Here is a 115,343-nt window from a genome sequence, read left to right as displayed (position 1 = left end):
AGTGTCGAGATATGACTTCTCTACAAGGTAATCTATAATCTTAAGCTTTATGCCCTGTTGTTCAGCATAAGTCAAACCGGTCAAATTACGCTCAAAAGGATCCACATTTAAGTCTCCAGTAAACGACTGCATTTCCAAGCGCAGGGGCTTCCGAAGCCGGCCCAGCAGATAATTGTAGCCCAGCAAGCTACCAAGCAGCATAATGAAAAAGATAGTAGCGCCTGAACTCGGCGCATCCGCACTTCCTTTTTCCATCATTCTATTCAAAACGAGGGTGAGCATAAATATTGACGAGACCAGAATGAGGATTACGCTATAATAATATATTCTTCTTTCTAGGCGGGCGCGGTTTGCTCCGTTGTTACTGATAATAAAAACGCCGACAGGATAAAAAAACCAAGAAAGACCCATTAAGCTGTATAATACTAAGTAGTACTCGCTTCGATATTCCATACGAAACGAATAGGATGAGATAAAAACAAAATGCCCGATCAGACCAATCAAAAAGGGTAATCCGTGTAACAAGACCTGTTTTGCCGTAATCGCCTTTTGTTCGATTGCGCGGTATGCAAAATATAAGAAAGGCCCATACATCAATCCAAATGGTGCCGAACGATCTACATAAATAAGCCCGGGAAGAAGATCTCTAAATATAGCCGCATGGCAAATATGTATGAGCAGTGTCAGTAGAAAAAACTGCGCCAGTCTGTCCATCACTGTTTTATGATTGACATAGTAGCTAACCTGCAGTCCCAGCAAACAAGTAATAGACGTTGCACAATATAGAAACGTGAAAATCATATATTCTGCAATATTTTAAGTCTGTATTCGGATGGCGATATGCCATTAAACTGTTTGAAATATCGCGTAAAAGATGTCCTGGAGTTGAACCCGCAAAGGTTAGCCAGGAATTCCAGTTACAAATTATCCGTTCCACTATTTAAAAGCTGAATGGAATATGCGATCCTATATTTCGCTAACCATTCGTAAAAGTTGCTTTCTAAGCTGGTATTGATGATATAAGATATATGATGCTTCGGAATATTAGCATAAACCGATAGCCCCTCCAAACTTAAATTAGCATCGAGAAAAAGCTGCTCACCTTCCATTATGCTATTTAACTTCTCCTTATAGAATTCAATCGTTTCTCTCGCTAAATTGAGATGTACCAACTCATCAACCAGCGGCAGGGCTTCCTTTTTCTTATCCACTCTCGATGTGTAGATATACCATACGATTAGTCCCATGGAAATAATCATTAAGGCGATGACAACAAAAAGCGGGTTTACATCAAAATCAAGATGCATGACCTCGTTAAAGAACAGCAAGCCGAAAAAGAAAGCGGCAGCAACCCCTAACAAAGCCAAGTTTTCGACAAAAAGGATCTTATTGACCTCTGCAGTCTCCGACTTAAGTTTAGAAGATTTGAAAAGTATATAAACAGGATATCCGGTTAGCAAACAAAAGACGGTAAGCATATATGGTACATGAACCTCTGGATACCAGCCAGTCGGATCCAACAGGAATAATATCAAAAACGAAATCAGCGGCGTTAGGTGAAGCAACACCGTGCCCGCATCTACTCGCTCCTGCAAACTCGCCTTAAAAATGAAAAATAGAAGTGGCCCATATACCAAAGGTATAGGCAAAATAATCACATTTAAGATAAGAATGACATGTATACAAAGGATGGAAAAAAACAGACCGATAATGAGCCCAAATAATCCGTAACGTTTGATTGCCCTATTCAACATCGCCGAATCTTTATATTCAAAAAATACAGTTAATAAATCCTGGTTAACATCGTTTTGCACAACGTTTTACAAATATACTTATTTATTTTTTTAATTAAGATTCTTCCCATTATGGAAAATATTATCATAGTATGAGGGAAATCGCAACTTCATTAACCGTAATGGTTAAATATTAACCTTTAAGGCATTTTAAATCTTATTTCCGATATTTTTTAACTCCTATCAATGCGAGTTAATTAGGAAAATAGAAATAAAGCAAACAAAAATCGGCCTAAATTGTTAGTAATGCAGTATGCGAAATCAAACCCCAACAAATTCTGGCAAAACTCTTATTATCTCCAATCGATTGCCAGTCAAAATAGAACGTAAAAAAGGAAAGCTGAAATTTACCGCAAGTGAAGGTGGGCTAGCGACCGGACTAGGCTCATTTTACAAAGATAACGGCTCTTGGTGGATCGGGTGGCCGGGAATTATTCCTAAAACCGAGGAAGAGGAACAGCACATCCGCGAAGAACTATATAAGCTAAATCTTATACCGGTATTTCTAACGCAGACAGAAATAAAAAATTATTACGAAGGCTTCTCCAACGCTGTGCTCTGGCCACTATGTCACTATAGACCTAGCTACGTCGAGCTTCGCGACGACTATTGGGATGCCTACGAACAGGTAAATGAGAAGTTTGCAAAAGCGTCTCTTCCTTATATCGAGGCGGAAACCACCGTATGGGTTCATGACTATCAATTGATGCTATTGCCCAAATATATTAGGGAGCAAAGTCAGCCCAGCAGTATAGGATATTTCCATCATATCCCCTTCCCTCCTCCCGAACTCTTTAGTATGTTGCCCTGGAGAAAGCAGCTATTAGATGGCCTTTCCAGTGCCGATTTAGTGGGATTCCATACCTATGAGAATGCACATAATTTCCTGGAGGCGAATCAGACCTTGCTGAACGCTGAAATCCATCATCACCATATCAAATTAGAAGGTCGAAGTTGCTTCGTTGATGTATTCCCTATGGGTATAGACTATGAAAAATACAAACGCCAAGCAATCGACAAGAAAACGCAGCTTTATGCCGCCGAGCTCAAAAAGCTTTTCGAGGATAAAAAGATTATCCTTTCTGTAGATCGGCTGGACTACAGTAAAGGCATTTTACAACGTCTTGCATCCTACGAAAAGTTATTGTTAAAATATCCAGAACTGCAGGAGAAGGTCGTGCTTTACATGCTCATCGTCCCTTCCAGAGATCAGGTCAATCAATATAAGAAGCTGCGTAACGAAATCGACCGTAAAGTCGGCAATATCAATGCGGTCTTAGGATCACCAGGATGGCAACCCGTCTCTTATTTCTATAAATCGCTACCCTTTGATAAGCTGTCAGCAGTTTATGCTGCCGCCGATGTATGCTTAGTGAGTTCCCTCTACGACGGCATGAACCTGGTTGCGAAGGAGTACATCGCCAGCAAGCAACTCCAGACTGGAGCCTTGGTACTCAGCGAGTTTGCTGGTGCATCCAAAGAGCTTTCCGATGCCTTACTGATCAATCCTTATGCTATTGAAGACTCTAGCGATATCTTATATGAGGCGTTGATGATGTCTGAGAGCGAGAAACAAGAACGCATGCAAGCAAGTCAGCAAGTGGTAGAGAAATTCAATGTATTCCATTGGGTCAATCTCTTTTTCCAACGACTTCGAGAAATAAAGGAACAGCAAAACAAGGCCATCACACGTAAAGTCAAAGATCAGGTCAGAACCTCGATCAAGTCGACTTATAAGCAGGCGACCAACAGGTTGATTCTTTTGGATTATGACGGAACGTTAGTTGGATTCAACAAGGACGCTGCGAAAGCAACCCCTACTGCTGAACTCCATCAATTACTAGAAAACATCGCAAATGATAAACAGAATACGCTTTCTCTGGTAAGCGGTCGTAAATACGACAATATGCAAGACTGGTTTCCCGACAAATCATTCTTTACCATTGCCGAACATGGTATCTGGTCCAACTTTCCAAACCACCAATGGCATATCAAGGAAGGCTTATCGAACGAATGGAAGGTCTTTGTACGTAGTATCCTTCAACGCTTTACCGACCGAACGCCAGGTTCGCTGATTGAAGAGAAAACTTACTCCTTAGCCTGGCATTATCGCAAAGTCGATCATGCCCTAGGAAAAATAAAAGCACAGGAACTATTACAAGAACTACACCCCTTGGCAAATGAAATCGGTTTGCAGATCATCAATGGCGATCGGGTAATCGAGATCAAAAACATGGAGATCAATAAAGGGAAAGCGGTAGTTCAACTCGTTAATGAGATCAACCCGGACTATATCCTTTGTATTGGCGACGACGCTACGGATGAAGATATGTTTAACGAATTACCGGCAAATGCTGTAACGATTAAAGTCGGGAATAAGCAATCTGCAGCCAAATATTTCGTTGAAAATAAAGAAGAGGTTTTACAATTACTGACTGAATTGACGCAGTTATAACACAAAATACGATTGAATGAATAAAAAACACTTATATAACTCTGGCATTATTGGTAATTGCAATTTCATCGCTCATGTACACAAGAGCACAAACATCAACTGGCTCTGCTGGCCAACCTTTCGCGACAGCTTTGTCTTTGGTTGTTTGCTCGATAAAAATAAAGGTGGCGAGTTTAACATACGATTGCAGGGAGATAATGTATATTCCAAACAGTATTACCTAGAGAACACCAATATATTAGTTACTGAAGTCCATAGCGACCAGGGCAGTTTCAAAGTAACCGATTTTGCCCCTCGCTTTGAACAATACGAACGTTTCTATAAGCCACTGATGCTTATTCGAATCGTTGAGCCGCTCGAAGGCAACCCGAAGATAAAAGTTACCTGCAACCCAAAAGCGAATTATGGATTGGCAGATTTCCACCGCTCTAGAGGAAGCAATCATGTGCAATTCAATTACGACAATGAACACATGCGGTTGACCACCAACATCCCTATAAGTCATTTCTTCGACGAGGACAAAAGCAGTATCATCCTTTCCGAAAAGAAATATATGGTATTGAATTATGGCAGCGCATTCGAAGCCGCTTTGGAAAAAACTGTTGAGGATTTCCTGATCAGAACCAAGCAATATTGGCGTAATTGGACGAAGAAAGCTGATGTGCCTAACTTCTATCAAGACCAAATTATCCGCTCCGCATTGGTGCTCAAATTGCACCAATATGAAGATACCGGCGCTATCATAGCGTCGAGCACAACGAGTTTGCCCGAGTCACCAGGTTCTGGAAGAAATTGGGATTACCGCTACTGTTGGGTTCGCGACAGCTATTATGTATTGACCGCGCTAGCCAACATCGGAAAATTCGATGAACTCGAAAAATTTGCCACCTATATTACAGGAATCACACAATCCGACAGTGGAAGATTGCAACCACTCTACGGAATACTTGGTCGACGTACATTGACCGAAGAAACCCTAGACTACCTAGAAGGCTATTTAGGAAACAAGCCGGTACGAATTGGAAATCAAGCTTATGAACATATACAAAACGATGTCTACGGACAAGCGATGATTGCCCTACTTCCTTTATTTACCGATTTCAGATTCCCTGCGGACGAGCGTAAAGATGCAAAAAGCTGGCTAGTCTATATCCTGGATAAGATTGCTACGACCATTGATGAAAAGGATGCCGGTATCTGGGAATTCCGACATATCGCTAACCGACATGCCTATTCCAACCTGTTCCAATGGGCTGGAGCATCCGCTGCCTTGAAGATCGCGAAGCAAAACGGTTATCAAGATATCGAGATCCAAGCCCAAGAACTTAAAGACAAAGCAGCGGCACATATAGAATCATGCTATGACGAGGAGCGAAAAGTATATCGGAATGCATCAGAAGGATCCGATTTGGATGCCAGTACGCTGCAGTTGATTATGATGCACTATTTAGACCCCAATTCTGAACGTGCCAAGCTACATCTGAACGAATTGGAAAAAGTGCTGAAAGGAAAAAACGGCCTATTCTATCGCTATCTGCATCAAGACGATTTTGGAAAGCCGCAATCTACATTTTTAGTCTGTGCATTTTGGTATGTTGAGGCCCTCGCCTGTGTGGGGAGAATCGATGAAGCACAGGAAATATTCCACAATCTAATGGGCTACAGCAATCATTTGGGACTTTTCAGCGAGGATGTGCATGAAGAAGATGGAAGTCAATGGGGCAACTTTCCGCAGGCTTATAGCCATGTCGGCTTGATGAACGCCGCATATCGAATTGCAACAAAATTAGACCGCCCAATCTTTACATAATCTTAACTACCGTTTTACAATTAGATTACAATTGGCACAAGCTTTGCCTATGGATGAATGCAATATTCAGATATTACTATGAAAAATACATTATTCTTTTCACTAGCTCTTGCAACATTAGCTTTTGGAAGCTGTTCTACAGATGACGGTATTCCCACTGGTAAAACTCCGGTAACTATTAAGATGACCGATGCGCCAGCAAATTACGACGCCATTTATTTGAACATCGATGAAATTGAAATCCGTACTGTAAGTGGCGCGGAAGTAATCGACGTAGATGCTGACCCATTTGACATTCTTCAATATCGTTTCGGAAGAGATACGGTAATTGCCGCACATGATGTACCATCAGGAAGAATTCAAGAAATTCGTTTAAAATTAGAGGACGAAGGAAATGAGATCGTTGTCGATGGACAACGTTATCCATTAACAACGCCATCAGGACAATCATCTGGCGTAAAATTGAAAGTACATGATGACTTAATCCCGAATGTAGCTTATACGCTATTGATCGATTTTGATGCTGCGAAATCCGTGCACCAAACTGGAAATGGCAAATGGATGTTGAAACCAGTTCTTCGTGCCATCCCAGTAGCAACATCGGGTGCAATTGAAGGGGTTGTTGCTCCATTCTCCGCATGGCCAAATGTATATGCTATTACAGGAACAGATACAATAGGAACAATCACTAATCCATTAGGTAAATTTTATTTCCCAGGTGTAGATCAAGGTACTTATAAATTAGTAATTGAACCTACAGAACCTGGATACGACACTGTATCACAAGACGTTATTGTAACGCAAGGAAAAGTAACAAATGTAGGTACGATTAACCTAGGAACAGTTTCAGAAAACTAATCCCGATATACTATAAAGTAATAGGCTGTCTATTTTTAGACAGCCTATTTTATTATTACCTGCTTCTATGGAAACATACAAGTTTAATATCATTATAAACTCGCCTCAATAGCATCCCAAAGCGCAATTCTTTTCTGCAACGCCTGCTTAGCGGTCAGTTGCATCTCTTCCCATTTCTTTTCATCCTCCCCTGCCAACTCCATGATCATGCGCATCGCTAATGGACCGTGTTCATCGCCATCTAATTCGATATGGCGTTGGAAATAATAGATCAAACGGTCTAAGTCGGTGTCAGGAAACTGAAGCTTCAAGGAATCCAAAATAGAACTGAACATATCCGGAATTAGATCCTCACGACCAAAAGTAAAAGCCGAAGCAACTTTATGCGGCTCCTGGCTGGCAATACAATCAAAAGTAAAATGTAAAAAGTCTTTGATGCGTGGGTCAAACGACTGTGCATCGATTGCCGCGTGAATGTCCGATATACCGTTCAGACCAGCTACAAAACTTTGAATAGGCTCACAATTTGCTCCTAGCGCCTGCATAGAGTCTAAGTACATTTCGAAATGACTTAATCGGCGCCCATCAAAATACTCATCAGACTCTTCGGCCAGAACTATTTCATTGATCAAATAGCGGGTATCGGGATATTCACTCGCAAACCAAGGCACTTGAGTGCAAGTTAATTGAATCTGCAAAGCCTTCAATAAGGACATAAAATCCCAAACAGCATAAACATGCCCCTCGGTGAATTTCCGAAGATCTTCAACTGTTTTGATTTTCTGATAAAGTGGATGGCTTAAAAGTATAGCGCGTTCTTCGCTAATAAAAGAATGGATAGTGTTAATACGGTTTTGCATCCCCAAAAGTAAACAACACTTATCGATTTAGTGACGTTATGCAGACGAAAATTTTTAAACATATATGTAAGGAAGGTTTGTCTTGAAAAAGATTAGCAGGATGTTTTGTCTTGAACCAGGAAAGGAAGGATAAAAGGATGAGCAGGTTATTTTGTCTGATAAGATGAGCGGGATGTTTTGTCTTTGAACCAGGAAAGGAAGGATGATAGGATTAGCAGGATCCTGACAATCCTATCATCCTTCCTTTCCTGGTTCAGACGACCCATAGGTCTAACTACTAAATACTTACTACTAACTACTAGTCAAAGCCCTTTCAAACCCAATACAAACCCAATGTAAAGCCCAATCATAACCGCTTTGAAAGGGCTTTGATTTGGGTTTAAAAGGAATATGAAAAGCGAAAGACTCATACTTGTTAAGATGTGGTATGTAAGAAAGCAAGATTTTGATATATTCGCTAAAGAAATACATCTTGTATCTATGAAGAAAATCCATATCGTTTTTACCCTCATATTGCTTTTTCAAGGTCTTTTCTTGGGGGCTCAAGAAAACCGTGCAAATAAGATTGAGCTGAGCCAACAGGAAAAAGAGGCGATGTTCTTTCAGAAATTGTGTTTTTCTCAAACGATTTTCCCGATCTATGAGGATATTTTTGGATTGGACGCCGAACCTATTTCATGGATTACAATATACTGGCCGGAAAATAAATTCGGATTTTTGGAAAGCAAGACGATTACCATATCGAACGAACAAGGTGGGGAAATCGTCTTTAGCGACGATCAACAACACTCCGTTAGTATACGCGGTAGTTTGATGGGGAACTCCCAAGTAGTCGATGATAAGGGAAATTGGCTGAATTTCAAGCGTAACTTTGTTGGTAAAATCACGATTGATGGCGAGGACGGCCAAAAAAGTAGCATTAGCAAGAATCTATCGAACAAAACCAAGATTACGACACATTCCGGACAACAAATCACTATAAAAAATACGCGAATCGGCCTAGAAATTTCCGATAATCGAGGCAACAATGCTTTAATCGAGATCGATAGCTGGGGAAATAGAACCCTTTACTATCCTAACGAAGACTATATTGCATTTGAATACATTGATGCAGGTTATCAAATTAGCAGCAATTTTATTAACGATATCTATATTAAAGCAGATTCCGATAGAGGTAATTTGGAAGTTCAAGAAGGATCTACTCCGCCGTACCGTATCATTAACGAATTTCGAAAACCCTTGCCACCAGATGATCCATTTGGTTTTTAGGGATTACCAACATTAATCATGATCGCTATTAAAATTCGATCGCTGTATCCTGACAGCATTCAATATTGCTAACAGCGCAACTCCAACGTCGGCGAACACCGCTTCCCACATGGTCGCCAGTCCGCCTGCCCCTAAGATTAGTACAATTGCTTTTACACCAAATGCAAAACCTATATTCTGCCATACGATGGTCTTGGTCTTCTTTCCAATTTGAATAGCGACAGGGATTTTCATCGGTTTATCATCTTGAATAACGACATCCGCGGTTTCAATCGTCGCATCAGATCCAAGTCCACCCATCGCAATACCAACATCACTTAATGCGACAACAGGTGCATCGTTGACACCATCGCCAACAAAGGCTACAACCTGATCATTGGCTTTAATCGCTTTAAAATGATTTACCTTATCTTCCGGAAGCAGATCACCGAAAGCCTGATCGATTCGTAATTCTTGGCCACATGCTTAACTACCGTTTCCTTATCTCCACTTAGCATCGTTGCTTTAACGCCCAGGTTGTGTAGCTTGTTGATCGTTGCTTTGGCATCCGCTTTAATGGTGTCTGCAATTGTTATATAGCCTTGATATTGTCCGTCATAGGCAATTGCAATCGTCGTATAGGCGATATCGGCAGGATTGATCGGATAAGCGACTTTGTATTTATCCAAAAGTTTGAAGTTACCTACGAGGAATTCTTTCGAATTGATTTCACCTCGGAGTCCATGCCCTGCAATTTCTTCTATATTTTGAAGCGGGAGCTGCTCTTTAATCTCGCCTACATATTCATGTATCGCGGTAGCAACGGGATGGGTGCTCTTGCTTTCAAGTAAGTTGACATAATCCATTAGGTCCGGGAGAGCAACTTGGTCTTTCAAATTGACCTCCTGCACTTTGAACACCCCTTCTGTCATTGTTCCTGTTTTATCCATCACCACATGCTTCAATCCTGCTAAAACATCGAGGAAGTTGCCTCCTTTTACCAATATGCCGTGGCGACTGGCTGCACCTATCCCACCGAAATAACCCAGTGGAATTGATATAACGAGCGCACAAGGGCAAGAAACAACTAAGAAAATGAGAGCCCGATATAACCAATCCTGAAAAACATAGTCTGCAACAAAGAAGTATGGAAAAAAGCAGATGCCGATAGCAAGAAAGACCACGATAGGCGTATAGATGCGTGCGAACTTGGAAATAAACAGTTCTGTAGGCGCTTTCTGCGAGCTGGCATGTTGAACAAGCTCGAGTATTTTGCTCAACTTGCTATCGGCATAGGCTGTATTAACTTCAACCTGCGCAACGGATTGTAGATTGATCATCCCGGCAAGCACGTGCTCGCCTTTGTTCTTCGTATCAGGTTTACTCTCGCCCGTTAGTGCAGCCGTGTTAAACGATGCAGCATCGGATATTAAAATTCCATCCAGCCCTAGCTTTTCTCCAGGTTTTAATTGAACGATATCGCCGATCTGAACATCCGTCGCTTTAATGGTTTGCGTCTTGCTATCGCGGATAATTGTGGCCTCATCAGGTCGCTGATCCAATAGCTTCTTGATATTGGATTTGGCGCGAGATACTGCCAATGTTTGGAAACTCTCGCCGACCGCATAAAATAGCATGACAGCAACTGCTTCCGGATATTCGGCTATACCGAATGCCCCGAGAGTTGCAATTCCCATTAAAAAAAACTCGGAAAAGAAATTGCCCTTTCCGATGCTTTTCACCGCATCTTTCAGAACCGGTAGCCCGACTGGAATATAGGCCGCCAAATACCAAACTAAACGAACGTAGCCCGTAAACCAATCCATCTTCCAGAAATGGTCGAAAAAAAGACCAAGCAATAACCACACTAAACTAATAATCGATGGTAGAAATAGTTTGAATAGACTACCTCCTACTTCATGACTGTGATCATGATCATGCACATCATCATCGGCATGCTCGTGATCATGGTTATGTTCGTTGCTATCTTCATGCGGATGCGCATGAGCATTTTTTGCAGCCTTTTTTGTTAGAAGATCGGCAGCATCGGCTTGCCGATAAACCTTCTCCGTTTGGCTACATATTTCACAAACCCCATTTTCATTGTAGATATGCTGATGTTGTTGTCTCATAAAAACACGTGTTTATTTCTATTATTGGTCTGATCTACCGATCCATTCCATACTATGTTCACAAAAAATGCGCCTTTCCTATCGTTTATAGCTTAGTACAGCACAAACTCTGCCCTTTTATGATCCCATAGATCAGCCCTATACTTCTGTACCATGCGAATTATTTGTGCGATTATTGGTCTTCAAACGAATTTTACTAAATATACCTAAACGATATGGAAACTTTGGTGTTAGATTTGATTGTATAATGTCAAAAACCTTATGAAGAGACTATTAACCTTAATCTCGATACTACTAATTGTTAATGCGGGATTTTCTCAGGTCGCAGTGATCAGCAGTCCGGATGGATCTGCTAACATTCGCGAAAAGCCGGATAGCAAGAGTAAAGTCATCGCGAAGGTTAAAACTAATACGGTAATCCTTGCTTTCAATGATGAAATTGGAGTTTCGGCAAATGATGCAGTATGGTCAGAGGTTGTAGTGATCAAAGAGCCCATGAGCAGGCTGAATACAGCAAACGAGGAGTACACCTATCGATATAGTCATACTTCGCAATATAAGCTATTCGATCAGCTAAAAAATGCTGACCCCAAAGTCTTTAAATTCGAATACAAGCATAAACCCTTTAGCAAATCGGGAAAGAAAATCGGCTATATTGACGGTTCGGAATCCATTGAAACAATTAATGGTGAACACTACTTCGGAGCCGACTGCGGAACACCAAAAACCGAAATAACTAAAGCAACCGCAACAATCGGGAACAAAATAGTCGATATCCCCATGTCATTAATCTGGGGAATCCTGCATGCCGGCAACGAATTCGAAATCAAAACCTATAACAACCACTACTACGTCAGCCAAGGAGTCGGCGACGGCGGCTGCTTCACCCACCTAGTTTGGGTATTCGACAAAAACGGACTGGTGCAGCGGTTTGTTGGTTGGCAATATTAGGTTTAGATATCAGATATAAGACATAAGATATTAGAGTAAACTGGCTAAAAAGAGAACGCAGTATAGTGTATTTACAGCCAACAAACTTTATCGTTATCATATTGCAATAACTCACATCGACGCGCTGGAATATTTCTCGCTGCGCTCTAATATCTCACATCTAATGTCTAAAATCTAATTCACTGCAAAATCATTCAAATAAATCTTCTTTCCTTCGCCAAAAAGCACTTTCGGTTTGCCATTGGTCCAGAGTACGGCAGACGATTTCGCGCCATTTAGGTAATTTCCGAGGATATAAACTTTCCCGCTTACTACACGAATTGCTGTTGCGGTGATGCTTGCTGCTCCGCTAAGTTGGTAAAGTTTCGTTTTATTCTTATAAACTACAGATGTTCCCTTGCCACCGTTATAGAAGTTGGCGACGAAATAATAGTCTGTGCCAACCATAGTTCCAAGGACGTCGGAAGCAAAGTCGCCTAAGGGAAGCTTGAAGACTTCTTTTCGATTTTTCCATACTACTGCAGCGTCGGAACTGCTATTGTAATTTGCATGTCCAAGCACATAGACATCTTTATTGATGGCATTGATATAATCTGCATAGGTATTCGGTCCTGCTATCGCAAGTGCCCATTCGTCGTTGAACATATGCGCATTGCTAGCAAAACGCCCCGATAGATACGGTTCGCCTGCGACCTCAGTAATGGATGTCACTTCTGACTGTGCCAAACAGCATGCCTTTCTCTTCTCGACGCCATTTGTCCAAAGAAATAAACCATATGCTCCATTGTAATCTTAGTCCCTCCTACATAAACTTTACTGCCGATTACATTGATAGCTGTTCCTGTATTATTATTTCCCGCCTGTGTTAAGAATGAAATCTTGCCATTCTTCCAATAGGCAACACGCTGCTGTCCTGACGACGTCTTCTGATAGCCTGTAACATGTGCCTCCTTATTGTTTACTGCTGCAATTGCAAGAGCATCCGAGCGCAATGATGGAGAAAGAAGAACGATCGAGTCATTAATGCTTAAAATTGCATTTCTACCGGCTCCTTTATAATCCGTTTGATACTTATAGCCGGCGTAGAAGAATGTCAAAGGCTTTGGTGTCGGTGGTTTCGGTGTAGGCGTTTCTGGATTCTCAGGATCGGGTTCCACTGGTTCAATCGATTTCTTACTACACGCACTGATAACTGCCAACAAACTGCAGGCGACAATCACACTCTTAAAATTCAGTTTTCTCATAATACTCATCTTTGCTATCACTGACACAAAGTAAGAACCAAAGACCCGAAAAAATAAATCGAACCTTAGCATAATTATATAAATATGGCATAGATCGACCGAATACGCGATTATGGGCTATCTACTTTATATCTACATAGCCTAGAATATTACAATTTGCCGGGCTCCCTCGTTGAATCGTGCGCTTTGCTAATTAATAAACAGCTTTCATCATATTGTTTTTCAAGCGCTTACATTAATCCTCATTTTTAATTCTACTTATTAAATAACCACTAAACTTAAAAGTCATGAATAACGATGTATTTAAGATTATGGAGGATCTAAAATGGAAAGCCGTAGGTGTAGATCCTAGTACTGGACAGACTCCGAATAATCAATTTGTATCCTTCCTCCCTATTGGATTGCCGATTCCGGAAGAAGACTTTAAAAACCCATGGACACCAACGCAATCAAATTTGACCGAGGCAGTGAAGTCTGCCCGCGAAAATAAAGCAAGAACGACGGATGCTACCGATCCGGCGAACACCGATGCGGCTTCGGCATCCTCTGCTTTGGAAGATATCTTGTTGACCTCGGGTTCTATTGGGCAATCGATGAATGCCTATCTTCAGACATTCTCCCTGACAGACACTAAGATTTCTATTGATGACACCTATCGTGCCTGGCCAAACGCTGCGAAGGTTAATGATACATGGTTCGCCATCATCAATGGGGCGAATGGTTTAGAATCTGGATTGGAGGCAAATGATGCTATCAAAGCCGCACTAGAGCGAGCGGAGAAATTGATGGTTGATGAAGAAGGCAATGACACGCCGAAATATGAGAAATACAATCAGTATCGAGATGAATATTACGATGCGGTAAGAGAACGCGATCGCCAGTATGCCAACGCATTAAGCGACCCGCTCAAGTTCAATCTTTGGCCGATGCAGGGTAAGATTTATCAAGATGATGTCGATTACGCATGGGATAAATGGCAATCTAGAGGCGCTAAACAAGAGATAGAGGAAGCGATGGCACTCCTATCGGCGCAAGGTATAGACCCCGCTATTCTGATGATTCGACGCGCAAAGATAAAGTATGAGAATAGCCTGATCAATATGCCAGGCATCGGCAATCTTCCATATACGTTTATTACACCGAGTAAATGGTACTCCAAGAATGGTCCCGGATGGAATACATACAGCCAAACCGACTACCATTCTAAGAAAACATTCGACACCTTATCTACCAAAAAAGACATGTCGGCAAGGATCAGTTCCGGATTTAGACTCTTTGGAAGCCTCGGAGGATCGGTTAACCACTCCTCAGCGCATTCAGAAAAACATATCAGCTCGTCGTTTGAGGGACTTACCATCACTTTCTCCTACTGTCTTGCAAACATTAACCGCCCCTGGATGGACAGTTCACTGATGAATATTGGGAACTGGTTTCTGATGGGTAATTATCCCGAAGGATGTATTTCAACGGCTAAAGTTGATCAGGAATTTAAACCTGACGACCCGAAACAATTCGTCTTGTTGCCCTCTGTTGTCACCAGTATGATCCTCATTAAAGATGTATTGATATCCTGGAGCTCTGCTTCCTTCGACTCAAACGAGATTACAGACACCTTAAAGAATGGTGGATCGGTTAGTTTTGGGAATCTCTTCGTATCCGGCAGCGGATCTGCCAGCTATAGAAAAGATAAATACCATTGGGACCAAACGATTGATCAAAACACGAGGCAATTACGTGTCGACGGTGTCCAACTCATCGGTTTTGTATCCTCTATTATGCCATTCGCGCCTAAACTGAACGGTGCCAACTATACACAGAAGAAAAAAGAAGAACCCAAAAAAGAGGAGCCTGTAAAAGAAGAGGAAAACAATGGATAAGAAATCATGGACTTTCAAGCAAAACTACAAGAGTTCTTTCTTAGCCAGTTTAAGGATGGACTAGAGGAGAGCAAGTTGTTCATTGCTTTTGAACCCATTGGCTGCATGATAGACGAGCTTGACCCTAACGATCCGCAAAGCCAGACGAGGGCCAATGAACAGTTGTCTATTCTTGCTGAGCGACTTCCGGCCATACAGGAGAGCATGACGTTCGGGACATCCAGATTGACGGACTTATTAGAAACTTTGGTATACTCCAGTACTTTCCGAGAGGATCTTTTGATGATGCCGAAAGAGAAGATTACCGAACGATCTTCAGTCGTGCGAAGGCGGAAGCGATGGGGAAACTTGAAAAAGGAAAAAGAGCGTCCGTCGTCACAGCATCAGGTTCCTATTTCCTAGTCACAGGACATCCGGAAGCGTGGTACAATAAAAATGCAGCAATATGGACGAGTAAATCTTTCTCTCAGAAATTTCCAGAGAAAGCGGACGAGCAGGATAAACCCATAAGCTTTAATCTTAAGTGGAATCGAATAGATCAATCCCGGTTGACAACAGCCGTGGAAACTAAATTTGAAGGCATCGTAACTCATAAGGGAATTTTCAATAATATGCTGTTTCATGAACAAAAAGTCAAAAAGCCACTCAATCATAAATTCCTCCGAACAAAACGACTTCAGATGGGTAGTCAAGCGATCAATCTTCAAGCGAAGCCTATGCTAAGCAGTGAAATCAATCCAACTATGGTCAAACCACTGTTGTCAAAAAGGATCGCACTCACCCATCAATTGCATAAAGAAAAGCTAGTGGTACAGGAGCAATCCCAGGCAGATGGCTATGAACTTTCATTTGATTACTGTATGGTGAATCTACAACGTGATTGGTTTGACCGTTCGTTGCTGCACTACGCAAAACTTTGGTATGCTAAAGCGTTGGAGAAGAATTTCTTCTCCAACGGATTGAAAGATAGTAGCAATCAAGGCGAACTGAAATGCATCACAACGGCGATGATATTGGTCAAAAACCTGAGGATTCGCGCTAATTGGTCACAGCAAGACATTGCCAATGCTGGAGACAGTATCAGCTTGGGCTTTTTCAATGTTGCCGACAGCCAAATAAATAGTAAAAACGAATTAATAAATCCCGGGATACAGGCATTGGGTTGGATATGCGAGGTTATGCCGGCACTCCCCTACAGTAGCGATCCTAAACTTTTGAATAATAGATCATGGAAAATTTCAGTACTAAAATCGCAGAACTCGCCCGTCGCGGTTTTGACACGGGCGCCATTCTTAGTGAATCGAATCTGCCTAATGGTCGTGTAGCGATATGCCAGAACTGTGTGTTATATGCTTGTCCGGATGAGCTTATATTTGAAGTTCACGGCAATATCTTGATGAAATATCAGGAAGTTGGTGAAACGAATTCCAGCTTAGGCTATCCACGGTCTGATGAAATGGATGATCCTTGCGTCGCTGGTGGCAAAGTGAGTTATTTTGAATACGGAAAGATCAGTTGGCAATATCCGAATGGTAGCCAGATTGAAATGTATGAATTTGTCGATTTAGATAGCTATGAGCAACAGCGAGCGCCTTTGGTCGCCAAGCTTCAGGAGATTGCAGACTATGCTTTTGAAGCGTTATCTGAGCCGCAAAGCAGCATAGAAAACAGAATCAAAAAAGGCAGCGAAGAATCATGGTGCGGGAAAGCAGTTGCTTATTTTTATGCCCAAGCTGGAGTGCCTAGCAGAACAACCAGTCAATTCATGAACACTAGGAATATCTCGCTATTTGGATCCTATGGTAAGATAGCGTTTGACGGTTCCGGTGTACTACGTAAGGATTATCCAGAGAACACGCAATTGAAAGAACAGCACAGCGCACAGGATGCTGCCAGGAAGATGATCACCTTTGAAGATATCGAAGCCGAATATGAGCTGGATATTCTGCCTGGCGACATTGTCCTCGTAGACAACTCGGATAAAGGAGGTGCCGACCACATTCAGATTGTTTATAAGTATAATCCCGAAACGCGGATGCTGACTGTAGTTGATGGAAATGGCGGCGGGTTCGCACTGGCTTCACTAGGAATTCCAAATAATGATAGCGCCCTAGCTCAAACTGCAGCTGATGGCACCCCAATATCCGCAAAAAAAACAATGGATTGAAGACGACCTGGGAGTTTCGCTGATCTATCAAGGAAACGTCGCAGGCCATGTAGGAATCTCCTGCCATATTCTAATGCCGGAATACCAGGTTCGATACGAGGATAATAAGGTGAAGCATAAACGCGTATGGGCTATTGTCAGGCCTTCTATTTTGGATTTGCAATAGCGATTAGATGTAAGATGTGAGACAGTAGACGTGAGATGTATGCTGTGAGATTAGAGGTTTGTCTGGAAAGGAAGGATACAAGGATAGGCAGGATTGGGTCAATATATTGTCTTATGTCTTTCTTGTCTGAACCAGGAAAGGAAGGATACAAGGATAGGCAGGATCGGGTCAATATATTGTGTTATGTCTTTCTTGTCTGAACCAGGAAAGAAAAGATACAAGGATTAACAGGATCCTGTCAATCTTCACATCCTTGCTTTCCTAACTAAAAGACCACCTCACTTCCATTTTTCAATCCATTGTTGTTCTGATTTATGGAGTTTGCTGATAGCCGGAGAATAACTAGGGTCTGGCATATACCAATAGACCGATTCGTAGTATTTTTTCAACTCGGGGTCGTTGAATACAAACCCACGTCTGGCGAAGGGTAAATTTCTCAATATCTTCTTTTGGAAGCTCAAGAGAGGTTCTTCGAAATTGATGTTATCGGCTTGATAAATTGAAAACGGTAGGTAGAAGTCCTTGTCCGCATTTAGAATTTCATGGATATAGAGGTTATGACTATAAATGGAAAGCTCTCCTTTCGGGCTGAAGTTTTTCTTTTGAAAGACTAACCTTTCCACTTTTTACTGCGAATTCCAAAGCGTTACAATCTAATGGTGAATTTGCTGTTGCATTAATATCTCTTACCTTTCCTACCCCTTCAATCTTCCACTCGTCCTTGCGCTTGAAGAAAGTCTTATCAATATAAAAGTCTTCAAAATCCTCCATCTCTATGTTCAATGTAAAGTCGTCGATTTGCTTATTAGCCCAACGGTTTGCTGCCGTAAGCACATAGTCGAATTGAAAGTTATAGTCGATACCTCCAGAGACATCGAAGGTGTAGGTATGTTTAACAATATTCATCCCCTTCTTAAACTTGGCTTTGAAATGGTAAACGTAGAAAAAGTCAACGTAGTTGCCACTCGTGCTGCCATCGAAATTCGCGAGGTCGATGTTCATGATCTTCCCATTCTGATTGTAAAGCGAATCAGCAACATAGGCAACTTGATATTTCAACGGACTTCCGTTCATATTTACCGTGAAATCGCGCATATAAGGGTGAAGTCCCTTCTTAGGAGCACCTTCGACGTCTCCGCTTGGCGATATGGCTTCAAATCCAACGATCAGTTCTTTTTCTTTTGAGGGATTGAAAAACTCGTAGTAGACCGCGACCTCGATAAATTGATTATTGATTTTTTTGACGGTAAGTATCTCCTTTTGTACAGAAATATCGGTTTCTTGGATTGGGATTAATTGATTTCCAGCCGCAAAGTAAGTACCATCATTGGCAAATGCGCCCATACTGAGGAACAGAAATAATAGAGACAGGAGATGTTTTTGACGCATAGGAATTGCTATTTTTTTTATATTCTTCATAGGGTCAGTCGAATAAGACTGACTTATTGAATTAAATATAAAGAATATAGCAGGAAATTAGGTTGTTGAGGCAATCATGATTGGGTTTTGTCTACAAATTGTAGATAAGCAGCCTCTTTGAAATCGCTGAATTGGAAAACTTCGAAGACAATTTTGGCAAACAGATGATTAAATTGTTTGAGAATCTCTTCCTTATTCCCATTAATTGTCAAAGTCAGTTTAGTTTCATTTAATGTGTATTCAAAGCTTATTTTTCTAAGCTTTTCAAGGTTGTGGTAAGAGATAATTTTTTTGTTCAGAAGTGTCTTTATTCCCGGCATGCTGACTTTTACAGCCTTATTCGCATAGCTAATGCGAATAGTAAAATTTATCCGTCTTATCTAAGAAAAGTTTTAGGTTTTTAACCTTCTTATCAAGTAACTGTTCTAGGACAGCAGCGAATTGACGGCTTTCGTTGTGGCTAGGTTGCCTAACTTCCTGACTTAGTTTTTCCAACTCTTCTCTAGCATTTAGAATACAACTTTCGTAATATTCCAACATATCGCTTGAACCTTCTGATTCTATGTCTTTTTTTAAAAGTTCTATGGTTCTTTTCCAAAATTCCTTTTCACTATATAAAGGATCTTCGATATTTCTTAGCTTATAAAGACTTAGACTGACTTTCTCTAAAGCCACAGCATGATAATGCGCACTTAAATATTCGTGATCAGAGATTGCTTGATCGATAAGGATCTGAAGGCGGTCTCTTTCTTCAGAGAGCAAGGAAATGAGTAAAGAAAGGTTAGTTTCGTCAGTGTACATTGAATGCTACGCTACGTGTTATTGTATTAATCTAATGTACAAAATGTTTCCACAAATCGCTTTAATAGGTTGATATTCTTTGTTGAGGCAGTCGGTTCTATGTTGTAATTGTACTAGGGATTGACTTCTTCTTCAAGTGTCAAAAAGGTTGATTCTTCGGTATCTTTGCAAATGCTAGAAATGAATTAAACGTTTAAATTCTACTTGATCGAGATTTGCAGAAACTAATCGTATTCTGTTAACTTTTTTAGAATTACGGCATTGTTATCATTGATGTTTTTGGAAATAATGATATTCAAAATCTGCTGATATAGTTCCCTTTGTTTCTGACTTGGAACATTCAAAGGATTTAATTGATAACATTTACTATTGGATAGTAATATCGCGATGTTAACCGACATGCCATCAGTCGCTGGTTCTTCAACTTCATCACTAAAATCCGAATCACTAAATGTTTTTACTATATTTTGAATACTGACAATATCATTATCGCTTAAACTTGATTTAAACGGTACTAATCTTGGGCGTTCATCGAGGTAATTCTGGTACTCTTCCCTAACCTCTTCGTCGCTGCTATTGTGCGATAGTATTGATTGCGGTAGATCTACAGAATGCGGAACTGGGCTATAAAAGACAAAATATTTTTCATTCAAATTGAATATTGTTTCGACTGGCAAATGAAAAGATGGAAAAAAACTCACTTTCACTAATATAGCTTTTCCCTCATCAGGAATATTATTTTTAATGACAGACGAGTTTTCCATTTCTGGAAAATGCAGAGCAATACAACTAATGATTGTAAAAATATATTTCATGATTTTATTGGTTAAAGTACTAAATGGCGAGCTTCACATTGACTTCTAATTCGATAGCAAAGTCTCTATTTATTATGACGTCGCACGCCTTTAATGGATATCCACGGCCGATATTGCTCGCTTAACGAACGTTCAAATTGCGTACTAGAGCATATTTAAAAGTTTCTTTTGATAAGCGAAACGAAGGCTACATAAAAACGATGTAACAAATGGGTAAAATGCATAAAGAATTATTGGGAAACTAAATTGTAGGTCGCGAATCAAACAGGTGATCTAGAGGACACTATGGGAATTAGAAACAGTAATAACCTGATTGAAATCCTATAGGGCGCAACGTTTATCAAACCTTGTTTGCTATCATATTCAGTTGAGGAAATTTTGTTATCTTGTTTTAAAGTATGTTTTACAATTAGAAATCAATACAAATTATGATAAGAAAGATCAAACTCCTTAGCAAGTTACCTTCTGAACCATTAAGTTTTGATTATTATCAGATTATAAACGAAAAGACCAAGTTAAAAGGAATTGGGGTTTATTTACATTCCGGATCTGAGCTACTAGCTTGGTCAGAGGTCAATGAAAACTACAGAGAAGTTCGATTCTATATTTGTGACAAGCAAGTATCTGATGAATTAGAACTTGGTCTATTGAGAAACTTAGTAAGAAAATACAAATACGAACATCCAGAATATATAATAATAGATGAATTTAAACCCGTATCGATTTACTAGCTCGATTCCAATAAAGATTCTTTCCCTTTTAAGACTATCTTGGCTTTGCCATCTTTGGTAATGACGCGATCTTTCAATACATTAAACGAAGTCTCGCAATTGAGTATTTCTATTTTCTCGTTGAACTCCGGAATGATAGAGTCCTCTGTCGCCCTCATTGAGTATCGAGTATAAAGAACGGACAGTATAAAGTCTTTTGCAGCTATACACGTTCCTGTCCCGACAGCAAAAGACTTTTGGCTATTACGCCCCCCGATTACTATGATTGTGTCAACTTTGTAAAGTGGGTCGCTTTCGTCTTCTACAGAAAACCACTCAAACAAAGGCTCGTACTTATCACTGATTTTTAGACTCTGCTTCTCCGATACTTCCATTCCCACTATTCCCCTTCGTAAACACTATCGTTGTTGGCTTGGTTGACATTGTCCCATCGCTAGATGTATGGTCAACATCTTGTTTGTCCCTCCACTTTTTAGGTTGCCTATTTTTAAGCCAGAAAACTGCGCTTGTTGGATCGGGCGGATAAACTTTCTTAACCCTCTTTTATATCGGTAATAAAGCCTTGATAAGCTGCTGTTATCACCTCTGTGGTTTCGAATCCTAACGCTCTATGAAATAACTTTTCAGCTACTTTTGCATCTGCTAAGTCCTTGCCCTTTTTGATGGACTCAAAAAATTCAGGATGCGCCTCTTTCCAGTTGTTAATTGTCTGCTCAGTTACATTGAAGAAATCTCCTAATTCGGCATCAGTAGCACCGAGCGACACAACTTATACGCCTGCTCATTATATTCTTCACAATAGTCTGTCGGTCTACCTGCTGCCATTGCTAAAATTTACATTAAATATTTACTAAAATAACTAGTGTCATTTTGGTTTAAAAATATTATAGACTAAACATATTAGCAAAAAAAATATTTTGCTTTACTGAAAATGAGCAATCGTTTAAGGCACCTCGGTTACAAGATCTGTTTGATAGAACTAGCGAGAGATTCATACTCTGTTGGAACGGAAGACAACAAGGTCATCGCGCCAGCTTTAAAAGCCATGTCGGATATCTTCCCGAAGATGAAATGTTTCACTGTATCCTTACCGAACAAAGCAACTTTGTCAACGTCTTGCATCACAAAGTCTCGTAGCTCCTCGTAGTTATTAAAATTAAAGTTGTTCATGTCGTTTTGCTTCGTAATGAAATCATATAGGTTTTCAGCAATATCATCAACCTTAGACTTTAACGCGTCATAATCGTTTTGAGAAAACGTTTCTTCATAAACATTTACACCTGCATCATGCAATTCCAAGACAAGTCCATTCACTACGGTTTGAAATGCTGCGTTAAATACTTTCAATCTGTATTCTGTAAATTGCTCACCATTCAATTTCTGTTCATCTGTAAAATCCAGCTTAATAAATGCATCGTGTAGTTTTCTAAGAGCATACTGTCGGAGCAAAGGATCTTTAAATTGGTTGGTCTGCTTAATGATATGCTTTAGTAGGTGCTTTTCCCCTTCTGCATACGTTCCATTGAGTGATGGAGCGACTGAGCCGGGGAATATTTCATTTGTGATGTATTCATCAATGGGAAGATCGACTATAGAGTATAAATTCATAATGGATTTGGTTAAACACTAATATAACAAAAAACGCCTACACCTGGTAGATGTAAACCTCACCCTACCTCAAAGTACAGGGCGTTCTCAAAGAACTCGTCTTCAGGAGAATAAGAGTATTCTTATATTTTGTGATTCAGGTAGGTGGCTGAAATATATCCTTCTTCCTCAAGTAAAAGTGATTGAAGATTTAGAATCATATCTTCTACGTATTCATCGCTTTTCCAGTTTTTCACGAGTGACTTTCTGATTTTCGACGTAACTATCATAGTTTTGGACATTTATCCAACTTAATAATTATCCTCAACATTCCTAACTCACCCCTCCTCATAAGTAACCACATAATGCAGGTTTTCACCATCGAATCCGAAGTGGACGCCGTCTTCTAAGTCGTGATCAACATAACGCAGCTTTGGATAGCCATACTCTTTCTTTAAAGTTTCAGCGATACGTTCTATCTTTCTATGTATATATAAGAACCCGTCCTCATCATGTGAGTTGTAATTCTTGCATTCATCGTGGTGGTCTTATTTTGCTTTTTCAAATTATCGTTTGAATTGTGCTGTGTCAAGATGTTCAACTGATGGTACGGGTGTTGAATTTTCTTGGTCAACTAGCTGACTGTTTTAGCGAGACCTTTTGTTGTAGATGGGCGAGGTCTCGCTAAAGTCTCGCTGGAAATAACACTTTTGGGAGGTTTTTGGATAATGATAAAAAGAAAAACCCTATTAATTGTGAAATTAATAGGGTTTTGATATTTTGTCCTTGTGAGGATGCGGAGAAGGAGGGATTCGAACCCTCGATACAGTCATCCCGTATACAGACTTTCCAGGTCTGCTCATTCGACCACTCTGACACCTCTCCTGAGAATGTGGGTGCAAATATATAATTTTTCGTAACTTAAGCAGCATTATATTTCAAAATAATTCTTAGCGGGCTGAAACACAATGAAACGTATTTTATCTATTGACGGAGGTGGTATTCGCGGCATTATCCCAGGGATGGTTGTCGTCTCACTGGACGAACGAATCAAACGCTTTACCAACAACCCTGACGCTCATATTGCTGACTATTTTGAATTCTTCGCAGGCACCAGCACGGGCGGCTTGCTCATCGCCCTTCTACTCTGTCCGGATGCCGAAAACGGCAATCGTCCAAAATACACAGCCAAACAAGCTCTAGACATTTACTTAGAACATGGCACCGAAATATTTACCACCAGCAGCTGGAGACGTTTCTTAAACCAGTTTGGACTCTTAGCGGAACTTTATGATGAAAAAGTGCTTGAAAAAACGGTTAACGATTATGTGGGCGATATTAAACTCAGCCAGCTCATCAAGCCTTGCTTAATGACAGCCTACAATATTGAGCTTCGAAAGAACCACCTCTTTAGGCAACAGAAAGCAATCTCTCATGGCCCATCACGCGACTACCTTGTGCGTGATGTTTGTCGGGCGACCACTGCCGCTCCCACCTATTTTTCCGTTGCGCAAATCTTTTCACTCGCCGGTACGCGTTATCCATTGGTCGACGGAGGTCTGTTTGCTCATAATCCCAGCATATGCGCGTTGATCGAGGTGCTCAAAACTTTTCAGACCTTTAAAATAGACGATGTACATATCCTTTCACTAGGGACTGGTCTTGCAAAAAACGCCTATAACTACGACGACTTCAAAAAGAAAAAAGCCATCTCCATCGGTCCTGCACTAGTAGATATCATGTCAAGCGGGTCATCGGAATCCAATGACTTCTTCTTGCGGCAACTGTTTCGATCGATCCATAAATCAAACAATTACATTCGTTTAGAACCAACAAATCTCTCTTCCATTGAACCGTCGCTAGACGCGGCATCCAAAACTAATATACAGAAATTGGTATCCTTAGCCGACAAACTCATCAGCGAAAATGAAGATTTGCTCGATGCTTTAGCGAGAGACCTGATTGCTGATAAAGAAAACACAGAGAAAAAGGAAGAGAAAGAAGGATATTCCGTCTGGAAATTCCTCAAAGACAAGCTTTAGTACGCGACGTATTTAACAAATGCCATTATCAGTTAATGGCAAAATAGTTTTACAAACTTTCTTAAGATTAGAACAACCGCATACAATAGCTCAATTTCTCAATACGACACTTTCCCGATATAGCCTTTCCAAGATTTTCACTATCTTACGGACGTCAACAAAGATCACAAAAAGACTATCTACAACATGGCAAAAACTATTGCATTAATAGCACATGATGGTAAAAAGGCTGAGATGGTGGCCTTCGTAAAAGACCATCTGGAGGAACTCGCCAAAGCCCATTTGGTAGCAACCGGAACCACTGGCTCCTATATACAACAAACCGGTTTAGAAGTGGAACTCAAGCTTAGCGGCCCTAAGGGCGGTGATGCCCAGATTGCGGCAATGGCAGCAGAGGGAAAGATCAACGGCATCATCTTTTTCCGCGACCCTCTTGGCAAGCACCCCCACGAACCCGATATACAAATGCTGATGCGTATCTGCGATCTATGGAATGTACCGCTAGCAACCAACCCCGCAACAGGATCACTAATTATTAAAGGACTTTTAGAATATCAATAACATATGGCAAACGAAGTACAGGTTACTATAGAGGAAGAGAATTACACAACGAAAGTAGCCTACGGCGATCTATCCATTTTAGCAGACGAACCCCTAGATTTAGGTGGCCAAAATAAAGGCCTCACCCCCAGCCAATTGCTTCTAGCATCCATTGGCTCCTGCAAAGTGATCACCATGCGCATGTATGCAAATCGCAAGCAATGGGATGTCAAAAAAATAAATATAGACTTGAGCAGTGAGGTTGTGAAAAGTGATTTACAACAGACGACATATGTCAGATGTCACATTACATTTGAGGGAAATCTCGATGAAGATCAGGTCAAACGACTTTATGTAATCGCTGATAAATGTCCTATCCACAAGATGTTACAGAATCCAATTGTGATAGAAAGTAATGTAATTGATACAACAAAATAGCCGGAAAATTGTTGAAGATTGTATATTTGCGCTCGAATAAAAAAGAACCCTATGCCTTTTATTAGCGAACATACGTTTACCAGTCCATTTCAAAACTTTACACGTGAGGAGTGGAAACGGTTGAATGGTCAGTTGAGTAATATGCTAGCTGAAGAGGATTTAGGTGCATTGCACGCCCTAAATGAGCCTTTAACGATGGAAGAGATCGAAGATATCTACATTCCGTTGGCTCATCTATTGGACGTACATATCACCGGGTTCCGAGAGTTGCACCGTCAAAGCAACGACTTCTTCCGTCGCAATAACAGTAAACTTCCCTTTATCATCGGCATTGCCGGGTCTGTAGCTGTCGGTAAAAGTACAACGGCGAGGGTATTACGCAAGGTCCTATCGCTGTTGCCGAACAAACCGAAAGTAGAATTAGTCACTACCGACGGTTTTCTTTATCCCAACAAGGAACTGATACGCCGCGACATCCTCAATAGAAAAGGTTTCCCGGAAAGCTATAATACAAAAGAGCTACTGCAATTTCTTTCGGACGTCAAATCTGGCAAATCATCATTAACGGTCCCAATCTATTCCCACTTGGAATACGACGTACTGCCGCAGGATAAGATTACGATTGCACAACCTGATATCTTGATTGTCGAAGGGATCAACGTATTGCAGGTCAACTCGCGCAAAAATGGGGTCTTCGTATCCGACTTCTTCGATTATTCTATTTATGTGGATGCCGACGAAAAGAACATCGTGGCTTGGTATATCGACAGATTCGAATCCTTAAGAGCAACCGCCTTCCAAAACGAGAAATCATACTTCCATAAATATGCGAATATGAGCGTAGAAGAAAGCGTGGAGATGGCAACGCAGATATGGAATGAGATCAACCGACCAAACTTACATGAAAATATCCTCCCTACTCGCTACCGTGCAGATCTCATCCTAAAGAAAGGTTCACACCACTTCGTAAAGCGTGTGAAGGTTAGGAAGATTTAAGTACCTTACGCTCAAATTTGATTACCTCTTTCAATATTTCGTTCTCCAATTGTCTATGCATGCGATTGCTGTTGCTTACGGCATGAAGATCTAGCTTATAACGGACAAAGTCTTTCCCCAGTTCAATCACCTTCAGCTGAAAATCCTCGGGCTTATCGCTTAGATTCGGATGCGTCGTTAAGCTTACGCGTAGCGCCTCTTCTAACTCTTCTACCTCTAAAGATGCCTGCAAAGGCAATTCAAATCGCACCGTAAATAAACTAGATTGATGCGCGGAAAGATTCATAAATGTGGAAGTGAACACCAGGTTATTCGGAACCATAATAATATCATCTTCCTCGTCTTGCAATACAATATTAGCGAAGGTAATATCCACAATTCTTCCTCGTTGCTCGCCTACTTTGATTCTATCCCCTACAGAAAGCTGTTCCGAGAACATAACGATCAATCCGGAAATCATGTTGGTGATATAGTCGCGGAACAAAACCGCAATCGCCATCGCGACGATCGTTAAGCTCGTAATAAAGTCCTTTGGGTTGATCCCAAAGCTGATCAATAGGGCTATCAGTGCGAAGACGACGTTCAATACAGCCGTCAATCGATTCACGCCCAAAACGAAGTTTCCTCGTACTGCGCGCTGCTTATGTCTTGCATTGTACAAGAAGATGACGATATAACGTATCACAGAAAGGAAGATACTCGGGATCAGGAAGCTATAAAGGCCTCGCATCACCTGCACAAGCTTTGTCCGTTGCGCTATCTCCGCAGCCAGATAAGTGTCGGCGGCAATCAACCCGATCACTAAAAACACTTTTAGTAAAAAAACATATGGAAATCTAGGTTTGTTGTCTTCAGCCTTTGCAATCATGCCGATGAAGTTATTAAATTTTAACTATTGCACAAAACTGCAATCTCCACAACTTCGCTATTCCGCTCAAAATCAGTTGATAAATAAAGATTAGCCGGTATAACCTTGTTTACCCCACCAATTTAGTTTTCATAATTTCTTAAAAAACAATTAACTTAGCTTCGCCTATGTTGGCAGCTAATAGTTTATGATGGAAACAACATTTGATTTTGAAAAGCCTATCGCTGATTTACAAACTCAAATCGAAAAGGTAAAGCAAGTAGAAGAAAAAACCAAAGTAGATATGGGAGCAACGATCCGCGAACTGGAAGAAAAACTTGAACAAACTAAGCTTGAGGTTTACAACAACATGACCGGATGGCAAAAAGTGCAAATGTCACGCCATGCCGACCGTCCTCAAACTTTCGACTATATTGACCTAATCTGTGACGATTTTATTGAATTACATGGTGACCGTACAGTCAAAGATGATAAAGCTATCGTTGGTGGCTTCGCGTCTATCGCTGGGCAACCCGTAATGGTGATTGGACATCAGAAAGGTAAGAATACGAAAGAACGTCAATTCCGCAACTTTGGAATGGCAAACCCTGAAGGCTATCGCAAGGCTCTACGCCTGATGAAGATGGCTGAGAAATTCAACAAACCTATCGTGACATTAATTGATACCATGGGTGCATATCCAGGACTAGAAGCTGAAGAGCGCGGTCAAGGTGAAGCAATCGCTAGAAATCTACTGGAGATGTCGGTACTTAAAGTTCCCGTAATCTGTATCGTTATTGGCGAAGGTGCATCTGGAGGTGCTTTAGGTATTGGTATTGGCGACCGTGTTTACATGTTGCAAAACACATGGTATTCGGTAATCTCTCCCGAGTCTTGTTCATCTATTCTATGGAGAAGCTGGGACCACAAGGAACGCGCTGCTGAAGCCTTAAAATTAACGGCTGAAGATATGCTAGGCAACGGATTGATCGATGGAATCATCGCCGAGCCCCTAGGTGGAGCACACCAAGATCCGGAAACTACAGCAATCAATGTGAAAAACAGAATCCTAGAGGATTTAGCGGTATTACTACAAAAAGATAAAGACCCCCTAGTCGCTGAACGAATTGATAAGTTCAGTAAAATGGGAGTTGTAAATGAATAAAGAGAAAGCGTCTGAAAAGACGCTTTTTTCTTTTATGTATCTGCTGGCCGGTATATCGTCATATATAGCGCCTATAAATTCCAATCAAACTATATAGGAATTAGCTAGGACGAACTGCGTAGAGCCCTTTCACTAAAGGGCTCAAACTATACAATCTCAAACTATATATACCAAAATTATATTGCCTCGAACCACACAAGCTCCAATAATTCAACATCCAACACCCGCACGCCTCACCATCAATTTCCCTTGTACGGTATCGGATCGACCAATTTAAATTGCAATTGTCTCTGTTCTCCAGCTCTTTCTACGATTAAATTGATCAGGTCGCCATCTTTATGTTGCAGTTTATGCAATACATCCTTCAGTTTCATGTTTTCCGTCTTTTTGCCGTTGATCTTAATCAGCACATCATCCTTCAGTACTCCCGCCCTTTCCGCTGGCGAATCTTTCCGTACCCCTGCTACCACATACACCGGCAATAACTTAAATTCATATTTCAATATCTGCGATTGCCATGCGGTTACACCTCCATGAGGATCGTCTTTGCTTCGGCTACCAATGCTGGTCGGCACTTCGCGCTGTGCCCATACCAAGCCATCATGCTTTATTTCCATCCCACTCATATTGAATTCAAAACGCTTCCCAAAATTCTTATTCGGCCGCAGATAGATCTCTTCCGCTTGATAGTTCAAAATCACATGGAAGTGGCGCAGCACCTGGCTTCCCACAGATCCTATCCTACTTTCTGCTAATCTCGCCGCGTGGACGGCATTGGAATCGGGATACGAAACAATGGGTTGCTTAATCTGAAATCCAGCCCAGTCGAAACCGGCAATTCTATTCCGCTTTCCATAAATCTCGCCGTTAAAACCTCGACCAATAAACTCATATACATTAGGTTCCTTCACTTGAAAGGAGTCTAGAACAAATGGAAATATCAGTAGTCCATCTGAATTTCCCATATCGATAAGCATCTTAGCGTGCTCCATCCGATCATCAGCTAAACGGATATCCACCTCCGTATATGGTCGATCACGTTCCAGATGAATAGGAACTCTCGTAAATTTTCGAATAATCTTCTCCGGAAAGTCTTGGGGATCATATAGGCTAATCCGGCTCTTGATGTAGTCAATCTTCAGCATAAATTGCTGTATAAATCGTGCTCCCAATATCCCATTAACGGGCATCCCAATATGACTGGAGATATCCAGTTCTTCGCCGTTGATGACAAAAACATTATGCGAGGAATCCCGTAAGGTGCCTCCAATCTCCAAATCATTTGCAATGGCCATAATTCCTTCTACCCCATCCTCAATACCAATTCCAGAAAATTTCACGCGATGTACATTATCAAGCGGTACGGAATCCTGCTTTCCCGCAAAAAGAATAGTTTCCTTCACCCCGGTATCCAAAAGAAAAGAAAGCGGAACACCATTCAACTTGACCGGAACAATAATAAGATTGCCCACAAGCTCAAAATCAACATGCCGTTTCTTTGTTAGAAAAGAAAATTCGGATTGCCCATGAGCATAAAAACTCATGAAGCACATACATAGAAGAGCGATCAATCTCATTTATAAATGGCTATGAAACTAATTTAAGGAAAAAGATTGGTTTGTGGGTATTAGAGATTAGATATAAGATTTTAGATATTAGAGTATTGTCTGAACCAGGAAAGGAAGGATAAAAGGATTGATGTATTGTCTTTGAACCAGGAAAGGAAAGATGTAAGGATTTTCAGGATTTTTTCTGAACCAGGAAAGGAAGGATAAAAGGATTGACGGGATTGCGTTTGGTGATTATTTATGGATTACTTTTTCACATCCTTTGCTGACGCATATCATAACCCTTTCCAAGCGGGTTTGATTTGGGTATATAAGGGGAGTGAAAGGGCTTTACAAGGGTTTTAAGCAAATGGAAAGTTAAGGAGTTTAGTATCATGCTCAAACTTGATGTTCGACGTCAAACTTGATCCTGATTATCCTTTTATCCTTCCTTTCCTGGTTCAGAAATAGTATCTAGTAGTTAGTACTTAGTATTAAGACCGATGGCGAAACACCCGGCAAACTTGATCCTGAAAATCATAAAATCCTTCCTTTCCTGGTTCAGAAATAGTATTTAGTACTTAGTACTTAGTATTAAGACCGATGGCGAAACATTCGGCAAACTTGATCCTGATTATCCTTACCTCCTTCCTTTCCTGGTTCAGAAAAAGCATCCTGCCAATCCTTACATCCTTCCTTTGCTTGCTCAAGACACCCTAGTTCATTTTCAATCCAATCGTTCAAATTATAGACCAACTCCTTGCCCCAATCTCCACAAATAGAAAAGGCGCCTAGTCGGCGCCATACTCTAATGTCTCACATCTAATATCTAATGTCTAAAATTAAATTGCACTTAACACGCCTCTAAAATAGCCTACCGATTCGGCTAGGCCGGCGAGTGGATCTTTCATGTCTTTTTCGAATTCTAGACTACAGGATCCCGAGTACTTAATTTTCTGAAGGCCTTTTACAAACGCTGGAATATTGATGACGCCGCGCCCTAGTTCACAGGTTTTACCTTCTGCGGTTGCAGAGGTTACATTTTTGAGGTGCAAGTCAAATATTCGGTCTTTATAGCGTAATAAGTCTTTTAATGGATCTTGACCATCGCGCATGTTGTGGCCCATATCAAAGCACATACCTACGTTCTTGTCTAGCGATTTGATATTATTCCAGATAACGGTCGCATTCGGGTAAATCTTATCCTCCGGACCGTGGTTATGGATTGCGTATCGAATATTCGTTTCCTTACATTTCTGAGAAACGTATGGAAGATCTTTTATTTCCGGGATGCCGACAATCAAGTCGACCCCTACCCGTTTCGCATAGTCGAACGCCTTATCTATATCCTGAGTTGTTTTTGTATAAATCGGACCTACGGCATAGCCTTTTACATTAGCATCCGCCAACTTTTTGTGAAATGCTGCAATCTGTTCTGCCGAGCTGTCAAAAGGAAGATGAAAATCTTTAATACACAAATATCGCACATCCATACGTTTCATCATGGCTAATGACTGCTCCAAATTGAAGTGAACAAAGCTGTATCCCGCGATACCGAGTTTCAAACTATCCTGTTTATTTACGGTAGATTGCTCCTCCGCATGAGCAGTATTGTTAAATAGAGATGGTGCAGTAATTAATGCCGTACCAGCCAAAAAAGACTGTTGTAAAAATTGACGCCTAGAGGCAGATTTATTTTTCATCGATGTAGGTTTATGTTGTATAAACCTAAATATAAGGATAAGTGGATTTAATCACAAATTCCGGCTATTGGGCTTTAACGATTTTTATGCATAATATCTACTTTTTAGCCATAAGCTGGTTCGCACAAGTAAGATCAATACCGGCACTTCCACGAGCGGCCCTATTACACCCACAAACGCCTGAGGCGAATGCACTCCGAAAACTGCCACCGACACTGCAATCGCTAGTTCAAAATTGTTCCCTGTAGCCGTAAAAGCTATTGACGCATTTTTATCATAAGGAATTTTAAGGATCTATTTACAAAGAAGCTCACGAAAAACATCAGGACAAAATAGATGACTAAGGGTATTGCAATTTTTAGTACATCTAATGGCAACTCAACAATTTTATCACCTTTTAAACTAAACATTAAAACAATTGTAAAGAGCAATGCAACCAGGGTGATGGGTGATATTTTCGGTACAAATTTTCTGTTGTACCATTCAACGCCTTTCAAACGAACCAAAATAGACCGACTTAAAAAGCCCGCGAGAAAAGGTATGCCTAAGTATATCAGGACACTTTCAGTAATGTCCTCCATTGACACACTGACATTGAACTCTGCCAACCCAAGCTTACTGGGCAGAAAATTGATAAAAAACCATACCAAGCCACTGTAACACAGAATTTGAAATATACTGTTTAGCGCAACCAATAAAGCGGTATATTCCCGATTCGCTTTTGCTAAATCACTCCATACGATAACCATGGCAATACATCGTGCTAATCCAATTAAGATCAAGCCCGTCATATAGTCGGGTTCGTCCCGTAGAAATAAGACCGCTAATCCGAACATTAGCGCAGTTCCAATTATCCAATTCAACAGTAAAGATATAGTGATTACCTTTTTGTCCTTCAACGCTTTAGGCAATAAAGAATAATCTACTTTTGCTAAAGGAGGATACATCATCAGTATCAATCCTATTGCTATCGGTATATTTGTAGTACCTACGTTCCAGCCATCGGTAATTTGGGAAACATTTGGAAAGAAGTTACCAATACTTACGCCAATTGCCATAGCAAGAAAGATCCATAAGGTCAGGTAGCGATCTAGAAACTTTAACTTTGGTTGCATAGATTATGGACTAATTTTTGAAAAAACATAAAACATTTCGCTTGCTATCTGCAAACTGCGTTTCATGTACACTACAGATTGCTCGGGAGTGCCGTCTGAAACTTTGGGGTCTTCATACCTGATCGGGATTCTCTTTTCTGCCCCAATAATGAAAGGGCAACCTTCGTCTGCCTGCGAACAAGTCAAAACAGCAACGAATTCGGATGTTGGATTGAAAGGGTTGTCATAGGCTTTCGAAAAACCAATAATTGGCAAACTATTATCGCTGAATTTTATCGAATAAACTGGATTATCACTTTGGGTTATACCGAATACCTTAAATCCTTGTTCTGATAATGTTTCGGCGACTTTTGGAAAGAGTGCTGTTGCCTCTGTTCCCCCGGAGTAGCAATAGATATTTGGAATCTTGAAGTATGCACTCGCTACCTGTGCCCAAATCTGGGCTAGGTGACTTCGGCGCGAATTATGGGTGCAGATAAAATTGATATTTGCGACTTTCTTATGCGCTATTTTTTGCTGAATAAAATCTATCAAAGGCCGCAAAATCAATTTGCGATCTTCACTTATATTTTGGAAATCTATTTCCTTAACAATAGTCTCGCTAAGTTCAATGTACATTTTTGTAAAGTTTAGCATTTAGCAACAGCCGGAATTGGGGGTGCAGCATGAATTTTTCAATTCCTTAAGTTTCACTTTCTGCTTCTCTAGAGGAATACCACAAGCATCTTCGGCTAAACATGCAGTTTGCTTGTTCATCAATATGAAACGCTTGTCTTCAAAATTTAAATCATATTTGCCAATCGTTTCGCCTTGGTATTCTACCTCCACCTCCGCGTCTTCAATGCCTAATTTTGTTTCTGATAATTCAATAATCTTCAACAATTTTTCCGGCTTTAGTCTATGCTCAAAGTCATTAGCATCCCACAATTGAAAATTAATAATTCGTTCTTCTCGAATTTTACCCCCACAGTCTATAAAGCGTTTTAAAATGAAGCCCACTTCCGTAACATGAAAATGTTCCGGCACAAATGTTCCGTTTTCCAATTGAAATTCGACATTTTCCAATGACGGTAAGATTTTTTGATTTCTGATAATTTCATCTCTATTATTTTTAAAATGGTTTAATTCACATTAATAACATCGTAATATACCGATATGAATGCTTAAAAAAATGCCGTTAGCAACAGCGATTCACTTTAACTTCCTGATTAAAAAACACATTGAATTCCTTTTGAAAGTCCTTCCAAACATGCTCATCAATGCAATAGCAAACAGATTTCCCTTCGATGGAACCCTGAATAATCCCAATACTTTTCAATTCCTTCAGATGCTGTGAAATAGTTGCTTGCGCTAATCCTAATTCTTCCACTAAATCATTGCAAATACACGCCTTTTGATTGATAATATGCTGTAAAATTGCTATTCGCGCCGGATGCCCCAAAACCTTAAGCAATGATGCTAACTTGTTTTGTTCATCCTTATAAATCTCTGTCTTCGTAACTCCCATCATTATAATTTTTATATCGCAATATTACGATAATAATTTGAAAGTAGTAGTTAGTATTTAGTATTTAGACCTATGGCTGGAAACTAGATTTTTTCTGAACCAGGAAAGGAAGGATACAAGGATTGACAAGATCAAGCGTCTACCTTTCTTGATTCAATACAAACCATCCTGATTATCCTTTCATCCTTCCTTTCCTGGTTCAGAAACGGACCCATTTTTTCTTTCAACATGATCCTGTCAATCCTTGCATCCTTCCTTTCCTGGTGCAAAATAGTAGTTAGTATTTAGTAGTTAGTATTTAGACCTCTGGCGATCAATATATGGCAAAACCAATTATCCTGATCATCCTTTCATCTTGACACAAAAAAAGGCGCCTAATCGGCACCCTTTCAATGTCTTATATCTCACATCTAATCCTTATATCTAATCTCCAGTATTCCGCCATAGGTCTAAATACTAACTACTAATGCGAATTAAGGGTTGAAATATATTGGAAAAAGCTTCTTAAAAAGAGGGTTGAAAACTTGTATAAAAGCCTGATTATCAGTATATTTATAATGTTCCTTAAGCATTATAAAAGAACATGATCAATCAGGCCAAGGCTCTAAAATTAATAAAATTATACCAGTATGTGTGTGATAAATATGACAGTGAACTGCAATATTACTGTCAGCGATTTTCAAACAATAACAAACCTGACTTTACTGATCAGGAGGTTTTGACCATCTATTTATTCAGTGTGCACGAGGAACAGCGGCTAAGGATCAAGCAGATTCATAAATTCGCCTCGGATTATCTGATGGATTGGTTTCCCAAGCTAACTTCGTACGTAGCATTCAACACCCGTATCAACCGCCTTTTTGATGTTTTGAGATCTCTCTGTCAGTCAGTTATAGAGGACTTTGCTCCAGAAGAGTGCTCCAGAGAATTTTCCCTACTGGACTCTATGCCCATCATAACCTGCAGTGGGACTAGAAGAGCAAAGGTAGCTCTGGAGATAACGGATAAAAGCTTCTGCTCAACGAAGAGGCTTTGGTATTTTGGATTAAAACTTCATGCGCTCAACAGCTATAACAAATCCACGCTGCCTCGTCCGGAAAGCATAGTAATAAGCAAGGCATCTGAAAGTGACCTGAACATATTTAAGGAGAATTGGGCATCCATCGCAGGTAGGACGTTCTTTGGTGACAAGATATACCGTGACGCCCCATTCTTCGAGTGGTTTTATAAAGAAAAGAAATCAATTATGTATACCCCGATAAGGGAAACCCAAGGAAAGCCGGATTGTTTAAAAAACAGGGATCGTGCTTATAATGATCTGTTTTCAAGAGCAGTATCTAGGGTAAGACAACCAATCGAATCCTTTTTTAATTGGATAAATGAAAAAACACAGATACAAAACGCAAGTAAGGTCAGATCTACCAAAGGACTATTAGTACATGTGTTCGGTAAATTAACAGCCTGTTTCATAAAGCCTATTTTCAACCCTTAATTCGCATTACTAAATACTAACTACTTTAAAAAAAATCGGGGTTGTCTTAGACGAGGGCACTGAAAAAGCCTCAACTTTCTAATGAGACTTAAAGAAATGACTGAGTATAGGTTTTCCCCTACTCGGTCATTTTTGTTCAAAGGGTTTCTGGAAGTTTGTTTTTTATGAGCTTATTGAAGGTGTAAGCGACTAGGACTTGCTATTTGAGTTTTTAGCATCCCATCTAGGCTTTTTTGAGGCAATATCTCACCTTTTTATATCAATTTCAGGATTCTTTTCAGGTTTACGGTGAAGATGGCCATTGCGCCCTGCATTTCCATATTATGGATTCCATAAGCATCAGCTCTGCCATAGCCATGGACATTCTTGAGCTCACTGTTCTTGGCCTCGATCTTATACCTTTGCTTAGACTTGCTTCGATAATAATCGGTTTGCTGGAAAGCCATCTGATCCCTATGGAGTTCGGATTTTATGGAGACTGAATAGGATTTGGTTCTGGCCCCTTGCTTGTAACATCCTTCCCTAAGAGGACAGACCTTACATTTCTCCACATCAAAGTAATAGGTCTCCGTTTGATTTGTACCTTGTTCCTTCTTTCCCTGACGCGCCTTGCGGATGGCCAAATGTCCTGCGGGACAAACAAACATATCCGCATCTTTATTATAGTCAAACTTGTCTTTATCTTTCCTAAAGCCTTGGGTAATGGATGGATTTAATTTAGCGATGATATCAATGTTTTGTTCTTTTGCCAACTGAAGATTTTCTTTTCCCGAATACGCGGCATCACCTATTATTGTATCCACTTGCATTCCATTCTGCTGGCTGATCTCTAATAACCTAGGTAGTTCAGGGCCATCACCTTTTTCGCCTGTAGTAACGACCGCTGCTGTAATGATGCGTTCCTCAGTCATCGCCAGATGTGTTTTATAGCCAAAGAAACTGCCGTCCACTGACTTGTGTCCAAGTCTGGCCTCATCATCCTTAGAGAGCAGATAGTATTCTTTTGTGTCTTCAATGGTTTCCTTCAACAGATTCAGCTTTTCTTTCACAGCCGGTATTTCACTGATAGATTGATCTTCATCAAGGACCCTCTGTAATTCCCTGCAATAAGCAAGCTCTTGATCCAGGTCGTTGGATTCATTCTTTTGTGGTAGATTCCTCTTGTATTCCCCATCAATCTGATATATCGCTTTTCTTAATAGTTTGGAGCGTTCCCTGAGTACTGCCAATGCTGTGTGCGGATTCGATCTGGAAACGGTATGGGTCGCGTCTACGATAATAGACTTTGATTTTATAATGCCTTTTTCAAGAGCAATCGTTACGGTCCTATTGATCAACAGGTTCAACAGATCCATATCTTTTAATCGTAGTTTGCGGAATTTGGTAAGCGAACTTGAATTGATCACATCCTCCTCTGGTGCCATTTCAAGAAAATATTTGAAGGACATATCATATCTGGAACGTTCAACGACATCTACATCCGAAACGGTGTAGATCGTTTTTAACAGAAGGTATTTGAACATCTTGATAGGGCTCTCCGCTGTACGGCCATTCGTCTGGCAATACTTAGCCAAAAGCTCGTCATAGATAAAACTGAAATCGATAAGATCGTTGATTTTTCGAAGTAGATTATCTTTTGGTACGATAATATCGTACAATCCTGAATAGGAACTGAACTGTATTTTTTGTTGGGTAGAGAGCATCCTAATGTCCATTAAAGCCTACCTTAAAATACGAAAAAGGGAGCAGAAAACTGTAGTTTTCGACTCCCTTTTTTAACCTTTTTTTCTAAGGGGACTTTTTCAGTGCCCTCGTCTTAGACAACCCCGATTTTTTTAAAATTTATCGATAGCTTCATTCAGCGTTGCGGAAGGTCGCATTGCTTTGGATGCTAACTCATCATTCGGGAAGTAGTATCCTTCGATGTTTTGTGCTTTCCCTTGAGCGGCGATCAATTCTTCATTGATTTTTGCTTCGTTGCTTGATAGCGCATTTGCTAATTCGCTGAATGCTTTTGCCAATTCAGCGTCTTTCGTTTGTGCTGCCAATGCCTCAGCCCAGTATAAAGCAAGGTAGAAGTGAGAACCGCGGTTGTCGATCTGTCCTACTTTACGAGCTGGCGATTTATCGTTTGCTAAGAACTTCGCATTTGCCTCATCTAGGGCGTCTGCTAATACTTGTGCTTTCGGGTTGTTTTGAGTTTGTGATAGGTGCTCTAAAGAAGCTTGTAGTGCTAGGAACTCACCTAATGAATCCCAACGTAAGTAACCTTCCTCTAAAAACTGCTCAACGTGCTTAGGCGCAGAACCACCAGCACCAGTTTCGAAAAGACCACCACCGTTCATTAATGGAACGATAGATAACATTTTCGCTGAAGTACCTAGTTCTAGGATTGGGAATAAGTCGGTTAAGTAGTCACGTAATACGTTTCCAGTAACCGAAATAGTATCTAACCCTTGACGAATACGCTCTACCGAGAATTTTGTTGCTTCGATTGGAGAAAGGATACGGATATCTAAACCGTCTGTATCGTGGTTTGCTAAATAAGCTTTCACCTTTTTGATGATCTCTCTATCGTGTGCACGGTTTTCGTCCAACCAGAATACTGCAGGAGTATCAGACAAACGAGCGCGGTTTACAGCTAATTTAACCCAGTCTTGTATAGGTGCATCTTTTGTTTGACACATGCGGAAGATATCGCCTGTTTCAACAGCTTGCTCCATATATACATTTCCAGAAGCATCAACGACACGGATTGTTCCGTTAGCTGCCGCTTGGAAAGTTTTATCGTGTGATCCGTATTCTTCAGCTTTCTGAGCCATTAATCCTACGTTCGGCACAGATCCCATTGTTTTAGGGTCGTATGCGCCATTTGCTTTACAGTCATCGATTACAGCCTCGTAGATTCCTGCGTATGAACGATCTGGAATAAGAGCCAATGTATCTTGCTCAGCACCGTTTTTATCCCACATCTTACCACCAATACGGATCATTGCTGGCATAGAAGCATCAACGATAACATCAGAAGGAACATGTAAGTTAGTAATACCCTTATCCGAGTTTACCATCGCTAAGTCAGGACCGTTTGCAATAGCTGCATCGATTGCTGCTTTCACTTCCGCTTCTTTTGCATTGCCGGCAATCTTCGCATAAACTTCGCCAAGACCGTTGTTTTTGTTAATGCCTAATTCAGCGAATAACTCACCGTATTTAGCGAATACATCTTTGAAATAAACTTCAACGATTGCACCGAAGATAATAGGATCTGAAACCTTCATCATCGTTGCTTTCAAGTGTGCAGATAATAACACGCCTGCCGCTTTAGCCTCAGCGATCGCATCCGCTACGAATGATTGTAGTTTCGCAATATTCAATACGGATGAATCGATTACTTCACCAGCTTTTAGATTTCCTAAGCCTTTTAATTCTTTTACAGAACCGTCAGCACCTACGAATTCAATTTTATATTGTGAGTCGTTTTCTACGGTAACAGATTTCTCTGTGCTGTAGAAATCGCCATCTTGCATAGAAGCAACTTTAGTTTTGCTATCTGAAGCCCATGCGCCCATACGGTGCGGATTAGCTTTAGCGTAGTTTTTCACTGCTTTTGGAGCACGACGATCAGAGTTACCTTCGCGTAAAACCGGGTTTACTGCCGATCCTAAAACCTTAGCATATGATGCTTTGATTTTCTCTTCCTCTGCATTTGCAGGAGCATCAGGGTAGTTAGGGATTGCATATCCTGCTTTTTGTAATTCCGCAATTGCCGCTTTTAATTGCGGGATAGACGCAGAAATATTAGGAAGCTTAATGATGTTTGCTTCCGGTTGAGTAGCCAATTGACCTAATTCTGCTAATGCATCATTTGTCTTTTGATCTGCCGATAAATAATCATTGAAATTTGCAAGGATACGTCCTGCTAATGAAATGTCTCTTAATTCGATTTCAATATTCGCAGGTTTTGCGAATGCTTGAACAATGGGTAGAAATGAATACGTTGCCAATAACGGCGCTTCATCTGTTTTTGTGTAAATGATTTTAGATGACATAATTTTCTATTGAAATGATATTGTTTTGCTTTAAAAAATGGAAAACAAGTGATAAAACAACCTGTTTTTTTAAAATTCGCCTAAAGATAACAAATTGATAATAAAATAGCCATAAATACCGAAATAATACCTACACATGAAAAATGATTGTCTGTTTCGAATTATTTTGAGCTGATTTAAGGAAAATGAAAGGTTATTATCTTTTTATTCCGTTGAGTATCTCCTTGGATTCGTAAAGTTGCTCGCCTGTTTTCGGAAAGTCTATACTGGCTGTTATCAGGGCTTTCGCCAGGTCTTTTGTTTGAATGGCTCTGAACCTACGGAATAGACCAATTTTGTTTAAAAAATTGATTATGCCCACAGCTGCTTTTTCACCCGCACGATCGGTATTTGGGCGGTCAATGATGGCCGGTCTTAATATCATATAGGAAGGGAAATTCAGCTTATATATTGCTTGCTCCAACGTGCCTTTCATCCTTGGATAGAAGAGCTTTGCATTTGGATCAGCCTGCATCGAGGATAATAGAACGAAAGTATTCACCCCATTTTGTTTTGCAATCTCCGCAAAAGTTAGCGGATAATCGTGATCAACTTTCCATTGAGCTTCCTGACTTCCCGCATCTCTAATCGTTGTACCTAATGTACTAAAGGCAATATCGCCTTCAATATGCTCGCTGTATTGAGCAAGCATATTAAAATCGACAATGACTTCGTTCAATTTCTTATGGGATTTAAAATATGGACGGCGCAAAAGCACAGTGACGCGCTCCACTTCGGGACGCTCCAATAATTGATCTATTAGTTCTTTTCCAGTGGCACCCGACCCACCTATAATTACTGCTTTGATACCCATTCTGATCTGCTAAAAAAGGACGTCACGAATCGTTACGTCACGATCGAACGACGCTTTTGCAAAAGGACATAATGGTAATATCTTCACGTTGTTATCTCGAGCATACTCGACTGCTTTCATCAATAAGACGTGTCCTATGCCTTTTCCCTTTTCTTCAGGATCCACTTCGGTATGATCGATAATAATCTTTCCTGGTCCGGCAGCGGAATAGGTCATCTCTCCTATTTTCTTACCTTCTTCGATGGCATAAAATCCTCCTTTATTGCCATCCACTTCATGTTTTACTAGCATAGGGTTTCTCTATTTATGTTTAATTGACTGTATTACTTTATCTTCTATTGCCGCTTTTGTCTTGATTACAACGTGCGAAACATCGTTGGGAACCGTCATCGACAAGACATAGTGCTTGATGGACCATTTACCGTTTTTTAGCTCTAACACCGCCGATCCCCTACAGATCTTCATCTGCGTATCTAACAATTCATCCAGCCATGCGGTTTTACCGTTTTTCGAAAAATTAATATGTCGTTCTAAGGGAGTGAAGTTCCAAGCCTTCCCTTTATCGAAATGAGGCTTGGCATAAGCCATGAATGCCGGCTTATCCCAGCGCTCTGTGGCGTCTGTACCGATAAAAATAGACTCTTCATCCATCAGGTCGAAATAAGCTTTAAAATCGGCTTTGGCAGCAGCCTGATGCCATGAATCCATTACTTTAGCAACCTCTTCTTTCTTAGTCTGAGCAAACAGCGAGATCGAAAAAACAGCTAGCATGATGGTTAAAAGAATCTGCTTCATTTGTGAAAAATTTGAATTAAATATACCGATAAGTACATTAACAACGCTATTTTCCGAGACGGAAATGACATTAAAAAGGCATTAGGCTTTTCGGAAGTGCTTCATGTTCTTCGTCACATTGACTGTCGTCCATTCAATATGCTTCCTAAATTCTTCGGATCGAATTGGGCAATTTTCTACAGCGCAGTAATGGCAACATTCTGGCATACAGGGGTCTGCATGAATAAAAAATTCGGTTTTCGATTCCAGATTTTCATTTAATAGGTTGTCAAATTCCGAGATACAATCATGCACTGTTGTTAATTCATAATAGTTTGGCAAGGTGAGGTGGCAATCAATATGCAGTTCCTGTCCATAACGTTGCACACGGAGGTTGTGTACATCAATCCATTCTGGTTTTCTTTTCTCTTTCAAGATCGCGACTACTTCATCAACAACCTCTTGATCAGACTCGTCCATCAAACCAGAGATAGACTTTCTAAGTAGCTTATAACCATTATATAAGATAAAGCAGCCTAAAGCAATTGATAAGGCTAAATCAATCCACGGCAGCTTGGTGAGTTTCATAATAAATAAACCTGCAATCAATCCAATGGAACTATAGGCATCGACTTGTAGGTGCTTTCCATCGGCCTCAATGGTCAAGGAGCGTAGGGCGCGTCCGCGCTTCATCAGATAAAATCCGACCCCGAAGTTGATGAGGGAAGTAATGAAGATAAGTAGCATCCCTTCCTCTACATTGGCTACCGGCTGTGGGAAGAATATATTGTAGAATGCTTTGACTAGGATTACACTACCAGCGATAAAAATGAGCGCTCCTTCGACAAACACGGAGAAGAATTCAACCTTTCCATGTCCATAAGGATGGTTCTCATCCTTGGGCTGAGCCGCGAGATAAATGCTATAGTATGCAAATCCGGATGCGGCGATATTTACGATGCTCTCTGCGGCGTCGGAGAAGATTGCGTTTGACTCGGTAATAAAATATGCAACGAATTTTATCAGCATCAACACAATCCCTGTCACTAAGGACAGCAACACCAATCTCATTTGTCTAGACATTATATTTGCTAGTTTGAAGGCACAAAACTAAAGAATTTATCGCTTAGTTAACTTATTTTTTCGTCAAGATTTCCTCATTGTATTGATTAGCATAGCGTTGTGCAATAATCGTTACGACGAAGATCTGAAAGGCATGAAAAACCATTAACGGCAAGAAATACAGGCCAAGATTAGGGTTTCCGGCAAACAGAAACTTACTAAATACCGAACCGTGGGTCAGCGATTTTTTTGAACCACAGAACAAGGCAGTAATCTGATCTTCACGATTGAATTTCAAGACATAAAGCGTAATGAGATAAACTATCCCATAAACAAGGAAAAAGAAGACAATAACGGCGATAAATAGTGCGCTCAGATATATAGTACCAACTTTATGGAAGACGTCCGACAGAAAAGATTCTGCAAAACTGCTGTAGACAATGGAAAGAATGACAGCCTTATCAAATTTCGATAGCTGCTTACTATATTTACTTGCCCATTTGCCTAAATATGGCTGTAGTAGAAGTCCAAGGATTACCGGGATAATAATCTCCTTTATGAGCCCCCAGTAGACATCGCCCAATACACTGACTTGCTCAAACTGTATGAATGACTGCATTAAAAGCGGCGTCACCAGCACGCCTATCAATCCCGAAATACTAGCATTGAAAATAGCGGCAGGCACATTTCCACGTGCAATAGATACCATCACGACCGATGAGGATACGGTAGAAGGCAATGCGGCAAGAAAATAAAAAGAAAGCCAAAACTGCTCTTGTATGGCATTTTGGATAAATGGCCTGAAGAGTAAGATGATTAGTGGGAACAATGCGAAGGTGAAGAGTTGTATGCATACATGGAGTTTCCAGTTTTTCAACCCATCTTTTATTTCACGGAAACTTAATTTAAGTCCATAGAAAAAGAAAATTAGGGATACCCCTATGGTACTAATCGTTTCAAATAGCTGTCCATTCTGTGCCTGTACTAAATCAGGGTATATATAGGCTAGGATAATCATAGCGATTAAAGCCACTATAAATCCGTCAAATTTCAATTTCATCATCCCTCCGCTTAGGTCGGTAAAATTAGGAATTAATTTCGATGGTATTTCTTCCTAGAATTATTAAAAAAGTCTCATCTTTATAAAGATTTTATTACATATTTATCAGTTTAAGTGAAAGCTATATAATATATTTGCAATATCATGAGTACAGCATCATATTTATCAGACAGGATAAACAATCTATCCGAATCAGCGACATTAAAGATGACCAAATTAGGTCGTGAATTAGCAGCAAAAGGGATCAACGTTATTAGTTTAAGCGTAGGTGAGCCAGACTTCAACACACCAAACCACGTGAAAGAAGCAGCAAAGAAAGCCTTGGACGAAAACTATACAAGATATTCTCCAGTACCGGGATATCCGGAATTGCGTCAAGCTATCGTTAATAAATTAAAGAACGAAAATGGTTTGGATTATGATATCTCTCAAATCGTAGTATCAACCGGTGCTAAGCAATCCTTATCCAACGTTATCTTAACGCTCGTAAATCCAGGTGATGAGGTAATCATTCCAACACCTTACTGGGTTTCTTATTCGGAGATGGTAACCTTAGCTGAAGGTAAAGCGGTTTATATCGACACAGAAATAGAATCTGATTTCAAGATTACTCCTGCGCAGTTAGAAGCGGCGATTACACCGAAGTCTAAGGTATTCATGTTCTCTTCTCCTTGTAACCCGACCGGTTCGGTTTACACTAAGGATGAGTTGGCAGCATTAGTTGCAGTTTTTGAGAAACATCCAAATATCTTCATCATTTCTGATGAGATCTATGAGCATATTAATTTTGGCGACCAGCATGAGTCTATCGCGCAGTTTGATTCTATTAAAGATCGTGTAATCATTGTAAATGGTTTCTCGAAGGCTTTTGCGATGACTGGATGGCGCTTAGGCTATATCGCTGCAAATAAAGAGATTGCAGCAGCGAACGATAAGATGCAAGGTCAAACGACTTCTGGAACATGTTCAATTGCTCAGCGTGCCGGTATTGTGGCATACGAGCAAGGCTTAGAAAGTGTTTTAGAAATGAAGGAAGCTTTTGCTCGCCGTCGTCAATTGGTTTACGACTTATTGAACGATATCCCAGGTGTAAAAACAAACCTTCCTCAAGGAGCATTCTATTTTTTCCCTGAAATCAGCTCTTTCTTCGGAAAAAAAGATCCTGAAGGAAATGAAATCAAGAACTCCGCGGATTTAGCGCTTTACTTGTTGAACTACGGGCATGTGGCTACTGTTGGTGGCGATTCGTTCGGAAACAACAACTACATTCGTTTGTCGTATGCAGCGTCCGATGAGAATTTGAAAGAAGCTTTAAGAAGAATAAAAGAAGCGCTAGGTAAATTAGCGTAAAAATTTTTTTTAGACATTAGATATTAGACGTTAGATATTAGATACCGGTATCTTGTTGTAATCGATTTTTCCGAACCAAGAGAGGAAGGAGAACTGGATTAGCAGGATTGGTTCTAATGTCTGATGTCTTTTTGTTTTGAACCTTTTCTTTAGAAAGGGAAGATTGTTTTGAACCTTGGGTTTTAGAAAGGGAATTTTGTTTTGAACCAGGAAAGGAAGGATGCAAGGATTGACAGGATCAAGTTGAAAGAAAAAATGGGTTCGTTTGTGAACCAGCAAAGGAAGGAAAAAAGGATTGTCAGGATCGGATATCTAATGTCCAATTTCTGATGTTTTGTCCGAACTAGAAGAGGAAGGGTGAAAAGATTAGCAAGATCCTGCTAATCCTTGTATCCTTCCTTTCCTGGTTCAAAAAAAATATCAAAAAAGGCGCCTATTCGGCGCCTTGCATCTTAAATCTAATTTCTAATGTCTAACATCTAATGTCTAATATCTAATATCAAAAAAAAGCTATCCTTTTCGGATAGCTTCTTAATTATGTAATATTTAGAAGTTAGTCAAACAATAAAGAGGTATTTAGCGAAGAGACTCGCTTGATGATAAATATACCTCGTATGCAATCTAAATTATTGTATAATACAATACTTCAGCGATGATACATCCGATTGCGATTCCTGCGGTAATAGATACCGCTACTTTCACCCACATGGGAAGTCTTTCAATTGTAACCCTCAATTTTGTTTTTCTTTAGAATAATCTGCGCCACAAATATCATAAGGCAATTTTTTAATGGCAAACTTGTGCGATTGTAAAACTGATTTTGTAAATATTCCACTACAAAGATTTTCAGGAATTAGAGCTAATTAAAATATTCACAAATAATTAGCATATTCGGAATCTATTTTCTATTTTTGCATCTCCGTAAAATAACTCGGAATATTAATAAACAAAATTATTCAAACAATGCAACAGTACGAATCTGTAATCATTCTTACCCCGTTGCTTTCAGAAGATGCTGCGAAAGAAGTAATCACTAAATTCAAAAGTATCTTAACAGAAGGCGGAGCCGAAATTATCGCTGAAGATAATTGGGGTTTGAAAAAATTAGCGTATCCAATCCAGAAGAAAACTACTGGATTTTATCACTTAACTGAATTCAAGGCTCCAGGTGAATTAATTAAAAAATTAGAGGTTGAATACAAACGTGATGAGCGCGTGATGCGTTTCTTAACAATCTCTCTTGACAAGCATGCTCTTGCTTACAACGAGAAAAAACGTAGCGGTGCATTCAACAAGAAAACTGAACCTAAAGCTGAGGAGGTAGCAAACTAATGGCAAACGAGAATATCCAATACGTAACTGCCCCTAAAGTAGAGGACAACCGTAAAAAATACTGTCGTTTCAAGAAGAACGGTATTAAGTACATCGACTACAAAGACGCGAACTTCTTATTGAAGTTTGTAAATGATCAAGGTAAGATTTTACCTCGTCGTTTAACAGGTACATCATTGAAATTTCAACGTAAAGTAGCTCAGGCGGTGAAACGTGCGCGTATCATCGGATTATTACCTTACGTAACTGATTCATTAAAATAAGGAGGATACGATAATGGAAGTTATATTAAAACAAGATGTTAAACACCTTGGAGAGAAAGACGATATCGTAGTAGTAAAACCAGGTTATGGTCGTAACTACTTAATTCCTCAAGGATTTGCAGCAATGGCTACGGCTTCTGCAAAAAAAGTATTAGCTGAGAACATTAAACAAGCTCAGTTCAAACAAGAGAAAATCAAGAAAGATGCTACAGAATTAGCTGGTAAATTAGAGTCGGTAAAATTATCTATCGGTGCTAAAGCTGGTGAGTCTGGCAAAATCTTCGGTAAAGTAAATAGCATTCAAATCGCTGACGCTCTTAAAGCACAAGGATTTGATGTAGATCGCCGTCGTATTACTTTCGAAACTGAGCCTAAAAACTTAGGTGAGTACATTGCAAACTTAAACTTACACAAAGAAGTTAAAGTTCAAGTACCTTTCGAAGTAGTTGCTGAGTAATCTTACTTCAAAAAACAGAAAAGGTCATTTCGAGAGAAATGACCTTTTTTGTTTTTTAGATATTAGATGTGAGATATTAGATTTTAGACGCCCGCACGGTGTCTTTTTTGTTTTTGAAGAAAGGGACGATATTTTGGGAAAAATTTAACGTTCGTTTGAACCAGGAAAGGAAGGATAAAAGGATGGAGGATTGCTTAGACGTTCGTCTTAACCAGGAAAGGAAGGATGCAAGGATAAACAAGATCCTGCCAATCCTTGCATCCTTCCTTTCCTGGTATTCTAGGTTTTTGACATATGCAAATTTTCTTTAATATTTTTTCTATCACGCTGCATAATGATAATCTTCCCGATACATCTCCTGTCGTCCGATCAAGGAAAACATGATCAGAATCAGCTTGAATTTCACATTGTTCAAGACCAACGGGTAAGCTTTGGTTGTGAGCTTCCGTTGCGCATATTCTCGGAGCGTCTTGTCATGTGTAATGGCAATCTTTGCCGCTTGGTTCAACTCCTGCTTGATGGCCTTGTTGGCCATATGCGAGACTCGCTTTCGACCGCGAATACTGGTCCCGGAAGTGTGCTCAAATGGTATCACACCGGCATAGACAGCGTATTTTCGGGGATCGGTAAAAGCCTTGAAATTCTCCGTATAAACGATCGTCATCCAGGCATTGACCGGGCCTATCCCTTTGACGCTTTTGAGGATCTGATAGTTCCTGTTGAGCGATTCATCGCTTTCGATGAGCTGTAAGATTTCTCGTTCTACTCTGTAGATCTCTTTCTTATAAACATCTATCATTGTTTTACTGACCTTCAGGATCGCCTTCCCTGCGTCTTTCCCGTACATCGCCTTGCGCTCAGAGCTGCTCGCTTTGTAACCGGCCATCTCTCTCACTAGACGTTTACGAAAGGAGATCAGCTGCTTAAGATCAAATATTGTAGAATTCAATTTACCGCTTGGTTCGAGCATATAAGCCTTTTCTTCCCCATACTGGGCAATCCTAAAGGAGTCTTGCTTATCGCTCTTGCCACGGACCATGCCCATCGACTTCTTGATCTCTAGACCAGATTTGCGTGTATACGAAAGACCTTTTGACTCGCAATACTGCAGGAATCTGTATTCATATCCACCAGTATATTCCATGATAAAGAAGACTTGGCTTGATACAAAACCTTTCCCTCGCATCCACTTTGCCAATTGCTTAAATCCCGAACTGTTGTTCTCGATCTTAATGAAATCATGTGTGCCCCAATGGCAGATGTCCAATGTCTTCTTAGACACGTCGACACCTAAGGTAATACGATCTTTTTTCATGATCTAAACTTTTTAATGTAAATGATTGAAAAATTGCCCGTTACCTAGTACCTTTGAAGTACCTTTGATAATAAAACTATTCTAGTTTGGCCTTAGGCAATGAATAAGGTAGGCACAGATACCAGGAAAAGTCCTCGTTGACTACTTCAAAATAATGTTCAACCTGCCTTATTCATCCTAACGCTTCCGTTAGGTAATACCTTACATCTTCTATTAAGTATTTATTCATCAATTACTCTCTGTTTAAACCAAAGGTTCAAAACAAACTTCCCTTTCTCTAATCCAACACGCAATGAAAATTCCCCACAAAAAAAAGACGCCATACAGGCGTCTAAAATCTAATGTCTAATGTCTAATGTCTATTATCTAAATCAGATTAAACAAATCCTTTACCCCCAATAATCTTCTCGCTGTAAATCCTTCGGCATATTTGACTTGAATGGATCTACCTAGCTCTTGTGCTCTCGCACGCGTTGAAGACATAAAATCAGGATTAGAGATATAGGTCTGTGGTTCAGAATCGTCGCTTCCAGCGTTAAATTGCGTGGTGTAGGCTAATATTGAACGCTCTTTGATGTCCCAATAATCGGTAATATCGATTAAGATATCGGGAGTAATATATTTATCTTGGATCAATTGTAATTGTAGTCTTGGGCGGAAGGGCTCCTGCTCTGCCCCATGGACTGTGGTCTCGATACGACGTAGACCGGCGAGAAAAATGGAGTCATTCACCAATTTACTAGCTCTGCCATGATCAGGGTGGCGATCATCTAAAGCATTCGTAATCACGATATCAGGTTGATATTTTCGGATTGCCTTAATGACTTCCAACTGGTTGGATTCGTCATTTTGGAAGAATCCGTCGCGGAGTTTAAGGTTTTCTCTCACTGCTACACCTAATATTTTGGCAGCTTCTGCCGCTTCCGTCGCTCTGGTCTCTGCAGTGCCACGCGTCCCTAACTCTCCTTGAGTAAGGTCAATGATTCCAACGGACTTACCTTCAGCTACATATTTGGCGATTACACCACCAGCACCTAATTCAGCATCATCAGGATGCACCGTCATCACTAGTAAATCTAATTTCATGAATTCCATTTTGTACAAAAGTACAAAATAATAAATCTATGAGGGATTGGTAAGGAGCTCTTCTATCCTACTGTGGACCTTTTTTGACATAGGACTGGTAATTGAATAGAAATGATCGACAACCTCGCCTTGGCGATTAACAAGGTATTTGTGGAAATTCCAAAAAGGTGCTGTGCCGACCTTTCCATTTGCTGACTCGTCGGACAGATATCTGTAAAGTGGGTCGGTAAACTCGCCTACTACGTGGATTCGTTTAAAAACCGGGAATGAGACTTGCTGATTAACTCGACAGAAGGTTTCTAATGTTCTACCTGTTAAAGGTTCTTGATTTCTGAAGTCATTGGATGGAAAAGCAAGTATTTCGAAGCCTAGATCGCGATATTTCTTATACAGATTTTCTAGTGATTTAAATTGCTTTGTGAAAAAGCATTTACTCGCCGTATTCACGATCAGTAATACTTTTCCTTCAAAGTCTTTTAATGATTTCTTTTGTCCATTAAATTCCAGTGCATTAAAATCATAAACAGTAGCTCTCATAATTATCGGTTTTAAGGGTTAGGAATTGGGCGAACGCGTTCGTATTCACGAATGATGTTCTCTATTTCGAAATCCTCTTGAGGATCGTAGGTACTCTTTAGGTTATGACCAAACAACTTTGCTACCCCCTGGTAGACGAAGGCAGATACGCCGCCTTTCATATCTCTTACTAAGTCATAGCTAGTATTTCCGGTTTGTCGCTCAATCAGTTTAATCAGGATCTTACCCTGCGAGATCGATAGATTCTTTACTTCAGACGTAATCTTTTCCTTGATCTCTCGCTCACATTCTTTGACGAGTCGCTTTTCTTCCCGGCGGGAACTAGCGGTCGCTAAATCGCGATCCAATTGGTCATAGCGTTTTTGGGCATAAATAGCATAGGGCAACACGCGAATGACATTTCTTTTAAGCCTTAAATACCGTTGCCTCTCCTCCTCACTTTTCCAATGACGCACCGCTGTGACAACGACCTCCTCGATCGGAAACCAAGGGACAACCTCACCATTATCTAAAGTCGTAGTGGCATAATGATCAACCACCTCTGCTTTTCCCTCACCATACTGCGGCTTCGTCAATGTTTGTGCATGACTGAATGTTGCTGCAGCAAGGAAGAAAATTCCCATCAAAACCCACTTATTAATACTGCTACGCATCTTTAATTAATTATTTCCTCCAGCTTAATATTAACTTTTTTTCGTATATTTATACAATACAAAAAACATTCTTTCGGTATTATTTGCCCACTAAATTTAGCAAATAATATTTAATTATCATAGTCATTTACAGGAGATTTATGCAAGAATATGTGATTGATATAGAGGCTGAAAATAAGGAAATCCGAAAAAGATACCGTGCATTATTAAGAGCTTGCAAACCTACATTACAAAAAGGCGATAAACAACAGATTCGTAAAGCATTCGACTTGGCATTGGAAAGCCATAAGGATATGCGTAGAAAATCTGGTGAACCATATATCTACCATCCAATTGCTGTAGCACAGATCGCTGCAGAGGAAATTGGCTTGGGAACTACCTCTATCGTCTGTGCCCTGTTACATGATGTCGTAGAAGATACCAGCGTTACATTACAAGATATTGAAGAGCAATTTGGAAAAAAGGTAGTCCGTATTATCGATGGGTTGACCAAGATTTCTGGAATATTTGACCCCAATAGCTCTATGCAGGCAGAGAACTTCCGAAAGATGTTGCTGACGCTTGCAGATGATGTGCGTGTTATTCTGATTAAACTTGCCGACCGCCTGCACAACATGCGGACGATGGAGTTTATGGCGCGCCATAAGCAACTTAAGATTGCTTCAGAAACGAGTTACCTATATGCTCCCCTTGCCCACCGCCTAGGTTTATATGCTATTAAATCGGAATTGGAAGATCTTTCCATGAAATACACCGATCCGGATACCTATAAATTTATTGCTAAGAAATTAAACGAGAAGAAAGCGGAACGTGAGAAGTTCATTGGAGATTTTATTGGGCCAATCAACGAAATATTAAAAGAGGAAGGTATTAACGCTTCTGTTTTCGGCCGTCCGAAATCTATCCATTCCATCTGGAACAAGATGCGTAAGAAGTCTATTCCTTTTGAAGAAGTTTATGATCTATTCGCAATTCGTATCATCATCGACACGGAAGATGAGAAAGAAAAGACCGAGTGTTGGAAAGTATATTCTATAGTAACTGACCTTTATCGCCCAAATCCCGATAGATTACGTGACTGGGTATCCTCGCCTAAGGCGAATGGATATGAGTCCTTACATACGACTGTAATGGGTCCTAGAGGGCAATGGGTGGAAGTGCAGATCAGAACAAGGCGCATGAACGAGATTGCTGAAAAGGGGTTCGCGGCGCACTGGAAATACAAGGAGTCGAACTCTGATAACGGACTTGATCAGTGGATACAGAAAGTACGTGATATCTTAAGCAATCCAGAGTCCAATGCGATGGACTTCGTAGATGACTTCAAGATGAACCTTTTCTCCGACGAGATCTTCATCTTTACGCCTAAAGGGACATTAGTACAGCTACCGAATGGTGCTACTGCGCTAGACTTTGCTTTCGAGATACATACCGATATCGGTGCTACTTGTATCGGTGCGAAGGTGAATCATAAGCTTGTGCCACTAAGCCAAGAGCTGCAAAATGGCGATCAAGTAGAGATTATTACTTCGAGCAAACAGACTCCCAAGGAAGACTGGTTAAGCTTTGTGGTAACAGCAAAGGCTAAATCCAAGATTAAATCATCTCTGAAGGAAGAAAAACGACGCGTAGCAGAGGACGGAAAAGAGATCTTAGAGCGTAAGTTGAAATCTCTGAAGATTACCTACAACACCGAGAACATCAATAAAATAGCGAACTTCTTTAAGTTTCCCAGCTCGCAGGAATTATTCTTCAATGTTGCAAAAGGAACCATCGATATTAAGAACTTACGAGAGTTCGTAGCTGCAGAGCGATCCGAAGACGCGAATCAGAATCAGTTCCAAGCTCATATCAATGGACTTGTCGAAAAAATCAACAAGAAAGACGATACGATCCTAATCGGCGATGATTATCAAAAAGTAGACTACACTCTAGCACCATGCTGTAACCCAATTCCGGGAGACGATATATTCGGATTCCTAACGGTAAACGATGGCATTAAGATACATAGAACGAGCTGTCCGAACGCATCTAAATTGATGGCTAATTACGGATATCGTATTCTCAAAGCTAAATGGGCATCTTTACATAATAATGTTTCTTTCTTGACAGGATTACGCATTATCGGTATTGATGATGTCGGATTGGTGAATAAGATTACCACAGTGATCTCTCAGGATTTCAATGTGAATATCCGCTCGCTATCCATCTCCAGCAATGAAGGAATATTCGAAGGCGATATTATGGTCTTTGTAAATGATGTCGGTCAATTGGATAGTCTGATAAAACATCTAAAACAAATCCCTGGCATCACAGGCGTTACGCGTTATGAGTCGGAGAACTAAAGACTTACAGCGCTTTGACAATAGCACTAGATAATACCATACTATTTTGGTAATTTTGAATCTTAAAACTTGGCGAATACTATGAAACAGGGCGAAAACTACGAAACTGTTAAAAAGATTTTCGAAGCATACCTAGAGAACAAAAATCTTAGAAAGACTCCAGAGCGCTACGCTATTTTAGAGGAGATATACTCACGTTCTGATCACTTTGATGTGGAATCTTTATATATACATATGAAGAACAAGAAGTATCGCGTAAGCCGTGCAACGGTCTACAACACGTTAGAGCTACTTGTTTCCTGCGACTTAGTTACCAAGCATCAGTTTGGCCGCAATATGGCGCAGTTTGAAAAATCCTATGGCTATAAACAACACGACCACGTCATCTGTATTGAGTGTAATAAGGTGGTCGAATTCTGCGACCCTCGTGTTTATCAAATCCAAACGATGATTGGAGATTTATTGAATTTCGAGATCAAACACCACTCCTTAAACCTATACGGAATTTGCGCTGATTGCCGCAAATCGAAGACCGTAAAAGAACCTGTAAAAGAAGAAGCAGTAATTTCAAATTAATTTAACATTCGAAAAATTAATATATACCTTTGTTCGGAAAAAGGCTAATAGGTTCCCTTTTTCCGAACATTTATTTTTTCAGGAAAACAAACAATAATTTTAACATATAAATTTCAATAAATACTATGCAAGTTGATGTGCTTTTGGGTTTGCAGTGGGGTGATGAAGGAAAAGGAAAAATCGTAGATGTATTTTGTCCGAAATACGATTTGATCGCTCGCTTTCAAGGCGGTCCAAACGCTGGACATACTTTAGAATTCGACAACAAGAAATTCGTCCTTAACACCATTCCATCTGGAATCTTCAACGAAGATACTCTAAATCTAATCGGTAATGGCGTTGTAATCGACCCTATTATCCTTAAAAGAGAACTAGACAACCTTAAAGCTGCTGGCTTCGATCCAGTAGGAAAAGGCAAGTTGGTATTAGCTCGTAAAGCACACCTTATTTTACCTACTCACCAATTATTAGATGCTGCTTCTGAAAGCACGATGGGTGCAGGTAAAATTGGCTCTACTTTAAAAGGTATTGGTCCAACTTACATGGACAAAACTGGCCGTAACGGACTTCGCGTCGGAGATACTACCCTTTCTGACTTTAAGGAGCGCTACGAAAAGTTAAAGCAAAAGCACCTTTCCATGCTAGCTCATTACGGTGAAATCCCTGATTTCGCTGAAAAAGAACAAGCATTCTTAGATGCTATCGAATTCTTAAAAACTATCCCTCATGTTGATTCTGAGCACTTAGTTAATGAGTATCTAAAGGACGGCAAACGAGTATTAGCTGAAGGCGCTCAAGGTACCTTATTGGATGTTGACTTCGGATCTTATCCTTTCGTAACGTCTTCTAACACAACAACTGCTGGTGCTTGTACGGGACTTGGTATTGCTCCAAATAAAATTGGCGAAGTATTCGGTATCTTCAAAGCGTACGCAACGCGCGTAGGTGGAGGTCCTTTCCCAACGGAATTGGAAAACGAAACTGGTGAGAAATTACGTCAGTTAGGACATGAGTTCGGTGCTACAACTGGCCGTGCTCGTCGTACTGGATGGATCGATCTACCGGCATTGAAATATGCCATCATGATCAACGGCGTTACTGAATTGATCATGATGAAAGCAGATGTATTGGATACATTCGAGAAGATCTACGTTTGTACACATTATAACTACCAAGGCGAACAGATCGACTATATGCCTTATGAGATTATTACCAACAAACCAGAGCCTGTATTGAAGGAAATGGAAGGTTGGAATCAAGATCTTACAGGAATCCGTTCGAAAGACGAAATCCCTGCAGCATTACAAAACTACATTAACTACTTAGAGCAAGAACTGAACGTTCCTATCAAGTATCTATCTGTAGGTCCTGATCGTACGCAAACTATCGTATTATAAGACAGATATGGCCGAAGCCATTTTTGAAGTGCATAGTGAATTGTTTTTGTCTAAGGCCCTACAGTGGTCTAAAGGCTTTGAACATGTGTGCTTATTTCAATCCAATGGTTTTAGCAACCAATACTCGCAAGTTGACTGTTTGATGGCTATCGATGCTGCGGAGGTTTTCACTTCTAAAGCCGGACAATCAACCTTCGAACGCTTAGAACAATTTAAATCCCGGTTTCCTGATCAATGGATTCCGGGATTTCTTAGTTATGATCTCAAGAATGAGCTTGAGGATCTACAAACGCAGTTCCCTAATCGTACGGGATTTCCTGACGCTTATTTCTTTGTCCCAAAGATCATCTTACAATTCAAATCCAACAGCCTACATATTCAGGCAGAAGATCCTTCTGCTGTATATCAAGCTATTTTGAATTCAGAGAATCTCAATCGAGCGTTTCAGTATTCAGGCGACATTAAGTCTCGCATGACTCGTGAGGATTATTTCCATGCCTTCGATCAAATCAAAGGTCATATTCAGCGCGGAGATATCTACGAAGCAAATCTTTGTCAGGAGTTTTTTGACGATGATGCGAAGATCGAAAATCCAGAGGCATTGTTCAACAAGCTTAACGAGATCTCCCCTACACCATTTGCCTGCTTTTTTAAAGTCAAGCAATCCTATATTCTCAGTGCTTCTCCCGAACGTTTTCTGGCGAAACGTGGAAACACCTTGATTTCCCAACCGATCAAAGGAACGTCCGCACGCGGAAAGGACGAAACTGAGGATGAAATGCTAAAGAATAAACTCGCGAACAATCCGAAGGAAATTGCTGAAAACGTCATGATCGTTGATCTTGTCAGAAATGATCTTACCCGAAGTGCGGTGCCGGGCACAGTAAAAGTCACAGAGAAACTAGGGCTCTACACGTTTAAGCATGTGCATCAATTGATATCCACTATTTCTTGCGAAAAGAATCCCACTATGACGGACTGCGAAGTCATAGAGAACACCTTCCCTGCTGGTTCTATGACCGGAGCGCCCAAGATATCGGCCATGCAGTTATGCGATCGATACGAAACCTCAAGACGTGGCGTCTATTCCGGTGCCATTGGCTATTTCTCGCCGGATGGAAACTTCGACCTTAACGTCGTTATCAGAACTTTGATCTATAACGCTGAGACACATTATCTTTCCTTTCATACCGGAGGTGCCATTACGATGGATGCCGAAGCAGAATCAGAATACGCGGAGTGCCTTACTAAAGGAGCGGCAATTCGTAGCGCTTTAAATAGCTTTTAATCTGAAAGCCTCACGCTCAAAACCAATACCCCCACAATCAACTGATAATCACGCCAATATTATCACCCCATTGCTATCTCCATCAAAAATCGTTCAGTAATCATCCTATTAACCGGCAATTTTCCATATCGTATTTTTTAAGCAATCAACCGATTGCATTGCAATCAATACTGAGAAATCCACTTTTCACTATTTATTTTTACAAAAAATAACCGAAATCATTAACATTTTTGTATTTTTGAATACAATTATGATATCGCGATTTTTGCTATTAGAATCACGATCACTATGTTTATTTGTATTAAAAATTAATGGGACGTCATATCTTAAAAAGAGAACAAGCAATTACGTTTGTTAAAGAAACGTTTGCGACAAAACTCAAGCAAGCCTTAAACTTAATTCCAGTATCATCACCAATCGTTGTATTGGATGGAACGGGTATTAACGATGATTTAAACGGAATTGAACGACCTGTTTCATTTCCAATCAAATCTTTACAAGACCAACGCGCGGTAGTAGTACACTCCTTGGCAAAGTGGAAAAGAATCCGCTTGAAGGAGCTGGAACTAGAACCAGAAGAAGGTATTTTAACCGATATGCGTGCTTTACGTCCTGACGAGGACTATTCACCTATCCACTCTATCTATGTAGATCAATGGGATTGGGAAAAATCTATACTCTCAGGAAATAGAAACTTAGCCTATCTAAAAGAAACGGTAGAGAAAATCTATCAGGTCATTTTCGACACAGAACAAGCGGTAAATGTGCAATATCCACATATTGAGCCCATTCTACCAGAAACTATCCATTTTATTTCCGCAGAGGAACTACTTCAAAAATACCCAAATAGTACAGGCAAAGAACGTGAGAACGCTATTGCGAAAGAGTACGGAGCGGTATTCATCTATGGAATCGGAGGTTCACTGACGAATGGAGAACCACATGACGGCCGCGCCGCTGATTATGACGATTGGAGCACCGGCAATGAACAAGGCTATCATGGCTTAAATGGTGATATTCTGGTTTGGAACCCTATCTTAAACACAGCATTTGAACTATCCTCTATGGGGATCCGTGTAGACAAGAAAGCCTTATTAACGCAGTTGGAAATCCGCAACAGCCTTGACCGTCAGAAATTGACTTTCCACCAGATGTTATTGAACGATTTGCTTCCGGAATCTATTGGCGGTGGAATCGGACAATCTCGAATCTGTATGTTTATGCTAAAACTGGAGCATATCGGACAGGTACAAGTGAGCATTTGGGATCAATTAAAAAAGACAGAACTTTTAGATAAAGGCGTAGAGCTTTTATAAAATATTCAACGAGAAAGCAGAAAATAATACTAATAATCTTAGTAAATAAGAATATTAGTATTATTTTTGTTTAAATGAAGAAGCCACGCTACGCTATTGTCGATATTGAAACTACGGGAGGATACGCCTCTGCGAGTAAAATAACAGAGATTGCCATTTACAGCTTCGATGGCAAGAAAGTAGTAGACGAGTACACGAGCCTGGTCAATCCACAACAACCTATCCCCTTCCACATTCAGGCATTAACAGGTATCTCTGATGAGATGGTCGAAAATGCTCCGGTATTTGAAGATATCGCAGAAGATATTTACCACCTATTAGGTAGTTGCATATTCGTAGCACATAACGTTCATTTCGATTACTCATTTGTTCAAAGCGAATTGAAAGCCGCCGGTTATGAGTGGAAAGCACAGCGACTATGTACTGTTCGATTATCACGCAAAATATTTAAAGGCCTACCAAGTTATAGCCTGGGGAAACTATGTCAAAGCTTAGGAATAACCATTGAAGATAGACACCGTGCCGCAGGCGATGCGAAGGCAACCGTTACTTTATTTAAAAAACTATACGAATCTGATAGCGAACATTTTATTAAACTCGTAGAACAGACCAACGCTAAAGAACAGCGCTTACCAACCAATATTCCTGTAGAGGTATTTAACCGATTGCCTAACAGCACGGGCATCTACCTTTTCAAAAACAACAAGGGTAAAATAATCTATGTAGGCAAGGCCGTAAATATTAAAAAGCGTGTCATCAGCCATTTTACCGGAAACAATTCCGGCCAGCGAAGACAGCATTTTATAAACGAGATCAGCGATATCGATTTTCAAGAGTCAGGCACCGAATTGATGGCCTTCCTGATGGAATGCGATATGATTAAAAAGATATGGCCAATCTATAACCGCGCGCTCAAAAAATACGACCCCAAATATGGATTGATTAGCTATGAAGATCAAAATGGATACTTACGGCTCTCCGTTTGCCAAATCAGAAAGCACATTACACCATTATTCGCTTTCAACACGGTACATGAATCCACGCAATTCCTGCTTCAATTAATCAACTCCTACTCGCTAGAATTTAGATTGTGTTCATTCTTTAATAGCGAAAAATCAAATACGGAACGCGCTGAGGGGCTCTTAAAAAAAGAGCTTCCAGATATCACTGAATACAACGATAGGGTCTTAGAAGCGATAGAAAGCATTCAGAATAGCAAGCGAAGCTTTGTGATCATTGATCGTGGAAGGCATGCCGAGGAGAAGAGCTATATCTATTATAAAGAAAACAAAGTATTTGCGTTAGGATTCGTGGACAACGACTTAGAATTCAATGCTATCGACGATGTTGTAGAAAATGAGAGCCTGGTACACAGCAATTTCTACATGAACAACCTCGCTATGAATTTTGCCAGATTGAACCCATCCCGCGTGCAATACCTGGTTGGCGAACCTTTAGAACAAGCTTAACTGTACATATTCTGGTGTCTCGGGATGCTCGCCTTGAAAATTTGATACCGTAACCCCTAAAAGCCTTACCCGTTTATCCTGCATATCCACCTTATCGAGCAATTCGTATGCGTATTCTTGTATCTCATCCAATCTCGAAAGATAAACCAGTCCTGTTTTGCTCCGCGTAATCTGGGAAAAATCCGCATACTTGATCTTCAGGGTAACGGTTTTACCAAACTTCTCCCCCCGCTCCAGCCTCGCAAAAACGCGTTCTGCTAATCGAGCGATTTCCACCTTCATCAATTCCGGATCGGTTAGATCCGATTCAAAGGTATCCTCAGAACCGACGGATTTCGAAATTCGGTTGGGACGGACTGGACGCTCATCCAAGCCACGCACCATTTGGTAAAAAAACTTCCCAGACTTCCCAAAGTGCTGCTGTATCTCAATCTCACTAAATCTCTTCAAATCAGCACCTATATGCACACCCATTTGATTCATCTTCTTGGCCGTCACCTTGCCTACTCCGAAAAATTTATGGATAGGCAAAGCCTCCAAAAACTTAGTTACTTTGGAGGGACCAATGAAAGTCAATCCATCTGGTTTCTGAAAATCTGACGCAATCTTAGCCACAAATTTATTCACCGACACACCTGCCGACGCCGTAAGCTGAAGCTCCTCGTGGATTGCCTGCTTAATCTGTCTTGCAATTTCGATCGCCGATCCTATATTCAACTTATCTTCGGTGACATCCAAATAAGCCTCATCCAATGAGAGTGGCTCGATTAAATCGGTATAGCGATGAAAGATGGATCGGATATGATTCGAAACCTCCTTATACACGTCAAATCTAGGGCGAGTAAAAAGTAAATCGGGACAAAGTTGCAGAGCCATGCGCGAGGACATGGCAGACTTCACCCCAAATTTGCGCGCTTCATAACTTGCCGTCGCCACCACTCCCCGTCCGCTAGGCGAGCCACCAACGGCCAATGCCTTTCCGCGAAACTCAGGGAAGTCACGCTGCTCGACAGAAGCATAAAATGCATCCATATCAATATGAATTATTTTGCGCATACACAAAGGTAATAAAACCCAGAACTTAGCATCCAAGGGTACTGAACAGCAAGGACTATAAAGGACAAAAAATTACAATATTACTACGTATTTTTGCCCCATAATGGGTACCCCCTTCAACTAACCTCATTATTTTATCCTATCTTTGCGCAAACCTTATAAGTAATTGTAAAAATGAGTAAAGTAAAAGTTGGTTTAGTTCAAATGTCCTGTGTAAAGGATAAACAAGAGAATTTGAATAAAGCGATTGAGAAAGTTCGCGAAGCAGCAGCAAAAGGTGCCCAAATCGTTTGTTTGCAAGAACTTTTTACCTCCTTATATTTTTGTGATGTAGAGGATTACGATAATTTTGACCTTGCTGAAGCTATCCCGGGGCCATCTACGGATGCCTTATCGGCTGTAGCAAAAGAGCTTGGCGTCGTTATCATTGCTTCGTTATTTGAAAAGCGTGCGCAAGGACTATATCATAATACAACTGCTATTTTGGATGCAGATGGCTCTTACTTAGGTAAGTACCGTAAGATGCATATCCCGGATGATCCAGCATTCTATGAGAAATTCTACTTCACTCCTGGTGATTTAGGATATAAAGTATTCAACACGAAGTTCGGAAAAATTGGCGTGTTGATCTGTTGGGATCAGTGGTATCCTGAAGCATCTCGTATCACGGCGCTAATGGGTGCCGAGATTATGTTCTACCCTACGGCTATCGGTTGGGCAACAGATCAAGACGAAGAAACAAACAAAGATCAATATAATGCTTGGCAGACTATTCAACGCTCGCATGCGGTTGCCAATGGCGTTCCTGTTGTTTCAGTAAACCGTGTTGGTTTTGAGCAAGATGGAGCAATGAAATTCTGGGGCGGCAGCTTCGTCGCAAACGCACAAGGAAAACTATTATATCTTGCATCCCACGATCAAGAAGAAGTGGAAGTGGTTGAAATAGACTTGAATCAATCCGATTACTTCCGCAAGCACTGGCCTTTCCTTCGCGACAGAAGAATTGAGACATATGCACCTATCACTAAGCGATTTATAGACGAGGACTAAAGAATAAAATCAAATAATACCGACTATGCTCATCCAAGAGCATAGTTTTTTTACGTCATGTTAATATGAACTCAGAAAACACATCCCCACTATATAAAAAGGAAGACACACCTAAGGCGCAAGGTTTTTCTTTTCCAGCCGAATGGGCACTTCAAGAAGCGCTTTGGTTAAGCTGGCCACATAAAGAGGAATCATGGCCGGGTAAGCTAGAAACCATCTACGCGCCCTATTCCCAATTCATCAAACTGGTAGCAGCAGATCAAAAAGTGCGTATTAACGTGGCTGATGAAGCAATGAAGGCCTTCGCCCTGTCGCATATCGTAGCCGCGGGTGCAAACTTAGACAACGTTAGCTTTCATTTAAATCCGACCAACGACGCTTGGTGTCGTGATCATGGTCCGGCGTTCCTTCTCAACAAAGAAACCGGAGAGAAAGCCGTGGTCGATTGGGGTTACAATGCTTGGGGCGGAAAATACCCACCCTATGATTTAGACGATGTCATTCCAACAAGAATAGCCCAAGAATTTGGATTAAAACTATTTACGCCTCCTATCGTTATGGAAGGTGGATCAGTAGAATTCAATGGTGCCGGAACCATCCTAACGACTACAGCCTGCCTATTGAACGAAAACCGAAATCCACACCTCAATAAAGAACAAATTGAAGGTTATCTGATGGATTATTACGGTCAGGATCAGGTATTATGGTTAGGCGATGGAATTATTGGCGACGATACAGACGGACATATTGACGACATCACACGTTTTGTGAACGAGGATACAGTCCTAACCGTTGTGGAAGAAGATCCGAACGACGAGAACTACCCTATTCTTCAAGAGAACTTGGAGAAATTAAAGGAAATGCGCCTGCTAGACGGTCGCCCTTTAAATATCGTAGAGCTGCCGATGCCACGCCCGGTTGTTTATGAGGATCAGCAATTGCCGGCTTCTTATGCAAATTTCTACATCGCAAACAAAGTAGTCGTAGTGCCTGTTTTTAATGATAAGAACGACCAAAAAGCACTTGATATTATACAATCAGTATTCCCTGACCGCAAGGTTATAGGCATCGACTCTGTCGATATTATTTGGGGGCTTGGAAGTTTCCACTGCTTAAGTCAGCAAGAACCACACATATAACTATATACTTAAAAATGAACAGGATTACTAAATTTACCTTAACCTTTATTGTAGCTCTTATCGCGATCACTGAGGTGTATGGTCAGGGGCATCCGCAAGAGCGCGATGACCGTGCGACGATCTTAAACTTCAAAGGAATCCAATACAAATCCAAAGATTCTCTATTCTACACCAACTTCCGCTTTCGTATGCAGAACCGCTTGGGATTTAGCAATGTAATCGATGGAGAAGATAATGGTAAATTCGACGCTCGTATTCGTCGTTTAAGAATGCGTATGGACGGTTATATCTATACGCCGAAGATTTCCTATACCGTTCAGTTGGCATTTACACGTAGTGACCAGGACTTCGACGATACCGGTATCCCTAATATTGTCCGTGACGCGGTGATGTTCTATAACTTCTCAGACGATTTTTATATTTCATTCGGACAGAATAAGCTTCCAGGTAACCGCCAGCGTGTGAATTCATCAGGTTCCTTACAGTTCGCAGACCGTTCTTTAGTAAACAGCAACTTTACCTTAGACCGTGACTTTGGGGTTTCGTTAAACTTGAGCAAGAAGATTGGCGATATGCCTTTCAATGCGAAAGCTGCCATTTCAACCGGTGAAGGTCGTCCTGCAAGTGCTACCGATAAAGGATTAGCTTATACGGGTAGAATCGAATTCTTACCCTTGGGTAAATTTACAAACGACAACGACTACTCCGAAGGAGATTTAGAGCGCGAAGAAACACCAAAAATATCGATCGGTGGTGGTTTTAGCTATAACGACAAAACAATCCGCGAAGGTGGTCAATTAGGTCGCTATGTTCAAAATCCGTTTACCTTAAAAACATCCTTTGCAGACGCAATCTTTAAGTATATGGGATTTGCGTACGCTGCGGAATACATGCGCAGAGATGTAGACAATCCGCTCAACCTTACGGATGAAGAAGATCCTGAACAAACTTACGCCTATAAAGGTTGGGGTGTAAACCAACAAGCGTCATACCTATTGAACAAAGGTTATGAAATTGCCGGTCGCTATACCTATGTGATGCCACACGGTGATATCGCTCTTTACGAAGACCAAACAGAGATTATCGAACTCGGTCTTACAAAATACATGAAAGCACACCGCTTGAAATTCCAGCTGAATGCCAACTACACCTTTAAAGATGGTTACTTAAACAACGGTAATAACAAAGCCGCTTGGGGCGGAATGTTCCAGGTTGAACTTGGAATATAGATATTAGATTTTAGATATTAGACATTAGACATTAGATTAGGCGCCGATTAGGCGCCTTTTTTTTTGTCGGGATGTTTTGTACGGAATGTTTGTTTTTAAGAAAGGAAGGGAAGTTTGTCTGAACCAGGAAAGGAAGGATACAAGGAGTGGCAGGATCTTGCTAATCTTTTTATCCTTCCTTTCCTGGTTCGGACTAAACATTAGATATCAGAAATTAGACCTCAAACCCAATCCTGATAATCCTTGCATCCTTCCTTTTCTGGATCAAAACAGACTCTCCTTCCTTTTCTGGTTCAGACGAAGCAGCCTCCCAATCCTATTATCCCTCAGTAGACACCATACTCTTATATCTAAAATCTAATGTCTAATATCTAATTCCCACCATAGGGCTACCTACTAAATACTAACTACTAAATACTCCCCAATCTAACCCCAATCTAACCCAATTGGAATTGGGTTTGATTGGGGTTAGATTGGAGTATGAAAGGGCTTTACAAGGGTTCTATACAAAGCGAGATCCGTAAAAAAGTTGAAGAAATATTTATGCAAAAAGGGCGGAATTGCATCATCCTATAAAGATTCCGTATATTTAAAGGGTTAATATAAAACATGAGATATTACATTATAGCAGGAGAAACTTCGGGTGATCTTCATGGTGCGAATTTGATTAAAGCATTGAAAAAGGAAGATCCGGAGGCAAGTTTTAATATCGTTGGTGGCGATCAGATGGCGGCAGCGGCTGGCGAGCAGGTACTGATACATACTTCAGAGATGGCTTTTATGGGCTTTATTGAGGTATTAAAGAATTTGAGCAGCATTGCCAAGAACCTTAAGAAGGTAAAAGAAGATATTGTTAAACAGCAACCAGACACGCTAATTTTAATCGATTTTCCGGGTTTTAATCTTAAGGTTGCTGCTTTTGCTAAGAACTTGGGCATTAGGGTTTGCTATTATATATCTCCGAAAATATGGGCATGGAATCAAAAAAGGGTGTACAAGATCAAGAAGTTGGTAGACCACATGTTTTGTATCCTACCGTTCGAGGTCAAGTTCTACAAGCAGTTTCATTATAATGTTGACTACGTTGGGAATCCATTGTTGGATGCCATTGCTGCCTATAAGTTCAACCCTAATTTTAAGGCGGATAATGGATTGGGGCATAAACCTATCATTGCTTTATTGCCCGGAAGTCGCAAGATGGAAATCGAGAACCTCCTTCCCATCATGGTCGATCTGAACCGCATGTTTCCGGCTCATCAGTTGGTTATTGCGGGAGCTCCGAATTTTGACTTAGCCTATTACAAAAATTATATTGGCGATGAGGACATTCCTGTCGTATTCGACCAAACCTATGATCTATTGAAAAATGCTGAAGCTGCTGTTGTTGCTTCAGGCACGGCAACCTTGGAAACTGCGTTATTGCGCGTTCCGCAAGTCGTTGTCTACAAAGCCAACCCGATTACGGTAATGATTGCTCGTCGGTTGATCAAAGTGCGTTTTATTTCGCTCGTTAATTTAATAAACGATTATCTGTCTGTCCGCGAGCTTATCCAAAACGATTGCGATACGATGAGCATTTCGGAGGAACTAAAAGAGCTAACGCTGAATCCTGAACACAGAGCAAGTGTATTAGAGAACTACGACATGTTGATTGAAAAGATGGGGACGCCGGGAGCTTCCGAGAAAACAGCTGCCTTGATCGTAAAATATATGAAAGGTTTGGAATAAACTTTCTAACTTTAATATAGTCTAAAAGACAGGAGGTTAACATATGAAATATTTAATATTAAGCTTAAGTATGTTGTTTCTCGGCTTGAATAGCCAGGCGCAAACAACAGAACATATAACGAAATTGGAAGTTGGAAAAAAGAAGACTAAAAATTTCGTGAGCCGTGATTCGTCGATGATCGTTCGTATCGACACATTGATTATGAAGGACAAAGCCAAGTTGGAATTCTTTGGTAAGAAGGATGTAAAACTAGAGATTGGTCATGCTATTATCGGTAAAAACGCGGTTATTTCAGGTTCAGACGGTAAGAACAACGCGACGAACTTTGATATCAAGGTGAATCTACAAGAGTTAGGCTCGCTTTATGTGATTGCGCGCGGATGGGATGCAATGAACGGTACCAAAACCTTTCCTAACGGAAATGGTGGAAAAGTAAACTTCGCCTATGCGAGTACCGGAATCAAACCACAGACTACCGATAAAAAAGGAAAGAACTATTTATTGATCGATGTACAGCAAGGTGGACTTCGCGTAAACCCTACATCAGACTTGCAACGTGTTTATTCACAAATTTCCATGTCTGGTCCGGGACTGCGGGGAGTACCGCAAGGTCAAGTATATTCAGGGTCGCCTGGTACAGAAGGTAAAGCAGAAATTACAGCCTATGATTAATCATAGGCTTTTTTTATGCCTAATAATTCGCTAAATTTAAGACATGAAAATATTGGCTTTCGCTGGTAGCAGCAGCAAGAACTCCATCAACAAGAAGTTTATCACTTCGGTTTCCAAATATTATAAAGAAACAGACGATATCATTGAAATATTAGATTTGAACGATTTTGAAATGCCGCTATTCTCCGTCGATCGAGAACAGGAGATTGGCAGCCCTGATGCTGCGCAAGCATTCGCAGCAAAGATCGATTGGGCAGATCTGATATTAATTTCCTTGGCAGAACATAACGGAAACTACGCCACCGCATACAAGAATATCTACGATTGGACCTCAAGAATCAAAGGTCGTAAACTATTTAATGGAAAAGCTGTTTTTCTATTAGCGACCAGCAATGGCAAAGGCGGTGGTCAATGCATTTTGGATATCGCATTGTCCCGCATGCCGAAAGATGGCGCTGATATTCTGGAAAGCTTTTCACTGCCGGAATACAGCAAGAATTTTAAAGAAGGCGTTGGCATCATTACGCCCTTATTGCGTAGTCAATTGGAGGCTAAGGTGCGTAAGACCAAACGAATGATGGCGACGAAGTTAACAGAGAACAATAATTAAAAATTAAATATCATGGCAAAGAAAGTATTATTATTAGTTGGAGATTATGTTGAAGATTATGAAGCGATGGTTCCCTTCCAAGCGATGGGTGCTGTAGGTATCGAAGTAGATGCTATTGCTCCAGATCGTAAAAAAGGTGATGTCGTACCTACGGCAGTTCACGATTTTACCGGCGATCAAACGTATAAAGAATTGCGCGGGCACAACTTTGCAATTAATAAAGATTTTGATTCGGTAAATCCGGATCACTATGATGGACTTTACATAGCAGGAGGTCGATCAGCGGAGTACATTCGTTTAAATAAACGCGTTATCGAAATTACGAAGCATTTCTTTGAGAAAAATAAGCCCGTTGCAGCGATCTGTCATGGTATACAGGTATTAACGACTGCGCAGGTATTGAAGGGACGTACATTGACAGCTTATGTGGCTGTTGGTCCGGATATAGAGTTGGCAGGCGGTACCTGGAAAAACATTCCTGCAGACCAAGCTGTTGTTGACGGAAAATTAGTAACCTCGCCTGCTTGGCCAGGTCACCAAGCGATTTTGAAAGAGTTTTATAAATTGTTAGGCATCCAAGTTAGTTTATAATCGAGGTAGGGATAGATGGCGCAACAGAAAAGTAAAAAGGTTTGGTTTTTTGCCATTCCGCTCATTTGTTTATTAGGGTATTTTATCTGGGATGCTTATTCGCAGCCTTCGATTAAAGATTTGCCCGGAGATTTTGAAGAGGTCGCCTTTGTGCGGAATGAGCAGAATAAGGGTGGCATTATTCGGATTTATGCAGTAACGGTCGGTGATCCGATGAATGCACAATATGATCAATGTGCGGATCAATTTCCTACCAATGACTATGGTTCGGTTACTAAAGTCTTCTTTTTCGATAAACATAAACCTTTTCCTACAACTTTAAATATTGAAGAGCCGCACTACGACGACAAAAAGTTTGAGGCAATAAATATTCAAAAGAGATATGGGTCGCAAAAGTGATTTAACAATTTGATTTTAGATAGTTAATAAAAATTTAACACAGCACCGATAATTTCGGGGCTAATATGAGAGAACTAGAAATGGCAAAAAAGTTTATCCCAAGGGATATTAGTTGGTTAAGTTTTAACGCTCGTGTATTGCAAGAAGCTGCAGACACTGAGGTTCCATTGGAACAACGCATCAAGTTTCTAGGTATCTTCTCGAATAATCTAGACGAGTTTTTTCGTGTCCGTGTCGCTGCATTAAAGCGCGCTGCGGAGATTAATACCAAAGTAGTGTTGGGATCTTTTTATGAAGATCCCAACGTTATTTTAGAGCAGATAACGCATATCGTCATCAAGCAGCAGAAAAAGTTTGATAAGATTTGGTTAGATGTTCAGAAAGAAATGGCAAAACAACGTGTCTTTATTAAGACTGCGGAGGATTTGTCGGAGGAGCAATTGGCATTTGTGAAAGACTATTTCGACCGAGAGGTGGAAAGCAGTATTATTCCGCTGCTCTTGGATGAGGTACGCCCTATGCCCTACCTGCGCGACAAAAGTCTTTATTTGGGTGTTGCCATGTATAAGAAAGACTGGCAATATCAGACGAAGTTTGCCATCATTGAATTACCATCGAGCCAGCATGGTCGATTTGTGATTCTGCCGGCTCCTAAGAATCAGAAGCATATTATCTTGATTGAAGATGTGGTAAAAGTTAATCTGCCTTATATTTTCTCTTATTTCGGCTTTGATGAATTTGTAGCTAATACCTTCAAGATTACCAAAGATGCTGAGTTTGATTTAGACAATGACGTGAACACGACCTTTGTAGAAAAGATTACAAAAGGCGTAAAAAATAGACGTAAAGGCAAGCCAACACGCTTTGTATTTGATAAGGACATGGACCAGATGCTTTTGGAGTTTTTGATTCGAAAACTGGATCTATCAAAACGAGACAGCATCATCCCTGGACAGAAAATCCACAATTTCAAGCATTTTATGGACTTCCCGGATGTGTTCAGATCCTATAAGAAGCCCTTTGAGCGAACTTCGTTTGAACATCCTGACCTCTGCGATGTCGAGCGTGTGACGGATGTCATCTTGAAAAAAGACGTGCTCCTCTCCTTTCCATATCATCAGTTTAGGCCGATGATTGATCTGTTGCGGGAAGCTGCAATGGATCCGGACGTAAAAACGATCAAGATTACCATCTATAGAATGGCTACGAACTCCAAGATCGCGAATGCTTTAGTGAATGCAGCGCGGAATGGAAAAGAAGTGACGGTGATGTTGGAATTGCGTGCGCGATTTGATGAAGAGCATAATTTGGATTGGAAAGAACGTTTCGAAATGGAGGGCGTGAAGGTGCTTGTCGGTATTCCGAACAGGAAAGTACATGCCAAACTATGTATTATCAAAAAGCGGGTAGATAACAAAACGATTCAGTATGGTTTTGTGAGCACCGGAAACATTAATGAGAAGACGGCTCGAATTTACGGAGACCACTGTTTGATGACCAGCAACAAAAGCGTAATGGCCGATATCAATAAGATATTCAATGCCTTACAAAAGCCGAAGTTGCCTTTAGAAAACACGATTAAAAACTGTAAAAGCTTACTGACCTGCCCTTTGGATATGCGTCAGCAAATTCTGCAGTTTATAGATAAAGAGATCATCGAGGCGAAGGCTGGTCGAAAAGCCCACGTCATCATTAAGATCAACTCCCTGAGCGATAAAGAATGTATCAAAAAGTTGTATGAGGCTGCAATTGCCGGCGTAAAGGTGGAGCTCATTGTTCGTGGCGTCTACTGTGCCATCAATCAGAAGAAATTTAAAGAGCCATTATATGGTATCAGCATTGTAGATGAATATTTAGAACACGCCCGTGTGTTCTATTTCTACGCTGCTGGCAAAGAGTTGACCTATATCTCTTCGGCCGATTTGATGACGCGGAATCTAGACTATCGTATTGAAGCAGCAGTGAAAATCAATAATAAGAAGTTGAAAACTGAGCTTAAGGATTTGTTACAGATTCAGCTTAAAGATAATGTAAAAGCTAGGATTTTCGACAACCTGCAGACGAATGAATATGTGAGCAACAAAAAGCCTGCATTTCGCTCGCAGCTCGAGATTTTCAGCTATCTATATGCAAAGACCAAAAAAGAAACGACTGAGTCCGTATAAAATATGACAATATAGCGCTGTATTTTTACTAATATTTTTAGTATTTTAGAAAAATATTAGGAGGAAATATGGCTACTGAATTTATTCAAGGTCGTGGTGCACAGGAGAATGTATCGAACATCTTCTTTAAACAGTGCTATAGTAAAGATATTATTGAGGGGATCGATGAATGGGAAGAGGAAAAGCCGCAAACTCACTTTACGATCGTACATCCCAAGAGTTTCGTAAATAAGGTGACAAGCCCCGATGTGGGCATGGAATATTCAGCCAATCCCTATCAGGGTTGCGAGCATGGATGCATCTATTGCTATGCGCGCAATTCTCATCAGTACTGGGGATACAGCGCCGGTTTGGATTTCGAAACTAAAATCATGGTGAAAGCGAATAGCGTCAAGTTATTCCGTGAATTTATCAGCCGTAAATCTTGGACAGGTATGCCTATATCGCTTTCCGGCAATACAGACTGCTACCAACCCTTAGAGCGGAAATTCCAATTAACTCGTGGAATTTTAAAGACTGCAAGCCAATATGGCCAGCCGGTAAGCATTATTACAAAGAACAGCTTGATCCTGCGCGATGCTGATATCATCAGCGAGCTTGCCAATCGGAATCTATGCGTGGTCTACATTTCCATCAATTCATTAACAGAAGATACGCGATTGAAGCTCGAACCTAGGACGGTAACTGCTAAACAGCGCTTACATGTGATCGAGTCGCTTTCCAAGCTTGGAGTGCCCGTAGGCATCATGTGTGCTCCTGTGATCCCTGGATTAACAGATCATGAGATCCCTAAAGTTCTGCAAGCAGCAGCCAATGCTGGGGCGAAATGGGCCGGTTATACGACCGTGCGATTAAATGGTGAAATCGGACAGATATTCGAGAATTGGCTACATAAGGCTTACCCCGATCGCGCAAATAAGATTTGGCACAGCATCCAAAGTTGCCATAATGGAAAGGTCAATGATAGCGAGTTCGGAAATCGGATGAAAGGAACGGGTCAACTGGCGCAAATGATAAAAGATAGTTTCCGTATGCACTGCAAACGCAATAATTTGAACGTAGAGCATTTTGAGTTCGACTGTTCACAACTCGTTAAAAAGACTGACCAGCAGCTTAAATTATTCTAAATTGAAAGCGTTAAGAAGTGTTAAAAAGAAAATGTAACAGCTATGTTGCAGTCATAATGGCATCGTGTTTGGTTCACTAAGTACAATAACTATTAGAAAAACATAAATATTGTACTATGAAAAACACATTGAAATTATTAAGTCTTTTGTTCGTTGTCCTGTTTACAGTTTCTGCTTGTTCGAAAGACGATGATCCCGTAGATAATGAATTATTTACTGGAAATTATACTGGCGATGTCGGATATACTAATCTTTTGGATGACAGCAAAAGTGTCGCGTATGGCCCTGGTTCTGTTCGCGTGTACAAAGTTGGGGATAAGTATGCTTTCGACTTCAAAACAGATGCAGGAAACATCCCTTCATTGACAGGAATCGTGATGCAAAAAGGAGAAAACAATACAATCTTCTTTAATTCTGAAGCAATCGGAACGATTACCATCTCAGAAAGCACCTTAGAAATCGCTTATACGAATCTCGATACGAAAGAATCGTTTAGAGCAAGTTGTGATAGATAATATTTAGATATTAGAGTATAGATATTAGATCTTAGACATATGGCGCCGATTAGGCGCCATATTTTTTGTATTAGTTTTTTGAACCAGGAAAAGAAGGATTCAAGAATGGGCAGGATGTTTCGCCATAGGTCTTAATACTAAGTACTAACTACTAAATACTATTTCTGAACCAGGAAAAGAAGGATTCAAGAATGAGCAGGATGCTTCTCCATAGGTCTTAATACTAAGTACTAACTACTAAATACTATTTCTGAACCAGGAAAAAAAGGATGTAAGGATTAGCAGGATCCTGTCCATCCTTGAATCCTTCCTTTCTTGGTTCAAAACAATCTACCTCTTCCTCTCTAAACCAAAGGTGCAAAGACATCCTTCCTTACTCCCATTCCAAAAAAAAAAACTGCACTGCTGCAGTTTCTAATATCTAACGTCTAATATCTTAAATCTAATGTCTAACATCTAAAATCATTACCACCTTGAACAGCATACTATTACTATTGATGAATAGATTGTGCTTATCGGGGTAATGAAATTTTAAGCGGTCTTGAAGGAAGTTAATATAGTCGTTATCGGACTGATCTTTTAGGTAGTGATTGACATGATTGCTAACTTCCAGCTTTATTTGATTAGTTGTACTGCTTAAGCGAATTTTAATTGGATGCTCAGGCATCGTATTATAACCGTTTGTCAGCGCATTTTGAACCAGTGGGAGGAAAAGTAACGCATTAACCTGTAAAGACGGATCTGCGATATTAAAATCAACTTTAACATGCTGCTCTTCTGGATGAAGCATACTCCATAAAGAGATATAATATTCCAAGAGCGCTATTTCTTCCGATATTCTATGCATGCTGTCTCTAGAGAGATTTTCTGTCTGTTTAAACCAATTAGTAAAGCGCTCTTTCGTTTCCAATGTTTTCTCTTTCTTTTCAAACAAATCCAAGAGTTCAGTATCGAGTTCGCTGATAGAAAACGACTGCGCTGCACCAATAGGCAACCACAAATCCTTTGATTCTTGCGACTGCTTATTATTGCTTTTTTTCCAAAACATCTTTTTTCTTTGAAGGTTCAACGCCACTTACACCGCCCGAAACGGCTAATTTCATCGCATCCGTGGCTGTCATATTTAACTTATGTACTTTATCAGCGCTAATGATAGCAACCTGTCCTGCAACAGAATAGGAATATGGAAAGTAAACAATAACTTCACCTGCCAATCCTATGCTGCTCAAATCTTTTTGCGTTAAGAATCCCACTTTCTTCAAGCCGAAGTTGTTCACTTCGACCAGTACAGGTTCGTTGAATTTCTTAGCATCACCAACAAAGGCTTCCGTAAAGTCTTTGATCGATGAATATAATGTATTGAATAATGGTATTTTGTTGATTGTCCGCGTCATCCAATTTCGGATCGGCGCCGTTACTAGTGTAGTAAAGATAAGACCTACCAGTGCCAACAGAAGAATGACAGAGAGAATCCCTATCCCTGGAATATAGAGGGGATGTCCGGTTTCATCTTCTAGGAAGTGCTCAGTAATGTTCAACGCCCCATCTAGGGTAGCGACTAACCACACAATCACAAAGATTGCTCCCGCAACAGGCGCAACGACCAAGGTTCCCTTGATTAAATAATAAAAGAATTGTTGAAAGAATTTACGCAACATGTTTATTCAAAATAATAGACTCTTTTTACCCTGCTTGATATATTGACCAATAGTTCATACGGAATGGTGCCAATATCCTTGGACGCCTGCATGATATCCGGAAATACCTCCACGGTATCCCCTTCCTTGACTTCAATATCGGTCACATCTAGCATACACATATCCATACAGATAGTACCTACAGTTGGGACCAATTGATTATTGATTTTCATTTTTCCAATTCCGTTCCCAAATTTACGATTATATCCGTCAGCATACCCAATTTTAACAGTAGCAATTGTACTGTCACGTGTTAACACGCCTTTTCGATCATAACCAACAGTCTCGGTCTTCGGTAAATCTTTTATCTGCGTTACTGTTGTTCGAAGGGTACTCACCTTCTCTAAAAGGCCATTTCCGTTGTCCATATCGACACCATAGAGCCCTATTCCTAAGCGCACCATATCAAAATGCGCTTGCGGCCAGCGTACGATTGCCGATGTATTCGCAACATGCTTGATGAAGGAATAACCGACTCCGGCTTCTAATTTGGTAACACAATTTGTATATGTATCGATTTGCTGTTGGGTGAAATCATCTTGATTAGCATCTCCGGAAGCAACCAAGTGGGTGAAGCAGGATTGTACTTTAACTTCCTTATGTTGGTTCAGGCACTCGATAAGTTCATCAACTTCATTTGGCAAGAATCCCAATCGATGCATGCCTGTATCTAACTTTACATGAATCTTATATCCTTCACGCTTATTGGCTTTTAAGAAGTCTATAAATTGATTTAAGAAACGCATGGAGTAAACCTCGGGCTCTAGCTCGTATTGGAGAAGCGTCTGAAAAGTATCGCTATCTGGACTCAGCACCATGATAGGCAATGAGATGCCTCCCATCCTTAACTCGACACCTTCATCAGCAAAAGCTACTGTTAGATAATCGACTTTGCTGAACTGCAGCAGATTAGCAACTTCGAAGCTGCCACTTCCATAGGAGAAAGCTTTGACCATAGCCATCAGCTTCACTTGATTGGGGATCATCGCCCGATAATGCATAAGATTATGCGATAGCGCATTCAGGTTAATTTCAAGAACGGTTCCATGGGATCTCAACGTCAATCGCTGTACAATCTGTTCAAAACGGAACGCCCTCCCTCCTTTGATCAAAACAGTTTCATCCTTGATGTTTAAAGTCTCTAACTGATGGAGCAAATCCTCCGTACTTGCAAAGCGCTGTATCGTTGTTGTTGATAGCTTGTCCAACCATTGATAATCAGGACCAACCCATATCATTCGGCTAAGAGATGTTCGAGTAAGTATGCCTAGAAGCTTCTCCTGCAACTTCTCACTGCTAGACAAGCCTTCCATGTCGGACAGAATAAGCGTTTTCCTAGGGTGCTGATTTTGCTGCGCAAGAAAATCTAATGATATCTGAAGAGATGCTAAATCATTAGAATACGAATCATCGATTAGGGAACTGTTAGCAATTCCCTTTTTCAACTGCAAACGCATTTCTAAAGGTCTTAGCTGCTGCAACCGTTCAATGATCTGTGGTTCGGTATAACCAAAGTACGTCATTGCCGTGAAGCAGGTCAGTATATTCTCGATCGAAGCTTTATCCCTGAAAGGGACTTCAAAAGTGTGGATATTATCTTTAGACTTAATTGTTAATTCAGTTCCTTTTCCTGATGGTTGTTGACTTAACAATTGTATTAAATCGCTCTCTTCCTCTCCCCACTGCAATAATTTAATATTTGAAGAAACTTGATCGGCATTAACATATTTGGAGCCAGCAATAAGCACATTAGATCGTTGAAATAGTTTCAACTTCTCTGACAGTTTAGCTTGCTTCGAAATAAAATGTTGCGAATGGGCTAACCCAATATTAGTAAAAATCCCTACTTCAGGCTGTATAAGCGATTGTAAGCGGTCCATCTCTCCCGGTTCTGAAATCCCTGCTTCTATCAATGCTATATCATATTGCGTAGTTAGATTCCAAAGCGACAACGCGACACCAAGCTGCGAGTTATAGCTTTTCGGACTCTGATATACCTTCTTATCGATGGACAATAATTGGAACAGCCATTCCTTCACGACCGACTTACCATTACTTCCTGCAATTCCTACCACCGTCCCATCAAAGGTTAGCCTATGATACACGGCAAGGCGTTGTAATGCATCTAATACATCTGCAACAATCAGCACATTAACATCAGAAAGTGTCTCGAGGAAAGGCACGTTTTTGGAAACAACAAAACTACGAACTCCCCGCAGATAAGCATCATTTACGAAATCATGACCATCACGGGCGGCAGTAAGCGCAAAAAACAAGCTATGTTCAGGTTGATTAACCTTTCTACTGTCGTATACTAGTTCTGTAATTTGTTGATTATAATCCGCTATTCTATAACTCTTTAACTCTAAAACCTCGCGTATTAAATCGATAGTATACATCTTAAATCAAATATTGAACGAATTTCATCATTTTTTTTATAAGTTCATCATTTTTTGAACATTTGTGTTATGGAAGATCAATCGGGAAAAACTAAGGTTCTTACCCCCTTGCAAGCAAAGAGGAAAGCTGAAAGCTATTGTGCGTATCAAGAGCGAGCACAACAAGAAGTCCGCGACAAGCTATATAGCTGGGGGTTACATAGCAATGATGTTGAGCAAATAATTTCAGACCTAATCTCCGATAATTTCCTGAACGAAGAGCGGTTTGCAAAAGCGTTTGTATTAGGAAAATTCAGAATGAAAGGCTGGGGAAAGATAAAAATTGTTCAGCATCTAAAAGCTAAACGAATCTCAAAGCCTCTGATCCAAATTGCGCTCAGGGAAATAGATTTAGACGACTATGAAGAGAAATTATCTGAGTTAATTTCAAAAAAGATTAAGGTAGATCCCTCATCCCTGACTTTAAAAGAGAAAGCAAAGCTGATCAGGTATCTACAATCAAAAGGATATGAAAACGATTTGATATTTTCTAAAATTAAGCAATAGCTGTGTCGGTTCAGAATTTAGAGAATACTATTTTAATTAAATATCTATGATTGAATACTAGGCTTAAATAAAAAAATATGGCTTGAGCGCCAACAAGTTGATGTCTCTCTGTGGACTTTTTTAAAAAATAATTTTAGGAATTGATTTTTCTCTCTATATTTGCACCACGTCAAGCGAAAGTAGCTCAGTTGGTAGAGCACAACCTTGCCAAGGTTGGGGTCGCGAGTTCGAATCTCGTCTTTCGCTCAGTTGCCTAGGTGGTGGAACTGGTAGACACGCAGGACTTAAAATCCTGTTCCCGTTAAGGGAGTGCGGGTTCGATTCCCGCCCTAGGTACTTCAAACCCTTGATAACACATTGTTATTCAAGGGTTTTGTTTTTTATAAGGTGTAAAGAAAGTGTAAAAGTGGATCATACCGAAAGTTTGGGGGGAATAGATTTTTAAGCATACAATTTCATCACTCTGTACAGGAAGAATGTTGTGTCCCTAACGCCACGGAAGACGCTTCTGAAAGCTTTGAGTTTTGCATTGAATGATTCTGCGGAAGCATTAGTACTTCTGTTGTCGAAGTAATGGAGAATGTATTGATGATGAGCTGCAATGGATCTTGCTACGCTCTCAAAGGAAGCAATGCCCGCATTCTCAACCTGATTATGCCACAGGCCTAGTTTGGTAAATGCGACCTTTTTGTCCCGGCATTTGTTGAAGATGTCTCCTAAGGCAATTCCAAGATCATAAGCCTGTTTTAGCTTAGGAAACCGCATGAACAGCAATTCAGCCCGGTTTTTCTGGCTTTCTGACCATCGGCTGGGATGCTTGAACAAGAGGTGTCTGGATCTAGCCAATAGCTGTTTGAGCGTATCGCCATTGGGCAATAACTCGGGTTCATATGGGGTTCCTCGCTTTCGCGATTCCATTATCTTCTTGCTTTCTGCATCCAAGACTTCCCAACGATATTTGATACGGAGTTCCTGAACGGCATCGTAAGCTAACTTTTGGACATGGAACCGATCGACCACACGCCTGGCATTCCTGAAACATCTACGGATTGCCTTGGCCATGTTGGGAGCCATATCCATGGTCACCTCCTTTACCTTATTCCTGGATCGCAAGGGTATTCGCTCGAGAACAGCCATGATATCCTCAGCCTGGGTACCCTTTATAGTTGCTAAAATCGTTCCTTTACGCCCTTTTGCCGATTTACTGCTAACAATGGTATATAATTCACCGTTGCTGAAGCTGGTCTCATCGATGCTCAGGTGTTCCGAAATGTTTTCAGGAAACAATGTCCAGCTCTCAGCATGAGGTTTTTGGTCCCAGTCATGGAAATCACTGAGGTGGTTCTTGTACTGATCCTGTAGTTGCTTGCCGTCCATTTGAAAGAATAATCCTACCAATTGGGCGCTTACAGGATAGCTATCCAAATATCTTCTTTAAAAAAAGCCCGAATTCCGTAGTCATTCGAGCGCCCTCACGCACTAGGTTCCAATCTCTTGTGATGATATCTCCGGTATCCAAGACTGTCCAGCGACGACGGCGGATATGTAGCGTAACTTTCTGGCCTCGAATAGGAAAGTCTGAAATTTCAGTAGAAGGCATAAACCCCTTTGACTCCAACTTGCTGTTCTCATAGCCTGTCGGAGCAATATTAAGTTCATCTAAATAAATATGGAGTTGATTGTCGACCTGATCGACTTCTAAAATCTGGAAGTATTCCAAAAGCCCTTCGGGCATCAATAGGGATAGTAATTTACGTTCGGCTTCTTGCAAGGGATATCTGTATTAAGGACGCTAAACTAACAAATTTTTAACATTCCCCCCAAGAATTCAGCTTGATCCGTAAAAGTTTGCGAGATATTATTTGAAAAAACTAAATTATAGATAGGTGTTTTGTAACATAGAAAATATGGGTTCAAATACCTCCGACTCCACAATTAGCGCTGATAATAAATCAGTTACAAAATTTACACCACAAAACGCACCACCTTTTAGATGGTGCGTTTTTATTTTGTGATATTTTTATTGGTTGTAACAACATTTTAGTTAATTAACTAATTAATGGAAGCTTCACTCCTAACTTATATACCTTATGATAAACCTTAATTGGTTCTCTTTTATCAATTATATTTACTAAAGTAAAATCATCAGTTCCATTTTTGATATCAGGATAAATAATCAAACAATCAACATTGCTATCATCTGTAACATTAAGTTTATCACGAACTTTATTTAATCGTGCATAACCAGCTACCTGTCTAATATCTTGATGTAAGTGACTATTTTGGTAATGAAGTTTATATTTTGCATCGATGACCATCTGATAACCATCCTTAGAAACCAAAATATCCAACGCGTTACCATAAGTTGAAAATTGATATAATATGTCACGCTTTGAATCAGGATTGTCCTCAATCATTTTACTGAAAACATACATTTCAAATAGTCTAGGCATATCAATCCAAAAAGGTGGTGTAGCGACCTTTTCCGAAGAAGTCTTCGTAATATTAAAGGCAAATCTTTTTAAAATATGATTACCGATATGAATTGCCTCTTTGTAATCTTTGTAAAATGGATTATGTTTTATTTGATTTAATTCATTTTCACTAACATCATCAGATATTAATTCAAATGCTGGTCTACAATATCTTATTGTTTCCTGTAGTACTTTGTAATTTGAGGATAGAAGAACTTTATGATTTTCTACATAACTAATAACAAATCGGAGAACTTTCTTCAAAAAACGATTTTCAATATGATCTTCACCAAATACCTGATATTTACAATATGTAGCTGTAAAACGATTTTTATAAATATTTTGTTTAATATGTTGACCAACTAGAATTTTGCCTTTAATACGATTATTAAGATTTTCTTGAACTTTATAATAATTTTTCTTTAAACCCTTTCGGACAATAGATTTCAATGTTTGCAGAAAACGAACGATCAAAAATGGAGTCAGTCTATCATCTTTTTGATCAATTGGAATTTGTTCTACATCCCAATCAATTTGAACTAAATCTTTAACTTCTACATTACTTTCACGAACAGATGTTACTTTTAATAACATCTTTAAATAATCAAGTTCGCAAAAAACACCACTTTCTGAAATGCTGTCTCGTACAGACCCGTCCTCTTCTTGATCTAATTGCTGATTAAATGCTTCAGCTGAGGTCGTGTTTAACTTTGGTTCAACATAAAGATTTCGACCTGTATTCCCAAGCCAATCTATGCCGATGCAATAATCTGCTTTAATCTCATAAAAGGAATCTTTTCTACCAAAAAGAAAACGATAACTACTTTTATTAAATGACTTGGACACAACATTTTGATATCTTTCAAACTCCGAAGCATTTAGACACAGTACTTGTGTACTATCATCCAAAAGCTCTTCATCCTGAAGAAGTCTAATAAAATAAGATCTGTGTTCCGATAGACGAATCCCCATTAGATTGAAGCGAATAATTTTTCAATTTGGTTTTCGATATTATCACCTATCAAAACGCCATCTTTCACATATTCTAAAAGAATTGGTCTAATTTCATATTCTAAGCGCAAAGACATAGAAATTCCGTCCTTTTCTTTAGACTTATCGATAAAATAAGAGTGACCTAACTGCACCTCTTTTTTATTAAATTCTGGGGATAAATTTTCATCAAATAGTTTGGCAACCTGATTAAATAGGGCTTGATCAAAAGTAATCTCCTTTTCATCTGACAAATCCTTTGGTAAGACATCCACAAAAGCAAAACGACGACGTATCGCATAATCTATATGCCCAACCGAACGATCTGCGGTATTCATCGTACCTATAATATACAAGTTAGGAGGTAATACCAGCTTGTTATCACCGTCTACTGCATACATAGATTCTACGGATTCTCCTCTATACTCTAAGGCATAAATCAATTCTCCTAATACCGAAGAAAGATTTGCTCGATTGATTTCATCAATTATAAGAACGTAATTTTTTAGTTGGACACTTTGTTCTGTTTTATATATATGTTTATTATTTCCTTTATAATCATAATATTTCTCTACAATTTTTATAAAATACGTAGCATGTTGACGAGTTAATTCTTCTAAATCAGACATTTTTTTAATGTCTTGTCTTTCCTTTGCTTCAGAATCAATAATTTTTCTTAACTCAGAAAACTTCATATTTAATCCTTTAGCGTGGGCTTTCCAATTATCTCCTTTATATTTAAAGCGTGTCTCATCTGCATCAAAAAGATATACAGCTTCTGTAATATCATATTTATGAAGCTCACTTTGAGCTATTTCATCCTTAATATATTCAATAAAAGATTCAAAAACAGAATCATCATTAGTATTTGAAACTACCTTCTGTTTAGAAGCTATATAATTATCCAGCGCTTGCTTTGCGAATTCTCCTAAAATCTTGTTCTCCGCTTCATAAACTACACCATCTCCATCCAAATTAGGCTTAGAAACAATACCTCTTACAAAATCCTCATACGTATAACTCGGGTGAAACTGCAACAATTTGATATATTTAGTTTCTAATTTCTCAACCTTTCTATCATATATAGCTTTAGCCAATACTTGTAAATAAGATGAGTTTCCATGAGAGTTCCAATTATCTGTAGGATCATTCCATCCTTTGGCATTGATACAGTCAATTATCTGTTTAAAATTAACTGTATATTCATTAGTTGCCTTATCGGATTTCACTTTAAAGTAATGCTGACTTTCTGATATTCCTTTTATAATAAAAGGTGTTTTATCTGTCTTTGTTTTAAAATACTCTCCTAATTTAATCAAAGACATGTCACTTTTATTAAACTCGTCATACGATATAAGCTGTTTCGAGATGCTTTTCGCTTCTCTAGTCTTTCCTGTACCTGGAGGCCCTTGAAGTATAATTTGTTTTTTATATTTTAAGAGATTAACTAGTTTATTATCTTGCAATTTATTTGTATCACTCATAATTGATAATAGGTATTCATAATACTTTTGACCTTTTGATATTTCAGCATCATATTGAGTAATATTAGTCAAAGTCTTTAACACTAAGTCAAAATCTACGTTCCATTCACCAGATTTTATCCACTTTACATCTCTAATGCTAGTATATTCATCACGATCAGCATCATAATAATAATCCGAAACAACTTCTCCATACCCCAGTAACTTTCTTTTACCTTTCTTAACGATTATTATATCTCCGACTTCCATCGTATTGTAAAAATCCCAGTTCGCTGTGGCATCATTTTTTTTCGATGAATCAGTTTTATAAATTGTCTGCAAAGCTTTGACAATTGCATCTTTTGAATCATAATTAGCCAAATCACCAAGATCATCCCATCCCAGACCAATGATTTCTTCATTTAAATAGGTTTGCCATAATCGAGCATCTTCTCCAGGCTGATATAACCAGTATTTTTTATTTTCATTCAAAGTTGTGGTATTAGGTATATTGTCCATTAAAACTCTATACTCGTCTAGATTTATAACTTTATCTTTTAAATATTTTATAATCTTTTCTCTATCAGAGTCATCAAGAACGTTAAAATCTTCAATTAATTTAGTTGCGATTAATCCATAATAAGCACCAAATTTTGTTGTCCTATTATCCAAGGGAAATGATGTATAAAATTCGCAAATTGAATCATAGTCATCATTCAACAACAAGACTTCTTTAGAAATTTGTTTCCAAAACTTATAATATATTGGGTATTTAGTGTGATCTTGGCAATGTTTAATCACAGAGAACATATGAGGCAAAAATGCCCTAAGGTTAGAGTTTAATCTACCTTTAAATCCCTTCAAACTATCCGTTAAAGATATTTCATTAAAAAAATCAACTAAATCAAGTTGATCATTATTATCTAAAACTGTACCTTGTTTAAAATTATTTAATCTATTACCAATCCTTACTATAGAATTAATTTTTGAAACAAAAGTTGATAGTAAATCAATATCTCCAGAATCAAAAGTTTGTGATGACTTTAATTTAACAACTACTTTTTCAATTTGCCATCTATCTTCCTCATTACACCAATTAAGCTTACTTTCTATTGGAACCAACCAGTTTTTAGATAATTCTTGCTGATAAATTTTTTCAAAGTCAGTGTTGTATTTTTTGACCAATACTTCAAAAGGGAGATTGTATTGATTTAAGTATTTCTTAATATTCATATCTTCTACCTATTCTTCTTAAAATTTTCAGCTTGCTCTAGTACATTCTTGTACACATCATCCTGTGTAATTGGCGGATAGCCATATTGATGCAGTTTGACGATGATGTCCATCTTGAGTTGTGCTTTGATATCGTCACGATCAGACCAATCGGGATATTTCGCCGTATTATCTACGATCTGTTTTATTTCTCGAGCTAGCTCCAACATTTTGTGTATTTCATGAATTAATCTCTTTTTTTCTAATTTCTAAATATTCATTAAATTTTGTTTTTAGACCATCCGAATCCAATAGTCTATTATAAATAAATTTAATACTAGTTAGTAGTAATCCTGTTGGAATTAACCAAATCCATTTGCAAACTTCTTTTTGCATTGAACCTTCTGGTAATGAATTGGCAAAATTTGTATATACAGCAATAATATTCCAAGATTCATTTTGAAAAGTAAATAATAATATAAAATATACTATACAAATTATTGCTAATGAAACCCAGTAATATCCTTTCGATTTATAATTAGCTAAATCAAGTTTTGCTTTAGTTTCAATTAGTTCTTTTTTAATTTTATTACTTTTTTCAATCTCAGCATTCTTTAACTCTTTTTCATCATCTTTACTTTGTTTCAATGTTTCTATTGCTGATGAAGTGTGTTCTTGATATTTTTCAAATTTATTTTCTAGCCTTTCTTTTGATTTTTCTAATTCCTCTATTTTTAATTCTAAATGAGATTTGGCAAATAATTTAGATTTTTCAATGATTTTTTCATCTGAATTGCTTTTTTCAACAATGCCCTTGAATCCTATATTAATCATTTCAGAAACAATATTACTTTGCTGAGTAAAATCAGATGTTATTTCAGAGATACCGCTAAGAATTAATTGGAGGTTATCATTTGAAATGCCTTTTTCTCCATTATTAATATTTAAAAAGCTAACAAAACTTTTGAAATCATCACTAGTTCTATTTAAATACCTCAATAAAACACTCATCCATTGAGATGGTAATAAAACTATAGGAATTGAGCTATTTTGTGTATAATCCCATTTTCTTAATAATTGATCGGCAGAAATTAAATAATATTTACAATCAAAAATATTATTATAATGTCCATTTCTTAAAATTTCTATTAAATACACATTTTTGGCATCAATAATACTTGCTTCTAAATAAGGTGAAGACTTTCCATCTGATTTGAAAGTATTTATTTGTGACCCTTTATCCAATATTAAATCATTGACATCTGGATCTTTCAAGTCAAAATATTCTTTATAATCATCTTTAATATCGAATTTTTTCTTCAATTCTTCAATTAAAGAGAATATATGAGCTTTAAATAAATCAATTGAATCATTAACTCTTGTTCTTCTCCATGAGTGATAGTAATCTACAAAATCTTGACTTTTGCTAAATTTTTTAAAAACATCTGAATTTATTTTAGCAGTATTGAATCTGTTTATTTGACTAATGTAAAAATCTAATGTTCTTTTTATTTCTTCGAGAGTAAATTTTGATATATATAAATTTTCTCTAGCTTCTTTAAATTTTTCAAGAAATGTTAATGTTCTATTTTTTCGATTTTCTCCATTAATTCCTATAGCTCTAAAAATTACGTTTGTGTCTAAATAAAAACATTTATTTTTTAGATTTTCTAATTTAAAATTTATCCCTTTTTTATTCGTAATTAAGCAATATTCAAGAGCTAAATTTGAAATATCAAAGATCATTTTATTCTTTTCATCATTTTCCCAATTCAAAAAAGTATTTATTATTTCAATCTCAATACTATTTAAGTTATGATCATTAATATTTATTAAATCCTGAATTTGAACTGAAGGATCTACAAGCTTACTAAAACTTGATATATTAGTTTGAAATATCTCATACAAAAACCTATGAATTATTGCTTTTAAATCTTTTAAATTATACTGATTATTAGCTTTATGGAATTGTTCAATGAAATAATCTAAATTGTTATAAACAATTTTTCCTTTTATAGTCTCAAATCTCTTTCCACTCAGAGATATTCTTAATTCTTCAACTTTGCAATTTGAAGTAATAAAATTATCTAAATCATTAGTTACATCTTTAATTTCTTCTTCAGTAAAATCTAAATTATATTGTTTTTTTAGTTTATCTATTAATGAATGTAAACCAATAAATTCATTGTTATTATCAATAAATATAGACTCAATTACTTTTCTATGCAGTGTTTTAGAACTAACCTCATAATTATTATCAGCATAAAGAATAGCTGCAAGTCTAAATATTTCTTGTTTCATAATTTATATTGTTTCCTATGGTTAATAGTAGTTTATATTTTTACCCCTCCAACGTCAACAAAACTAAATCTAACATCATAATCTGATTTTCTTTCATCGATGATATGTTATGATTTCAACACAATTCTCTCCTGTGTCTCATCATACTTATAATTGAAAATAGTGTTATTTAATACAAGTTCAATAGCTTCATCGAGAACATTAATAGGAACGCAAAACCATTCTCTTGGAACAAATCGATTTCCACTCTGATCATAAATATCTAGATTTAAGCATACGGATCCGAAAAAACGATGTAAGAGGTTTTCTAAAGCTCGTACCTCAATTCCGTAACAATTATAACTAGCCACTATTTCTACATCTGCAAATAGATATGTTGCTTCTTTACTAGCATTTTTAATCCGTTCTTTGACGGGCAACTTGGAGAATCCAAGTTTATACAAGTTTTTTAAGCCATTAATTTCAGGATTTGATGATCTAGATCGTAGCACATAGATCCATCCTGACTGTAATGCTCCTTCTTGCGCAATATTGGCATTCTTAAATAATTGATTCTGTTGATTCTCATCGGTATCTGTAATCATTTTACCATTCTTATGAATAGCTTTCCCCAAGGATCGAAACAACATGTTACTGAATGTGCCGTTCTCGAATATCGTCACCGTACGACCTTCCAAGCGTACACCATCTTTTGGTTTAACAACTTTCTCCGCCTCGGAAACTTCCAGATAAGCAAGCAAACCATCTACAAGATAGAAATTCCCATCTTTTAGGTTTCTTTCAGCATCAGAAAACGGCAACAAGCGTCGTTTCCCTTGTTTTAATTCCTGATGTACCTGCTTAAACATCCGATCATATCGCTGAAATTCTTTTTCAGGCAATGCTTTACGCTGTGCGATATACTCCGCGTCTGCACGGCTCCCACTTTTTGGGGTGTGGACAAAATCAAAAATGGATGTATCACCTTCCATATCCAGCAATCCCATATCATCATTTGCCAAAATATCTTCTATAGATTCAATTTTGATGTGCTCTTCCTCCCCTAACAAATTAAATCGATCAAATGGTTTAAGTAAACTCTTTTTTTCTGGATTTGAACGCCATTCTTTTAATCTAGCAAATAACGCATATTCGGACATTGATGTTTTGGCGGGCTCTCTTTCATTCTTTTCAAAAAAAGAATTCAGCTCTTCAAATGCATCGATAAGACGATCCTCATCTGTGCTTAGATAATTACGATGGGGTTCCTTGGCGTTTAATAATCCAAAGTCGTCATCCTCGAAAATATCGTCCAATGTCTTAGCCATTTTTATTCTGTTTCCGTTTTGCGTCCTGCAAAAATAATAAAGCTTGCGCTAATCGTTGTTCTTTTGGATCGTAAGAATTAATATCAGGAGCCTTTCCCGTATTTAATTTCCATCGCTTTATAGCATCCCAAGAGGCAATTGCTTCCTCTTGCGTCATCTCAATCCTTGTAATATTTATGGCATCTTGGATAGACTTTAATACTGACTTGGTCACATTCTTAGATAGGATCTCAAAAGCCTTTTGGAACGGGTTGATTGTATCAATAAGATCAATATGTATGTCGTCAATATTGACAAATGAACCTGCCATACGAATAAACTTCTTTGAACCATGATCTTCTACTTCTCCATTTTTGATGACAGAATCGACAACGACGTATTGACGTACAGCTTCGACGTCTTCCGCGCTCAAATCGGGATATACCTCTCGGATAATCCGTGGGATAATGACTGTATTGATAACTTCAGGTTCTATGTTGCCAGGCATTGCCTTCAACATCGTATCATCTTGCAAAATCTTAGCTTTCAGATCATTTAGATCACTTTCTATAATATCTTTGGCTCGTTGTGAGGTTGGTTTCTTAAACCCACGAATTTTTATTGTATTTTCATCATCATCCGGTTCGTCCTCATCATCCATAGGCTTAAACTTAAAGTTGGGGGCTAACACCTGTTCCATCAACAAAGAAGCTGTAATGGCTTTTAACATGTTGTTGACGGCCAATTTGACATCGTCATCAACTGCGTCCGGTTGCGCAATCAAATTAGTAAACTGTGCGTGTGATTTGTTGCTGCTGTCACGCGTCGCGCGCCCAATGATCTGGATAATTTCTGTCAATGATCCTCGATAGCCTATCGTTAAGGCATGTTGACAATAAGGCCAGTCGAAGCCTTCTTTAGCCATTCCCAGCGCAATAATCATATCGATATCATCCGGCGAGCTGACGCCTCGCAAATAAGCCACGATTTTATCCCGTTCTTTTTGGTTGTCATTTACGAGGTCAGCTAACTTCAATATCTGACCAGACCGTTTGCTTTTCACATACAAGACACCTGTTTCCGTATCCTGATATTCCAAATCCCCTATACAGTCGATAATATGATTAACCTCTTCCAACTTCTCTTTAGAGGATTCAGCTGAATTCACGCTCGGTATATGAATAATGGTTTTAAGGTTTTCATCCAATATTTCCTCTAATGCCGACGTTCCCTTTTCCGGATCATATTTGTAATAGCGGCCTCGGTAGAAATGATACCCTATCCCCAATGACCGAAGATATTCGTAACCATTCAGCTGATCGTAATAATTGTAGGTAACCGGCGTAAACTTAGCTTCATCTTCCGGCAACAGTACCGGAACACTATCCCCCCGGAAATAAGAGCCTGTCATCGCTACAATATGTGCGCTGGACTTAGACATAATGTTCCGCAAAACATTGCCGAGAATATTTTCTCCATCGGCTGAAACATGGTGAAACTCATCTATCGCCAACAAGCAATCGTTAAAATCCGTCTCCTTCAATCCTTCAAAAGCAAAACGAAGTGTGGCATGTGTACAGATCAGAATACGCTCATCAGATTCCAAAAAAAGATGAAAAGCCTTTACTTTGCTCTTATCGCTTCCGGCTGTACATAAATTAAATCGCTGGTTAGGCTCCCAATTGGCATAGAATCCGTATTTAGTCAATTCGGTTGGCGCAAATGAATTGCCGATCGAACGCTCCGGCACGGCGACGATTACTTTTTTGATTCCCTGATTAACCAGTTTATCCAAAGCTAAAAACATCAAGGCTCTGGATTTTCCTGATGCAGGTGGTGCTTTTAGAAGCAAGTATTGAGCGGATCGAGCTTCATAAGCTTTTGCCTGCATTTCTCGCATACCTAAAGCATTCGTCGATTTGCTTTGACCAGTTTGTGCATAGGTCACGTTTACCAAGTTGATCGGTTTTATATATTCAGGATGTTTAATATCTTTTTGATCCATTCCTATGTGACTTTTTGTTTTTTAAGATACTTAAAATTTTTCACTCGGCTATCTGTCTTCCGATTTATCTAGTGCCAGTGCCAATTGATGTAGCTTCTTTGCCAATATCTTTTTATCTATCAACTTTGTTTCGTAGTCGGCAATCACGGATGGACTTGTATTGCGTGCCATAGCATATTCTACTACTTCATTGTCTTTTCCTTTGCAAAGCAAAACTCCTATACTTGCTTTCTCATGTGGTCGTTTCACATCTCTGTCCAAGGCTTCTAAATAAAAATTTAGTTTCCCTAAAAATTCTGGTTCAAAATCCTCAATCTTTAATTCAAACAACACTAAGCACTGTAGATCTCGATGGTAAAATAATAAGTCGGTATAATAATCTTTGTTGCCCACCTGCAATCGGTATTGATTACCCATATAAGTGAAGCCCTTTCCGACTTCCAGAATAAATTTCTGCAAATTAAGCGTTATTGCTTTTTCCAAGTCCTTCTCCGTATGCCCATCAGGCAAGTCCAAAAATTCAAACATATACGGATCACGGAATAAATCTTTTGGCAACCCTGATGTCGTGGAAGATATCAATTTATTTGATAACATCGTGCGCTCAAAAGTTGCCGTGTTGAGTTGCCGTTCCAACTCTCTTACCGACAATTTTTGAGTAATAGCCTGAAGAAGATAGAAAAGGCTTTCCTCTGCGGTTTTGGTTTTACTTAGAATGTGTAAGTGAGATGACCATTGTATTTGTGCCAACACTGTTGACACAAATTTATTATACAACTCGTCAGTGGGTTGTGATGGTGTCAACGCTGTTGACACTATTGCATTTTCGTTTTCCGTTTGTGTAGCTATTGGAGACATTGTCTCCACCCAAAGCGTAAAAACATCAGATTCAGGAGTGTAAAGCTCATAAAATTGCTTCATCCGGTAAAGGCCACGACGATTAAAACCCGATAAATTAGGTGCTTTCGATTGAATAAAATCAGCCAACTGCTGTACAGTTTTTTCGCCCCAAGTGCCAGCGTCTACTTTTCCTGATACAATTTTCCCTACATTAAAATACAATAGAACCAGTTCACTATTTGCTTTGCTATATGCACGGTCACGAGCATCCTGTATCAGCGTTAGAACGTGCTCAAAGTCTTGCTTATATTGGTGTTCAATGTTCATTTCTTCTTTCTTCCTTTCTTTTCTTTAGCAAACAAGGTATCCTTTCTGCTCATTTCGTCGTACAGCTTGAACAAGTACTCTAGACGTTCCTCATCTGAATTAAAAGGCGCTAAACGATAAATACGCTCTATGGCTAGATCCATTGCCAGGTGTGCCTGCTTCAACCCGGAAGGCATCGTCTCTGGGTTGTACATCCACGCCATGGTTTTCTCGCTATATTTCGCACGCTCGTCCAATATGTCAAAAACATATTGTGTGATGGTCTCTTTTTGTCTTTCATTAATAGAAGGAAAAGGAAAGGTATTGTAACACAACTTTGCGGAATAACGATAATCTGTTTTCAGTTTTCCACCGACAGCGTCTACCCAAACCATATGCATTTTGGAATGTAGCACGCCGAAGAGCCAAGGTTCAGCGTCGTAAATGGCCATCGCGGAATCTAATACAACCTGATCCGAGGGTAAGAACCCTATAGGTATATATTCTCTTTTTTCAGAAGAAACCCGAGGAATAATAATAGAACTATCAATAGCACTATTTCTGTCTCTAAATTGATGAGCACGTAAAGCCAGTTTATTTGTTCCTTTATCTTTACTATTTATACGGTGCTTTCTGCTTGCCTCGATTTTAGTTTTTATCGCTTCGAACTGAAGAGCTTCGTCCAATTCGCTGTCTTCTATCCATAGACAATACCTATTAATTCCGTTGATAAACTCTGTAGAACCAACCAGTCTTCGGATAAATTTTAGCACGTCTGGCGATTGCGCCAACATCGTGTTTTTTTCCTGTTCATCTAATATTAACCCTCCACCATCGTTTGGCATATTTCCAAAATTCATCCGAGGAAAATTGGAAATAGACTTCATTCTTTCGGCTATAATGGCATTGGGAGCGTCTAAAAGGTAGGCATTAATATTTTTCGTGTCTCGCTTTATATTGTCGACAAACAGAAATTTAGAACTGTTATCGATATTTCTTAAACCCACTATAATTACGGTGACCCCCGCGTTACCCTTCGCATTATTCGTCCATTTAAAGGAATGATGTGCAAAAAATATTTCGATTTTATCCCGTAATACTTTATCCCAAAGAAGAGCAACTTGCTGTCCCTGAGAAATGGAATTAGTAGAGACAAATGCCAACTTTCCATTTACGCCCTCTATATATTTCGAGCCTTTGTAAAACCAAATGGAAATATAATCTAGATCACGATATTTTGTGAAAGAACTAAATACAAAATCCATATCTGATTTTTGATCTGCATCCTGAATCCTCGCTCCCAAATACGGCGGATTACCAATAATATAGATCTCATCATTTGCTTTCTTCGGGCAAACTTCCTCCCAATTCATTCGAGCCGCATTCCCTTGCACAATGTTGCCCGCTTCTTTGAGTGGCAGTATCGGCTTCGATTGCCCATAATCCAATAATTCGGTCTCGAAAACTTGGTTTATCTGGTGTTCTGCCAGCCATAAGGATAATATCGCCATCTCATGTGCAAAGTCCTTGATCTCTATCCCGTAAAACTGCGTGAGCGATATGGACGTGAAATATATTTTGCGTTGCGATTTATCCAGATCGATCAACTGTTTGATGACCTGTATTTCCAGATTGCGTAGTTCTTTATAGGTAATGATCAGAAAATTTCCGCTACCGCATGCCGGATCAAAGAACTTAATTTTGGACATGCGTTGGAGCAACTTTTCCAAGCCGCGTGGATTTTCTTTATTTTTTTCAAACTCCTGTTCGAGTTCATCTAAAAATAAGGGCTTGATCAATTTGAGAATATTTTGCACGGACGTATAGTGCATCCCCAGATTGGTTCGTTCGGCCGGATCGGCTACCGCCTGTATCATGGAACCAAAGATGTCGGGGTTAATTTCCGACCAATCTAACGTTCCGGAATCCAATAAAATCTGCCGTGATTTTTGAGAGAATTCGGGGCATACGATAGCATCACGAAACAAGCCACCATTGACATAAGGGAAAGCATCAAGGTAACTAGGCAACTCCCCATTTCCTTGTTCTGTATTGAGTTTTTTGAATAGTAAGGATAAAAATGCATCCACATCGGATCCATCGGACTTTGTATTATTCGCTAAGGTTTCTGTAAATATACTTTTGACTGAAAAAATACCCGTGTCTTCTGCGAAATAGCAAAACAACAACCTCGATAGAAACAGATTCAGTTGGTGGCTACCTTGCGCTACCCAAAGTGGGTTATCGACAACGAGCATGTCGTAAAGTTCAGCGAGTTTATAAGCTGCTTCTCTATCTGCTTTATCGTCTGTGCTGACCCGATATATTTCAGCACCGGATAGCGGCAGGAAAAAATCAACTTGCTCCGGCAACTCATTTAAGGAGAACTCCTTATTGGTTTTTAACTTGGTATCGGTCGCCAACACGTTCTCAAAATCAGTGACAACGATAAATCGGGGCTTCTGTTTTAAGATTTTCTCATCTTTACCTAATTCATCGATCGTATGAATAAGCTGATCTGTTTCCTCTGCCTTAAAGAATATTTTGCCTTTGTAAAATAATTCTCCCTCTTTCTTGGAAAGATTATAGTCGCCTTTTCGTAAACGGGCAATGGTCGTTTTGGACAATCCAAAACAAGACAAAAAGTCGTATATGAAACTGCTATTATCAATACCTCGCGCAAGGTCAGTTAATTTTTCTTTGATTTCCGATTTCTGCATTCCGATTAAGCTAAAAAGGTGGATAAAGATACTAAAAGCAATATTCAATTAGATAGACAAAAGTAGAAAGTAATGTCAATATGACGGTGATTTCAATTTACGATGAAGGTGGAGTTTCACCGGTTCATTTCTCATCTCATACCAATCATCCAACACACCGGCATTTATAAAGGTGGTTTCACCTTTTGTAAAGCTACCGTAATCTTCATGGATATGTCCAAAAATATGGTATTTAGGCTTCACATGGTAAACACGCAATAATAATTCCTCGCACCCCGTTCGCTTTCCGTAAACCGTTTCGTCCAAAATACCGAAAGGTGGACCATGTGTTACTAAAATATCAATATCATCGGGTATTAGATCCCAATGTTTCTTTATTTCACCACCTCTATCACGATTAAAAGCCCAATCGTTGAACCAGGGTGTAATGGGTGATCCCCAAATCTTAATACCTTCAATTTCGACACTGGAATCATTGAGATAAACAATTCCGTCGGGAATCATTTTATCGATGACATCGGCATGGGCGTTTTCAAAGAAAAAATCATGGTTACCTGCAATGAATATCTTATGTCGGAATTTTAGATTAACAAACCAATCCAAAAAGTCCTGTATTTGTTCAGGGCGACCCGATCTACTGACATCACCTGCGTGGATAATAACATCCCCATTGGGCAACTTAAGCGATCTATGTTGTCCATGTGTATCTGAAATAGCTACTATTTTTAAAGGTTTATCTTTCAGCAAATTACCATACTTGATTTAATACAGCAAATTTACTCAAATAAAAATCGAGAAATCGTATTGGATATGTATTTAGATTCCTTTTTCAGGGAAAAAGTCTTTAAACGGAACATTCAATTCCTTAGATATCCGATTAAGGTGGTTTAAGTTCCATTTGGCAATATGTGTCGGATTTTCGACATTGCCGACAAATCCGACAGAAAGGTCAATCATATGCGCCAATTTAGCTTGGGAAATACCTTTGGAGATACGGATTTCCTTTACCTTATTGATTACAAATTGCTCTATATCAGTGCTGATTGACTCCTTTTGCATATAGATGCAATTAGCACAAAGAAAAGATAGAAAACACCTTCATATATGTGTGTGATTTTGTATATTTGATTTATGAAATGGGTATTTTGGTTTTTCGTTGTCAATATCATCAGCGTGATTGCGCTTATGAAAGGCTTTATTGGAGATGGGAATATGTTCGTTGGCGCTATTGTGGCTTTTTCCGCTTGGGGGTTATTTATTTGGGCGATTGCCTCTAACCAAGAGAGAAAAAGAAAATTAAGAAATAGGGAGAAAATGCTAGATGACTATCTAAGACAGCAATTGAGAAAATAAGTTTACTGGAATAATTTAATTAGAATTAATGATGCGAGGTACTATTTTGGGCATATTATGCCTTTTTGTTTTCATGAATGTATCATGTAAAAAAGACGATGAAAGTGACATTGATAATTCCCTCGAAAAGAAAGTAGTTGAAGTAAAGCTATCTTTCAGCTCAAATTTCCCTAGCTATTCATTAGGGTTAGGCTTGGAAGGAACGAGTGTCAACGGTGGGTTAGATGACAGCTTCAATTTTATTGGCGCAAATATTACGGATGAAAATAATATCGTATTACCAGAGGCAGTAATTAGAACCGCGAATTACGATGTTATACCAAACTCCCAACTTTCAATTAAAACATCCCATCCTGTAAGCACATTTTCCATCGCTATGACTGCTTCGAGCATTAAGGAGGATGTCAATGACCTGGAGCCGCTGTCTGTAACTGTGGACTTCTATATTGACGGAAAGAAAGTAAATTCCAAGTCTACAAAATTCGATTCGAATGAATTGAGCAGTCAAGTTTACGCAATCCATGTTGCTGAACCAGACAAGATTATTGATTCTACTGAATTTGAGTAAGATATGGGGATCATAAATCCCCACTATCTTTGAATGAATAGTATGCTATATCGGTCAGGATGATATGATCAACGATCTGGATATCAAGCAGCCGGCAAGCGTTTTCGATCTTATTGGTCAATTGTTTGTCGGCCTGACTTGGAATAAGGTTTCCTGACGGATGGTTATGTGCAACAGCTATACGTGTGGAATTAGATAGTAAAGCGTTGGACATTAATAACCTAATATCGACTAAAACCATATCCAAGCCTCCGTCAGCAATTTTTTGATAACCGACAACATCCAGTTTAGTATTGAAGTAAATGGCATAAAAGCTCTCACGTACGGATATCTCTTCAATGTTCCATATCTTTCTGAAAGCCTTATTCATGCGTTTGGAGCTATTAACAGCGGTGAAATCAGGTAACGATAAATTGTCATTTTTGTGATAAGATAAACGGAGTTCGTGGGCAATGAATTCATTTTTCATGGCATTAAAAATTAAAGTGAAAGAAAAAATTAATTAACGCCAATCCGGTCACGAGCCTAGAGCTTGACTAACGAAAGAAAAAATAAGCAAAATGGCGAAGCGAAGGAGGTTCCGTTCAACAGGAATGGATACCCATTTTTAGAAATTTTTTATTGGGTGCATTGGGAATCGATCTGAGGTTTGTCAAGCTGGCGACGTAACTTTGCGATTAATTAATGGTTCTCTCTCTTCCTTTAGTGCTCTACCTTTAAAAGTAGGCTTGACGGGACTAGCGCCAAGCCTATAATTACTATTCTTCTAAACCTTTAATTTCGTCCCGCTTATTATTGATTGAATGAATAAGCCTTTGTTCTTCCTCACGCTTAATAACAAGTTTTTCAAAACGCTCACTATCCCTGCGGAAAACAGAATCAACCTCATGCACAAATTCCGGTATTTCCAAAGCCATCAAGCGATAACGTATCTCGTAAGAACGTTTTTCGGCAAGTTGCTTGCCTTGTTCCCAAAACTGTCCTAACCCAAAGGAAATAATGGTAGCCATAAAGCTGAATATCAAAATGATCGGAAGTGATTTATAATCTAACGTATGCTTTTGCACCACATTCGTTTCTTTCGGGATACTATCTATTGATCGTAATAGCGAAGACTTACTCGAATTCAGCCGTTCGACAGCAGTATTGGCTATTGTGTCAATATTGGCTCCAATGTTTTGGTATTGTTCAATTGTCAAGAAGTATGGGGTTAGTGCAGCCAAAAATTCATCGACTTGCTTTTCCCGTTCCAAAACAAGTTCTTGCAACCTATTCAGTCCCTTAACCAGATTGTCATTCAATTTAACCGTGTCTTGGTTTGATTCATGTATCATCGGAGCAACCTTCACGAGGTCACGTACCAATGCGTCTACAGATGTTTCTATCTGCAGTAATTTTTCTTTTATCTGTTCCATTTCTGTAGAATTTAAATTTTACGTTTGCGTTTACGTTTCGGCGGATCATCTTCCGGCTCTGGAGTGATAACTCCGCCAAGGTCTAGCAATCCTAGAAGTGATTGAGATTGAAATTCCGACGGCTTGACTTCATATCCGGCCCCCATACCTTTTTCTTCCGTATTGTTGATAGGCAATGTTATAACATTAAAGGACTGTTCTATTTTTGAAAAAGAGAATTCCCTCCCAATTTCACTCCCTTTGAATCTAAAACCATCCTTTGAAAAGGATACTCCCTGAATTTCCTCAGAATTACCCTTAGATTTAAATTCGACATTTATCCCTTTTGAATTGAGGTAGTGGGTTAAATCTTGCCAGTCTTTACAGGCGTTTTTACCACAAGTTCCCTGTTGCAAGTAGTAGCGTATTTCTTTCTTTGTTTGGTAATACTTGTTTTTACTATCCGTATAAGGTGATTGTTCCCTTCTTTTGGTGAATCCATATTTGAGATTGATCTCCCTGACAGCTTTTAGCGAACGTATTTTAGAATAGTCTTCATTTAGTTTGCGATTGTTATAGCCATTCCTTGAAAAAATTATATGAGCGTGAGGGTGTCTCTTGTCACTGTGACGTACAACCAGCAGAGCTGTGTTCGATATTCCCATTTTGCCAAGATAATCTTGAGCAATAAGAGCCATCAAATTGTCCGACAACTTTCCATCGAGATTTTTGGAGAAGGAAAGCACAATATGTCCGAGAGGATTCTTGATTCTCTCGTTGCATTTCGCCAACAGTTCGAACTGCTTTGTTAGAAATTTTGGATCTCCGAGGCGTATCCCGTCGCTGTAGATGATTTTCGCTTCCTTTCTGTTCAGGCAGTAATCTAAAGAAGCCGCAAATCCTGCATTGGATTTAATGATCTTGGCTATCATCTTTCAAAAGTTTATTGATAAAAAAATCAAGGTGATCCAGTGAATTGATTAACCTGAACTCAATAGTATTATCTTTAATCTGCGAGTTTATTGTTTTTGCAATTTGGTTTAGATTGTTACCGATCATCGACAAATTGCGAAAAAATGACCGTTCTTCATCCGTAAATTTAGCTTCCACTTTCCTGTTAAAACAGGCGGTTCGTATATATCGGCTCACGCTCATATTTGCTGATTTAGACAAACTTTTTAGCCTTTGAAAATCCGACGGACTGAACCGGACTTCGACTTTTTTATTTAGATTTTCTTTTTTCATTGCTGTAATTTTTAGAGACCAACGGGATAACCTTCTCCCAAGACAAAATGTATTTGTCAGGGAAAAGGTACATCTTGCACTTTTCTATCTACCAGTAAATTTGATAGACGAAATCATTTCGTTCCAACTCTGTAGATGATCGTTCATGTCATTGACATTTTCATATAAGGCTGAAAGATCATCGACGTTTTGATGCCTGTTCATTAGTTCCTTTGTGGCAAGCTTTCCGGCATCGTCGTTGTCCAGATATAAATTGACCTGTCGATATTCCGAGGCATAGCCATCCAAATGATTCTTATTGGCCAAAGAATTCAGAACTAGTACATCTCCACCTATCAGATTTTGGAAATCTTTAAACATCTGCCAAAAGCTTAGCATCGAAAAACAACCTTCGAAAACCACCAATCGTTTACCAATACATCCATTTGAAAAAAAAGAAACACCGGAACCAAGATTTCCTTTGAAGTCCTTATTCCTTAGTGCAAAAGAGTTGGGATTTATAGTCGGCAATCCTATCGCAAAGAATTTCTTATTCCAGTTCGAATAATATACTTCTCTGCAATATTTCTTTGCTATTGGTATAGATATCCCTCTAGTTTGGAGGTATTGATTGAGAACTTCGTTGGTGCCGATATCTTTCGTGTAGTTTAATCTCATAGCGTTTTCTGAACGACTGGAAAATTCGTGTGTATTACCAGTTTCGTGATAAAATAAGTTTGTCACTTCACCCATCTTCTGTTGCAGTTGTTTCAGGCCTCCACCTTCCCCTAGTCCGAAATCAAACCATTGATCATTCTCGACCTTCATTGATGGAGTTCGATCCGGTCTGTACGGCGCATGGTAAATCAAATAGTTTCTATATCGTTTTGCAGGGAAAACCCCGTTTAAAGCCAAATAAGCTTCGATTATATTGTCGTTATTCATAAAATTTTATTTAGCTCGCACAATTCGTACACCTCGCACCATTCGAACTGTGCGAATGGTGCGAGGCAGTACGAGCGTACGAATATGTAAGAATTATTGTTCGGCTTTTTTTAGCCATTTTCGGATGGTTGATTCGCTACACTGTAGTTGCTTGCCAATTTGAACGTTAGAATAGCCCTTGCTTTTCAATTCCAACACCTGTTCGATGTTTTCTTCGTAACTAGAAGCCTCTTTCGATTTCAAAAGCTCTTTCTCATGGCGGAATCCAAGCTGATTGAATCCCAAGTAACCTTCGTTGGTCGACAATTCGCACAACAGCACATTTTCCTCGTCATAGATTAATTCGCCGCTTCTTACCTTGAGTTGCTTGATGTAGCGAAGACTTTTGTCAAATGCTGATCGACCTATCGTGAAAACAGAATCGGCGAAATTGGATTTCATTTTCGATCCTTGCAGGTCGTTGAGGCTGATAGGCTTCCATTCCTCTACCTTTTTGTTGTGTTCCAAGATCAGAAAGGTAATTCCCTCTTCAAACTTCATAGCCGACAAAGCATTCATAATCGGAATCGTTGACTTTGCAGTATCTGTAGAAGACGCAGTGACTTTCGTCATATTATCCAATACAACTACTTTAGCATCGACTTCCTTGATTCTGTCTTTTAACGACTGGATAAAGAACTGCTCATAATTGCCGTTTTCAGGTATCTCGTGCATGATTTCATATGTAGCACGATAGAATTTCTCAGGAAACTGGAAATGATTGCCGTCTGAATCTCGATATCGCTTTTCGAATTGCTTATCAGTCAATTCCAAATCAACATACAGTAGCACATAGCATAATGCGATATGCATAGCGATCTGAACGCTCAACGCTGTCTTTCCGATACCTGTATCCGCAAATAGGATTGTCAATTCACCCTCAACAACTAACGGTTCATAGAGAAACGTAGGGTCAGGAAGTAAAGAGGCATCTTTTAATGTCTGATTGGCAGTTTTGACAGCCAACAAGTTTAGTTCTTCTTTCATACGTTCTATATCGTTAGAAATGAAAAACTCGTCTTACTGCTTCAGATTTGATATCTTCCTCCGTAGCCACCGGATTCTTTAGTAGCCATTCGTTTATTTCTTGAATTTTGAAATAGACCAGCTTCCCATGAGGTTTATAATGTGGAACCTTTCTAGCCGAAGTAAGTTTATACATATAGGACGGTGAAATTCCAGTATAATTGCACACTTCGTCAAAAGTCAATGCTTCTTTCTTTCCGAGGAGAAGCTTTTCAATCTTTCTCAATTTGTCTTCAATTGTCTTCATGATTTTAACATTTTATGATTTAACCATTGATGTCGCGACCATCATGAAAGCAAAAGAAGAAAAAGAAAAAAAGCTCTACATTGAGAGCTTTTAGAGTTAAGTGAATTCTAAAGGAAATTTAACAGTTTATTAGTTCCTCACAGTATGCTTCAACAATTTCTTCCTTGCTATTAAGGAATGCATGTGCATTCTTGGAGGATGAGAAGTTCGAAGCTTTTATAACTTCTCCTTCCTCATTAACAAAAAACCGTTTGTTTTCTGCTATACTTCCCCATTTCTTAGGAACTAGGTTATGCTTATTCAAAATTGCAAAAAAATGCGCAAATTCACCATTATGCCTCACGGGTAATCTCTTTCCTTCTTTTTCATCCAGAAAGATGTCCTTTACGTCTTCTTGGGAAATATCCGTTCGAAACAAATTCAATTTTCTAATACAACGGTATAAGATAGGTATATGCGTTTCATCAAATACAGAAAATTTAACTATCTTTTTTATTTCACGTTCTGTGAAGTTTCTAAAACCATACATCGCTTCGAAATATTCAAAGCATTCATCGATCTTCCTTTTTTCCCATCCCCAATAATAAAACGAAATCGTCTTGACCTTTAGATAGAAATGGTATTCTTCCAACAATAAACGCTTGATACCAATATCATTAAGCTGTTTCTCTTTAAAAACTGCTTCCAGATACCCGATCGAAAACCTATTGATAGTATATATAGATATAATATAAGCTATAGGCGTCATTATTACCTTACCGATAAATTTGATCACCCCTAGACAATATGATTTGTTTTCTTCGAGAATTTCTGCCCCGAATTCTCTTATCATCCGTGTAATGTTTTTACAATAGAATTTATTAATGTAAATCAATGTATTCATAACGTTTCCTCCAATGTTAGAGTCGGTAATGACTCAATAGCATTTTTTTTCAAAATATCATTTGTATGCGTGTATCTTACCGTGTGTTTCAATCCGCTGTGTCCCATTAGTGCACCAACTGTTTTGATGTCTACCTTATTTTCTCCAGATAATAGTGCAAATCCAAAGGAATGACGTGCACAATGCCAAGTAATATGTTTCTTGATGCCTGCACGAGCAGTCCATTTTCTTAACGCTTTTAAACATCCGGTATGGCTCGGAAGTTCAAATACAAATTCGTCCCTATCATTAGGATTGGTCGGATAACCAATGAATCCAAGCAAACTATCGCTCAATGGAGTAATCACTACCGAGTTACTTGATTTGCCTTTGACCTTTTCCTGCTGTACTCGAATTATCCTATTTTCATAGTCAATATCACTATATTTCAGCGACTTGACATCACAAAATCGATATCCTGCATATAAACTTACGAAAAAAGCCCGTATTATATGTTGATTTTGATATGGGGTATTAGCCAATTTTCGATATTCATCAATGGATAAGATATCTTTTGATATAATGTTGTCCTGAGCAATACACCTAATACCATCACAGGGATTCTTCCTGATAATATCACGATCGACAGCAGACTTTATCACTTTCTTGAACCGTGCGAAATAGGTTCTTGCACCCTCTCCAACAGAATTTTCTTGCAGATAATCAACAAACTTCTGAACCATGAATCGGTCAATCTGGTCTGGCTTGAGTACCTGAGAGAGATTAGGATACCTTTCATTTACAAATGACTTAAACCTATTGAAAGAGCCGACAATTACCCTAACATCTTTTTTATCATAAGCATCAACATATTTTTGATAGTAATCCCAAAAATTAATCTTTAACTTGATTGGACTGGGTTTGCCAACATCTGCATACCGTAATTCTTTTTCTTTTTCAGCTCTGATCTCCATCGCCAAAGCTAGATTGTGTTTATTTAATTGTCTCTGTTCTGCCGTTCGTGGATTTGAATACAGATACAGGCTTAATGTCTCTTTCTTTCGGTTATGCTTTATCTTTAGCACACCGTCTGGATCAATGAACTTGTTATACCCTAAGTAGTATTCAAGGTATAAACTTAACCGCCCGTCATTTAATTGTTTTTGTAAAAGCTTAGGATTCTCCTTTGTTTTATTATTTATTTTCGCCATATCTCAGGGTGTAAAAAAGGTGTAAAAAATATACAAACATTGTCCAAACATCATGTTTTTATAACACCGCTAAAATAAATAACAAATTGATTAACAAAGAATTGACTTCCTTTGGGTAGAGGTTGTTTACTAGGTTTTGTTTCCGCCCTAGGTACTTGGAAAAAAGCTCATCGAAAGATGGGCTTTTTTATTTTATCGCCATTCTATTTTCTCGCGAGCCCATTTCTCCCGTTTTTCCGGATCAGTTTCAAAACCTGTGGACTACGCAAATAATTTGGTCAATCTGAACAGGAAGAAATTGATGTCACCTACACCTCTAAACTGACTTCTGAAAGCTTTTATCTTTGCATTGAAAGATTCTGCTGAAGCATTTGTACTCTTGTTGTCGAAGTAGTTCAATATTTTTTTGTGATGGATATTTATGGTTCTGGAGACGGTGTTGAATGACTTGAAGCCAGCCTGTTCCACTTTATCCGCCCATTTTGCCAACCTTGTAAAGGCGTAGATCTTATCTATGGTGGTGTTGAATATCCAAGAGAGTTCTTGGGATAGCCTGTACGCCTTTTCAATATCAGGATATCGCTCAAAGAGTACAGCAGCCCTTTCTCTTTGCTCGTAAGTCCATTTATGTTCACTTTTATAAAGCAGGTATCGGCTTCTTGCAAGTAACTGTTTGATGGTTTCACTGTTGGATAGGACTTCCGGAAAATAGGTTTCCTTATTCTTTCGTGCTTGGTCAATTGCCTGATTTTCATCGTCAATGGCCTGCCAGCGGTGCTTTATCCTTATTTCCTGAAGCGCTTCGGTAGCAAGTTGCTGAACATGGAAACGGTCTATTACCTGAACAGCATTGGGAAAGCATCTTTTGGCTATCAATCCCATATTACCGGCTAGATCAAGCGTTATCTCTTGAACTTTATTTCGTAATCTCTGTGGGATCTTTTGAAGGATCGGGATAATGTTCTCTGATTTTGTCCCGTTCAGTATGGCTACAATAGTCCCTTTTTTGCCCCGTGCTTCTTTATTGGTGACAACGGTATAGAGCTCGCCATGGGATAGGCAGGTCTCGTCAATAGAAAGATGGCCGCTGACATTCTGTGGGAAGATCAATCCATCTCGCGCATTTTCGCGATGCTCCCAATCCTGGAAACCGCTCAGTTTATTGCGGTAGTATCTCCTTAGTTTACTGGCTGATATCCCATAGAATGAACTGATGGTCTGAATGCTATGAGCCTGGTTGTCCGCTGATACCTTTTAAAAAAGCTGCGAAATCCTGTGTGATGCGCGTCCCTTTGGCTACTAGTTCCCAATTTCTGTAGACTACTTTATCGGTATCCTGATTGAGCCACCTGCGGCGCTTGACATGAAGATAGACCTGCATGCCACGGATAGGAAAATCTTGAAGGGTAACGGGTTCGAAAAACCCCTTGGAAATCAACTTCTGGCCTTGATATTCTTCAGGTGTATTATTGAGTTCCTCCAGAAAGATATCCAGTCTTTTTTCTTCTTTGGAATAGTGGGTCATCTCAAAATAATCGGAAACTCCTTCGGGAATAATTAAGGGCATTAACGCGTTGAAAGATTCGTGCATCTGTATAAATATCAAAACACAAATATCTAATTATTTTTTATCCCCTCCACAACTTTTGTACATGACCCGTTTTTCCAAAAAGATCCCAGCCTAAATTTCATTCTCCTGCGCGAAGATTCTGCCATTTACAACTACCATCCATTCCATATTACATCAAAGGAAAACTCTCTCAAACTAAACATAGAGATTACCTATTTTCGATACTCTTTCATAAATACCCTAATAATTTATAAATTAATTAATAAAGATATCATATTTGCAATCACATCATATTTACATCTTCTATAGATTAATTTCTTAACAATGAACTTTAATCGCATTGTTTTCATATTTATAATCATCTTATACAGCGTATTAGGTCTTAAGGTACTGCAAACTGAACTGTTAAACGGGATGTGGGGAACTGATGCGCTATCGGAATGGCTTGTTAACTACCAAGCTGGTATTGTTCGAAGAGGATTTGCTGGAGAAGTCCTTTTTCAGATAAATTCTTCATTTGATCTTCGACCAGAAATGCTTATCAAGTCGATATCCACGATTAGCATCCTTTGGTTAAGCGTAATATTTCTTAAGACATTAAAAAGAGTCGGTATTCGGTTATTCTATGCTGCTCTGCCCATTATCGGGGTAAGTATCTTCTACTTCCATCCTCATTTCTCAGGATTACGGAAAGATCCGCTCTTACTTTTGATCGCTTACTACTCGATTTATCATTTATATAATTATCAAAAAAACAAGAAGCTTTCTTCACTCCTATACTGGCAAGCATTACTTATTCTGGGAATATTCCTACATGAAGCCTTCTTGTTTTATGGAGCTCCAATACAACTGTTAATATATTTTTTTACGGATCCTATCAATGCTCAAAATGGTTGGATTAAGAAATCCGTATCACTAACACCCTTGTTGGGAAGCAACTTAATCAATTTCTTAAATAAAGGCGACAAGACAATTGCCGATAGCATATTCGACTCATGGCGCCCCTATTTGCAAAGTCAATATGGGGCGGATGTTTCCATTGAAAAAATGCTATCAATAAGGGCGCTAGGTTGGGACACATTAGAAACTGCCAAATTTCACTTAGATTTGAACTTCTTTAACACTGACAACTTTGGAATTCCGGGCATCTTCTTTTTCTTACTCATATTCGTCGTAATAATCTATGTATTTGCGAACTGCAATTTTAAATACCCTAAATTATCGCAGCAAGAAAACTTTGAAATCTTTATAACTATCTGGTTAAGTGTTTTCATGCTGATGTTGCCACTCTTTACGGTCTTGTCATGCGATTATTTAAGGCTATTTGCATACCTGAACTTAACTACCATATTTATATACGATAAATTCTCAGGAATAATTGCAAAAAACACCGGAGTGTTAAACGCGCTTAGACCATTTTCTAATCGTATTTCAGCCACAGTGTATAATCCACGGAATAAATGGATCTTCAATAAAGGAATATACATATTTACCATCTTCTTTTTTCTCACTTACTCACCCGCAGGGATAAAATTAGACGAAGCCTTTAAGGTCTCGATCGCTGGCAGATTCTATCAAAAAGCAATAAGAGCATGGGAAATTTATTCGCACTAATAAGGCCTAAACATTGGACCAAGAACCTATTTGTGTTCTTGCCGCTTTTCTTCGCCGGCGAGCTTGGAAACAAGGATTTACTAGCGAATTGCCTCTTAGCGTTCGTCGCTTTTAGCTTCGTAGCAAGCGCTATTTACTGTATTAACGATATCTTGGATATCGAAGAAGATAGAAAACATCCGAAAAAACGATATCGACCAATCGCCTCAGGCGCGGTCTCCATCCGAACAGCAATCATTATCTGCGTGGTTTTAGTTGTTTTGGCATTTTCAATAATCTATTTGTTGTCGCAGACCAACATGTGGCAACAAATATTCATACTTGTATGTTACTTCGTATTAAATATTTTATACTGTTTCCTTCTAAAAATGATCGCTATTATCGACGTGATGATAATTGCAAAAGGATTCGTCTTAAGAATATTAATGGGCGGATCGGCAACAAATATTGAATTGACACATTGGATTATCATCATGACCTTTTTGCTTACTCTTCATTGGCTTTGCAAAGCGTCGCGACGATTTGGTAATACAAAAAAATAACGGCACAGTCCTCCGAAAGAATACTAATCGATATAACCTAGAGTTTATCAACCAAGTATTGTGCTTACTTGGAGGAATAACCATTGTTTGCTATATCATGTACACCGTATCCCCTGAAGTAATTGAACGCTTTAACTCACCGCATATCTATTTGACCACTATCTTTGTTTTAGGCGGAATCGTTCGATATTTACAATTAGCACTTGTTTATGAAAGAACCGGAAGCCCTACAGAAATACTCCTCAAAGATCGCTTTATCCAATCAGGCCTCCTACTCTGGATCCTATCCTTCTACCTAATCATCTATTTAAATGAATAAAAAGCATCTCGAGTTATTTGACTTTGACGGAACATTAACCCGCAAGGATACCTTCGTCGATCTGATCAAGTTCCAGTTTGGAATCGCAAAGTTATTGCTAGGCTTTGGAATGTATTTACCCCATCTGTTCTTGATGAAAGTGAAGCTTTATTCCAATGCCAAAACTAAACAGAAGATCTTCAAACACTTTTTCAAGGGAACGGATATCGATAGTTTCAACAAACTTTGCCAATCCTACTGCGATAGCCGATTTCTTGAAATCATGCGCCCTTCAGCATTGACCTACTTAGAACAGTCCAAAGCCGAAAAAGCCATTGTATCAGCAAGCATTCAAAATTGGGTAAAATGTTTCGCAGAGCGACTAAATATTGAAATAATACTAGCTACTGAGATTGAAATCGACGAATACGGAAAACTTACAGGAAATTTTTCATCCAACAACTGTCATGGCGACGAAAAGGTCGTGAGGATAAAAAGTTTAATTGACGACAGATCTTCCTTCCAAATCACAGCATTTGGAGACAGCAACGGAGATAAGGCGATGATAAAATATGCTGATAAAGGACATTATAACTATTTCAAATGAAAACATACCTACTCAGCCTGATTCTAAGTATCGGTCTCGGCGCGGTCGCTCAGCTCCTACTCAAGAAAGCCGCATTATTGGGCACTGCTACGCAAGCAATAGAAAAGTTTAAACAGTTAACTGCCACTCCTTTTTTGTGGGGCGGCTTGCTCTGTTATGGCTTAAGCTTGGTATTTTGGCTAGATGTACTCTCCAAATTAGAACTAAGTCGAGCATATCCCCTCGTGAGCTTAGGTTACATCGCATCGCTGATCCTCGGATATTTTTTTCTTCATGAGCCAATCACCCTATCAAAAGTAATTGGCATTACCTTGATCATTTCTGGGGTATATTTTATCGCACGTTAAATAAAAAAGCTATACATCCTCTCCCAATATCGCCAGTCAAACGAGTGCATCCTCTCCCTCAATTCTTGTAATCTTCCTTCAGGTTAGCTATCTTACGGCAAAACCTAAAAGCTATTTATGATCAAGAAAGGATTTGGAATCAAGAATATTGCCGAAATGCTGGGCATCTCTGTTTCTACGGTATCTAGAGCATTGCGCGATGCGCATGACATCAACCCGGAAACCAAAGAAAAAGTACTCAAGCTGGCCAAAGAACTCAATTTCAAACCCAATAAAAATGCCGCTGCACTAGCCTCCGGAAGCACCAAAAACATTGGCGTTATCATCCCGTTTATTACAAACTATTATTTCAGCACGGTCATATCCGGAATACAAGAAGCAGCCTATCAACTCGGATACAATATCATTCTATTTGTGACCAATGATGAAGAAGAGCGCGAAAAACAACTCATCGAAAACCTGGACCTCGCAAGCCTTGATGGTCTTTTGATATCTTTATCCTCAAATTCCAGCAGCATAGAGCACTTCGAATCACTAATAAATGAAGGCCTTCCCTTAGTATTCTTTGACCGCGTTCCGAATGAAATCAATGCATCCAAAGTGATGCAAAGCGACTTTGAAGGAGCGTTCCTGGCGACAAGCCATCTAATTCGAAAAGGATACAAGCGCATAGCACACCTAGCAGGGCCGGAAAGCCTCAAATTCACACAAGAAAGATTAAGGGGATATTTAAGTGCTTTGAAACAAGCTCAAATTCCCGTTTATGAACAGTATATCATACATTCCGGATTCTCTCCTCAGCATGGCTATGCCGACACTCAGCAATTGCTGGCATTAGAAGAACTTCCTGATGCGATATTCGCTGTAAACGACCGTAAGGCTATTGGAGCAATTCAAGCGCTGAAAGACGCTAAAAAACGTGTCGGAGAGGAAGTCGGCGTTATCGGATTTACAAACGACCCCATGTGCACCGTGATAGAGCCTAATTTGACAACCGTAGAGGAACCGGCCTTTCAAATTGGCGAGCAAAGTTGTGAACTATTGATCAAGCATATCAAAAATAAACAGTTCGAGCCGCGTTCAGTACTTATCCCATGCCGACTCATTGCAAGAGATTCTACTTAACATTCAAAAAAAATAGCCACTTCGTTCTCGAAGTGGCTACCAACTATATGTTAATTAATCAATAAACCCACGTCTATTACTTCTCATAAACGAAGCGACCTTCTATCATGGTTTTTTGAACCTGGATATTTTCATCAAACAATATCAAATCAGCTTGTAAGCCCTTGCTGATCGCTCCAATCTGATGCTGTAAACCTAATATTCTCGCAGGATTAACGGTAAGCATATGCACAGCATCTTTAAGTTCCAAACCAGCTATCTTTGTCATCGTGCGAATCAATCGATCAGCCGTCGCTACGCTTCCCGCAAAGGATTTACGATCCGGAAGTTTAGCAACCCCATCTTCCACCACCACAGCAAGACCATTTTCTTTACTACCCAAGATACTTTCTGTCGCATCAGTTCCTGCTGCACGCATCGCATCGGTAATCAAAATAATTTGATTCTTCGCCTTAACCTTCGTGATCAGTTTCAAAAATGGCTCCGGCAGGTGTGTCCCATCCGCAATAATTTCCACATCGATATCATCAATCAGTAAGCAGGATTCTATCGCACCTGCATATCGGTATGCATTCCGTCGCGTCATACCCGACATGCCGGAGTAAAGATGCGTCGCTAATTTATAACCAGCCTCCACTCCTTTTACCACCTCGTCGTAAACCGCATCCGTATGTGCTAAAGCCAATAAAATCCCCTCTTCGCAGACCCGCTGCCCAAAGGTCAACGCTCCTGGCAATTCCGGTGCTGCGCTCCATCGAGCTATCAAATGCTTGTATTTAGACAAGATGGGCTCATATTCCTCAGGATTAGGATTCCGAATATATCGAGGATCCTGAGCACCGCGCTGTTCCATCGCAAAGTATGGCCCTTCCAGGTGCAGACCATAGAACCTCGCTCCTTTTTCATTCTTCTCCAACGATTTTGCGTAAACCTCAAACGTTTCCAAGAGTAAATCTTGTTCGCTGGTTAAGGTGGTAGGCAACATAGCCGTCGTACCAAAACGCGCATGCGTTTCCGCAATGTTAAGATAGGCATCAATGTCGTTATCCATAAAGTCCGAACCGCCACCACCGTGAATATGAATATCGATAAAGCCCGGCGACAAGTAATGCCCTTGCGCATCGACAATTTCGTGATTACTACTCGCTTTGGGCCAATCTGTTGATTCCTCAACAGCCACGATCCGGCCATTTTCAATACTCACATAACCCTTCTCAATAACTCGAAAAGGGGTAATAATTTTCACATTAATTATACTGATCATCGTTAGGTTGATTATTTCCAAGATTTAAAACGGTGCCCGATGAAGGCATAGAACACAATATACAAAAAACATGGAACTAATACCCAATAAGCCGTTTTTACATCGTGAGAATCTGCAACCAACCCGTAGATCATCGGCAATATCGCGTTCCCACATAGCCCCATAATTAAGAGAGCGGAACCCTGTTTTGCGTATTTGCCAAGTCCATCTAATGCCAATGGCCAAATACCGGCCCATATCAAAGCATTAGGAACTCCGATCATCGCCAAAAACCAAATGGACACATCCAAATGATGGCCGAGCCAATTCACTTGATAGCTCACTAGGCAAACTAATAAGGATAAGATTAGCCCAACGATTGAACATATTTGCAGCATGCGTTTTTGTGATATCAGTGCAGGTATCAAGGTGATACCCAAAAGATAGCCAATAATCGTTGCCGTCAATACATAAGACGGTAATGCCTTAGCTTCTAACAAGGAAAGCCCCATTGCACCCGCATAATTAATAATGGTGTCAATGGCGATAACTTGTGTCCCGACATGCAGAAAGATAGCGACAGCTCCTAATACCAAGTTAGGAAACTGAAAAACACCAGACTTCGATTCGGCATCTTTGTCTTCCTCCCGGTTTTCAATTTCAGGCAACGGTGAATATTTCACGAAAAGCCCTATCAGAAATAATACCGCAGCAACGACTATATAAGGCACTACGACACGCAAAATAAGCTCGTCGAGCGTTTGTGCTCTCGTCACTTCATCCATTAAAGGAATCTGCTTGAACAACTCATTATCCGTCGGGCGCAGAATAGCCCAAGAGAACGCAAGGGGGGCCAGAATCCCGGCCCCTTTGTTGCATATCCCCATTATACTAATACGCTGTGCTGCACGCTCCTTCTCACCGATCATGGTGATATATAAATTCGCTACAGTCTGCAATACCGCAAGGCCAGAGCCTAGCGTGAACAAGCCGAGCAAAAATATCGCATATGTTCTGCCGTAAGCCGCCGGCACGAACAATAAAGCGCCCACAGCCATGATCCAGAAACCAATCGTAATCCCCCTTTTATAACCAACGCGCTTGAGTAGATAAGACGACGGCATAGACATAACCAAATAGGAAATATAGAAAGCAAAGGCAACTAAATAAGATTGAAAATTCGTCAGCTCACAGGCAATCTTAAAATATGGGATTAAAATGGCATTGACCCAGGATACAAACCCGAAGACAAAGAACATCGTCCCAATGATGCCTATGGAAATTAAGGTAGTGCGTCTATCTAAAACTTGTGCGTTCATAAGTTAGGTTAAAGGTTTAAAGATTATAGCAAAGAAGCTGATCCTTTGTCTAAATAGCAATAGCAAGCAGGATGATTTTGCAAAATACTCGCCGGATGTAGATTGGAAACTTCTTTCGTCAGACAGTTCTTCACCGCAAGCGCCTTCCGCTCATCGGGTACAGCACAGATTATTTTTTTCGACTTCATGATCTGCTTGATAGACATCGAAATTGCCTGCAATGGCACTTCATCGATGCTATTAAACCATCCCTCGCCCATTTGCTGCTGTCTGCAAATAGCATCCAAGTCGACAACGAGGTAAGGATCTTCTACGTCAAAATCTGCCGGCGGGTCATTGAATGCTAAGTGACCATTCTCACCGATTCCAACGAAGGCCACATCGATTGGGTAATTTCTAATAATATCTCCTAAGCGGTTGCACTCTTCCTGCGCATCCCCTTCTCCATTAATAAGCACCACTTCTTTCAAAGTTCCGACCTTATCAACAAACCGCTCGTTCAAATATTTCCTAAAGCTTGCTTTGTGCGTAATCGGCATACCGATATATTCATCCAAATGAAACATACGGACTTTAGACCAATCTATTTCCTTATCTTCTATCAAAGTCTCCAATGTCTCAAACTGACTTTGCCCCGTAGCCAAAATGATATTTGCTTCGCCTTTCTCACGGATAACTTCTTTAATCAGTTCCGCTCCCTTTGCTCCAGCATGAGCCCCTAAAGATTCCCGATCCGGGAAAATTTCTACATTCATATTCTCTAAGCTTTAAGTTATTTATTCGATTTTAATACTTTGGTATTGCCCCCTGTTTCCAAATGGATATTGTGGACTTTATTGGCTTTCCAACGGCCCATCGTAAAGTCAGGAATAGCAATGGGTTTTGAACCGTTCGCTACCGACCATTCGCTCAGCGGTGCAATAGACGACCAAGAAGCCGCATCATAAACATCCATATCAACAGGTAAGCCATTACGCAAACAGTCGATCAGGCGCCAATCCATGATAAAGTCCATGCCTCCATGCCCCCCTACTTCTTTCGCCATCTCACCAATCTGACTGATGATCTTCGGCGTGTTCTCCGCCTCAATTTTCTTGAACTCATCATCATCCATGAATTTTTCATGCCCAATAGCCAATTTCGCAGGCAATGGATATTTCTGAGCAAAAGCCTTTGTTCCTGAAATTAAATGTATGCGCGAATAAGGTCTTGGTGTACTTACGTCATGCTGAAGCATAATGGTACTGCCGTCATTATTCTTAATCGTTGATGTATTCATGTTACCACGAAAAGGATATTTAAGATACTTCTCAAATTCCTTATTGGTCTTTGCCAACTCTTCCGTCTTTGGTCGAAGGGAGAAATCATTCGAAGCCATCGAAGTCATGAATTCCATCTTATTGCCACGGTTGATTTTAAGAACTTGAGCAATCGGGCCCAAACCATGTGTTGGATATAGGTTTCCGTTGCGCTTTGCATTCTCCATCAAGCGCCATTTCTCAAATCGCGCCTCATCTTTGAACAGACTTTCCAAGATATCGTGGATATAAGCGCCTTCACAGTGAACAATATCACCGAAAAAGCCTTGTCTTGCCAAATTCAGCGTCAGCATCTCAAAGAAATCATAACAGCAATTCTCCAGAATAACACAATGTTTTTTAGTGCGTTCTGAAGTCATGACCAACTGCCAACATTCCTCAATCGTCACTGCCGCTGGAATCTCAACCGCAACATGCTTCCCTTGTTCCATCGCATAGATAGCCATCTCCGCATGCAGAGCCCAGTTGGTAGCGATATAAACAAAATCGATATCGTCGCGGCGACACATCTCCTTCCACGACTCCGCCTTACCGCTATATATCTTTGCTTCATGACCGGAAGTCACAATACGCTTTTTCGCCGCTTGTGCTTTCTCATCACGGATATCACAAATCCCCTTGATGGATACGCCTTCAATCATACTCAAACGGTAAACCGCTGCCGAACCACGATTTCCAACGCCCACAAAACCGGTACGTACCGTGGATAAGGCTGGTGCAGCATAACCCGACATATTAAATATTGGCTTATAGCTTTGCTGAGACTCTCGAAGAATTTGATGATAGTTACTTTGCTCGTCCAACGGACTTGCAGAGACTTTGTTGGAAAGAATACCTAGACCGGCAAGTCCAGATAACTTAAGAAATGATCTTCTATCTGTTGACATAATATTAAGTTTTGGTTAGTAGGATATTTAATTAAAGAAACGGGAATTGTAGACGATATCCAAGCCTCTTCTATCCTAATCTACGGCACCGTTATCGGTAATTGTTTTTTATAAAATGTTTTAGTAGCTGCACAAAAAGGGTTCAACACTGTTTACCGCATCTTCCTGCAGGCGTCGTAACTAGATTTGCTTTAAACCCTTTCAAAGCCCTTTCAAACCCAATACAAACCCCAATCATAACCATTGCGAATTGGGATTGATTGGGCTTTGAAAGGGTTTATCAAGGCTCGATACTGCTCTATGCTCCGATGCATTGTATAGGTTGATATGTTGATTGAATGATGAACTAAATACTATACTCCGGCTTCCACACTTGTTCCTGATGCGTTTCCATCGCAATATTCGCCATGTGGCTCGCAATCGCAACATCTCTGCCTGTATACACATCCGCAGCAGGCTTCTTCCCTGTCCGAATACATTCCAAAAAGTCGACCAAAGCGTAGTAAGTAGGGTCCTTTTTCAATGGATCTAAATCTGAAAAGTCTACTATTTCGCCGTCGCCGTAATGAACAGCCTTCGTAGCACCCGTCACGCCATCGACAGTCCCTATTTCTCTTTTTACATTCTCCGAAAATAAACGGGCTTGATCTTGCGTCACTATAATTGATCCTTTATCGCCAAGTATACGAATACCATAACCCTTATAGGCATTCGACAAGATGGAAGAAACGCTAGACTTTACGCCATTAGGATATTCATAAACCACTCGGACGTTGTCATAGTTCTCTCGACCATCTTTCCAATAATCCACTCCCCCAATACCGGTTACTCGCAAAGGCGCAGCACCAACCATCCAGTTCACCACATCGATAGGGTGACCGCATAGCTCAGTCATCAGTCCGCCACTGGAGGCCTTGTACATCCGCCAATTCACGAAGCGCTCATCCATGCCCGCGGGAACCGGAAAACGCCAGTTTGAATTGCGATGATACTGACATTCATAATGCAGCACCTTTCCTAGCCATCCTTTATCGATAATCTCTTTGATGCGTTTATATAATCCGTAGTATCGGTATTGATGTCCCACCTGAAAGACCATCCCCGACCGTTCCACTTGCTTCACTAAATCAATCGCTTGCGGAATATCATAGGAGATCGCCTTTTCCAGGTAGACGTGTTTTTTATTTTGCAAGGCATCCACTGCCATCGGATAATGCAGATACAAAGGCGTCGCAATAATTACGGCATCAACCTTTTTATCTTTTACTAACTCTTTATAGTCCTTATAGACTTTTGCAGAGGGGGCTATCATTTTCTTTGCCGCAAGGATATTGTCTTCGCGGAGATCGCAGATTGCAGCGACCTCCACGTCTTTGATATCTTTAAGTAGGCTTAATAAGCCTCTGCCACGACTTCCTACACCGATTACCCCTATCCGTAATCTCTTCGCTGCATTTGATAATCCAAAGAGACTTAGGTTACCCGGTAATACGGCGATCCCCGAGAGTGCAATACTGCTATTTTCAATAAACTTCCTTCTGGAAATATGGTTATCTTTCATAGTTTAAATTCTTTTAATCCGAATATTTCGAAAGCTAGAAGCATCCTGGTGATCCGTCAGCATAATATGTCCTGAAACTGCTTCGCCATACCGCGAGCTATACATTTCAAACTTTGTTCCTGCGACCAAGGCACGAAACTCATCCGTACCGCGTTCATAACTTAAGATCTTCTTACCATTCAGCCAATGCTCAACCGAATTACCCTTGACAACAATTCTCGCTTTGTTCCACTGTCCGTGTGGCCTAAGCACTTTGTTCTTATCGGGCGCATAGAGCAAATAGGCCGATCCGGTTTCCGTCTTTGGACTGATGCCACCTTTGACTGATTCATGGTTAAAATCATCGATCATCTGATATTCCGGGCCGTTTAGTTCAACCTTTCCAGCCTTCGTTTGCAAAGGGCTCACCAGATACTTCACACCAGAGTTAGTGTTTTTATCCAATTTGAACTCCATTTCTAGAATGAAATCGCTGTAAACCTTTTTGCTGATGATGTCGCCTCCTTTTTGACCAGGAACGAGTTTCAAAACCCCATCCTCGACTTTCCAACCTTGCGTTGGAAAGCCTCCGCCCTTGACACTAGTCCAATGTTTGGAAGCATCTTTTCCATCAAATAGGGTTTCCCACTGGCCCTTAGATTGCCACATTTCAACGGAGCTCGATACTTTCGGAATTTCAATATTTGGCGAAGCCGTTAAATGTAGCCCTAATAGGATTGCACTGATTATTTTCATAGTTGCTCGATTAAGGGATTGTTTCAATTGGTGGCACATTTCTTTCAGCTCCATCATAGCCCTTGTTCTGATTGATCACACCTTTTGTATTGGCAGTAATCACTGTAGAAGGAATTGGCCAAAGCACATGGAATGGAGCAATATTAGCCACGTTTCCTAACATCGAGATTTTCTGATCGTAGGTAGGATTCTTCCGCTTCACGCGATCGAAGTAATAATTCTTCTCCGAGAAATTCGCTAAGGAATAGCCCTGTAGGTTCTTCGCCGCTAAGATGAACGAAATCCTGACCATTTCTGAATGCCGTGGCTCCTCGGTAAACAACTCTCTTGCACGCTCATCCATAATAAAATCTACCGTTACTTCCGCAGCCGTCATTGGTAAGGCCTTCGCACGGGTTCTAACTTTATTGATATCCTCAGCGGCCAAATCCAATTGTCCCTTCCAGAAATAGGCTTCAGCACGCAACAGATAAGTTTCTGCTAATCTAAATACATAGAAGTCGCCGTTTCCTCCTTGTGGGATTGCGGTTTTATTCTGCTCCGGAGCGTATAATTTATAATGCGGAACCGCATAAATACTACGGAACGTATCCAGTGGATCTGCGAAGTATGCTGGGTTTACTGGTTTTCCAAAATCTTTTGAATTCGGGTTGTTATATTTATACTCATGGTTGTCCACCCAGTTTGCATCAGCTCTTCTTAAATCGGTCGTTGTTTTCCATGTCGCGCCTTTATACGACCAAGTATCGTATTGGTAAAATCCGGTCAAGCGCACATTCGCATTCCCTCTTCCCAATGAGTCGTACATTGGACCTGAAGCAACCATGCCTGCTTTCCCCTCACTATCGCGCACAGGCGCCTGAAACCATGAACATCCGTAGTAGCGCATAGTAAACAAGCCGGCAGAACGAGCATCAGCAGGCGCTTCAAAGCGGTCTATTGTTGCCAAAATAGTTTCCTTATTGTTTGCCAGCGACACGTTCTCAGGCCTATGCAAATCCCACATAACGTTTCTGTACGTGTTCGCCGCGTCTTTACCAAAGCGCTCCGTCATTAAAGCATAGGGCCCATTGATGACAGCACTTGCTGTAGCGATAGCCTTATCAAATTCCAAGTTCGCGAGATATACTTTGGTCAATAAGTGATTAGCAGCTCCCTTGGTCAGTTCGCCTGCCGCTGCCGAAACTGGAAGCCATTGTGCAGCAAATTCTAAATCTGCTTGAATTTTCTTCAAAATTGCTGTGCGACTATGCGATTGAAAATCTAATTTGGCTCCTTCGATTTCCTCACCAATAAAT

General features: G+C 39.7%; 111 protein-coding genes, 3 tRNA genes and 2 pseudogenes (2 of these 116 only partly in view). 48 read left to right on the top strand and 68 right to left on the bottom strand.

Annotation, left to right across the window (positions count from 1 at the left end; genetic code table 11):
• From DSM08_RS09110 to DSM08_RS09100, 3 genes are all read right to left on the bottom strand, one after another.
• Positions 1-714: the 5' portion of a helix-turn-helix domain-containing protein gene (locus DSM08_RS09110; RefSeq protein ID WP_223110894.1), read on the bottom strand. The gene continues 159 nt to the left of window position 1, outside the view; only the first 714 of its 873 coding nucleotides appear in the window; the start codon lies at positions 712-714; its stop codon lies off the left edge, out of view.
• An 83-nt stretch (positions 715-797) separates the two neighbouring features.
• Entirely contained in the window at positions 798-908 is a 111-nt protein-coding gene (locus DSM08_RS19430; RefSeq protein ID WP_350319974.1) for an AraC family transcriptional regulator, read from the bottom strand.
• 9 nt (positions 909-917) lie between these two features.
• Positions 918-1,814: a hypothetical protein gene (locus DSM08_RS09100; protein WP_187774022.1), complete on the bottom strand. Its 897-nt coding sequence runs from the start codon at positions 1,812-1,814 to the stop codon at positions 918-920.
• Between the two features lie 232 nt (positions 1,815-2,046).
• Here DSM08_RS09100 and DSM08_RS09095 point away from each other — a divergent pair, with 232 nt between their 5' ends.
• The 3 genes from DSM08_RS09095 (at position 2,047) to DSM08_RS09085 (ending at position 6,916) form a co-directional block, all read left to right on the top strand.
• Positions 2,047-4,248, top strand: coding sequence for a bifunctional alpha,alpha-trehalose-phosphate synthase (UDP-forming)/trehalose-phosphatase (locus tag DSM08_RS09095; RefSeq protein WP_149525854.1), 2,202 nt, complete (start codon positions 2,047-2,049; stop codon positions 4,246-4,248).
• 16 nt (positions 4,249-4,264) lie between these two features.
• Complete coding sequence (locus DSM08_RS09090) at positions 4,265-6,058, top strand: glycoside hydrolase family 15 protein (RefSeq protein WP_149525853.1); 1,794 nt, start codon at positions 4,265-4,267, stop codon at positions 6,056-6,058.
• A gap of 78 nt (positions 6,059-6,136) precedes the next feature.
• Positions 6,137-6,916 (top strand): DUF4382 domain-containing protein, encoded by a 780-nt coding sequence (locus tag DSM08_RS09085; protein ID WP_187774021.1) that lies wholly within the window; start codon positions 6,137-6,139, stop codon positions 6,914-6,916.
• A gap of 92 nt (positions 6,917-7,008) precedes the next feature.
• On the opposite strand, the gene DSM08_RS09080 is transcribed toward DSM08_RS09085, so the two are convergent.
• Entirely contained in the window at positions 7,009-7,776 is a 768-nt protein-coding gene (locus tag DSM08_RS09080; protein WP_149525851.1) for a DUF3050 domain-containing protein, read from the bottom strand.
• Between the two features lie 390 nt (positions 7,777-8,166).
• On the opposite strand from DSM08_RS09080, the gene DSM08_RS09075 reads away from it, so the two are divergent.
• The gene (locus DSM08_RS09075) at positions 8,167-9,045 is read left to right on the top strand and encodes a hypothetical protein (protein ID WP_149525850.1); all 879 of its coding nucleotides are present in this window, start codon (positions 8,167-8,169) and stop codon (positions 9,043-9,045) included.
• A 12-nt stretch (positions 9,046-9,057) separates the two neighbouring features.
• On the opposite strand, the gene DSM08_RS19365 is transcribed toward DSM08_RS09075, so the two are convergent.
• Both DSM08_RS19365 and DSM08_RS09070 read right to left on the bottom strand, forming a co-directional pair.
• The gene (locus DSM08_RS19365) at positions 9,058-9,432 is read right to left on the bottom strand and encodes a hypothetical protein (protein ID WP_262713917.1); all 375 of its coding nucleotides are present in this window, start codon (positions 9,430-9,432) and stop codon (positions 9,058-9,060) included.
• 14 nt (positions 9,433-9,446) lie between these two features.
• Positions 9,447-11,156, bottom strand: coding sequence for a heavy metal translocating P-type ATPase (locus tag DSM08_RS09070; protein ID WP_262713915.1), 1,710 nt, complete (start codon positions 11,154-11,156; stop codon positions 9,447-9,449).
• Between the two features lie 261 nt (positions 11,157-11,417).
• Here DSM08_RS09070 and DSM08_RS09065 point away from each other — a divergent pair, with 261 nt between their 5' ends.
• Complete coding sequence (locus DSM08_RS09065) at positions 11,418-12,107, top strand: hypothetical protein (RefSeq protein ID WP_149525849.1); 690 nt, start codon at positions 11,418-11,420, stop codon at positions 12,105-12,107.
• A gap of 174 nt (positions 12,108-12,281) precedes the next feature.
• Here the strand turns inward: DSM08_RS09065 and DSM08_RS09060 are convergent, their stop codons facing one another.
• Both DSM08_RS09060 and DSM08_RS09055 read right to left on the bottom strand, forming a co-directional pair.
• Entirely contained in the window at positions 12,282-12,833 is a 552-nt protein-coding gene (locus tag DSM08_RS09060; RefSeq protein WP_149525848.1) for a hypothetical protein, read from the bottom strand.
• Positions 12,815-13,351, bottom strand: coding sequence for a hypothetical protein (locus DSM08_RS09055; protein ID WP_149525847.1), 537 nt, complete (start codon positions 13,349-13,351; stop codon positions 12,815-12,817). The genes DSM08_RS09060 and DSM08_RS09055 overlap by 19 nt, the downstream gene beginning before the upstream one ends.
• Positions 13,352-13,638: 287 nt before the next feature.
• Between DSM08_RS09055 and DSM08_RS09050 the strand changes: the two genes are divergently transcribed.
• Genes DSM08_RS09050 through DSM08_RS09035 form a run of 4 tightly spaced genes read left to right on the top strand, consistent with a single transcriptional unit; the run spans position 13,639 to position 17,395 of the window.
• Positions 13,639-15,228: a hypothetical protein gene (locus tag DSM08_RS09050; RefSeq protein WP_149525846.1), complete on the top strand. Its 1,590-nt coding sequence runs from the start codon at positions 13,639-13,641 to the stop codon at positions 15,226-15,228.
• 6 nt (positions 15,229-15,234) lie between these two features.
• A complete protein-coding gene (locus DSM08_RS09045; RefSeq protein WP_149525845.1) occupies positions 15,235-15,630 on the top strand; it encodes a hypothetical protein in 396 nt (131 codons plus the stop codon).
• The gene (locus tag DSM08_RS09040; RefSeq protein ID WP_149525844.1) at positions 15,567-16,553 is read left to right on the top strand and encodes a hypothetical protein; all 987 of its coding nucleotides are present in this window, start codon (positions 15,567-15,569) and stop codon (positions 16,551-16,553) included. Before DSM08_RS09045 ends, DSM08_RS09040 begins: the two co-directional genes overlap by 64 nt.
• The gene (locus tag DSM08_RS09035; RefSeq protein ID WP_149525843.1) at positions 16,457-17,395 is read left to right on the top strand and encodes an LGFP repeat-containing protein; all 939 of its coding nucleotides are present in this window, start codon (positions 16,457-16,459) and stop codon (positions 17,393-17,395) included. Before DSM08_RS09040 ends, DSM08_RS09035 begins: the two co-directional genes overlap by 97 nt.
• Positions 17,396-17,839: 444 nt before the next feature.
• Here DSM08_RS09035 and DSM08_RS19150 read toward each other — a convergent pair whose 3' ends face one another.
• The 4 genes from DSM08_RS19150 to DSM08_RS09015 all read right to left on the bottom strand — a co-directional run bounded on the left by DSM08_RS19150 (position 17,840) and on the right by DSM08_RS09015 (position 20,596).
• Positions 17,840-18,184 (bottom strand): YARHG domain-containing protein, encoded by a 345-nt coding sequence (locus DSM08_RS19150; RefSeq protein WP_223110893.1) that lies wholly within the window; start codon positions 18,182-18,184, stop codon positions 17,840-17,842.
• Positions 18,123-18,980, bottom strand: a complete 858-nt coding sequence (locus tag DSM08_RS09025) for a hypothetical protein (RefSeq protein WP_223110892.1) — start codon at positions 18,978-18,980, stop codon at positions 18,123-18,125. The genes DSM08_RS19150 and DSM08_RS09025 overlap by 62 nt, the downstream gene beginning before the upstream one ends.
• A gap of 348 nt (positions 18,981-19,328) precedes the next feature.
• Complete coding sequence (locus DSM08_RS09020) at positions 19,329-19,781, bottom strand: hypothetical protein (protein WP_149525841.1); 453 nt, start codon at positions 19,779-19,781, stop codon at positions 19,329-19,331.
• 224 nt (positions 19,782-20,005) lie between these two features.
• Positions 20,006-20,596, bottom strand: a complete 591-nt coding sequence (locus DSM08_RS09015) for a hypothetical protein (protein WP_149525840.1) — start codon at positions 20,594-20,596, stop codon at positions 20,006-20,008.
• A gap of 428 nt (positions 20,597-21,024) precedes the next feature.
• On the opposite strand from DSM08_RS09015, the gene DSM08_RS09010 reads away from it, so the two are divergent.
• Positions 21,025-21,327, top strand: coding sequence for a hypothetical protein (locus DSM08_RS09010; protein ID WP_149525839.1), 303 nt, complete (start codon positions 21,025-21,027; stop codon positions 21,325-21,327).
• Here DSM08_RS09010 and DSM08_RS09005 read toward each other — a convergent pair.
• The 4 genes from DSM08_RS09005 to DSM08_RS08990 form a co-directional block, all read right to left on the bottom strand.
• A complete protein-coding gene (locus DSM08_RS09005) occupies positions 21,324-21,701 on the bottom strand; it encodes a hypothetical protein (protein WP_149525838.1) in 378 nt (125 codons plus the stop codon). The two genes, DSM08_RS09010 and DSM08_RS09005, sit on opposite strands and share 4 nt — an antisense overlap.
• A 158-nt stretch (positions 21,702-21,859) precedes the next feature.
• Entirely contained in the window at positions 21,860-22,093 is a 234-nt protein-coding gene (locus DSM08_RS19145; protein ID WP_223110891.1) for a hypothetical protein, read from the bottom strand.
• Between the two features lie 191 nt (positions 22,094-22,284).
• Entirely contained in the window at positions 22,285-22,935 is a 651-nt protein-coding gene (locus tag DSM08_RS08995) for an LYR motif-containing protein (RefSeq protein ID WP_149525837.1), read from the bottom strand.
• Positions 22,936-23,711: 776 nt separating this feature from the next.
• A tRNA-Ser gene (locus DSM08_RS08990) sits at positions 23,712-23,799 on the bottom strand.
• Positions 23,800-23,882: 83 nt separating this feature from the next.
• Between DSM08_RS08990 and DSM08_RS08985 the strand changes: the two genes are divergently transcribed.
• The 4 genes from DSM08_RS08985 (at position 23,883) to coaA (ending at position 26,930) form a co-directional block, all read left to right on the top strand.
• The gene (locus DSM08_RS08985; protein ID WP_149525836.1) at positions 23,883-24,956 is read left to right on the top strand and encodes a patatin-like phospholipase family protein; all 1,074 of its coding nucleotides are present in this window, start codon (positions 23,883-23,885) and stop codon (positions 24,954-24,956) included.
• Positions 24,957-25,142: 186 nt separating this feature from the next.
• On the top strand, positions 25,143-25,517 hold the full coding sequence (locus DSM08_RS08980) for a methylglyoxal synthase (protein WP_149525835.1): 375 nt from the start codon (positions 25,143-25,145) through the stop codon (positions 25,515-25,517).
• A gap of 3 nt (positions 25,518-25,520) precedes the next feature.
• On the top strand, positions 25,521-25,934 hold the full coding sequence (locus tag DSM08_RS08975; protein WP_149525834.1) for an OsmC family protein: 414 nt from the start codon (positions 25,521-25,523) through the stop codon (positions 25,932-25,934).
• Positions 25,935-25,985: 51 nt separating this feature from the next.
• On the top strand, positions 25,986-26,930 hold the full coding sequence (gene coaA, locus DSM08_RS08970) for a type I pantothenate kinase (protein WP_149525833.1): 945 nt from the start codon (positions 25,986-25,988) through the stop codon (positions 26,928-26,930).
• Here coaA and DSM08_RS08965 read toward each other — a convergent pair.
• Positions 26,917-27,798 carry a mechanosensitive ion channel family protein gene (locus tag DSM08_RS08965; RefSeq protein WP_149525832.1) on the bottom strand — a complete coding sequence of 294 codons (882 nt, stop codon included), beginning with the start codon at positions 27,796-27,798 and terminating at the stop codon, positions 26,917-26,919. The two genes, coaA and DSM08_RS08965, sit on opposite strands and share 14 nt — an antisense overlap.
• A 190-nt stretch (positions 27,799-27,988) precedes the next feature.
• On the opposite strand from DSM08_RS08965, the gene DSM08_RS08960 reads away from it, so the two are divergent.
• Positions 27,989-28,942 (top strand): acetyl-CoA carboxylase carboxyltransferase subunit alpha, encoded by a 954-nt coding sequence (locus DSM08_RS08960; protein WP_149527690.1) that lies wholly within the window; start codon positions 27,989-27,991, stop codon positions 28,940-28,942.
• A gap of 239 nt (positions 28,943-29,181) precedes the next feature.
• Here the strand turns inward: DSM08_RS08960 and DSM08_RS08955 are convergent, their stop codons facing one another.
• From DSM08_RS08955 to DSM08_RS08930, 6 genes and pseudogenes are all read right to left on the bottom strand, one after another.
• Positions 29,182-30,486, bottom strand: coding sequence for a PDZ domain-containing protein (locus tag DSM08_RS08955; protein WP_187774020.1), 1,305 nt, complete (start codon positions 30,484-30,486; stop codon positions 29,182-29,184).
• An 845-nt stretch (positions 30,487-31,331) separates the two neighbouring features.
• A complete protein-coding gene (locus DSM08_RS08950) occupies positions 31,332-32,192 on the bottom strand; it encodes a sugar phosphate isomerase/epimerase family protein (RefSeq protein WP_149525830.1) in 861 nt (286 codons plus the stop codon).
• A gap of 84 nt (positions 32,193-32,276) precedes the next feature.
• Positions 32,277-33,307 (bottom strand): annotated as a pseudogene (gene arsB / locus DSM08_RS08945) (ACR3 family arsenite efflux transporter).
• Positions 33,308-33,310: 3 nt separating this feature from the next.
• Complete coding sequence (locus DSM08_RS08940; RefSeq protein ID WP_149525829.1) at positions 33,311-33,925, bottom strand: arsenate-mycothiol transferase ArsC; 615 nt, start codon at positions 33,923-33,925, stop codon at positions 33,311-33,313.
• A gap of 18 nt (positions 33,926-33,943) precedes the next feature.
• A pseudogene (locus tag DSM08_RS08935) lies at positions 33,944-34,407 on the bottom strand (DUF6428 family protein).
• 77 nt (positions 34,408-34,484) lie between these two features.
• Positions 34,485-34,814 carry an ArsR/SmtB family transcription factor gene (locus DSM08_RS08930; RefSeq protein ID WP_149527689.1) on the bottom strand — a complete coding sequence of 110 codons (330 nt, stop codon included), beginning with the start codon at positions 34,812-34,814 and terminating at the stop codon, positions 34,485-34,487.
• A 583-nt stretch (positions 34,815-35,397) separates the two neighbouring features.
• On the opposite strand from DSM08_RS08930, the gene DSM08_RS08925 reads away from it, so the two are divergent.
• Positions 35,398-36,306 carry a transposase gene (locus DSM08_RS08925; RefSeq protein ID WP_149524797.1) on the top strand — a complete coding sequence of 303 codons (909 nt, stop codon included), beginning with the start codon at positions 35,398-35,400 and terminating at the stop codon, positions 36,304-36,306.
• A gap of 254 nt (positions 36,307-36,560) precedes the next feature.
• On the opposite strand, the gene DSM08_RS08920 is transcribed toward DSM08_RS08925, so the two are convergent.
• The 7 genes from DSM08_RS08920 to DSM08_RS08890 form a co-directional block, all read right to left on the bottom strand.
• Entirely contained in the window at positions 36,561-38,009 is a 1,449-nt protein-coding gene (locus DSM08_RS08920; RefSeq protein WP_149526414.1) for an IS1182 family transposase, read from the bottom strand.
• A gap of 132 nt (positions 38,010-38,141) precedes the next feature.
• Entirely contained in the window at positions 38,142-40,355 is a 2,214-nt protein-coding gene (locus DSM08_RS08915; protein WP_149525827.1) for an NADP-dependent isocitrate dehydrogenase, read from the bottom strand.
• A gap of 196 nt (positions 40,356-40,551) precedes the next feature.
• Entirely contained in the window at positions 40,552-41,208 is a 657-nt protein-coding gene (locus DSM08_RS08910; protein ID WP_149525826.1) for an NAD(P)H-binding protein, read from the bottom strand.
• Between the two features lie 9 nt (positions 41,209-41,217).
• Positions 41,218-41,499, bottom strand: a complete 282-nt coding sequence (locus DSM08_RS08905; RefSeq protein WP_149525825.1) for a GNAT family N-acetyltransferase — start codon at positions 41,497-41,499, stop codon at positions 41,218-41,220.
• A gap of 9 nt (positions 41,500-41,508) precedes the next feature.
• Positions 41,509-42,003 carry a nuclear transport factor 2 family protein gene (locus DSM08_RS08900; protein ID WP_149525824.1) on the bottom strand — a complete coding sequence of 165 codons (495 nt, stop codon included), beginning with the start codon at positions 42,001-42,003 and terminating at the stop codon, positions 41,509-41,511.
• 81 nt (positions 42,004-42,084) lie between these two features.
• Complete coding sequence (locus DSM08_RS08895; protein ID WP_149525823.1) at positions 42,085-43,065, bottom strand: cation diffusion facilitator family transporter; 981 nt, start codon at positions 43,063-43,065, stop codon at positions 42,085-42,087.
• Between the two features lie 52 nt (positions 43,066-43,117).
• Entirely contained in the window at positions 43,118-44,107 is a 990-nt protein-coding gene (locus DSM08_RS08890; RefSeq protein WP_223110890.1) for a bile acid:sodium symporter family protein, read from the bottom strand.
• A gap of 141 nt (positions 44,108-44,248) precedes the next feature.
• Between DSM08_RS08890 and DSM08_RS08885 the strand changes: the two genes are divergently transcribed.
• The 4 genes from DSM08_RS08885 (at position 44,249) to rplI (ending at position 47,506) form a co-directional block, all read left to right on the top strand.
• A complete protein-coding gene (locus DSM08_RS08885; protein WP_246172543.1) occupies positions 44,249-45,454 on the top strand; it encodes a pyridoxal phosphate-dependent aminotransferase in 1,206 nt (401 codons plus the stop codon).
• A 963-nt stretch (positions 45,455-46,417) separates the two neighbouring features.
• Positions 46,418-46,786 (top strand): 30S ribosomal protein S6, encoded by a 369-nt coding sequence (gene rpsF, locus DSM08_RS08880; protein ID WP_149525822.1) that lies wholly within the window; start codon positions 46,418-46,420, stop codon positions 46,784-46,786.
• Positions 46,786-47,049 (top strand): 30S ribosomal protein S18, encoded by a 264-nt coding sequence (rpsR, locus tag DSM08_RS08875; RefSeq protein ID WP_103906215.1) that lies wholly within the window; start codon positions 46,786-46,788, stop codon positions 47,047-47,049. The genes rpsF and rpsR overlap by 1 nt, the downstream gene beginning before the upstream one ends.
• Positions 47,050-47,062: 13 nt before the next feature.
• Complete coding sequence (rplI, locus tag DSM08_RS08870) at positions 47,063-47,506, top strand: 50S ribosomal protein L9 (RefSeq protein ID WP_149525821.1); 444 nt, start codon at positions 47,063-47,065, stop codon at positions 47,504-47,506.
• A 322-nt stretch (positions 47,507-47,828) separates the two neighbouring features.
• Here the strand turns inward: rplI and DSM08_RS08865 are convergent, their stop codons facing one another.
• From DSM08_RS08865 to DSM08_RS08850, 4 genes are all read right to left on the bottom strand, one after another.
• Positions 47,829-48,821 carry a transposase gene (locus DSM08_RS08865; RefSeq protein ID WP_149525820.1) on the bottom strand — a complete coding sequence of 331 codons (993 nt, stop codon included), beginning with the start codon at positions 48,819-48,821 and terminating at the stop codon, positions 47,829-47,831.
• A 366-nt stretch (positions 48,822-49,187) separates the two neighbouring features.
• Positions 49,188-49,907, bottom strand: a complete 720-nt coding sequence (gene bshB1, locus DSM08_RS08860; protein WP_149525819.1) for a bacillithiol biosynthesis deacetylase BshB1 — start codon at positions 49,905-49,907, stop codon at positions 49,188-49,190.
• 36 nt (positions 49,908-49,943) lie between these two features.
• Positions 49,944-50,444, bottom strand: a complete 501-nt coding sequence (locus DSM08_RS08855; protein WP_149525818.1) for a glutathione peroxidase — start codon at positions 50,442-50,444, stop codon at positions 49,944-49,946.
• An 11-nt stretch (positions 50,445-50,455) separates the two neighbouring features.
• Entirely contained in the window at positions 50,456-51,097 is a 642-nt protein-coding gene (locus DSM08_RS08850; RefSeq protein WP_246172541.1) for a DUF4294 domain-containing protein, read from the bottom strand.
• 140 nt (positions 51,098-51,237) lie between these two features.
• On the opposite strand from DSM08_RS08850, the gene DSM08_RS08845 reads away from it, so the two are divergent.
• The 6 genes from DSM08_RS08845 (at position 51,238) to DSM08_RS08820 (ending at position 59,488) form a co-directional block, all read left to right on the top strand.
• Positions 51,238-53,442, top strand: a complete 2,205-nt coding sequence (locus tag DSM08_RS08845) for a RelA/SpoT family protein (protein ID WP_149525817.1) — start codon at positions 51,238-51,240, stop codon at positions 53,440-53,442.
• Positions 53,443-53,523: 81 nt separating this feature from the next.
• Entirely contained in the window at positions 53,524-54,018 is a 495-nt protein-coding gene (locus DSM08_RS08840) for a Fur family transcriptional regulator (RefSeq protein WP_149525816.1), read from the top strand.
• A gap of 125 nt (positions 54,019-54,143) precedes the next feature.
• The gene (locus DSM08_RS08835) at positions 54,144-55,415 is read left to right on the top strand and encodes an adenylosuccinate synthase (RefSeq protein WP_149525815.1); all 1,272 of its coding nucleotides are present in this window, start codon (positions 54,144-54,146) and stop codon (positions 55,413-55,415) included.
• Positions 55,416-55,422: 7 nt separating this feature from the next.
• A complete protein-coding gene (locus DSM08_RS08830) occupies positions 55,423-56,703 on the top strand; it encodes an anthranilate synthase component I family protein (RefSeq protein WP_149525814.1) in 1,281 nt (426 codons plus the stop codon).
• Positions 56,704-57,014: 311 nt separating this feature from the next.
• A complete protein-coding gene (asnA, locus tag DSM08_RS08825; protein ID WP_149525813.1) occupies positions 57,015-58,019 on the top strand; it encodes an aspartate--ammonia ligase in 1,005 nt (334 codons plus the stop codon).
• 74 nt (positions 58,020-58,093) lie between these two features.
• Positions 58,094-59,488, top strand: coding sequence for an exonuclease domain-containing protein (locus tag DSM08_RS08820; protein WP_149525812.1), 1,395 nt, complete (start codon positions 58,094-58,096; stop codon positions 59,486-59,488).
• On the opposite strand, the gene dinB is transcribed toward DSM08_RS08820, so the two are convergent.
• A complete protein-coding gene (dinB, locus tag DSM08_RS08815; protein ID WP_149525811.1) occupies positions 59,474-60,544 on the bottom strand; it encodes a DNA polymerase IV in 1,071 nt (356 codons plus the stop codon). The genes DSM08_RS08820 and dinB overlap by 15 nt on opposite strands.
• Positions 60,545-60,718: 174 nt before the next feature.
• Between dinB and DSM08_RS08810 the strand changes: the two genes are divergently transcribed.
• The 11 genes from DSM08_RS08810 (at position 60,719) to DSM08_RS08760 (ending at position 71,770) form a co-directional block, all read left to right on the top strand.
• Positions 60,719-61,594: a carbon-nitrogen hydrolase gene (locus DSM08_RS08810; protein WP_149525810.1), complete on the top strand. Its 876-nt coding sequence runs from the start codon at positions 60,719-60,721 to the stop codon at positions 61,592-61,594.
• A 65-nt stretch (positions 61,595-61,659) separates the two neighbouring features.
• Positions 61,660-62,733, top strand: a complete 1,074-nt coding sequence (locus DSM08_RS08805) for an agmatine deiminase family protein (RefSeq protein ID WP_149525809.1) — start codon at positions 61,660-61,662, stop codon at positions 62,731-62,733.
• Between the two features lie 14 nt (positions 62,734-62,747).
• Positions 62,748-63,962 carry a porin gene (locus DSM08_RS08800; protein WP_149525808.1) on the top strand — a complete coding sequence of 405 codons (1,215 nt, stop codon included), beginning with the start codon at positions 62,748-62,750 and terminating at the stop codon, positions 63,960-63,962.
• A 609-nt stretch (positions 63,963-64,571) separates the two neighbouring features.
• Positions 64,572-65,690 carry a lipid-A-disaccharide synthase gene (lpxB, locus tag DSM08_RS08795; protein WP_149525807.1) on the top strand — a complete coding sequence of 373 codons (1,119 nt, stop codon included), beginning with the start codon at positions 64,572-64,574 and terminating at the stop codon, positions 65,688-65,690.
• Between the two features lie 43 nt (positions 65,691-65,733).
• Positions 65,734-66,363 (top strand): hypothetical protein, encoded by a 630-nt coding sequence (locus tag DSM08_RS08790; protein WP_149525806.1) that lies wholly within the window; start codon positions 65,734-65,736, stop codon positions 66,361-66,363.
• A gap of 43 nt (positions 66,364-66,406) precedes the next feature.
• Complete coding sequence (locus tag DSM08_RS08785) at positions 66,407-66,973, top strand: NAD(P)H-dependent oxidoreductase (RefSeq protein WP_149525805.1); 567 nt, start codon at positions 66,407-66,409, stop codon at positions 66,971-66,973.
• Positions 66,974-66,985: 12 nt separating this feature from the next.
• Positions 66,986-67,564 carry a DJ-1/PfpI family protein gene (locus DSM08_RS08780; RefSeq protein ID WP_149525804.1) on the top strand — a complete coding sequence of 193 codons (579 nt, stop codon included), beginning with the start codon at positions 66,986-66,988 and terminating at the stop codon, positions 67,562-67,564.
• A 15-nt stretch (positions 67,565-67,579) separates the two neighbouring features.
• Positions 67,580-67,963: a hypothetical protein gene (locus DSM08_RS08775; RefSeq protein ID WP_149525803.1), complete on the top strand. Its 384-nt coding sequence runs from the start codon at positions 67,580-67,582 to the stop codon at positions 67,961-67,963.
• Between the two features lie 65 nt (positions 67,964-68,028).
• Positions 68,029-70,128 (top strand): polyphosphate kinase 1, encoded by a 2,100-nt coding sequence (gene ppk1 / locus DSM08_RS08770; RefSeq protein WP_223110889.1) that lies wholly within the window; start codon positions 68,029-68,031, stop codon positions 70,126-70,128.
• Between the two features lie 68 nt (positions 70,129-70,196).
• Positions 70,197-71,255 carry a PA0069 family radical SAM protein gene (locus DSM08_RS08765; protein WP_149525802.1) on the top strand — a complete coding sequence of 353 codons (1,059 nt, stop codon included), beginning with the start codon at positions 70,197-70,199 and terminating at the stop codon, positions 71,253-71,255.
• Between the two features lie 116 nt (positions 71,256-71,371).
• Positions 71,372-71,770, top strand: coding sequence for a hypothetical protein (locus DSM08_RS08760; RefSeq protein WP_149525801.1), 399 nt, complete (start codon positions 71,372-71,374; stop codon positions 71,768-71,770).
• 442 nt (positions 71,771-72,212) lie between these two features.
• On the opposite strand, the gene DSM08_RS08755 is transcribed toward DSM08_RS08760, so the two are convergent.
• The 3 genes from DSM08_RS08755 to DSM08_RS08745 are packed head-to-tail and all read right to left on the bottom strand — an operon-like array spanning position 72,213 to position 75,866.
• A complete protein-coding gene (locus tag DSM08_RS08755) occupies positions 72,213-72,818 on the bottom strand; it encodes a sensor histidine kinase (protein WP_149525800.1) in 606 nt (201 codons plus the stop codon).
• The gene (locus DSM08_RS08750; RefSeq protein WP_149525799.1) at positions 72,796-73,428 is read right to left on the bottom strand and encodes a DUF502 domain-containing protein; all 633 of its coding nucleotides are present in this window, start codon (positions 73,426-73,428) and stop codon (positions 72,796-72,798) included. Before DSM08_RS08750 ends, DSM08_RS08755 begins: the two co-directional genes overlap by 23 nt.
• 2 nt (positions 73,429-73,430) lie before the next feature.
• A complete protein-coding gene (locus DSM08_RS08745; RefSeq protein ID WP_149525798.1) occupies positions 73,431-75,866 on the bottom strand; it encodes a bifunctional UDP-N-acetylmuramoyl-tripeptide:D-alanyl-D-alanine ligase/alanine racemase in 2,436 nt (811 codons plus the stop codon).
• A gap of 69 nt (positions 75,867-75,935) precedes the next feature.
• Here DSM08_RS08745 and DSM08_RS08740 point away from each other — a divergent pair, with 69 nt between their 5' ends.
• The 3 genes from DSM08_RS08740 to DSM08_RS08730 all read left to right on the top strand — a co-directional run bounded on the left by DSM08_RS08740 (position 75,936) and on the right by DSM08_RS08730 (position 76,748).
• Positions 75,936-76,412, top strand: a complete 477-nt coding sequence (locus DSM08_RS08740) for a regulatory protein RecX (RefSeq protein ID WP_149525797.1) — start codon at positions 75,936-75,938, stop codon at positions 76,410-76,412.
• Between the two features lie 173 nt (positions 76,413-76,585).
• A tRNA-Gly gene (locus DSM08_RS08735) sits at positions 76,586-76,658 on the top strand.
• Positions 76,659-76,663: 5 nt separating this feature from the next.
• Positions 76,664-76,748, top strand: a tRNA-Leu gene (locus tag DSM08_RS08730).
• A gap of 105 nt (positions 76,749-76,853) precedes the next feature.
• Here the strand turns inward: DSM08_RS08730 and DSM08_RS08725 are convergent.
• The 12 genes from DSM08_RS08725 to DSM08_RS08670 all read right to left on the bottom strand — a co-directional run bounded on the left by DSM08_RS08725 (position 76,854) and on the right by DSM08_RS08670 (position 93,068).
• Positions 76,854-77,837, bottom strand: a complete 984-nt coding sequence (locus DSM08_RS08725; RefSeq protein ID WP_246172308.1) for an ISAon1 family transposase — start codon at positions 77,835-77,837, stop codon at positions 76,854-76,856.
• Entirely contained in the window at positions 77,830-78,183 is a 354-nt protein-coding gene (locus DSM08_RS08720; RefSeq protein ID WP_094258934.1) for an ISAon1 family transposase N-terminal region protein, read from the bottom strand. The genes DSM08_RS08725 and DSM08_RS08720 overlap by 8 nt, the downstream gene beginning before the upstream one ends.
• A gap of 277 nt (positions 78,184-78,460) precedes the next feature.
• Complete coding sequence (locus tag DSM08_RS08715) at positions 78,461-79,858, bottom strand: 5-methylcytosine restriction system specificity protein McrC (RefSeq protein WP_149525796.1); 1,398 nt, start codon at positions 79,856-79,858, stop codon at positions 78,461-78,463.
• A complete protein-coding gene (locus DSM08_RS19140) occupies positions 79,858-82,572 on the bottom strand; it encodes an AAA family ATPase (protein WP_223110888.1) in 2,715 nt (904 codons plus the stop codon). Before DSM08_RS19140 ends, DSM08_RS08715 begins: the two co-directional genes overlap by 1 nt.
• A 5-nt stretch (positions 82,573-82,577) precedes the next feature.
• Positions 82,578-82,781, bottom strand: coding sequence for a type I restriction enzyme endonuclease domain-containing protein (locus DSM08_RS08705; RefSeq protein ID WP_246172539.1), 204 nt, complete (start codon positions 82,779-82,781; stop codon positions 82,578-82,580).
• A gap of 10 nt (positions 82,782-82,791) precedes the next feature.
• Positions 82,792-84,852, bottom strand: a complete 2,061-nt coding sequence (locus DSM08_RS08700; protein ID WP_149525795.1) for a hypothetical protein — start codon at positions 84,850-84,852, stop codon at positions 82,792-82,794.
• A 107-nt stretch (positions 84,853-84,959) separates the two neighbouring features.
• A complete protein-coding gene (locus tag DSM08_RS08695) occupies positions 84,960-86,159 on the bottom strand; it encodes a GIY-YIG nuclease family protein (protein WP_149525794.1) in 1,200 nt (399 codons plus the stop codon).
• Positions 86,152-88,143 (bottom strand): DEAD/DEAH box helicase, encoded by a 1,992-nt coding sequence (locus DSM08_RS08690; RefSeq protein WP_149525793.1) that lies wholly within the window; start codon positions 88,141-88,143, stop codon positions 86,152-86,154. Before DSM08_RS08690 ends, DSM08_RS08695 begins: the two co-directional genes overlap by 8 nt.
• Positions 88,144-88,191: 48 nt before the next feature.
• Positions 88,192-89,310: a PDDEXK nuclease domain-containing protein gene (locus tag DSM08_RS08685; protein WP_149525792.1), complete on the bottom strand. Its 1,119-nt coding sequence runs from the start codon at positions 89,308-89,310 to the stop codon at positions 88,192-88,194.
• Positions 89,307-92,009 carry a class I SAM-dependent DNA methyltransferase gene (locus DSM08_RS08680; RefSeq protein ID WP_149525791.1) on the bottom strand — a complete coding sequence of 901 codons (2,703 nt, stop codon included), beginning with the start codon at positions 92,007-92,009 and terminating at the stop codon, positions 89,307-89,309. Before DSM08_RS08680 ends, DSM08_RS08685 begins: the two co-directional genes overlap by 4 nt.
• Positions 92,010-92,084: 75 nt before the next feature.
• Positions 92,085-92,756, bottom strand: a complete 672-nt coding sequence (locus DSM08_RS08675) for a metallophosphatase domain-containing protein (protein WP_246172537.1) — start codon at positions 92,754-92,756, stop codon at positions 92,085-92,087.
• A gap of 69 nt (positions 92,757-92,825) precedes the next feature.
• Positions 92,826-93,068 (bottom strand): helix-turn-helix domain-containing protein, encoded by a 243-nt coding sequence (locus DSM08_RS08670; protein WP_149525790.1) that lies wholly within the window; start codon positions 93,066-93,068, stop codon positions 92,826-92,828.
• A 72-nt stretch (positions 93,069-93,140) separates the two neighbouring features.
• Here DSM08_RS08670 and DSM08_RS08665 point away from each other — a divergent pair, with 72 nt between their 5' ends.
• Entirely contained in the window at positions 93,141-93,362 is a 222-nt protein-coding gene (locus DSM08_RS08665) for a hypothetical protein (protein ID WP_149525789.1), read from the top strand.
• A gap of 28 nt (positions 93,363-93,390) precedes the next feature.
• Complete coding sequence (locus DSM08_RS08660; RefSeq protein ID WP_394344162.1) at positions 93,391-93,930, top strand: beta-barrel fold lipoprotein; 540 nt, start codon at positions 93,391-93,393, stop codon at positions 93,928-93,930.
• A gap of 10 nt (positions 93,931-93,940) precedes the next feature.
• On the opposite strand, the gene DSM08_RS08655 is transcribed toward DSM08_RS08660, so the two are convergent.
• The 11 genes from DSM08_RS08655 to DSM08_RS08605 form a co-directional block, all read right to left on the bottom strand.
• Positions 93,941-94,399 carry a JAB domain-containing protein gene (locus tag DSM08_RS08655; protein WP_149525787.1) on the bottom strand — a complete coding sequence of 153 codons (459 nt, stop codon included), beginning with the start codon at positions 94,397-94,399 and terminating at the stop codon, positions 93,941-93,943.
• Between the two features lie 289 nt (positions 94,400-94,688).
• A complete protein-coding gene (locus DSM08_RS08650; RefSeq protein ID WP_149525786.1) occupies positions 94,689-95,345 on the bottom strand; it encodes a hypothetical protein in 657 nt (218 codons plus the stop codon).
• An 11-nt stretch (positions 95,346-95,356) separates the two neighbouring features.
• Entirely contained in the window at positions 95,357-96,256 is a 900-nt protein-coding gene (locus tag DSM08_RS08645; RefSeq protein WP_149525785.1) for a relaxase/mobilization nuclease domain-containing protein, read from the bottom strand.
• A complete protein-coding gene (locus DSM08_RS19425; RefSeq protein WP_149525784.1) occupies positions 96,237-96,569 on the bottom strand; it encodes a plasmid mobilization protein in 333 nt (110 codons plus the stop codon). Before DSM08_RS19425 ends, DSM08_RS08645 begins: the two co-directional genes overlap by 20 nt.
• A gap of 84 nt (positions 96,570-96,653) precedes the next feature.
• Positions 96,654-97,493, bottom strand: coding sequence for a toprim domain-containing protein (locus DSM08_RS08635; protein ID WP_149525783.1), 840 nt, complete (start codon positions 97,491-97,493; stop codon positions 96,654-96,656).
• Between the two features lie 93 nt (positions 97,494-97,586).
• The gene (locus DSM08_RS08630) at positions 97,587-98,519 is read right to left on the bottom strand and encodes an AAA family ATPase (RefSeq protein ID WP_149525782.1); all 933 of its coding nucleotides are present in this window, start codon (positions 98,517-98,519) and stop codon (positions 97,587-97,589) included.
• A gap of 13 nt (positions 98,520-98,532) precedes the next feature.
• Positions 98,533-98,805 carry a helix-turn-helix domain-containing protein gene (locus DSM08_RS08625; protein ID WP_149525781.1) on the bottom strand — a complete coding sequence of 91 codons (273 nt, stop codon included), beginning with the start codon at positions 98,803-98,805 and terminating at the stop codon, positions 98,533-98,535.
• Between the two features lie 118 nt (positions 98,806-98,923).
• Complete coding sequence (locus DSM08_RS08620; protein ID WP_187774019.1) at positions 98,924-99,637, bottom strand: hypothetical protein; 714 nt, start codon at positions 99,635-99,637, stop codon at positions 98,924-98,926.
• 47 nt (positions 99,638-99,684) lie between these two features.
• The gene (locus tag DSM08_RS08615; protein WP_149525779.1) at positions 99,685-100,878 is read right to left on the bottom strand and encodes a tyrosine-type recombinase/integrase; all 1,194 of its coding nucleotides are present in this window, start codon (positions 100,876-100,878) and stop codon (positions 99,685-99,687) included.
• A gap of 261 nt (positions 100,879-101,139) precedes the next feature.
• Positions 101,140-102,075, bottom strand: coding sequence for an ISAon1 family transposase (locus DSM08_RS08610; protein ID WP_223110921.1), 936 nt, complete (start codon positions 102,073-102,075; stop codon positions 101,140-101,142).
• Between the two features lie 28 nt (positions 102,076-102,103).
• Positions 102,104-102,469 (bottom strand): ISAon1 family transposase N-terminal region protein, encoded by a 366-nt coding sequence (locus tag DSM08_RS08605; protein ID WP_149525777.1) that lies wholly within the window; start codon positions 102,467-102,469, stop codon positions 102,104-102,106.
• A 303-nt stretch (positions 102,470-102,772) separates the two neighbouring features.
• On the opposite strand from DSM08_RS08605, the gene DSM08_RS08600 reads away from it, so the two are divergent.
• The 6 genes from DSM08_RS08600 to DSM08_RS08580 all read left to right on the top strand — a co-directional run bounded on the left by DSM08_RS08600 (position 102,773) and on the right by DSM08_RS08580 (position 106,981).
• Positions 102,773-104,062, top strand: a complete 1,290-nt coding sequence (locus DSM08_RS08600) for a hypothetical protein (protein ID WP_149525776.1) — start codon at positions 102,773-102,775, stop codon at positions 104,060-104,062.
• Positions 104,041-104,604: a UbiA prenyltransferase family protein gene (locus DSM08_RS19135; protein WP_223110887.1), complete on the top strand. Its 564-nt coding sequence runs from the start codon at positions 104,041-104,043 to the stop codon at positions 104,602-104,604. The genes DSM08_RS08600 and DSM08_RS19135 overlap by 22 nt, the downstream gene beginning before the upstream one ends.
• Before the next feature lie 97 nt (positions 104,605-104,701).
• Entirely contained in the window at positions 104,702-104,923 is a 222-nt protein-coding gene (locus tag DSM08_RS19130) for a UbiA prenyltransferase family protein (RefSeq protein WP_223110886.1), read from the top strand.
• Positions 104,916-105,509 carry an HAD family hydrolase gene (locus DSM08_RS08590; protein ID WP_149525775.1) on the top strand — a complete coding sequence of 198 codons (594 nt, stop codon included), beginning with the start codon at positions 104,916-104,918 and terminating at the stop codon, positions 105,507-105,509. Before DSM08_RS19130 ends, DSM08_RS08590 begins: the two co-directional genes overlap by 8 nt.
• Complete coding sequence (locus tag DSM08_RS08585; protein WP_149525774.1) at positions 105,506-105,856, top strand: SMR family transporter; 351 nt, start codon at positions 105,506-105,508, stop codon at positions 105,854-105,856. Before DSM08_RS08590 ends, DSM08_RS08585 begins: the two co-directional genes overlap by 4 nt.
• A 117-nt stretch (positions 105,857-105,973) precedes the next feature.
• Positions 105,974-106,981, top strand: a complete 1,008-nt coding sequence (locus tag DSM08_RS08580) for a LacI family DNA-binding transcriptional regulator (protein ID WP_187774018.1) — start codon at positions 105,974-105,976, stop codon at positions 106,979-106,981.
• 76 nt (positions 106,982-107,057) lie between these two features.
• Here the strand turns inward: DSM08_RS08580 and nagA are convergent, their stop codons facing one another.
• From nagA to DSM08_RS08545, 7 genes are all read right to left on the bottom strand, one after another.
• Positions 107,058-108,245, bottom strand: coding sequence for an N-acetylglucosamine-6-phosphate deacetylase (gene nagA, locus DSM08_RS08575; protein ID WP_149525773.1), 1,188 nt, complete (start codon positions 108,243-108,245; stop codon positions 107,058-107,060).
• Positions 108,246-108,256: 11 nt separating this feature from the next.
• Positions 108,257-109,543 carry a sugar MFS transporter gene (locus DSM08_RS08570; protein ID WP_149525772.1) on the bottom strand — a complete coding sequence of 429 codons (1,287 nt, stop codon included), beginning with the start codon at positions 109,541-109,543 and terminating at the stop codon, positions 108,257-108,259.
• 23 nt (positions 109,544-109,566) lie between these two features.
• On the bottom strand, positions 109,567-110,298 hold the full coding sequence (locus DSM08_RS08565; protein WP_149525771.1) for a glucosamine-6-phosphate deaminase: 732 nt from the start codon (positions 110,296-110,298) through the stop codon (positions 109,567-109,569).
• A 17-nt stretch (positions 110,299-110,315) separates the two neighbouring features.
• A complete protein-coding gene (locus DSM08_RS08560) occupies positions 110,316-111,749 on the bottom strand; it encodes a Gfo/Idh/MocA family protein (protein ID WP_149525770.1) in 1,434 nt (477 codons plus the stop codon).
• Between the two features lie 346 nt (positions 111,750-112,095).
• Complete coding sequence (locus DSM08_RS08555) at positions 112,096-113,310, bottom strand: Gfo/Idh/MocA family protein (protein ID WP_149525769.1); 1,215 nt, start codon at positions 113,308-113,310, stop codon at positions 112,096-112,098.
• A 3-nt stretch (positions 113,311-113,313) separates the two neighbouring features.
• On the bottom strand, positions 113,314-114,045 hold the full coding sequence (locus DSM08_RS08550) for a 3-keto-disaccharide hydrolase (RefSeq protein WP_149525768.1): 732 nt from the start codon (positions 114,043-114,045) through the stop codon (positions 113,314-113,316).
• A 10-nt stretch (positions 114,046-114,055) separates the two neighbouring features.
• Positions 114,056-115,343, bottom strand: partial view of a RagB/SusD family nutrient uptake outer membrane protein gene (locus DSM08_RS08545; RefSeq protein ID WP_149525767.1) — the 3' portion only. It continues 476 nt past the right edge of the window; the window shows 1,288 of its 1,764 coding nt (coding positions 477-1,764); the start codon falls outside the window, past its right edge — the gene reads right to left on this strand; the stop codon is at positions 114,056-114,058.

Origin of the sequence: Sphingobacterium hotanense, from assembly GCF_008274825.1 — a bacterium.
GTDB classification, from domain to species: domain Bacteria; phylum Bacteroidota; class Bacteroidia; order Sphingobacteriales; family Sphingobacteriaceae; genus Sphingobacterium; species Sphingobacterium hotanense.
This window is presented reverse-complemented; position numbering and strand designations above follow the sequence as displayed.

Coding starts and splice junctions, on each gene's coding strand:
- DSM08_RS09095 (WP_149525854.1), top strand. CDS start 2,047: ATGCGAAATCAAACCCCAACAAATTCTGGCAAAACTCTTATTATCTCC.
- DSM08_RS09090 (WP_149525853.1), top strand. CDS start 4,265: ATGAATAAAAAACACTTATATAACTCTGGCATTATTGGTAATTGCAAT.
- DSM08_RS09085 (WP_187774021.1), top strand. CDS start 6,137: ATGAAAAATACATTATTCTTTTCACTAGCTCTTGCAACATTAGCTTTT.
- DSM08_RS09080 (WP_149525851.1), bottom strand. CDS start 7,776: ATGCAAAACCGTATTAACACTATCCATTCTTTTATTAGCGAAGAACGC.
- DSM08_RS09075 (WP_149525850.1), top strand. CDS start 8,167: ATGAAAAGCGAAAGACTCATACTTGTTAAGATGTGGTATGTAAGAAAG.
- DSM08_RS09070 (WP_262713915.1), bottom strand. CDS start 11,156: ATGAGACAACAACATCAGCATATCTACAATGAAAATGGGGTTTGTGAA.
- DSM08_RS09065 (WP_149525849.1), top strand. CDS start 11,418: ATGAAGAGACTATTAACCTTAATCTCGATACTACTAATTGTTAATGCG.
- DSM08_RS09055 (WP_149525847.1), bottom strand. CDS start 13,351: ATGAGAAAACTGAATTTTAAGAGTGTGATTGTCGCCTGCAGTTTGTTG.
- DSM08_RS09050 (WP_149525846.1), top strand. CDS start 13,639: ATGAATAACGATGTATTTAAGATTATGGAGGATCTAAAATGGAAAGCC.
- DSM08_RS09045 (WP_149525845.1), top strand. CDS start 15,235: ATGGACTTTCAAGCAAAACTACAAGAGTTCTTTCTTAGCCAGTTTAAG.
- DSM08_RS09040 (WP_149525844.1), top strand. CDS start 15,567: ATGGGGAAACTTGAAAAAGGAAAAAGAGCGTCCGTCGTCACAGCATCA.
- DSM08_RS09035 (WP_149525843.1), top strand. CDS start 16,457: ATGGAAAATTTCAGTACTAAAATCGCAGAACTCGCCCGTCGCGGTTTT.
- DSM08_RS09025 (WP_223110892.1), bottom strand. CDS start 18,980: ATGAAGAATATAAAAAAAATAGCAATTCCTATGCGTCAAAAACATCTC.
- DSM08_RS09020 (WP_149525841.1), bottom strand. CDS start 19,781: ATGTACACTGACGAAACTAACCTTTCTTTACTCATTTCCTTGCTCTCT.
- DSM08_RS09015 (WP_149525840.1), bottom strand. CDS start 20,596: ATGAAATATATTTTTACAATCATTAGTTGTATTGCTCTGCATTTTCCA.
- DSM08_RS09010 (WP_149525839.1), top strand. CDS start 21,025: ATGATAAGAAAGATCAAACTCCTTAGCAAGTTACCTTCTGAACCATTA.
- DSM08_RS09005 (WP_149525838.1), bottom strand. CDS start 21,701: ATGGAAGTATCGGAGAAGCAGAGTCTAAAAATCAGTGATAAGTACGAG.
- DSM08_RS08995 (WP_149525837.1), bottom strand. CDS start 22,935: ATGAATTTATACTCTATAGTCGATCTTCCCATTGATGAATACATCACA.
- DSM08_RS08985 (WP_149525836.1), top strand. CDS start 23,883: ATGAAACGTATTTTATCTATTGACGGAGGTGGTATTCGCGGCATTATC.
- DSM08_RS08980 (WP_149525835.1), top strand. CDS start 25,143: ATGGCAAAAACTATTGCATTAATAGCACATGATGGTAAAAAGGCTGAG.
- DSM08_RS08975 (WP_149525834.1), top strand. CDS start 25,521: ATGGCAAACGAAGTACAGGTTACTATAGAGGAAGAGAATTACACAACG.
- coaA (WP_149525833.1), top strand. CDS start 25,986: ATGCCTTTTATTAGCGAACATACGTTTACCAGTCCATTTCAAAACTTT.
- DSM08_RS08965 (WP_149525832.1), bottom strand. CDS start 27,798: ATGATTGCAAAGGCTGAAGACAACAAACCTAGATTTCCATATGTTTTT.
- DSM08_RS08960 (WP_149527690.1), top strand. CDS start 27,989: ATGGAAACAACATTTGATTTTGAAAAGCCTATCGCTGATTTACAAACT.
- DSM08_RS08955 (WP_187774020.1), bottom strand. CDS start 30,486: ATGAGTTTTTATGCTCATGGGCAATCCGAATTTTCTTTTCTAACAAAG.
- DSM08_RS08950 (WP_149525830.1), bottom strand. CDS start 32,192: ATGAAAAATAAATCTGCCTCTAGGCGTCAATTTTTACAACAGTCTTTT.
- DSM08_RS08940 (WP_149525829.1), bottom strand. CDS start 33,925: ATGTACATTGAACTTAGCGAGACTATTGTTAAGGAAATAGATTTCCAA.
- DSM08_RS08930 (WP_149527689.1), bottom strand. CDS start 34,814: ATGGGAGTTACGAAGACAGAGATTTATAAGGATGAACAAAACAAGTTA.
- DSM08_RS08925 (WP_149524797.1), top strand. CDS start 35,398: ATGATCAATCAGGCCAAGGCTCTAAAATTAATAAAATTATACCAGTAT.
- DSM08_RS08920 (WP_149526414.1), bottom strand. CDS start 38,009: ATGCTCTCTACCCAACAAAAAATACAGTTCAGTTCCTATTCAGGATTG.
- DSM08_RS08915 (WP_149525827.1), bottom strand. CDS start 40,355: ATGTCATCTAAAATCATTTACACAAAAACAGATGAAGCGCCGTTATTG.
- DSM08_RS08910 (WP_149525826.1), bottom strand. CDS start 41,208: ATGGGTATCAAAGCAGTAATTATAGGTGGGTCGGGTGCCACTGGAAAA.
- DSM08_RS08905 (WP_149525825.1), bottom strand. CDS start 41,499: ATGCTAGTAAAACATGAAGTGGATGGCAATAAAGGAGGATTTTATGCC.
- DSM08_RS08900 (WP_149525824.1), bottom strand. CDS start 42,003: ATGAAGCAGATTCTTTTAACCATCATGCTAGCTGTTTTTTCGATCTCG.
- DSM08_RS08895 (WP_149525823.1), bottom strand. CDS start 43,065: ATGTCTAGACAAATGAGATTGGTGTTGCTGTCCTTAGTGACAGGGATT.
- DSM08_RS08890 (WP_223110890.1), bottom strand. CDS start 44,107: ATGATGAAATTGAAATTTGACGGATTTATAGTGGCTTTAATCGCTATG.
- DSM08_RS08885 (WP_246172543.1), top strand. CDS start 44,249: ATGAGTACAGCATCATATTTATCAGACAGGATAAACAATCTATCCGAA.
- rpsF (WP_149525822.1), top strand. CDS start 46,418: ATGCAACAGTACGAATCTGTAATCATTCTTACCCCGTTGCTTTCAGAA.
- rpsR (WP_103906215.1), top strand. CDS start 46,786: ATGGCAAACGAGAATATCCAATACGTAACTGCCCCTAAAGTAGAGGAC.
- rplI (WP_149525821.1), top strand. CDS start 47,063: ATGGAAGTTATATTAAAACAAGATGTTAAACACCTTGGAGAGAAAGAC.
- DSM08_RS08865 (WP_149525820.1), bottom strand. CDS start 48,821: ATGAAAAAAGATCGTATTACCTTAGGTGTCGACGTGTCTAAGAAGACA.
- bshB1 (WP_149525819.1), bottom strand. CDS start 49,907: ATGAAATTAGATTTACTAGTGATGACGGTGCATCCTGATGATGCTGAA.
- DSM08_RS08855 (WP_149525818.1), bottom strand. CDS start 50,444: ATGAGAGCTACTGTTTATGATTTTAATGCACTGGAATTTAATGGACAA.
- DSM08_RS08850 (WP_246172541.1), bottom strand. CDS start 51,097: ATGCGTAGCAGTATTAATAAGTGGGTTTTGATGGGAATTTTCTTCCTT.
- DSM08_RS08845 (WP_149525817.1), top strand. CDS start 51,238: ATGCAAGAATATGTGATTGATATAGAGGCTGAAAATAAGGAAATCCGA.
- DSM08_RS08840 (WP_149525816.1), top strand. CDS start 53,524: ATGAAACAGGGCGAAAACTACGAAACTGTTAAAAAGATTTTCGAAGCA.
- DSM08_RS08835 (WP_149525815.1), top strand. CDS start 54,144: ATGCAAGTTGATGTGCTTTTGGGTTTGCAGTGGGGTGATGAAGGAAAA.
- DSM08_RS08830 (WP_149525814.1), top strand. CDS start 55,423: ATGGCCGAAGCCATTTTTGAAGTGCATAGTGAATTGTTTTTGTCTAAG.
- asnA (WP_149525813.1), top strand. CDS start 57,015: ATGGGACGTCATATCTTAAAAAGAGAACAAGCAATTACGTTTGTTAAA.
- DSM08_RS08820 (WP_149525812.1), top strand. CDS start 58,094: ATGAAGAAGCCACGCTACGCTATTGTCGATATTGAAACTACGGGAGGA.
- dinB (WP_149525811.1), bottom strand. CDS start 60,544: ATGCGCAAAATAATTCATATTGATATGGATGCATTTTATGCTTCTGTC.
- DSM08_RS08810 (WP_149525810.1), top strand. CDS start 60,719: ATGAGTAAAGTAAAAGTTGGTTTAGTTCAAATGTCCTGTGTAAAGGAT.
- DSM08_RS08805 (WP_149525809.1), top strand. CDS start 61,660: ATGAACTCAGAAAACACATCCCCACTATATAAAAAGGAAGACACACCT.
- DSM08_RS08800 (WP_149525808.1), top strand. CDS start 62,748: ATGAACAGGATTACTAAATTTACCTTAACCTTTATTGTAGCTCTTATC.
- lpxB (WP_149525807.1), top strand. CDS start 64,572: ATGAGATATTACATTATAGCAGGAGAAACTTCGGGTGATCTTCATGGT.
- DSM08_RS08790 (WP_149525806.1), top strand. CDS start 65,734: ATGAAATATTTAATATTAAGCTTAAGTATGTTGTTTCTCGGCTTGAAT.
- DSM08_RS08785 (WP_149525805.1), top strand. CDS start 66,407: ATGAAAATATTGGCTTTCGCTGGTAGCAGCAGCAAGAACTCCATCAAC.
- DSM08_RS08780 (WP_149525804.1), top strand. CDS start 66,986: ATGGCAAAGAAAGTATTATTATTAGTTGGAGATTATGTTGAAGATTAT.
- DSM08_RS08775 (WP_149525803.1), top strand. CDS start 67,580: ATGGCGCAACAGAAAAGTAAAAAGGTTTGGTTTTTTGCCATTCCGCTC.
- ppk1 (WP_223110889.1), top strand. CDS start 68,029: ATGAGAGAACTAGAAATGGCAAAAAAGTTTATCCCAAGGGATATTAGT.
- DSM08_RS08765 (WP_149525802.1), top strand. CDS start 70,197: ATGGCTACTGAATTTATTCAAGGTCGTGGTGCACAGGAGAATGTATCG.
- DSM08_RS08760 (WP_149525801.1), top strand. CDS start 71,372: ATGAAAAACACATTGAAATTATTAAGTCTTTTGTTCGTTGTCCTGTTT.
- DSM08_RS08755 (WP_149525800.1), bottom strand. CDS start 72,818: ATGTTTTGGAAAAAAAGCAATAATAAGCAGTCGCAAGAATCAAAGGAT.
- DSM08_RS08750 (WP_149525799.1), bottom strand. CDS start 73,428: ATGTTGCGTAAATTCTTTCAACAATTCTTTTATTATTTAATCAAGGGA.
- DSM08_RS08745 (WP_149525798.1), bottom strand. CDS start 75,866: ATGTATACTATCGATTTAATACGCGAGGTTTTAGAGTTAAAGAGTTAT.
- DSM08_RS08740 (WP_149525797.1), top strand. CDS start 75,936: ATGGAAGATCAATCGGGAAAAACTAAGGTTCTTACCCCCTTGCAAGCA.
- DSM08_RS08715 (WP_149525796.1), bottom strand. CDS start 79,858: ATGGGGATTCGTCTATCGGAACACAGATCTTATTTTATTAGACTTCTT.
- DSM08_RS19140 (WP_223110888.1), bottom strand. CDS start 82,572: ATGAATATTAAGAAATACTTAAATCAATACAATCTCCCTTTTGAAGTA.
- DSM08_RS08705 (WP_246172539.1), bottom strand. CDS start 82,781: ATGTTGGAGCTAGCTCGAGAAATAAAACAGATCGTAGATAATACGGCG.
- DSM08_RS08700 (WP_149525795.1), bottom strand. CDS start 84,852: ATGAAACAAGAAATATTTAGACTTGCAGCTATTCTTTATGCTGATAAT.
- DSM08_RS08695 (WP_149525794.1), bottom strand. CDS start 86,159: ATGGCTAAGACATTGGACGATATTTTCGAGGATGACGACTTTGGATTA.
- DSM08_RS08690 (WP_149525793.1), bottom strand. CDS start 88,143: ATGGATCAAAAAGATATTAAACATCCTGAATATATAAAACCGATCAAC.
- DSM08_RS08685 (WP_149525792.1), bottom strand. CDS start 89,310: ATGAACATTGAACACCAATATAAGCAAGACTTTGAGCACGTTCTAACG.
- DSM08_RS08680 (WP_149525791.1), bottom strand. CDS start 92,009: ATGCAGAAATCGGAAATCAAAGAAAAATTAACTGACCTTGCGCGAGGT.
- DSM08_RS08670 (WP_149525790.1), bottom strand. CDS start 93,068: ATGCAAAAGGAGTCAATCAGCACTGATATAGAGCAATTTGTAATCAAT.
- DSM08_RS08665 (WP_149525789.1), top strand. CDS start 93,141: ATGAAATGGGTATTTTGGTTTTTCGTTGTCAATATCATCAGCGTGATT.
- DSM08_RS08660 (WP_394344162.1), top strand. CDS start 93,391: ATGATGCGAGGTACTATTTTGGGCATATTATGCCTTTTTGTTTTCATG.
- DSM08_RS08655 (WP_149525787.1), bottom strand. CDS start 94,399: ATGAAAAATGAATTCATTGCCCACGAACTCCGTTTATCTTATCACAAA.
- DSM08_RS08650 (WP_149525786.1), bottom strand. CDS start 95,345: ATGGAACAGATAAAAGAAAAATTACTGCAGATAGAAACATCTGTAGAC.
- DSM08_RS08645 (WP_149525785.1), bottom strand. CDS start 96,256: ATGATAGCCAAGATCATTAAATCCAATGCAGGATTTGCGGCTTCTTTA.
- DSM08_RS19425 (WP_149525784.1), bottom strand. CDS start 96,569: ATGAAAAAAGAAAATCTAAATAAAAAAGTCGAAGTCCGGTTCAGTCCG.
- DSM08_RS08635 (WP_149525783.1), bottom strand. CDS start 97,493: ATGAATAACGACAATATAATCGAAGCTTATTTGGCTTTAAACGGGGTT.
- DSM08_RS08630 (WP_149525782.1), bottom strand. CDS start 98,519: ATGAAAGAAGAACTAAACTTGTTGGCTGTCAAAACTGCCAATCAGACA.
- DSM08_RS08625 (WP_149525781.1), bottom strand. CDS start 98,805: ATGAAGACAATTGAAGACAAATTGAGAAAGATTGAAAAGCTTCTCCTC.
- DSM08_RS08620 (WP_187774019.1), bottom strand. CDS start 99,637: ATGATAAGAGAATTCGGGGCAGAAATTCTCGAAGAAAACAAATCATAT.
- DSM08_RS08615 (WP_149525779.1), bottom strand. CDS start 100,878: ATGGCGAAAATAAATAATAAAACAAAGGAGAATCCTAAGCTTTTACAA.
- DSM08_RS08605 (WP_149525777.1), bottom strand. CDS start 102,469: ATGCACGAATCTTTCAACGCGTTAATGCCCTTAATTATTCCCGAAGGA.
- DSM08_RS08600 (WP_149525776.1), top strand. CDS start 102,773: ATGAACTTTAATCGCATTGTTTTCATATTTATAATCATCTTATACAGC.
- DSM08_RS19135 (WP_223110887.1), top strand. CDS start 104,041: ATGGGAAATTTATTCGCACTAATAAGGCCTAAACATTGGACCAAGAAC.
- DSM08_RS19130 (WP_223110886.1), top strand. CDS start 104,702: ATGTACACCGTATCCCCTGAAGTAATTGAACGCTTTAACTCACCGCAT.
- DSM08_RS08590 (WP_149525775.1), top strand. CDS start 104,916: ATGAATAAAAAGCATCTCGAGTTATTTGACTTTGACGGAACATTAACC.
- DSM08_RS08585 (WP_149525774.1), top strand. CDS start 105,506: ATGAAAACATACCTACTCAGCCTGATTCTAAGTATCGGTCTCGGCGCG.
- DSM08_RS08580 (WP_187774018.1), top strand. CDS start 105,974: ATGATCAAGAAAGGATTTGGAATCAAGAATATTGCCGAAATGCTGGGC.
- nagA (WP_149525773.1), bottom strand. CDS start 108,245: ATGATCAGTATAATTAATGTGAAAATTATTACCCCTTTTCGAGTTATT.
- DSM08_RS08570 (WP_149525772.1), bottom strand. CDS start 109,543: ATGAACGCACAAGTTTTAGATAGACGCACTACCTTAATTTCCATAGGC.
- DSM08_RS08565 (WP_149525771.1), bottom strand. CDS start 110,298: ATGAATGTAGAAATTTTCCCGGATCGGGAATCTTTAGGGGCTCATGCT.
- DSM08_RS08560 (WP_149525770.1), bottom strand. CDS start 111,749: ATGTCAACAGATAGAAGATCATTTCTTAAGTTATCTGGACTTGCCGGT.
- DSM08_RS08555 (WP_149525769.1), bottom strand. CDS start 113,310: ATGAAAGATAACCATATTTCCAGAAGGAAGTTTATTGAAAATAGCAGT.
- DSM08_RS08550 (WP_149525768.1), bottom strand. CDS start 114,045: ATGAAAATAATCAGTGCAATCCTATTAGGGCTACATTTAACGGCTTCG.